Annotated in this window: 86 protein-coding genes (1 of these 86 running past the window's edge); 57 read left to right on the forward strand and 29 right to left on the reverse strand. The window is 65.8% G+C overall.

What is annotated here, in order from left to right; translation table 11 throughout:
• Both EAH73_RS07930 and EAH73_RS07935 read left to right on the forward strand, forming a co-directional pair.
• Positions 1-287: transposase (locus EAH73_RS07930; RefSeq protein WP_140465967.1), on the forward strand; the 287-nt coding region annotated here is incomplete at its 5' end.
• A gap of 27 nt (positions 288-314) precedes the next feature.
• Entirely contained in the window at positions 315-662 is a 348-nt protein-coding gene (locus EAH73_RS07935; RefSeq protein WP_140465968.1) for an NAD-dependent epimerase/dehydratase family protein, read from the forward strand.
• A gap of 25 nt (positions 663-687) precedes the next feature.
• Here the strand turns inward: EAH73_RS07935 and EAH73_RS07940 are convergent, their stop codons facing one another.
• A complete protein-coding gene (locus tag EAH73_RS07940; protein WP_140465969.1) occupies positions 688-2,232 on the reverse strand; it encodes a carboxylesterase/lipase family protein in 1,545 nt (514 codons plus the stop codon).
• A gap of 572 nt (positions 2,233-2,804) precedes the next feature.
• Between EAH73_RS07940 and EAH73_RS07945 the strand changes: the two genes are divergently transcribed.
• From EAH73_RS07945 to EAH73_RS07960, 4 genes are all read left to right on the forward strand, one after another.
• Positions 2,805-3,302, forward strand: a complete 498-nt coding sequence (locus EAH73_RS07945; protein WP_161599476.1) for a hypothetical protein — start codon at positions 2,805-2,807, stop codon at positions 3,300-3,302.
• Between the two features lie 413 nt (positions 3,303-3,715).
• Positions 3,716-4,006, forward strand: coding sequence for an inositol-3-phosphate synthase (locus EAH73_RS07950; RefSeq protein ID WP_140465971.1), 291 nt, complete (start codon positions 3,716-3,718; stop codon positions 4,004-4,006).
• Between the two features lie 234 nt (positions 4,007-4,240).
• The gene (locus EAH73_RS07955; protein WP_140465972.1) at positions 4,241-5,110 is read left to right on the forward strand and encodes a manganese catalase family protein; all 870 of its coding nucleotides are present in this window, start codon (positions 4,241-4,243) and stop codon (positions 5,108-5,110) included.
• Positions 5,111-5,209: 99 nt separating this feature from the next.
• Positions 5,210-7,885, forward strand: coding sequence for an MGH1-like glycoside hydrolase domain-containing protein (locus EAH73_RS07960; RefSeq protein WP_140465973.1), 2,676 nt, complete (start codon positions 5,210-5,212; stop codon positions 7,883-7,885).
• A 47-nt stretch (positions 7,886-7,932) separates the two neighbouring features.
• On the opposite strand, the gene EAH73_RS07965 is transcribed toward EAH73_RS07960, so the two are convergent.
• Positions 7,933-9,549 carry a PQQ-dependent sugar dehydrogenase gene (locus EAH73_RS07965; RefSeq protein WP_140465974.1) on the reverse strand — a complete coding sequence of 539 codons (1,617 nt, stop codon included), beginning with the start codon at positions 9,547-9,549 and terminating at the stop codon, positions 7,933-7,935.
• A 381-nt stretch (positions 9,550-9,930) separates the two neighbouring features.
• Here EAH73_RS07965 and EAH73_RS07970 point away from each other — a divergent pair, with 381 nt between their 5' ends.
• Positions 9,931-11,085 (forward strand): SDR family oxidoreductase, encoded by a 1,155-nt coding sequence (locus tag EAH73_RS07970; RefSeq protein WP_140465975.1) that lies wholly within the window; start codon positions 9,931-9,933, stop codon positions 11,083-11,085.
• Positions 11,086-11,218: 133 nt separating this feature from the next.
• Here the strand turns inward: EAH73_RS07970 and EAH73_RS07975 are convergent, their stop codons facing one another.
• Positions 11,219-11,917: a YetF domain-containing protein gene (locus EAH73_RS07975; RefSeq protein WP_140465976.1), complete on the reverse strand. Its 699-nt coding sequence runs from the start codon at positions 11,915-11,917 to the stop codon at positions 11,219-11,221.
• A gap of 10 nt (positions 11,918-11,927) precedes the next feature.
• Positions 11,928-12,623 (reverse strand): DUF421 domain-containing protein, encoded by a 696-nt coding sequence (locus tag EAH73_RS07980; RefSeq protein ID WP_140465977.1) that lies wholly within the window; start codon positions 12,621-12,623, stop codon positions 11,928-11,930.
• A 374-nt stretch (positions 12,624-12,997) separates the two neighbouring features.
• Between EAH73_RS07980 and EAH73_RS07985 the strand changes: the two genes are divergently transcribed.
• From EAH73_RS07985 to EAH73_RS08005, 5 genes are all read left to right on the forward strand, one after another.
• Positions 12,998-13,417: a hypothetical protein gene (locus EAH73_RS07985; protein WP_140465978.1), complete on the forward strand. Its 420-nt coding sequence runs from the start codon at positions 12,998-13,000 to the stop codon at positions 13,415-13,417.
• Positions 13,414-14,328, forward strand: coding sequence for an isoaspartyl peptidase/L-asparaginase family protein (locus tag EAH73_RS07990; protein WP_240047183.1), 915 nt, complete (start codon positions 13,414-13,416; stop codon positions 14,326-14,328). Before EAH73_RS07985 ends, EAH73_RS07990 begins: the two co-directional genes overlap by 4 nt.
• A 7-nt stretch (positions 14,329-14,335) precedes the next feature.
• The gene (locus tag EAH73_RS07995) at positions 14,336-15,175 is read left to right on the forward strand and encodes a cyanophycinase (protein ID WP_140465979.1); all 840 of its coding nucleotides are present in this window, start codon (positions 14,336-14,338) and stop codon (positions 15,173-15,175) included.
• A gap of 13 nt (positions 15,176-15,188) precedes the next feature.
• Positions 15,189-17,405, forward strand: a complete 2,217-nt coding sequence (locus EAH73_RS08000) for a bifunctional alpha,alpha-trehalose-phosphate synthase (UDP-forming)/trehalose-phosphatase (protein ID WP_140465980.1) — start codon at positions 15,189-15,191, stop codon at positions 17,403-17,405.
• Positions 17,406-17,530: 125 nt separating this feature from the next.
• Positions 17,531-18,022 carry a hypothetical protein gene (locus EAH73_RS08005; protein ID WP_193560195.1) on the forward strand — a complete coding sequence of 164 codons (492 nt, stop codon included), beginning with the start codon at positions 17,531-17,533 and terminating at the stop codon, positions 18,020-18,022.
• 12 nt (positions 18,023-18,034) lie between these two features.
• Here EAH73_RS08005 and EAH73_RS08010 read toward each other — a convergent pair whose 3' ends face one another.
• From EAH73_RS08010 to EAH73_RS08020, 3 genes are all read right to left on the reverse strand, one after another.
• Positions 18,035-18,292 (reverse strand): hypothetical protein, encoded by a 258-nt coding sequence (locus EAH73_RS08010; protein ID WP_140465981.1) that lies wholly within the window; start codon positions 18,290-18,292, stop codon positions 18,035-18,037.
• 159 nt (positions 18,293-18,451) lie between these two features.
• Positions 18,452-19,363, reverse strand: coding sequence for an LEA type 2 family protein (locus EAH73_RS08015; protein WP_140465982.1), 912 nt, complete (start codon positions 19,361-19,363; stop codon positions 18,452-18,454).
• A 96-nt stretch (positions 19,364-19,459) separates the two neighbouring features.
• Positions 19,460-20,557, reverse strand: coding sequence for a glycosyltransferase (locus EAH73_RS08020; protein ID WP_140465983.1), 1,098 nt, complete (start codon positions 20,555-20,557; stop codon positions 19,460-19,462).
• Positions 20,558-21,494: 937 nt separating this feature from the next.
• Between EAH73_RS08020 and EAH73_RS08025 the strand changes: the two genes are divergently transcribed.
• The 7 genes from EAH73_RS08025 (at position 21,495) to EAH73_RS08055 (ending at position 29,170) form a co-directional block, all read left to right on the forward strand.
• Positions 21,495-21,860 (forward strand): STAS domain-containing protein, encoded by a 366-nt coding sequence (locus EAH73_RS08025; protein ID WP_161599477.1) that lies wholly within the window; start codon positions 21,495-21,497, stop codon positions 21,858-21,860.
• A 16-nt stretch (positions 21,861-21,876) separates the two neighbouring features.
• Positions 21,877-22,104, forward strand: coding sequence for a hypothetical protein (locus EAH73_RS08030; RefSeq protein WP_140465985.1), 228 nt, complete (start codon positions 21,877-21,879; stop codon positions 22,102-22,104).
• Positions 22,105-23,049: 945 nt separating this feature from the next.
• Positions 23,050-23,640, forward strand: a complete 591-nt coding sequence (locus EAH73_RS24015) for a (2Fe-2S)-binding protein (RefSeq protein WP_140466406.1) — start codon at positions 23,050-23,052, stop codon at positions 23,638-23,640.
• A 19-nt stretch (positions 23,641-23,659) separates the two neighbouring features.
• Entirely contained in the window at positions 23,660-24,712 is a 1,053-nt protein-coding gene (locus tag EAH73_RS08040; RefSeq protein WP_140465986.1) for an FAD binding domain-containing protein, read from the forward strand.
• Positions 24,713-24,727: 15 nt separating this feature from the next.
• Positions 24,728-26,992 carry a xanthine dehydrogenase family protein molybdopterin-binding subunit gene (locus tag EAH73_RS08045; RefSeq protein WP_140465987.1) on the forward strand — a complete coding sequence of 755 codons (2,265 nt, stop codon included), beginning with the start codon at positions 24,728-24,730 and terminating at the stop codon, positions 26,990-26,992.
• 567 nt (positions 26,993-27,559) lie between these two features.
• Positions 27,560-27,916 (forward strand): hypothetical protein, encoded by a 357-nt coding sequence (locus tag EAH73_RS08050; RefSeq protein WP_140465988.1) that lies wholly within the window; start codon positions 27,560-27,562, stop codon positions 27,914-27,916.
• 507 nt (positions 27,917-28,423) lie between these two features.
• A complete protein-coding gene (locus EAH73_RS08055; protein ID WP_161599478.1) occupies positions 28,424-29,170 on the forward strand; it encodes a porin family protein in 747 nt (248 codons plus the stop codon).
• Positions 29,171-29,350: 180 nt separating this feature from the next.
• On the opposite strand, the gene EAH73_RS08060 is transcribed toward EAH73_RS08055, so the two are convergent.
• Positions 29,351-31,738 (reverse strand): GH92 family glycosyl hydrolase, encoded by a 2,388-nt coding sequence (locus EAH73_RS08060; protein WP_140465990.1) that lies wholly within the window; start codon positions 31,736-31,738, stop codon positions 29,351-29,353.
• Between the two features lie 81 nt (positions 31,739-31,819).
• Positions 31,820-32,668 carry an N-acetylglucosamine kinase gene (locus EAH73_RS08065; protein ID WP_140465991.1) on the reverse strand — a complete coding sequence of 283 codons (849 nt, stop codon included), beginning with the start codon at positions 32,666-32,668 and terminating at the stop codon, positions 31,820-31,822.
• Between the two features lie 224 nt (positions 32,669-32,892).
• Between EAH73_RS08065 and EAH73_RS08070 the strand changes: the two genes are divergently transcribed.
• The 12 genes from EAH73_RS08070 (at position 32,893) to EAH73_RS08125 (ending at position 53,382) form a co-directional block, all read left to right on the forward strand.
• On the forward strand, positions 32,893-34,668 hold the full coding sequence (locus tag EAH73_RS08070; RefSeq protein WP_140465992.1) for a class I mannose-6-phosphate isomerase: 1,776 nt from the start codon (positions 32,893-32,895) through the stop codon (positions 34,666-34,668).
• 41 nt (positions 34,669-34,709) lie between these two features.
• A complete protein-coding gene (locus EAH73_RS08075) occupies positions 34,710-35,510 on the forward strand; it encodes a DeoR/GlpR family DNA-binding transcription regulator (protein WP_140465993.1) in 801 nt (266 codons plus the stop codon).
• A 209-nt stretch (positions 35,511-35,719) separates the two neighbouring features.
• Complete coding sequence (locus EAH73_RS08080) at positions 35,720-37,117, forward strand: sugar porter family MFS transporter (protein WP_140465994.1); 1,398 nt, start codon at positions 35,720-35,722, stop codon at positions 37,115-37,117.
• A gap of 135 nt (positions 37,118-37,252) precedes the next feature.
• On the forward strand, positions 37,253-37,843 hold the full coding sequence (locus EAH73_RS08085) for an RNA polymerase sigma factor (protein WP_140465995.1): 591 nt from the start codon (positions 37,253-37,255) through the stop codon (positions 37,841-37,843).
• Between the two features lie 120 nt (positions 37,844-37,963).
• A complete protein-coding gene (locus EAH73_RS08090; RefSeq protein WP_140465996.1) occupies positions 37,964-39,019 on the forward strand; it encodes a FecR family protein in 1,056 nt (351 codons plus the stop codon).
• Positions 39,020-39,085: 66 nt separating this feature from the next.
• On the forward strand, positions 39,086-42,598 hold the full coding sequence (locus EAH73_RS08095; RefSeq protein ID WP_140465997.1) for a SusC/RagA family TonB-linked outer membrane protein: 3,513 nt from the start codon (positions 39,086-39,088) through the stop codon (positions 42,596-42,598).
• A gap of 17 nt (positions 42,599-42,615) precedes the next feature.
• Positions 42,616-44,226: a RagB/SusD family nutrient uptake outer membrane protein gene (locus EAH73_RS08100; RefSeq protein WP_140465998.1), complete on the forward strand. Its 1,611-nt coding sequence runs from the start codon at positions 42,616-42,618 to the stop codon at positions 44,224-44,226.
• A 39-nt stretch (positions 44,227-44,265) separates the two neighbouring features.
• Positions 44,266-45,405: a SusE domain-containing protein gene (locus EAH73_RS08105; RefSeq protein WP_140465999.1), complete on the forward strand. Its 1,140-nt coding sequence runs from the start codon at positions 44,266-44,268 to the stop codon at positions 45,403-45,405.
• 17 nt (positions 45,406-45,422) lie between these two features.
• On the forward strand, positions 45,423-46,601 hold the full coding sequence (locus EAH73_RS08110) for a glycoside hydrolase family 76 protein (protein WP_205012978.1): 1,179 nt from the start codon (positions 45,423-45,425) through the stop codon (positions 46,599-46,601).
• Positions 46,602-46,698: 97 nt separating this feature from the next.
• Positions 46,699-48,903, forward strand: a complete 2,205-nt coding sequence (locus EAH73_RS08115) for a GH92 family glycosyl hydrolase (RefSeq protein WP_140466000.1) — start codon at positions 46,699-46,701, stop codon at positions 48,901-48,903.
• Between the two features lie 211 nt (positions 48,904-49,114).
• The gene (locus tag EAH73_RS08120) at positions 49,115-51,589 is read left to right on the forward strand and encodes a glutaminase family protein (RefSeq protein WP_140466001.1); all 2,475 of its coding nucleotides are present in this window, start codon (positions 49,115-49,117) and stop codon (positions 51,587-51,589) included.
• Between the two features lie 278 nt (positions 51,590-51,867).
• On the forward strand, positions 51,868-53,382 hold the full coding sequence (locus tag EAH73_RS08125; RefSeq protein ID WP_140466002.1) for a DUF4394 domain-containing protein: 1,515 nt from the start codon (positions 51,868-51,870) through the stop codon (positions 53,380-53,382).
• A gap of 234 nt (positions 53,383-53,616) precedes the next feature.
• On the opposite strand, the gene EAH73_RS08130 is transcribed toward EAH73_RS08125, so the two are convergent.
• From EAH73_RS08130 to EAH73_RS08145, 4 genes are all read right to left on the reverse strand, one after another.
• Positions 53,617-55,287 carry an alkaline phosphatase family protein gene (locus tag EAH73_RS08130; protein WP_140466003.1) on the reverse strand — a complete coding sequence of 557 codons (1,671 nt, stop codon included), beginning with the start codon at positions 55,285-55,287 and terminating at the stop codon, positions 53,617-53,619.
• A gap of 152 nt (positions 55,288-55,439) precedes the next feature.
• Positions 55,440-56,531 carry a phosphatidylinositol-specific phospholipase C1-like protein gene (locus EAH73_RS08135; protein WP_140466004.1) on the reverse strand — a complete coding sequence of 364 codons (1,092 nt, stop codon included), beginning with the start codon at positions 56,529-56,531 and terminating at the stop codon, positions 55,440-55,442.
• A 9-nt stretch (positions 56,532-56,540) separates the two neighbouring features.
• Positions 56,541-58,148 carry a RagB/SusD family nutrient uptake outer membrane protein gene (locus EAH73_RS08140; protein ID WP_205012979.1) on the reverse strand — a complete coding sequence of 536 codons (1,608 nt, stop codon included), beginning with the start codon at positions 58,146-58,148 and terminating at the stop codon, positions 56,541-56,543.
• 23 nt (positions 58,149-58,171) lie between these two features.
• Positions 58,172-61,123 (reverse strand): SusC/RagA family TonB-linked outer membrane protein, encoded by a 2,952-nt coding sequence (locus EAH73_RS08145; protein WP_205012980.1) that lies wholly within the window; start codon positions 61,121-61,123, stop codon positions 58,172-58,174.
• A gap of 585 nt (positions 61,124-61,708) precedes the next feature.
• Between EAH73_RS08145 and EAH73_RS08150 the strand changes: the two genes are divergently transcribed.
• From EAH73_RS08150 to EAH73_RS08160, 3 genes are all read left to right on the forward strand, one after another.
• Positions 61,709-65,074: a TonB-dependent receptor gene (locus EAH73_RS08150; RefSeq protein WP_140466006.1), complete on the forward strand. Its 3,366-nt coding sequence runs from the start codon at positions 61,709-61,711 to the stop codon at positions 65,072-65,074.
• A 189-nt stretch (positions 65,075-65,263) separates the two neighbouring features.
• Positions 65,264-66,046: a S1/P1 nuclease gene (locus EAH73_RS08155; RefSeq protein WP_140466007.1), complete on the forward strand. Its 783-nt coding sequence runs from the start codon at positions 65,264-65,266 to the stop codon at positions 66,044-66,046.
• 227 nt (positions 66,047-66,273) lie between these two features.
• Positions 66,274-66,771: a hypothetical protein gene (locus tag EAH73_RS08160; protein WP_140466008.1), complete on the forward strand. Its 498-nt coding sequence runs from the start codon at positions 66,274-66,276 to the stop codon at positions 66,769-66,771.
• 99 nt (positions 66,772-66,870) lie between these two features.
• On the opposite strand, the gene EAH73_RS08165 is transcribed toward EAH73_RS08160, so the two are convergent.
• Both EAH73_RS08165 and EAH73_RS08170 read right to left on the reverse strand, forming a co-directional pair.
• Positions 66,871-67,404 carry an RNA polymerase sigma factor gene (locus EAH73_RS08165; protein ID WP_140466009.1) on the reverse strand — a complete coding sequence of 178 codons (534 nt, stop codon included), beginning with the start codon at positions 67,402-67,404 and terminating at the stop codon, positions 66,871-66,873.
• Between the two features lie 217 nt (positions 67,405-67,621).
• Positions 67,622-67,870, reverse strand: coding sequence for a hypothetical protein (locus EAH73_RS08170; protein WP_140466010.1), 249 nt, complete (start codon positions 67,868-67,870; stop codon positions 67,622-67,624).
• A 184-nt stretch (positions 67,871-68,054) separates the two neighbouring features.
• On the opposite strand from EAH73_RS08170, the gene EAH73_RS08175 reads away from it, so the two are divergent.
• From EAH73_RS08175 to EAH73_RS08230, 12 genes are all read left to right on the forward strand, one after another.
• Entirely contained in the window at positions 68,055-68,333 is a 279-nt protein-coding gene (locus tag EAH73_RS08175; protein ID WP_140466011.1) for a hypothetical protein, read from the forward strand.
• Positions 68,334-68,585: 252 nt separating this feature from the next.
• Positions 68,586-69,914: a tetratricopeptide repeat protein gene (locus EAH73_RS08180; RefSeq protein ID WP_140466012.1), complete on the forward strand. Its 1,329-nt coding sequence runs from the start codon at positions 68,586-68,588 to the stop codon at positions 69,912-69,914.
• A gap of 11 nt (positions 69,915-69,925) precedes the next feature.
• The gene (locus EAH73_RS08185) at positions 69,926-70,603 is read left to right on the forward strand and encodes a HupE/UreJ family protein (RefSeq protein WP_140466013.1); all 678 of its coding nucleotides are present in this window, start codon (positions 69,926-69,928) and stop codon (positions 70,601-70,603) included.
• 181 nt (positions 70,604-70,784) lie between these two features.
• Complete coding sequence (locus EAH73_RS08190; protein WP_140466014.1) at positions 70,785-71,177, forward strand: hypothetical protein; 393 nt, start codon at positions 70,785-70,787, stop codon at positions 71,175-71,177.
• Between the two features lie 141 nt (positions 71,178-71,318).
• A complete protein-coding gene (locus EAH73_RS08195; RefSeq protein WP_161599479.1) occupies positions 71,319-73,655 on the forward strand; it encodes a TonB-dependent receptor in 2,337 nt (778 codons plus the stop codon).
• A gap of 539 nt (positions 73,656-74,194) precedes the next feature.
• Positions 74,195-75,991: a DUF4331 domain-containing protein gene (locus EAH73_RS08200; RefSeq protein WP_240047184.1), complete on the forward strand. Its 1,797-nt coding sequence runs from the start codon at positions 74,195-74,197 to the stop codon at positions 75,989-75,991.
• A 33-nt stretch (positions 75,992-76,024) separates the two neighbouring features.
• Complete coding sequence (locus tag EAH73_RS08205) at positions 76,025-79,804, forward strand: DUF4331 family protein (protein ID WP_140466016.1); 3,780 nt, start codon at positions 76,025-76,027, stop codon at positions 79,802-79,804.
• 101 nt (positions 79,805-79,905) lie between these two features.
• The gene (locus EAH73_RS08210) at positions 79,906-80,118 is read left to right on the forward strand and encodes a PID-CTERM protein-sorting domain-containing protein (protein ID WP_240047185.1); all 213 of its coding nucleotides are present in this window, start codon (positions 79,906-79,908) and stop codon (positions 80,116-80,118) included.
• 211 nt (positions 80,119-80,329) lie between these two features.
• Positions 80,330-80,875, forward strand: a complete 546-nt coding sequence (gene xrtX / locus EAH73_RS08215; RefSeq protein WP_140466017.1) for an exosortase X — start codon at positions 80,330-80,332, stop codon at positions 80,873-80,875.
• Positions 80,859-81,350 (forward strand): XrtX-associated membrane protein, encoded by a 492-nt coding sequence (locus EAH73_RS08220; protein ID WP_240047186.1) that lies wholly within the window; start codon positions 80,859-80,861, stop codon positions 81,348-81,350. Before xrtX ends, EAH73_RS08220 begins: the two co-directional genes overlap by 17 nt.
• A gap of 168 nt (positions 81,351-81,518) precedes the next feature.
• Entirely contained in the window at positions 81,519-82,448 is a 930-nt protein-coding gene (locus EAH73_RS08225; RefSeq protein ID WP_140466018.1) for a helix-turn-helix domain-containing protein, read from the forward strand.
• Between the two features lie 110 nt (positions 82,449-82,558).
• Complete coding sequence (locus EAH73_RS08230; RefSeq protein ID WP_140466019.1) at positions 82,559-83,437, forward strand: SDR family oxidoreductase; 879 nt, start codon at positions 82,559-82,561, stop codon at positions 83,435-83,437.
• A gap of 132 nt (positions 83,438-83,569) precedes the next feature.
• On the opposite strand, the gene EAH73_RS08235 is transcribed toward EAH73_RS08230, so the two are convergent.
• From EAH73_RS08235 to EAH73_RS08245, 3 genes are all read right to left on the reverse strand, one after another.
• A complete protein-coding gene (locus EAH73_RS08235; RefSeq protein ID WP_140466020.1) occupies positions 83,570-85,720 on the reverse strand; it encodes a glycoside hydrolase family 97 protein in 2,151 nt (716 codons plus the stop codon).
• Positions 85,721-85,794: 74 nt separating this feature from the next.
• Positions 85,795-86,241 carry a hypothetical protein gene (locus tag EAH73_RS08240; protein ID WP_140466021.1) on the reverse strand — a complete coding sequence of 149 codons (447 nt, stop codon included), beginning with the start codon at positions 86,239-86,241 and terminating at the stop codon, positions 85,795-85,797.
• Positions 86,242-86,449: 208 nt separating this feature from the next.
• The gene (locus EAH73_RS08245) at positions 86,450-86,929 is read right to left on the reverse strand and encodes a BLUF domain-containing protein (RefSeq protein WP_140466022.1); all 480 of its coding nucleotides are present in this window, start codon (positions 86,927-86,929) and stop codon (positions 86,450-86,452) included.
• 266 nt (positions 86,930-87,195) lie between these two features.
• Between EAH73_RS08245 and EAH73_RS08250 the strand changes: the two genes are divergently transcribed.
• Positions 87,196-88,476 carry a PQQ-dependent sugar dehydrogenase gene (locus tag EAH73_RS08250; RefSeq protein WP_140466023.1) on the forward strand — a complete coding sequence of 427 codons (1,281 nt, stop codon included), beginning with the start codon at positions 87,196-87,198 and terminating at the stop codon, positions 88,474-88,476.
• Between the two features lies 1 nt (position 88,477).
• Positions 88,478-88,942: a c-type cytochrome gene (locus tag EAH73_RS08255; RefSeq protein ID WP_140466024.1), complete on the forward strand. Its 465-nt coding sequence runs from the start codon at positions 88,478-88,480 to the stop codon at positions 88,940-88,942.
• 106 nt (positions 88,943-89,048) lie between these two features.
• On the opposite strand, the gene EAH73_RS08260 is transcribed toward EAH73_RS08255, so the two are convergent.
• Both EAH73_RS08260 and EAH73_RS08265 read right to left on the reverse strand, forming a co-directional pair.
• Positions 89,049-90,311 (reverse strand): sensor histidine kinase, encoded by a 1,263-nt coding sequence (locus tag EAH73_RS08260; RefSeq protein ID WP_140466025.1) that lies wholly within the window; start codon positions 90,309-90,311, stop codon positions 89,049-89,051.
• A gap of 312 nt (positions 90,312-90,623) precedes the next feature.
• The gene (locus EAH73_RS08265; RefSeq protein WP_140466026.1) at positions 90,624-91,301 is read right to left on the reverse strand and encodes a response regulator transcription factor; all 678 of its coding nucleotides are present in this window, start codon (positions 91,299-91,301) and stop codon (positions 90,624-90,626) included.
• 223 nt (positions 91,302-91,524) lie between these two features.
• Here EAH73_RS08265 and EAH73_RS08270 point away from each other — a divergent pair, with 223 nt between their 5' ends.
• The 4 genes from EAH73_RS08270 (at position 91,525) to EAH73_RS08285 (ending at position 98,027) form a co-directional block, all read left to right on the forward strand.
• Positions 91,525-92,865, forward strand: coding sequence for a TolC family protein (locus tag EAH73_RS08270; protein WP_140466027.1), 1,341 nt, complete (start codon positions 91,525-91,527; stop codon positions 92,863-92,865).
• A gap of 232 nt (positions 92,866-93,097) precedes the next feature.
• The gene (locus EAH73_RS08275; protein ID WP_161599480.1) at positions 93,098-94,051 is read left to right on the forward strand and encodes an efflux RND transporter periplasmic adaptor subunit; all 954 of its coding nucleotides are present in this window, start codon (positions 93,098-93,100) and stop codon (positions 94,049-94,051) included.
• A 126-nt stretch (positions 94,052-94,177) separates the two neighbouring features.
• Positions 94,178-94,612 (forward strand): putative immunity protein, encoded by a 435-nt coding sequence (locus tag EAH73_RS08280; RefSeq protein WP_205012981.1) that lies wholly within the window; start codon positions 94,178-94,180, stop codon positions 94,610-94,612.
• Positions 94,613-94,871: 259 nt separating this feature from the next.
• Entirely contained in the window at positions 94,872-98,027 is a 3,156-nt protein-coding gene (locus tag EAH73_RS08285; protein WP_140466029.1) for an efflux RND transporter permease subunit, read from the forward strand.
• A 92-nt stretch (positions 98,028-98,119) separates the two neighbouring features.
• On the opposite strand, the gene EAH73_RS08290 is transcribed toward EAH73_RS08285, so the two are convergent.
• The 5 genes from EAH73_RS08290 to fbaA form a co-directional block, all read right to left on the reverse strand.
• A complete protein-coding gene (locus tag EAH73_RS08290) occupies positions 98,120-99,136 on the reverse strand; it encodes a PQQ-binding-like beta-propeller repeat protein (RefSeq protein WP_140466030.1) in 1,017 nt (338 codons plus the stop codon).
• Positions 99,137-99,221: 85 nt separating this feature from the next.
• On the reverse strand, positions 99,222-100,073 hold the full coding sequence (locus EAH73_RS08295; protein ID WP_140466031.1) for a phosphatase PAP2 family protein: 852 nt from the start codon (positions 100,071-100,073) through the stop codon (positions 99,222-99,224).
• A gap of 353 nt (positions 100,074-100,426) precedes the next feature.
• The gene (locus EAH73_RS08300) at positions 100,427-101,725 is read right to left on the reverse strand and encodes a metal-dependent hydrolase family protein (RefSeq protein WP_140466032.1); all 1,299 of its coding nucleotides are present in this window, start codon (positions 101,723-101,725) and stop codon (positions 100,427-100,429) included.
• Between the two features lie 83 nt (positions 101,726-101,808).
• Positions 101,809-104,034 (reverse strand): penicillin acylase family protein, encoded by a 2,226-nt coding sequence (locus tag EAH73_RS08305; RefSeq protein ID WP_140466033.1) that lies wholly within the window; start codon positions 104,032-104,034, stop codon positions 101,809-101,811.
• Positions 104,035-104,194: 160 nt separating this feature from the next.
• On the reverse strand, positions 104,195-105,280 hold the full coding sequence (fbaA, locus tag EAH73_RS08310; protein ID WP_140466034.1) for a class II fructose-bisphosphate aldolase: 1,086 nt from the start codon (positions 105,278-105,280) through the stop codon (positions 104,195-104,197).
• Positions 105,281-105,591: 311 nt separating this feature from the next.
• On the opposite strand from fbaA, the gene nagA reads away from it, so the two are divergent.
• The 3 genes from nagA (at position 105,592) to EAH73_RS08325 (ending at position 107,821) form a co-directional block, all read left to right on the forward strand.
• The gene (nagA, locus tag EAH73_RS08315; protein ID WP_140466035.1) at positions 105,592-106,713 is read left to right on the forward strand and encodes an N-acetylglucosamine-6-phosphate deacetylase; all 1,122 of its coding nucleotides are present in this window, start codon (positions 105,592-105,594) and stop codon (positions 106,711-106,713) included.
• Positions 106,714-106,767: 54 nt separating this feature from the next.
• On the forward strand, positions 106,768-107,364 hold the full coding sequence (locus tag EAH73_RS08320) for a Crp/Fnr family transcriptional regulator (protein WP_140466036.1): 597 nt from the start codon (positions 106,768-106,770) through the stop codon (positions 107,362-107,364).
• A 79-nt stretch (positions 107,365-107,443) separates the two neighbouring features.
• A complete protein-coding gene (locus tag EAH73_RS08325) occupies positions 107,444-107,821 on the forward strand; it encodes a DUF4260 domain-containing protein (protein WP_140466037.1) in 378 nt (125 codons plus the stop codon).
• A gap of 5 nt (positions 107,822-107,826) precedes the next feature.
• On the opposite strand, the gene EAH73_RS08330 is transcribed toward EAH73_RS08325, so the two are convergent.
• From EAH73_RS08330 to EAH73_RS08340, 3 genes are all read right to left on the reverse strand, one after another.
• Positions 107,827-109,416 (reverse strand): S41 family peptidase, encoded by a 1,590-nt coding sequence (locus EAH73_RS08330; RefSeq protein WP_140466038.1) that lies wholly within the window; start codon positions 109,414-109,416, stop codon positions 107,827-107,829.
• A gap of 165 nt (positions 109,417-109,581) precedes the next feature.
• On the reverse strand, positions 109,582-110,736 hold the full coding sequence (locus EAH73_RS08335; protein WP_140466039.1) for a cytochrome-c peroxidase: 1,155 nt from the start codon (positions 110,734-110,736) through the stop codon (positions 109,582-109,584).
• A gap of 15 nt (positions 110,737-110,751) precedes the next feature.
• Positions 110,752-111,528 (reverse strand): MbnP family protein, encoded by a 777-nt coding sequence (locus EAH73_RS08340; RefSeq protein WP_140466040.1) that lies wholly within the window; start codon positions 111,526-111,528, stop codon positions 110,752-110,754.
• Between the two features lie 273 nt (positions 111,529-111,801).
• On the opposite strand from EAH73_RS08340, the gene EAH73_RS08345 reads away from it, so the two are divergent.
• Both EAH73_RS08345 and EAH73_RS08350 read left to right on the forward strand, forming a co-directional pair.
• Entirely contained in the window at positions 111,802-112,170 is a 369-nt protein-coding gene (locus EAH73_RS08345) for a DoxX family protein (protein ID WP_140466041.1), read from the forward strand.
• An 80-nt stretch (positions 112,171-112,250) separates the two neighbouring features.
• Positions 112,251-114,032: an ABC transporter ATP-binding protein gene (locus EAH73_RS08350; protein WP_140466042.1), complete on the forward strand. Its 1,782-nt coding sequence runs from the start codon at positions 112,251-112,253 to the stop codon at positions 114,030-114,032.
• Positions 114,033-114,197: 165 nt separating this feature from the next.
• Here EAH73_RS08350 and EAH73_RS08355 read toward each other — a convergent pair whose 3' ends face one another.
• Positions 114,198-115,343, reverse strand: partial view of a glycoside hydrolase family 3 N-terminal domain-containing protein gene (locus EAH73_RS08355; RefSeq protein WP_140466043.1) — the 3' end only. Its footprint extends 1,440 nt past the window's final position; 1,146 of the gene's 2,586 nt are visible here — the last part of the coding sequence; its start codon lies beyond the right edge, outside the window; the stop codon is at positions 114,198-114,200.

The following is a 115,343-nucleotide window of genomic DNA, read 5'->3' on the forward strand; positions in this document are numbered from 1 at the left end:
AGGGCTTGGCCCCGGCGTACCTCATCGCCGACCGGGGTTACGATTCCGACCCGCTCGTGGCCGCACTGGCCGCCCGTGGCACCTGTGCCGTGATTCCGCCCCGGCGCAAGCGCCTCTTCCCGCGGGCCTACGATGCGGTCCGCTACGCCCAGCGCCACCCCATCGAGCGGCTTTTCAGCCGTTTAAAGCAGTTTCGGCGCGTGGCCACGCGCTACGACAAGCTCGACGCGCACTTTTTGGCCTTCATTCACTTGGCGGCGACCGTACTCCGGTTGCGCGACTGTTAACACTTCCTAGCTACGCCGACGCAGCCGGTGAGCAAAAAAGGCCGGATTCTGGTCGAAATTGAACGCCTGCTGCTGGCCGAGCGCCGCAGCGGCGGGCTGCCGGCCACCATTGCCAAAGCCTCCGATTTTTACGGGCCGGGCGTGGTCGAGAAAAGCTGGGCCAGCGCGCTGGTGTTCAGCCGCCTGAAAAACAAGCAAACCCCGCAGTGGCTCGTGAATGCCCGCGTGCCGCGCTCCTACACCTACACGCCCGACATCGGCCAGGCGCTGTACCTGTTGGCGCAACACCCCGAGGCCTTTGGTCAAACCTGGCTCGGGAAGCCCACGGCTGAGCAAGTGCCGAAGCCCCTGGCACCCCAGAGTAAGCGGCGGTAAATGCCCGGCAGCTCCTGCCTGAATCTCAGTGGTTCGGCAGCGAGCGCAGCAAATTCAGCGCGGGCTGGTCGGGCAGGGAGCGGGCACTGGGGGACAGGTCGAGCAGCATGACCTGCGGTCGGGCGCTTTGGTAAGCCGGCCAAGGGGGGAGGCCCGGCCCATTGGGGTTTCCGGTTCGCACGAAGTTGACCCAGTACGCCATCATGGTGTGCGCCAGGTCGTAGTCGCCCGGCTGCCAGGGGCGGTTAACTGCGCTAAGCGTGCCAAACACGTACGGCACCTCACCGGTATGAAACGCTCCGTAGTGCACGTACTCGCCCGTGGCTGGCACCTTGCGGGCGAACCGGTACACGTAGACGGGCTGGTGTAGCCATTGGCTCTGGGCTGTGGCCCAGGTATAGGCGGGCAAGCCAAACGAGAGGTCGCGCGCCAACCGGTACTGCGAGCTGGCGGCCTCGGCCTCTGTGCTGGCCGGGTAAAACTGCAGCAAGGGGCCGGCCTGCTGCCCGTAGCGCTGCTGCAACTGCGACTGAAAATCAGCGGCCGGCTGCAATGGTCCGCGCAACAGGCCTTCTTGCTCATTCCAGCCCACCAGCAGCTTCACGGGCGTGGTCTGGCCGTTGGCCAGGGCTTCCGTGGGGGGCGTCGGCAGCACGTACCCGTCCAACACGGGGCCGCGCTGGCCCGGCTGCTGCAGCAGCGCCGCGGCTGGCAGCTGGCGCAGGGCGGCGAGCGAAGTGGCCCCGAGGGCCTGGCTGTAGCGCACGCCCTCTTGCTCGGCTTGTGGCAAGGTGGGGAGCGGGCGCCCAAACCCGGCGCCGCTCTCGGCAATGGCCTGCCCAAACAAGCCCTTGGCCAGCGGCGACGCCACCAGGTAGCTGACGCTGACGCCTCCGGCCGACTGCCCTGCGATGGTGACGCGCTGCGGGTCGCCCCCGAAGGCGGCAATGTTTTGCTGCACCCAGCGCAGGGCCGCTACCTGGTCGAGCAGCCCGTAGTTGCCCGAAGCCCGGTGGCCCGATTCCTGGGTGAGCGCGGGGTGGGCTAGGAAGCCAAACGGCCCCACCCGGTAGTTGAAGCTCACCACTACGAGTCCTTTTTGCGCGAGTGCCTCGCCGTCGTAAATGGGCACGGCGCTGCCGCCGCTGTTGAAGCCGCCCCCGTAAATCCACACCAGCACGGGCTGGCGAGCGCTGGCCGACCGGGCGCTCGTCCACACGTTTAAGTATAGGCAGTCTTCGCTGATGGGAGCCGTTGGAATGAGAAACTCCTGGGTCCACATGCTAAACGGGGCGGGCGCGGGCTGTATGGGGCTCGGGCCATGGGCCTGGCAACGCCGCACGGCCGGCCAGGGCGCGACCGGCTGCGGCGCCTGCCAGCGCAGCGCGCCTACGGGCGGCGCGGCGAACGGGATGCCCTTGTAGTAGGCCACGGTGCCCGCCCGGTTGGTGCCACCGGCTACCCGGCCGCTCTGGGTCGCTACCACGCCCAACAGAGTCGGTTTGGGTGTAGGAGCAGCGCGGAACGTGAGGCTCAGGAGCAGGTTGCAAAGCAGAAGGATGCTACACATAGGTTAGGTACTGAAAAGCAGGCCGCTGGCTGGAGCGCCGGCGACTGTGGTGGCATTATTGCCCAGAAAGTACGCTGCTTTCCACCGCCCCGTCCTGCCGGCTGCCCAAAAAATGCTGTGGTTTGATGCCGGCTCTGGGTTGCCCGGTAAGGGGCGTTTGTCACCGAAAAAGGGGGATTGGTCATTTGAAGACCAGCGCAGGAAAGACAATACATTGCCGCTGAGCAACCTACATTAATAAGAAGTAGCTAAGACCAACAAGGTCGGTGTAACGCTGCGACTTATTTAGCGCTATCTAGCTGGATTTCCGACTTCGTGCTGTCGAAGCAAGGTGTGCGCCTCTGCGCCTCGTTGAAGCTGTTAGGCTCCGGTTTACGCGGGCCTTTTAGCAAGAGAAGATGACAAGAGCTTCGCACCCATTACTTTATATAAGGCGCTAAATATAAGGCACTAAGCGTTGCGCTCTTGCGTCGAGAATGAACCCATTACCATCCTGACTGCTGTCCCAGCACCGGTAGCTGGGGACATCAATAGTCCTTTTTGGTCTTTGCTTGTTATAGTAACTGTAAATTATGCAAGAAGTAATGGAACAAGCTATAGAGCGTGAACTAACCGAATTTGCGGCCCTGGTGCAGCAGCAGGGCGTGCACGCTGCCCTCGCGTATCTGAACCACCGTACTCCTCACCGGTATACCGGCTTGTTCCGCTTTGAGGGCGAGGTGTTGCGTAGCGAGGTGTTGGTAGATGGCAATCAGCCGCTAGTGCGTCGAGGCGAGGACGTGCCGATGGCAGCAACATTCTGCTCGCTGGTCGGCCGCCAGCAAGCTCCGCTTGAAATCATTGACGTGGCCACCGACCCGCAGTATAGCGGCCTGGTGGACACGCCCGTAATGTCCTATTGCGGCGTGCTCATTCGCGATGCGCAAGGCCAACCTTATGGCACATTATGCCACTACGATCTACAACGCTGTCAGGAGCGCACGACGGACCAGCCGCTCTTGGAAGCGGCCGCCGCCCTGCTCTATCAGCAACTCCACGGGAGCAATGCTTCCCAACCTGCTACCGCCTGACTGGTCAGCTTAGGAGGTCATTTACTACCTCGACACCTCCTTCAACCGCTGTTGACAGCACACCACGCTAGGCTATCGCTCACTGTCTCAATCATTATCAGTGGTCATGGGTAGCGTTACGATTTGCTTATAGCTACTTATTTAGCCCCTAACCGCTAGGGTTCACTAGGCAACGCTGCAGCAGGGTCTGCTACTTCGAACCTCACTGAAGCTGTCAGGCTTCAGCGTAGCTAAGAGTTTGGTATAGATGCTACAAAGAGTAGCTACACCAATACTATGGGCAGTATTTCTAGTCCAACCAAAGCTTAGTGAAGGACTAGCGTGGAGCTAAGAATCAGGCACGCTGGCGCTTACAGTATGGCTCCAAGGAGAGCTGGGACAACATCGATATCTTCGGCTGGCTGGGTTACGCCATGCAGATCAAGGTAAATTTCCTGTGCCGCGACTCCATTTTGGCCGCGCCGCTCGTGCTCGACCTGGCTTTGTTCGGCGACTTAGCCAAGCGCGCCGGAATGAGCGGCGTGCAGGAGTGGCTCTCGTTCCACTTCAAGTCGCCGCAGACCGGGCCCGACGTGCGCCCCGAGCACGATATTTTTAAGCAGTTCATCCGCCTGCACAACCAGCTGCGCCAGCTCATGGGCGAGGACCTGCTCTCGCAGTTGGGCCTGGACAATGTCGATGAAAATAAGCTGGAGGTGCTTTAAGGCAAGGCTGTTTTTCTCAAGGGAATACGGCACCAGGAAGGCATTTTCCGGCCTTGCAGAAAAGCACTTTTTCTAGGTAGCCGCTACGTGTAAGTACTTAGCAAAGCAACTTATACGCACTAAATATTACGTATTAATTAGGGCAAAATCGTGACGACCCGGCCGGCTGGCTGGCGTATAGCCAGTAAGGCAGCTGCTACCGAGTGGTAGTGCTCATCACCCTAATCTTTCTTTATGTTTTATCACGATAAGCGGACGCAGTACAAGGTGCGCGTCGAGAAGCCAAACCCCGCGTTTGCCCGGATGTTGCAGCAAGCCATTGGTGGCATTGAGGGCGAAATGCGCGTGTGTTTACAGTACCTGTTCCAGGCCTGGAATTCGCGCGGCCCGGCCAAGTACCGCGACATGCTGCTCGACACGGGCACCGAGGAAATATCGCACATCGAAATGCTGGCCACGGCCGTGGCCCTCAACCTGGAAGGCGCGCCGCTGAGCGTGGCCGAGGACGCTATTAAGCAGGACGGCATCGTGGGCGCCGTGCTGGGCGGCATGAACCCGCGCGCGTTCTTGTCGGCCGGCCTGGGGGCCCTGGCGGTCGATGCCGAGGGGGTACCTTTCAGCGGGGCCTACGTGGTGGGCAGCGGCAATATCCTGGCCGATATGTACACCAACGTAGCCGCCGAAAGCACCGGCCGCGCCCTGGCCACGCGCCTGTGGGAACTCACCGATGACCCGGGCATGAAGGACATGCTCGGCTTCATGATTGCCCGCGACACCATGCACCAGCAGCAGTGGCTGGCCGTGATTGAGGAACTGGGCGGCACCAGCGCCTTGCCCATTCCCAATTCCTTTCCCCAGAGCCAGGAAAACCAGAAGTTCAGCTACGCCTTTATCAGCCCCAACATCGACGGCACCGGTACGCCCGCGGGCCGCTGGACGCACGGCGCGAGCCTCGACGGCAAGGGCGAGTTCCACGTGCTGAAGGCCGAACCCTACGGCGACGAGCCCAAGCTGGGGCCCCCCGTGCCTAAGGGCCACGCCCAGAAAGAGCAGATGACCATCACCGATACCATCATCGGCAACATCAAAGACACGCTGAGCTAACCTAACCGGTATTTGTACCCAGAAAAGCCCTGCTGCATAAGTGGGGCTTTTTTGATAAGCCTAGCCCCAGTGGCTACGAGTTACCCGCCCACACTTGCTATGACCCCAGAAGAAGTACGCCTAGCCGAATCGGATGCCCAAACCACTGCCTGGAAAAAGTGGGGCCCCTACCTCACCGAGCGCCAATGGGGCACCGTGCGCGAGGACTACTCGGCCGACGGCAACGCCTGGAACTACATTACCCACGACATGGCCCGCAGCTACGCCTACCGCTGGGGCGAGGAAGGCATCGGCGGCATCAGCAATGCGCGGCAGCGGCTGTGCTTTGCGGTGGCGCTGTGGAATGGCCAGGACAACCAGCTGAAAGAGCGACTTTTTGGCCTCACCAATGGCGAGGGCAACCACGGCGAAGACGTGAAGGAGCAGTACTACTACCTCGACAGCACGCCCACGCACTCCTACATGAAGCTGCTGTATAAGTACCCGCAGGCGGCTTTCCCCTACGAGCAGCTGCGCCAGGAAAACGCCCGCCGCACCCGCCTGGAGCCCGAATACGAGCTGCTGGACACGGGCATTTTTGAGGACAATCGCTACTTCGACGTGTTCATCGAATACGCCAAAGCCGACCCCGACGACCTGCTGATTCAGGTAACCGTGCACAACCGGGGGCCGGCCGCGGCCACGGTGCACGTGCTGCCGCAGCTCTGGTTTCGCAACACCTGGGCCTGGGGCTACGCCGACCACCGGCCCACCCTGCGCACGCCCCGCCCCGGCGTGGTGCAGGCGAGCCAGCACGAAATCGGCGACTACCAGCTCTACTGCGACCAGGAGCCGGCGCTGCTGTTCTGCGACAACGACACCAACGGCGTCCGCCTCTACGACCTGCCGGCCGAGGGTCGCTACTTCAAAGACGGCATCAACGACTGCGTGGTGGAGGGCCGGGCCGACGCCGTGAACCCCGCGCAGCACGGCACCAAGGTGGCGGCGCACTACCGCCTCATCATCGCGGGCGGCGCGGCGCAAACCGTGCGCGTGCGCCTAAGCAAGGTCGTGGTGGCGTTGCCGTTTGCTGATTTTGACCAGCTAATAGCCCAGCGCCGGCAGGAGGCCGATGCCTTCTACGACTGCCTGCAAGCGAAACTGGCCAGCCCCGACGCCCGCAACGTGCAGCGGCAGGCCTTTGCGGGCCTGCTCTGGAGCAAGCAGTATTACTACTACGACATGGCGCAGTGGCTCGACGGCGACCCCAACTTTGTGGCCCCGCCCAGCGAGCGGCGCAAGGGCCGCAACAGCGAGTGGCGCCACCTCTACAACGCCGACATCATCTCGATGCCCGACAAGTGGGAATACCCCTGGTACGCGGCCTGGGACCTGGCTTTTCACTGCCTGCAGCTGGCCATGGTAGACTCTGAATTTGCCAAAAGCCAGCTGCGCCTGCTTACCCGCGACTGGTACATGCACCCCAATGGCCAGCTGCCCGCCTACGAGTGGAACCTGAGCGACGTGAACCCGCCCGTGCACGCCTGGGCCACCTGGCGCGTGTACCAGATGGACAAAAAGCGCCGCGCCGGCCAGGGCGACCTGGGCTTTCTGGAAGCCATGTTTCACAAGCTCAACCTCAATTTTGCGTGGTGGGTCAATCGTAAGGACCGCCACGGCTGCAACATCTTCGAAGGCGGCTTTTTGGGCCTCGATAATATTGGGGTGTTCGACCGCTCGTCGCCGCTGCCCACGGGCGGCTTCATCGAGCAGAGCGACGGCACCAGCTGGATGGCCATGTACGCGCTCAACCTCATGCGCATGGCCCTGGAGCTGGCGCGCACCAACCCCGTGTACCAGGAAATTGCCAGTAAGTTCTTCGAGCATTTCCTCTATATCGTGGAGGCCATGAGCAAGGACGGCGACGGCTCGCTCAATCTCTGGGACGAGGAAGACGAGTTCTATTACGACGTGCTGCATACCCCCGACGGACGCCGCACCAAGCTCAAGGTGCGCTCCATCGTGGGGCTGATTCCGCTGTTTGCGGTGGAAGTACTGGAAGAGGAATTGCTCGACGCGCTGCCCGAGTTTGCCCAGCGCCTGCGCTGGCTGCTCGAGCATCGCCCGCACTTGGCCGAGCTGGTCTCGCGCTGGCAAGAGCCAGGCAAGGGCGAGCGCCACCGGCTGTCGCTGCTGCGCCGCCACCGCCTCAAGTGCGTGCTCACGCGCCTGCTCGACGAAAGCGAGTTTCTCTCCGAGTACGGCATTCGGGCGCTCTCGCGCTACCACCACGCGCACCCCTACCAGTTTCCCACGGCCGAGGCCAACTTCACCGTGGCCTACCTGCCCGGCGAGTCCGACTCGTCCATGTTCGGCGGCAATTCCAATTGGCGGGGCCCCATCTGGTTCCCCATCAACTACATGATAATTGAATCGTTGCAACGCTTCTACACGTATTACGATGATTCTTTTCGGGTAGAATACCCCACGGGCTCCGGCCAGCTGTGCTCGTTGCAGGAAATCGCCGACGGGCTTGCCGCCCGCCTCAGCAAGCTCTTTTTGCGCAACGCCGACGGCCAGCGCCCCGCCCACGGCCCGGCCGCGCAGGTGCAGCACGACCCGCACTTTCGCGACTACCTCCAGTTCTACGAGTACTTCCACGGCGACGATGGCCGGGGCCTCGGCGCCAGCCACCAAACCGGCTGGACCGGCCTGCTGGTGCGCCTGCTGCCGCAGGCGGCACCCAGGCCCCAAACCCAATCAACTGAAGCCGCCGACCAAGAAGTAGAGGTGTGATGTTCGCTCATGCAGCGCGCGGCGAAGCATGAGCGAACATCACACCTCTACTTCTTACCCTTAGCGCGGTTAGCCGGAGCAGTTGCTTTCGGTTGGCGTGCCTCGGCCGGAACGGGTGCGCCAGCCGGCGTAGGCGCGGGCTGGCCACCGCGTTGATAGGTAAACTCGATAATACAGCCTTTGCAGCTCATGCCCTTTGGGTCTTCCTTCGACGGCCCCGAGCTAACGGAGGCGCTGTCGGTGGCCAGGTAGATGCGCCGGCCATCGGGCGAGAGGGCCAGGTCGCGGTAGCGCACCGGCCCTTTAAAATAAGTCATGGTGTCGCCCGCTACGCGGGTGCCGCTGGCCGCCAGTTGCAGGCGAATGAGCTTACCGTGTTTGAGCGTGGGCAACAGCAGCGAGTTTTGCCAGCCGGGAATGGCTGCTGCCGTGTACACGGCCAAGCTGCTGGGCGCTTCTGAGGCCCATTCGGGGCCGTTGTCCTGCGTGCTGGAGGTGGCGAATAAGTCCTTCAAAAACGCATTCGAGTTGGGATACAGCGTCTTGATGGGGTCGCGGTACGTGGCCGTGCCGATGGCCGCCGCGTTGGCATTTTCACTCCCGATGAGCGGATAAGTGGTGTGCCAGGGGCCGGGCAGCGTGGCGCGGTTCGACACGCCAGCGGCTAACCCATTGTAGTTATTGTCGTTGTAGCCGATGATGAGCGGGTGCCCGTAGTTTTTGCCCGGCTCCAGCACATTGATTTCATCGTCGGAGAAAGGCCCGTGCTCGCTTTCGTAGAGGCGGCCAGTACCGGCCACCACGGCGTAGGCCAGGCCCTGCGGGTTGCGGTTGCCGTAGGTCCACACGGCGCTTTGGCGGGCGGCCGTGGCAAAGGGATTGTCGTTGGGCAGCCACTGGTCGCCGGGGTTCGCGTCGGCGTCGGGCGTCAGGTTGAAGCGCAGGGTTTTGCCTTCGTAGTGGCTGGGCTGCTGGGCGTGGTTGGGCCGGCCGCCGTTGTCAAATTGCCCGGCCCCCAGGTCGCCGATGCTGTAAAAGAGGTAGTCCTTGCCCCCAACCGGCGCGATGAGCAGCCGGCCCCCATTGTGGTCGCTGCTACCCGGAATGGTGTCGCAAAGCACTACGGGGTTGGTAAGCGTTTGGGCCTGCGCCTGGTACTCGTAGCGCACCAAGCGCGTCGTAAAAAAGTAGCCGCCGTAGTTGGGCGCGCCGCCTTTGCCCGGCTGGCTGGCCCCGGCAAAGCGGTAGAGATAAGCCAGGTACACGTAGGGCTGGCCCTGCAAGAGCTGCGGGTGCAGCGCCATTCCCATCAGCCCGCCTTGCGGCCAGGGTTTGCCGCCATCTACCCGGTCGGGCACCTTGTCATAGCGCGGAAATTGCCGCTCGCGGCTGAGGTCGAGCAGCACAGTTTTAACCCCGGTGGCGGGGTTGAGGCGGCTGACGCGGTAGCCCTTGGCCTCGGTAAGCCAGAGGTAGCCATCGGGGCCGTAGGCCACTTCCCAGGGGTCGCTGAGCTGGCGCGCCACAATGCGCCGGGCGAAGACTTCGCCACGGGGCCCAGTTACAGTTTGGCCGGATGCAGTTTGGGCGGTAGCGGGGTGGCAGAGCCGGAGAAACGCCCCGGCGATAAGGAGTAGTTGGCAGTAGTGGCGAATACGTAGCATGGGCGGTTAGCAAGCTGGTCGGAAGGGCGAGCTCAGCCTGGGTTGTACCCCACCTGGAACCGGGATGTTGCTACGCTTCTGCTTGCAGCTTCTGCCCAGCGAGCAGGTGAAGAGCGCCGGCAACAGCTCGTTAAAGCATCAGGTTGAGCCCCCATAAACATTCGAGCGGTTGAGTTGAATGACCTAGCCGAAAACAAGTAAAATGCTCCGTCGCGCTCACCCTAGCAACTAGCGCAAGTTGCGGTAGCAGCCTGAGGCAAGCACGATTAACCGTAGCGGTAGCTGGTTTTTACGTACTTAAAACGCCTCAAACCCGTATTTCGCTCGGCTCGGCGCTTCGTAAAGAAGGGAGGTTTTTAGTCCACTTCTTTTCTACTTTTTATGAAGCTATCCCTCAAGCCGCTTGACCAGCAAATCATGGTCGTGACCGGCGCCTCCAGCGGCATCGGGCTCGTGACGGCCCGTATGGCCGCCCAGCGCGGGGCCAAACTCGTGCTGGCCGCCCGCAACGCCGAGGCCATCCAGCAGCTGGCCGACGAAATTTGCAGCCAGGGCGGCCAAGCCATTGCCGTGCCCACCGATGTGAGCAAAGAGGCCGACATGACGCACCTAGCCGAAGCCGCCATTGCCGCGTTTGGCACCTTCGATACGTGGGTGAACAACGCCGGCGTGTCCATTTTCGGCAGCACCGAAGAGGTGTCGATTCCGGACATGCGGCACATGTTCGACACCGTATTTTGGGGCCAGGTGTACGGCTCGCGGCTGGCCGCCGGGCACTTCAAAGAACGCGGCCAGGCCGGGGCCCTCGTCAACGTCGGCAGCCTGTTTGGCGACTGGCCCACCCCCGTGCAATCGACCTACGCCTCGGCCAAGCACGCGCTGCACGGCTGGACCAGCGCCCTGCGCATGGAGCTGGAAAAGGAAAAAGCCCCGGTGTCGGTGACGCTGGTGCACCCCGGCCGCATCGACACGCCCTACAACGAGCACGCCCGCAGCTACCTGGATAAGCAGCCCTCGCACCGCGGCATGGTCTACCCGCCCGAGGCCGTGGCCGAGGCCATCTTGTTTGCGGCCGCGCACCCCAAGCGCGATATGTACGTGGGCTTCCAGGCCAAGATTTTTGCGCTGCTCGCCCCCATCATCCCGAGCATTACCGATAAAGTGCTGGAGCTGTGGATGTACCCCTCGCAGCACGACGACCGCCCCTCGCGCAGCCGCGAAGACAACGCCCTCTACCGCCCCGGCTACGGCCTGCACGAGCGCGGCACGCACCACGGCTGGTTCCGCTCGGGCAGCATTTATGTGAAGGCCCAGGAGCACCCGTTGGTGGCCCTGGCCGCCGTGGCCGGGCTAGGACTGGCCACTACCCTGCTGCTCAAGTCGCGGAAGCGCACCAAGGCTACCAGCCCCTACAAAGCGCCCGCAGCTGACTCAGCGGCAGGTGATGCGTTGGCACCGATGCCGGATGAGAGGTACTCCCCCGCTAGCGAGGAAGAAATCGAAACCCTGGTGGTAACGGAGCTGGTGAGCTATTAGCTAACCTAGGGCCCCACTCGGCGGCGCAACTCGCTACTGCTGTAAAAAGAGGACGTCCTGCCTGAGCATATCAGGCAGGACGTCCTCTTTTTTATTAGCTATGAACTTCTTAACCAGCGAATTTAACTTACTGCTACTGCACTACGGCGGGCTGCCACTCGCGGGCCTGGCAGCGGGGGCAGTTGGCGGCGGGCGCCTGCTGGGCGGGCTGCACGTGCCCGCAGCTGGCGCAGGCAAACTGACCGGGCGCTTTCGCTTGCTCGTCGCGGAAGGCCGTGTCGATGGTGGGCAGGATGGACAGGCCCGGTCGAGGCGTTTCATCCTCGAAGGTGATGAGGGAGAAGTTGCCATTGGCTTCCTGGTAAGCGCGGCGCACCTGGCCTAGGTTGGCAATGCCCTGCTTGCGCAGCTTGGCCAGCAACTGGGTGCGGCACAGCACGCCTTCTTCCAGCTTGTCGAGCTGCAGGCGGCCGTCTTCCACCAGCACGCTCAGGTCGTCGAGCACCAGGCTTTCGAAGCGCTTGTTGCGGAAGGCATACCACGCAAATAGCTGCTGGTAGCCCACAATAATGGCCGCCACCACCACCACGGGCAGCAGGCCGCGGTCGGGCGCCATGAGGGCCACGCCGTTGGCGGCCGCCAGCGACACCATCGCCACCATCTCGTTGCGGGTGAGCGTCTTGCCCATGCGGTTGCCCATCAGCCGCATCGAGAGCAGCAGCAGCAGGTAGATGAATACCACGCGGATAACCACTTCGAGGTAAAAGCTGGCGGGTACCTCGCCCACCAACATGCGCCCCCAGTCGCTGAGGTGAATGTCTTCCGGTTTCATAGCAATAAAATCAGAGTTTGTTGACGGCGGGCGTCCACTGGCGGTGGCCGCAGCGGGGGCAGGGGTGGGCGGGGTCAGCGCCGGCGGACTCGGTGTGGCCGCAGCGCTGGCACGCCCGCTGGCCGGGGTCGGCCGGCTCGGCGTTATGAATGGCGGCATCCTTGTCGGGCAAGATGGACAGGCCGGGCCGGGGCGGGTCTTGCGGATAAAGGCTGAACTCGCCGTTGCTTTCCATATACACGCGCTTGAGTTGGCCGAGGTGCTGCATGTTGGCGGCCCGCAGATTCGCAAACAGCTGCTCGCGCGAGAGCTTGGTATCGGCCATGGCCGATAGGTCCAGCACGCCATCGGTCACCACGATGCGCAGGTCGCCGCGGGTGAGGTGCTCCACCCGCCGGTATTTGAAGGCCAGCCAGTTGACGAAGCGAAACAGGCCCAGGAGGCAGGCCAGCACCAGCGCGCCCTGCAAGATGCCGCGGTCGGGCGTTTGCATGGGCACCGACACAATGCCGCCCAGCATAATCATCACCGACAGCTCGGCCACCGAGAGCTGGCCGTTCATGCGCTTGCCCAGCAGCCGCATGGTGGCGAGCAGCACCAGGTAAATAACCAGCGTGCGCAGCGCGGCTTCCAGCAAAAATTCGAGCGGCGCATTGCCCAGCAAAATCCGCTGCCAGTCGCCCAGGTGGATTTCTTCTTTCTTCATAAGTGGTGGTTTTAGTAGGGGCCCCCGGCGCTCCTCCGCAGGGCCCGCCGGTGCAGCGGGCGCCCCCTACCCCACCGGGCCCCCGGCCCCGCCGGCTACCAGGGCATAGCTGCTGTACTGCCTCCCCAAAGCCTGGGTTATCGCCGAGGCTACCGGCTGGCCAGACGCAAAACTTTTGATGCTGGCGGGTGAACTACTGCATGTTATTATTAAGCTAACAACCAGTGTTCTATACTGTAACCCGACCAGCTACTACGCAGAAATACGGATAATACGGAGGGGTATTTACGCGGTAAAATCCGTGTTTTTGGCTTCGCTTTGGGCAGCGAGCTAGCCGTTCAATTCCCTAGGTTCCCACTCTCTATCTCTACCCCATGAGCCTTGTTCTTGCTGCGGCGAGGGCCAGCCTATCGCCCGCCCATCCCGAGCCCTCCTTCCAAGTGAGTCGTTCGCAAATCACTTCTGCTTTCCACCAACTATCGCTCGAAGATGCCTGGGGCTGCCTGGCCCACTGGGTGGTGCCGCTGCCCCTTAAGCACCTGGCCAAACGCCCCATGCTGCTGTGGCGGCTGCCCACCGCCGGCCCGGCCAGCGCGCTTACCTGCCTCGATACCGGCCCTTGCCGGCTAGTCCCGGCCCACCCCGACACGCGCGCCGACCTGCGCGCTGACCTCGACGAGGGCTTGCTGCGGCTCAATTTCAGCGGCCAGCTGCTGCGTGGCTATTTCCGCTTGCAGTGCCTGCCCGAAGGCGGCGGGCAGCTGTGGCAGCTTACCCCCATTGGCTACGTATGACCTTGTACGCCATAGCTATCCACGGCGGGGCCCTGACGATGAAACCCGGCGAGCTGAGCGAGGAAGAAGCCGCTTTTCAGCGCGTGGGCCTGGGCAAAGCCCTGCACGCCGGCTGGCTCATTCTCAACCGGGGCGGCACCGCCCTCGACGCGGTGGAGGCCGCCGTGCGCAGCCTCGAAGACAACCCCCACTTCAACGCCGGGCGCGGCAGCAGCCTCACTCGCCAGGGCGAAGCCGAAATGGACGCCGCCATCATGGATGGCCGCACGCTGCAAGCCGGCGCCGTAACGGGCGTGCGCTACGTGCAGCACCCCATCGGCCTGGCCCGCGCCGTGCTGGAGCGCAGCCCGCACGCCTTTTTGGCAGGCGACGGGGCCCTGGAGTTTGCCCTCGCATGCGGCCTGCCGCTGGCCGCGCCCAGCTATTTCCAAACCGATAAAACCCGCCAGCAGTGGCTGGCGCTAGCCCAGCAGGAATCGAACCAGCTGGCCGGGCACGATACGGTGGGCGCGGTGGCCCTCGACCAGGCCGGCAACCTGGCCGTGGCCACCAGCACCGGCGGCATCGAGGGCCAGGCCAAAGGCCGCGTGGGCGACAGCCCCGTGCTGGGCGGCGGCACCTACGCCAGCAACGATAGTTGCGCCGTGTCGTGCACCGGCGATGGCGAGGTAATCCTGCGCGGCGCGCTGGCCCACGAGGTGTGCGCGCTGGTCAAATACCAGGGCCTGCCCCTCGCCGAAGCCTGCCAGGCCGCCCTGCGTCTGCACGACGATAAGCTGAAGGGCGACAAGGGCTTCATCGCCCTCGACCCGCAGGGGCGCGTGGCTATCGAGTTTAATACCAACGTAATGCGCCGGGCCTACCGCGTGGGCGAGGCCGCGCCTTACATCGCCATTTACCAAGACGAATAAGCCCAAAATGCCTTCCCATCCTTCTCCTCCCAAAGGCCGCCTGCTCCTTATTGGCGGCCACGAACAGCGCGAGGCGGCGGGCCAGCCCGGCGCCGGCCCCGACATGTCGGCCGATTTTATTCTCCAGCGCTTCGTCGATGAGTTGCCCGCCAACGGCACCATCCTCGTCATCCCCACCGCCTCGGAAGAGCCCGCCGAAGCCGCCAAGGACTACGTGGACCTGTTTAACACCCTGGGTGTGGCGCACGTGGAGGTGCTCCACCTCCAGAGCCGCGAACAAGCCAACGGCCCCGAGGCGCTCGACCTCTTCAACCGGGCTGATGGGGTACTCTTCACGGGCGGCGACCAGCTGCGGCTCACGGCCCTGCTCGGTGGCACCGCCGCGCTGGCCCGCCTCGGCCAGCGCTACCTGCACGAGCCCATCATCATCGCGGGTACCAGTGCCGGGGCGGCCGCCATGAGCACGCCCATGATATACCAGGGGCGCAACGACGCGGGCTTTCTCAAGGATGAAATCCACGTCACGACGGGCTTGCAGCTGCTGCGCGACGTGGCCGTCGACACGCACTTTATCAAGCGCGGACGCATCGTGCGCATGGCCCAGATTATTGCCACCAACCCCGGCTGCATCGGCCTGGGGCTGGAGGAAGACACCGCCGTGCTCGTCACCAAAGGCCGCGAGCTGGAGGTGCTCGGCAACGGCATCGTGGTATTGCTCGACGGCCACGACTACACCGAAAACACCATTTATGACATTGAGCCCGGCGAGGTCTTTTCCATCCGCGACCTGCGGCTGCACCTGCTCGCCAAGGGCCAGCGCTTTACCCTGCCGGGGTGGGGCTTTTAGGGGGCAAGCCAGTATGTCCAGAACCATTATTATTTCCAACCGCCTGCCCACTAAGGTGCAACGCGCCGCCGACGGCCTGCACTTCCAGCCCAGCGAGGGCGGGCTGGCCACCGGCCTGGGCTCCATCTACCGGGCCGATGGCAACGTGTGGGTCGGCTGGCCGGGCCTGTTCGTCGAAGACCCCGCCGAGCAGGCGCAAGTGACCGCGCGGCTGGCCGACGACAGCATGGCGCCCGTGTTCCTGACCGAAGCCGAAATCCGCGACTACTACGAGGGATTCAGCAACGGCACCTTGTGGCCTACCTTCCACTACTTCAGCGAGTTTGCCACCTACGTGCCGGCGCACTGGGAAGCTTACCGGGCCGTGAACGAGAAGTTTTGCCAGGCCGTGCTGGCCCTGGCCGGGCCGGAGGACACCATTTGGGTGCACGACTACCAGCTGCTGCTGCTGCCCGAGCTGCTGCGCCGCGCGCGGCCCAACGCCACCATCGGCTTCTTCCTGCACATCCCGTTTCCGAGCTACGAATTGGTGCGGGTGCTGCCCTGGGGCCCCGAGCTGCTGCGCGGCATGCTGGGCGCCGACCTCATTGGTTTTCACACCTTTGGCTACATGCACCACTTTCTGAGCGCGGTGGCGCACCTGCTGGGCCTACCCACCCAGAATGGGCAGGTCGAAACGCCCGAGCGCACCATCCTGGTTGATGCCTTTCCGATGGGCATCGACTACGAGCGCTACGCCCAGGCCGCGGTGAGCGAGGCCGCGCAGGGCTACGAGCGCACCTACCGCGAGGTACTGGGCGAGGCGCGAGTAATTCTCTCCATCGACCGGCTCGATTACACCAAAGGCATCGCCCAGCGCTTGCACGCGTTGGAGGGCTTGCTGGTGGCGCACCCCGAGTGGGTGGGCCAGGTCAGCCTGCTGATGGTCGTGGTGCCCTCGCGCGACCAGGTGGCCCAATACGCGGCCCTCAAGGAGGAAATCGACGAGCTGGTGGGGCGCATCAATGCCCAGTACCGCACCATCACCTGGAACCCGATTAACTACTTCTATCGCTCGTTTCCTTTCGAGGAGCTGGTGGCCTTCTACCACCTGGCCGACGTGGCGCTGGTGACGCCCGTGCGCGACGGCATGAACCTGGTAGCCAAGGAGTTTATCGCCAGCAAAGGGGACCGGCCGGGCGTGCTCATCCTCAGCGACCGGGCCGGCGCGGCGCAGGAGCTGTCCGATGCCCTCCTCATCAACCCCACCCACACCGACCAGCTGGTGGGGGCCCTGCACCAGGCCCTGACCATGCCTGCAGACGAGCAGTGCCAACGCCTGCGCCACCTGCAAGAGCTGGTGCGCCAATATGATGTCTTTGCCTGGACCAAGCTATTCATGGACCGCTTGGCGTACAGCAAGATAAAGCAGCAAACCCTGGCCACCGATGCCCTCGATGCCGAAGCCACCAGCCAGCTGCTAGCCGCCTACCAGGCCGCCGGGCGCCGGCTGCTGCTCTTCGACTACGACGGCACGCTGGTGCGCTTCCACCCCAACCCCCAGCGCGCCCAGCCCGACGCCGAGCTGCTGGACTTGCTGCGCGCCCTCACCGCTGACCCGCGCAACCGCGTGGTGGTCATCAGCGGGCGCGACCGGGCCTCGCTGGAGCAGTGGCTGGGGGCCCTACCCCTCGATTTTATTGCCGAGCACGGCGTATGGCTGCGCCGCCACGGCGAAGAATGGCACCTCTTTCAGGAGGAGCTGCCCGCCACCTGGAAACGCGAGTTTCGGCCCCTGCTCGAGCAGTACGTGCGGCGCACGGCGGGCTCGCTCATTGAGGAAAAGGACTACTCGCTGGTCTGGCACTACCGCCGCGCCGATGCCGGCCTGGCCGCCCTGCGCGCCCGCGAGCTGCTGAGCCACCTCACCTTCATGACCAGCAACACCGGCCTGCAATTACTGGAAGGCAAAAAAGTACTGGAAATCAAGCCCGCCGGCCTGCACAAAGGCGCGGCCGCGGCCCGCTGGCTGGCCACCGAGCACCCCGATTTTATCCTGGCCCTGGGCGACGACCGCACCGACGAGGACTTGTTTGAAGTGCTGCCGCCCGCGGCGTACACTGTCAAAGTGGGGAGCGCCCCGCGCTCGTTGGCCCGCTACTTTACCTCCGGCCCGGCCGAGGTGCGGCAGCTGCTACAAAGGCTGCATCAGGCCGACGTAGCCGCGCCGCTGGTGCCGGTCAACGCTTGATTTCCTTCGACTACTTGTGGAGGCGCATTCTTGCGTCTCTACTTGTTACCGGCTATCCTCCAGACCACTACGCATCCCCAAGCCGCTTAGCCCTTCTTCTACCTCCCCAAACAAACCACTTCCCTATGACAGGCAAAACCCTACTGTATGGGCTGGCCGCCGGCGCGGCCGGCGTAGCTGCCATGACCCTGGCCGAGAAGCTGGAGCAGCTATTCACCAAGCGCCCCAACTCCTCCGTGCCCGCCCACACGCTGGCTAAGCTGCTAAAGCTACCCCCCAAACCAGACAGCGAGCGCCTGGGTCTGAACTGGACCATGCACTGGGGCCAGGGCATCGTGCTGGGTGCCGCCCGCGCCTTGCTGGCCGAGCGCGGGGTGCGCGGCCCTATCGGCTCCTTCCTGTTTCTGAACCTGCGCCTGCTCAACGACCAAGTGCTGGAAAATGCCACCGGGGCTGGGGCGCTGCCCTGGACCTGGCCCCGCGACGAACAAGCCATCGACTTGATTCACAAAGGCATTTATGCCTTCACGGCGGGCGCGCTGCTCGACCGCCTCATCCCCAACCCAGACCCAGCGCCCGTGCCCCGCAAAGGCTGGACAGTGGGCAAAAAGGCGTAGCCAATCTCCCCGTCAGACCCTGATTTTACCCTGGTTGTCCCAGTGACTGGATTTCACCTCTAGGCTGCCGGGCTGCCGCTTGATGGTGCGCGTGTAGCGCTCGCCCGCAATGAGGCCGTCGGGCCGGCGCTTGCCGAAAAACAGCAGCACCGGCTCGCCATGCTCATTGGTGGTGAACGTGATGTCGTAGCCCTTAAACACGTCGTCGATGGTGGTTTTGGGCTCATAGATTTTGTTGAGCTTCTTGTCTAATTCGGGATGCAGCGGCATGGGTTGGAAAGGAATTGGTTGAGTTACAAAATAGCTTGGACGTTGTCATGCTGAGCGGAGCGCAGCATCTCTACCGCTTCGTTGTTAGCTTCAGGAGTTAGTATTGAGGTAGAGATGCTTCGACTGCGCTCCGCTCAGTATGACGAGAGGTAGTTATACTTACTCCTCCTTAGCGCCCTTGGCCAGTTTTTTGAGCTCCTTCACCGTGCCGCTGTTGTTGAACTGCATGGTAGCATCGCGGGCATTGGCGGGGCCGGCGGTCACGGTAGCTGAGCCGGTGAGTTTGTAGTCGGTTTTCTTGGGCTTAAAAATCGTCTTAAACAGCACTTTGGGCATGGACTTGGGCTGAAACTTTACGTGGATTGGCATCAGCTCGGCGCCCTTCTTTTTAAAGGTTACGTCCTTGGTTTCCTGGCCTTTCACATCGAGGTCGTCTTCTACCTGGAAGCGATAATTTACCTGCTTCACGGTGAAAGGGATGGCCTCGTAGTTCGTGACGCGCAGCGTGACCACGGCCTCCCCTTTTTTGAGGCCCAGCTTGGTGATGTCCACATCGGCGACCTCGATTTTGGGCAGTTTTGGGATGTAGACGCGCTTGCGCACCTCCACCGGAATTTGCTGGGGCCCCACGCCGGGCAGGTCGGCGTAGAGCATGGTACGCAGCTGCACCGTCACGCAGTCGCGCTGCGCAGTTTTGGCCGTTTGCTTAAGCTGCGGCAGGTTCAGCTCCAGCGGCAGCTCCAGGCTACCCAGGGCATTGCCTTTCACCACCAGTGGGCGGGCCTTTTGGCCCTGCGCCAGCTGCTTGCCGTCGACGCGGGCCGTGTAGCTGAGGCTGTCGATGTGGAGGTCGATGGGCGCGTGGTTGCGCAGCTTCACCAAGAATTGCCCCTTGATTTGCTCGCGGGTGATGTGGCTGATGTTGAGCGTGGGCTGCTCCAAGGTCGGCAGCAGGGCCCTGCCGCGGTCGGTGGCAAAGTAGGCAATGCCGCCGCCCACCAGCAGCAGGCCCACCAAGACGAGCAGCGTCGTCACTACCGGGTGTCGCCCGGCCGAAGAAGTAGCAGCCATGGGAAGAAGTTTGTAGTGAATGATTTTGACTACTAGTTGCCAAGGAGACCAATGCGCGATTATTCATTGGGCCCCTTGGCCATTGCTTGTCCCTTCTCAGCCTTCGGCCCAGTGGTAGCGGCGCTCCTTCCACTGAATGGTGCCGGGCCACGCCGTATAAGTGAGCACTGCCAGCGACATGGCCAGCAGGTAGCCCTCGTAGAGCAGCAGCACGCCTAGGTGCTCGCGGTGCCCGGCCTGCCGCAGCGTAAGTCCCAAAAACAGGCTTTGGCAGAGCATTTTGGCCCCCAGCAATGCCCCGATGGTACCCAGGGGCAGCAGCCCCGGCCAGCCCACCACCGTGTAGAAAACGCCATAGGAGCTGAACAGCGCTCCCAGTTGCCAGGGCAGGCGGCCGGCCCCGCGCATCCAGCGCTTGCGCTGGTGCAGCAGGTGGCGCACGGTGGGCTGCGGCACCGACACGCCCAGCACCCGCGGCTCGATGAGGTTGCGGCAGTGCCAGCCCCGGGCCACGATTTGGGCAAAAAGCTGCAAGTCTTCGCTGATGCTAAAGGCTAGCGCCTCATAGCCCCCGATGGATTCGTAGGCCGCTCGCGTCACGAGCATGTTGTTGCCCACGGCCGTAATGGGCAGGCCGCAGTCGGTGAGCACCCGGACGAGGTTGAGGCCAAACAGCCAGTCGAGCCCCTGCAGGCGGCCAAACAGCCCGCCGCCCGCCGTGGTAATGCCCGTGACCACGCCTACCCCCGGCTGGGCAGCGGTCAGCATGGCGGCTACCCAGCCGGGGTGCAGGGCCATGCCGGCATCGGTGAGCAGGAAGTAGTGGGTGGTAGCAGCGCGGCAGAGGTGGGCCAGCACATTGCTTTTGCCGCGGGCCGTGCCCAGCCGGTGCTGGATGGGCAGCAGCCGAAACTGCGGCTTGTCGGCAATGAAGCTCCGCACCACGGCCGCCGTGTCGTCGGTTGAAGCGTCGTCACCGATGAGGATTTCGAGTTGCTCGGCCGGGTAGTCGAGGGCGGCCAGCGCCTGCAGGCACCGCTCGATGGTGGCCTCTTCGTTGCGCGCCGCTACTAGAATGCTCACCCGCGGGTAGTGCGCCAGCGGCGGCAGCGCGGGCCGGGGCCACGCCGCCCGCAGCAGCACCAAGCCGTAGAGGCCGAAGAATATTCCAAAGACAATCGCAGGAAAAACCATAGGCAAGGAGCCGGCCCGGCGGGCCGGGCAGCTAGCTTCTTACGGCGGACTAAACGCTTATCGTTTCAACACAAAATACTGATTTCTTGTTTATTACACCAGCAAATACGCACTACAAGGGTACGTATTTGCTGGTGTAACGCAGGCGTTTAGTTAGTGAGACAAACCAATAGGCTGACTCTTAAACTGAAAGTCCACGCTACCGTCCAGCGCCTCGACCCGCGCTAGTTGGCAGCCTCGCCGCCTGGCACATCACCGGCAGATGCCGCCCCCCTTGGCCTGGGTCACTACTGGTACGGCCAGGCAGGGGTTGGTGGCACCGGCGTCCACCTACCGGGCAGCGCCGCCGCCGCGGGCTGGATGACAGGCAGCACCTGCGCGAGTAGCAGCTGGCCATCCAGCAGCATAAGGGGTGAACAGGCACCTTCCAGCGGGCAGAAATACTACTGCCAGTGCGTGACCCCGCCGGGCACGGGGCAGGCCGGGTGAACCGTCTGGAGCGCCGGGATCGTGGGCAACAATGGGCATGTGGTAGCGGCTAGCAGGCACCAAGGCCAGCAAAACGGGCCACTTAATAGCCCCCAAGACACACTGCTCTAGCCACTCTAACGGGCCGCTCCGTACCTCTGCCGGAATTTTGCGGGTATTTCCACGCCGGGCGGTGGGCCTACGTAGTGCCCGCGCAGGCGAAGCGCGACCAGCTTGAGCAAATGGCTATGCAGTGGTGCCTCAAGCGATGGGATGCAAATGCCTCGGTCCTACGTAGGGGTTTGCCCGGATAAGATTTTTCGGTGTTTTAACAGGCCGTAATCAGTAGTTCCTGGCTGGCGCCGTGTGCGCTTAAGTCCGAATTTTGTTTGAGTGGCCGCGCCGCTGTCTAGCAAGGCAGCGGCGCGGGCCCTTCTTAATTGGCGCGGGCCCCTAGTTCTGGTTAGCTATGCTTATTGTGTATCACGAAATAATGCCCGATAGCTACGTGCTCGTGCTGGCTCCTGATTCGGCCACGGCTTCCGAATTCGAGCTGGCGCACCACCTAAGCTGCGCGGCCCGCAGCGGCAAGCCTGCTGTGTGGGTCGATTGCCGGCTGGTCAATACCATGTCGCCGACGGCGGCACGCCTGCTGTGGGCCTGCCACCACCGCCTGCAAAAGCGCGGGGCCCAGTTGGTGCTCTGCGGGGTGTCGGCCGCGCTGGCACAGGTACTACACCAGCTTTGCACAGGCCCGAAGCCTGACTTATGCCTGGTAGATAGCCTCGATGAAGCCGACGCCCGGCTTCGTGCACAGCCATCCCAGCGCAGCTAGCCCCACCCTTGTTTTCATGGATATCCCGTCCTCCTTTCACCCGCTGCCCGAGGGGCTTACGCTAAGCCAGCAGCAAGAGTGGTACCAGCGCTGCCAGACGGCTCGCCGCATACTTGCTCAGCAAGTGGCGACTACCGGTGGCCCCGACGTTGAAATTCTCGCCTATTTGCAGCCCTACGTACACGGCGAGATTACCCTGGGCCAGGCCATCGGCCGCCTGCTCAACCATCAGGCTTGCCGCTAGCCAAAGCAGCCGTTGCGTGAGGGGAGACAGCACCTGGGTAGCTACCTTAAATCTCTAACGCAAGTCGCTGGCTATGTCCCACTAAAGGGCCGTATTTTGGATGGCTACCGACCCCACGCAAATGGCCCCAAAACGCAGGTTTTCCGGGCCGTTTTTCTACACCGTTTACTGGAGGCTACTTTGCTCCGGATAGTCGTGGCTAGAACTGGGGCAGTTTCTAGGTTAGCGCACTAGGTTTTATCGTTGCGCGCCAACGATGCTAGCGGAAGCACGTATTTGGATAGTAGCTGTGCGGGTGCCAGGCACTGGTTGCCGGTTGTTCGCATCTGGCCCAACCCGTGGCCGACGCCCCACAACGAGCGGATGACCACCGGTTTGCTTTTGAAAGGCTGCTGGAAAGCGAGCAATCAGAAACTTGACGGCCAGGTTTTTGGTTTTGCTCCGCACGGCATCCTGATCCGAAAACTGCGGCAATCCCCGCGCACGGCCATCCCCATGACCCCACAACCAGTACCCGCGCTGCAAACCGGCGACGTGGCCCCGAACGGCGCGCTACCCGATGGCACTCCCCTGCTGGCGTTGCGCGGCCGGCCCGTCATCCTGGCGTTTGCGCCCAGCACGTGGAACCCGGCCCAGGCCTACCAAAGCGAGATTTTTGCACGCTTACTGCGGGAATTTGGCGACGACGCCCTTACCAACGCGGCGCCCGAATTTTGGCATGCGCTCGACTGCCGCGGCGAGTTGGCGGCGCAGTTGGGCGCGGCGGGGCAACGGGCGCTGCTACTGCTCGATGAAGAGGGTATACTGCGCTGGAAAACGATAGTCGAGCCTGGCCAGGAGCTGCGAGCCGGTCAGGTGCTAGCGGCGCTTGAAGCCCTGCGCCCCGCACCAACGACGCCCCCCAATACAACGGCAGCCGTTGATACTGAAGCGGCAACTGGCGGCATGTCGCGCCGCACTTTCGTGCTGGCCACGCTGGCGGCGGCGGCGCTGCTGGCGTTGCCCAGCGTAGTAACCGCCGCGCCGGCGGATATTTCCGCTAGACCCATTCCCACCGAAAATCGCGCTGCCATGTTACCCATCGAATTGAACATCAATGGTGAAAAACACCGCCTAGAGCTCGATCCACGCACGGCGCTGCTCGATGCGCTGCGCGGAAACCTGCACCTCACCGGCACCAAAAAGGGCTGCGACCACGGCCAGTGCGGCGCCTGCACGGTGCACCTCGATGGCCACAGCGCGCTCTCGTGCCTCACGCTGGCCGTGATGGCACAGGGCAAGGCCATCACCACCATCGAGGGCTTGGCCAAGGGCGATACGCTGCACCCGATGCAAGCCGCGTTCATCAAGCACGATGCTTTTCAGTGCGGCTACTGCACGCCCGGCCAGATTATGTCGGCCACTGCGCTGCTCGCCGACCCGCACACACGCCACGGTTCGGCCGTTGAAATTCGCGAAGCCATGAGCGGCAACCTCTGCCGCTGCGCCGCTTACCCCAACATCATCGCCGCCATCGAGGAGGCCCAACGCGCCTAGTCGCCCCTAGCCCCTACCTATGCACCCGTTCCAATACCAGCGCGCCGAGAACAACGGCCAGGCCGTGGCGGCCGTAGCCAAAAATCCCGAAGCAGCCTTCATCGCCGGCGGCACGTCGCAGGTCGATTTGCTGAAAGAAGGCGTGCACAAGCCCAACCTGCTGGTGGACGTAGCGGGCCTGCCGCTGCGCCAAATAACAGACTTTGAAGGCGGCGTGCGCATCGGGGCCAATGCGACTAACACCGAGGCGGCTTACTTCCCCGCCATTCAGGCGCGCTACCCGGCCGTGAGCGAGGCGCTGCTGGCGGGCGCTTCGGTGCAGATTCGCAACATGGCCACCATGGCCGGCAACCCCTTGCAGCGCACCCGCTGCCCTTACTTCCGCGACCCGGACCAGCCCTGCAATAAGCGCACGCCGGGCAGCGGCTGCGCGGCCATCGGCGGCTACAACCACGTGCACGCGCTGTTCGGGGCCTCAGAGGCCTGCGTGGCCACCCACCCCAGCGACCTAGCGGTGGCCCTCGCCGCCCTCGATGCCCGCGTGCAAACCACCGGCCCGCAGGGTAGCCGCACCATCGCCTTCACCGACCTGCACCGCCTGCCCGGCACCACCCCGCACCTCGACACGACGCTGGCGCACGGCGAACTGATTACCAGCATTGACCTGCCCGCATTTGCGGGCCGCTCGCACTATCTCAAGGTGCGCGAGCGCGCCTCCTACGCCTACGCCCTCGCCTCGTGCGCCGTAGCCCTGGAAATGGACGGCCCCAAAATCAAGCGTGCCCGTATTGCGCTGGGCGGGGTGGCTCACAAGCCCTGGCGCACCCCGGCGGCTGAGGCGCTGCTCGCGGGCCAGCGGCCCACCGAAAAGCTGTTTCAAGCCACCGCCGCCGCTGCCTTTGCCGATGCCAAGCCGCTGGAACACAACGCCTACAAAATACCCATGGGCCGCAACCTACTGGTGCGCGCTCTGCTCGAAACCAGCGGTTTGCAGCCCCTAGCCGGCCCGGCCGGCACCGCCTTTGCGGCCAGCGTGGGCGGCATGGCTGGCCAGGTAGCTACTCCCAATTAACTAGCAAATAGTCTTATGCTAACCGAAGCTACTGGGCAACCGCTCGACCGCGTAGATGGCCGCCTCAAGGTGATGGGTGGCGCGCGCTACACCGCTGAGTGGGACCTGCCGGGCCTCGCCTACGGCGCGCTCGCCACGAGTGCTATTGCCCGCGGCAAGGTGCGCGCTATTGACGTCAAAGCCGCGCAGCAGGCCCCCGGCGTGCTGGCGGTGCTCACCTACCTCAACGCCCCGCGCCTCCAACCCATGCCCGACAAGGTGGGCGGCTCGCTGTTTCGCGGCGAGGGCGGCATCACCGAAACGCTGCAACCACTGCAAGACGCCGCCATCGCGTACGCGGGCCAGCCGCTGGCCGTGGTGGTGGCCGACACCCACGAGCACGCCCGCTACGCCGCCACGCTGGTGCGCATCACCTACGACGAAGCCAAGCCCGAGCTGGACCGCGCCACCGCCAGCCGCCAAACCCTGCCCGAGGCCTTCACGGGCAGCAAGGAGGAGCCGCTGCAAGTGACCGTGGGCGACCCGAAGGCCGCGCTGGCCGCCGCCCCGGTGAAGCTGGAGCGGGTGTACGAGTCGGCCATCACGCACCACAACCCCATTGAGCAGCTCGCCACCATCGCGCGCTGGGAGAAGCGCAACGGGGCGGACTACCTGACGGTGTACGACACCACCCGCGGCGTCGATACGCTGCAAGAAGTTTTCGCCGCGTCGCTGAATTTGCCCAAGGAGAACGTGCACATCATCTGCCCGTTTATTGGTGGGGCATTTGGGTCGAAAGGCTGGCTCTACGCCCCGGCGCTATTGACCGCGATGGCGGCCCGCGTGGTGGGCCGGCCGGTCAAGATCGAGCTGCGGCGGCAGGACATGTTCAGCACGGCGGGCCAGCGCGGCGCCACCCGCCAAACCCTGTCCCTAGGTGCCACGCGCGACGGCAAGCTCACCGCTTTGCAGCATGATACGCAGGCCCAAAGCTCGATGGTGAGCGGCTACACCGAGCCCTGTGCCCGGGTATCGCGCATGATGTACGCCGTGCCCAACCTCGGCTTTGCGCACCACCTCTCGCACCTCAACCTGCCCTCGCCCTGCCCCATGCGCGGCCCCGGCGAAACCGTAGGTGGTTGGGCCCTGGAGTGCGCCATCGACGAACTGGCCACCGAGCTCAACCTCGACCCCGTGGAGCTGCGCCTGCGCAACTACGCCGACAAAAACCCCGAAACCGGCAAGCCTTTCAGCAGCAAGCACCTGCGCGAGTGCTACGCTCGCGGCCAGGAGCTCATCGGCTGGAAGGCCCGCAACCCCAAGCCCCGCTCAATGCGCGAGGGCAACAGCCTCATCGGCTACGGCATGGCTACCACCATGTACCCCGCCGCCCGCCGCGAAGCTTCGGCCCGCACCACCCTCTTCGCCGATGGCCGCGCTCTGGTGCAAAGCGCCACCCACGAACTGGGCAACGGCGCCTACACCATCTTCCGCCAAATCAGCGCCGACGCGCTGGCCCTGCCCGTTGAAAATGTGCGGTTTGAGCTCGGCGATTCGGCGTTGCCGAAGGCGCCCACCACGGGCGGCTCGGCCACCACCGCCACCATCGGCCCCGCGGCCACGGCGGCGTGCCAGGAGGCCCTGAGCGCTCTTAAACAAATAGCTATTCGCGATGCGAAATCGCCGCTCTTTGGCGCTACTGAAGACGCTATCGAAGCCCGCGACGGCCGCCTAGTGCGCAAGGCCAACGCCGCCCAGGGCGAAACCTACGCCGCCATTTTGCAGCGCGCCAAGCTGCCCTCCATCAGCGCCGAGGGCACGGCCAAGCCGGGCGACGAGCGTGAGCAGTTCTCGTTCTACTCGTTCGGGGCGGTGTTTGCCAAGGTGCGCGTGGACGAGGCCAGCGGCTCGGTGCGGGTGGCGCAGTTGTGCGCCGTGTACGACGTGGGTAAGCTAATGAATCCTCAAACGGCGCACTCGCAATTCATCGGCGGCATGGCTATGGGCCTGGGCGCCGCCCTCATGGAAGCCACTCACTACGACGCCCGCAACGGCCGCGCCGTGGTGCGCAACCTAGCCGATTACCACGTGCCCAGCATGGCCGACACGCCCGACATCATCGCAGAGGCGCTCAACATCCCCGATCCGCACATCAGCGCGCTGGGGGCCCGCGGCATCGGCGAGATTGGCTGCGTCGGTACGCCCGCGGCCATCACCAACGCCGTGTTCCACGCCACGGGACAGCGGCTACGCTCGTTGCCCCTCACCCCCGACAAGCTGCTTAAGGCCCTGGCCAGCTAGCGGCGCGTTACATGGCCCCAAGACGCGGGGCGGCACCAAGCGGGGGAAGAAAAATAAGGCTTTTGCTTACGGGAAGCGGTGCAATCCTGGGCCTCCCTCGCGGCGCTACCTTGCGCCCCCTCCCGCTTGTTACGCTTTAGTCCATTCTGCCCATACTTGCCGCGCCCCGCTTCTGGCCGTTGTTAAACGCCAGCGCTTTGCGGTTGCCCCTTCCCCTGCAGGGGACCGCGCAACCGCAGCCCGCGCTTACCCCCAACTCGGGGTTTCCCTGGGCACCTACGGCGCGGCGTTTGACACGCTGACGGTTGGCTGCTTGTTCGCGGAACTGTGCTACGACGCGCTGGCCCAGGCGCTGGTGCGGCTACGCAGCTTCAGCAGCGCAGCACCGCTGGAAGACTACGCTGCGTATAGGCGGTTGCTAACGGACGCGTGACTGGCTTGGCCGTGCACAGGCCCGACGGGGTTGAAAAATTAGTGTTTTCCCGCTGTGCGGATGGACTACTTACACTGACTACTTACCGTATACTCAGGTAGCAATTGTGCTCCTACCCTTTCCTTTTCATTTCCATGCGGCCTTCTCATTTCTTTTTACCCCTAGCGGCTTTGCTGCTGGGTGGCCTATCCCTTAGCAGTTGCGGTGGCAGCGAAAACAGCACGAGTACCCCGACCAGTACGCTGGGCGTTGAATCGAATGCGGGCAAAGTAGGTGGCCTGGCCGACTCGACCGCGGGCGGTGCGATGGGCGTGCCCACCGGCGGCACGGGAAATGCCAGCATGGACGGCACGGACACCGGCAATAGCATGAACGGCGGTGGCACCGGCAGCAGCGGCACCTCCAACACCGGTGCTACGATGGGCAACAGCCCCGCGGGTACCTCCACCACAGGCAGCACCGGGGCGAGTAAGAGTACTGGCGCGAACTAAGCCGCGCCACGCCGACCACCTCACATACTACGACCACCCCGGTCTCAGAAAAGGCGTGGCTCACCGAAGCTGAGCTGCTGGCGCTGACCACCGCCCCACTCCCGCCCCAGCAGCACCTGGCCCGCACCACTTAATTCATTTGGTACTACCTCCACGGCTCGCACATCGGCGTGGTGCTGCGGCTCAAGTGGTGCCAGCGCACCCACAGTAAAACCCGGGTACAACCCTAGTAAAACATCGTCGTGCCACCAACGCCCCATCGGCGGCCGGTGCATCGACGAAGCTCACGCCACGCATCAGACGGTGGGTTCTGGCAGGACCGATTGAATCACGCCCTCCCTTACGGACTAATAAAAAGGCCCTCGCATTACTGCAAGGGCCTTTTTTATTTCCATGGCTAGCTTTCATGCGGCCAGGCGCCGTCCTTCGCCCCCGCACTGGCAGCTACACAAGCCGCGGCGGCAGCACTGCGGCGGGCCGGGGCCCCAGCTTACATTTCCCCTCCCTATGAAACAAATTTTTATCTCGTTGCTAGCCGCCAGCGGCCTGGCTTTAGCTACCTCCCAAGCCCAGGCGCAAACCACCTTCGGCATCGGCCCAAAAATAGGCTACACCCTCTCGTCGGCCAGCTTCACCGTTGCCGATTATCCAGATTACTTTTCCACCCCTAGCACGTACGGAAGCGGCTTCGAAGCCGGCGTGGTAGCGCAGGTGGGCTTCGGCAACCATTTTGCGTTGCAGCCAGCGGTGCTCTACACCCGCAAGGCCCCGGGCTACGGCACCTCCTCCTACTACCAGCCCAACAATTACAGCTACAAGCAGGAATACGCCCTGAAGCTCAACTACATTACGGTGCCCGTGAACCTGCTCTACAGCCAGCGCCCGAACGGGCGCGGCGGGCAGGTATTTGTGGGGCCCTACGTGGGCTGGCTGTTGGGCGGCACGTACACCAGTAGCACGGGCTCAGGCCGGGGCACATCGGTTTCGGGCGGTGCCACCTCCTCGGGCGACGTGAAACCTGGCGATACTTACTCAAAAAACAGCACCTATTACATCCGGCAGCTCGACGCCGGCGCGCAAATAGGCGTGGGCTACGGCTTCGCCGCGCTCCAGGTGCAAGCCAGCTTTAGCCTAGGCCTGCACAACATCGGCGCGGCCTACGCCCCTAACGCCGGCAACCCCTACGAGGCACCCGTCATCCGCAACCGGGGCTTCCAAGTATCGGCCGCCTACTTATTCGGCCCCAGGAACTGAGCCGGCGGCCCCAGCAGCAGCCAAGCCGCACGGCAACCGGGGCCGTTGCCTTCCCCGCTGCTTCGCCTGGGGCCCCCAGCTGCCCCGGTGTGGCCCCCCCGGCGAGGCACACAAACCGGGCGGGGAGCACTTTGGAACAGGCCGAAGCCCAGCGGCCGCGGCCAGGGGCCCCTACTCCCATTACTGGGCCGAGGGCGGCGGGGTGCGCGCGCCCCAGGCTTTGTTGGGCTGGGGGCCCATGGTGAACACCAGCCGGCCGCCCCGCATCAGCTCGTCGCGGTAGAGCCAGCAGTTGGCCAGTGGCCGGCCGTTGAACGTGGCGGCCTGCACGTACACGTTGGCCTTGGCGGTGTTTTTGGCCTCGATGACCAGGTTTTTTTGGGCCCCCAGCCGGATGGTGGCCTTGCTGAAAATGGGGCTGCCAAGCTCCACAATGGGCCGCGCATCGGTGAAGCCCTTCACGTCGAACAGGCCCAGGGCGGCCATCACGTACCACGAGCCGAGCTGGCCCTGGTCCTCGTCCTGCCCGTAGCCGTAGCCATGGATGGGCTCGGTGCCGTAGAACTCGTCGCAAATCGCGCGCGTCCACTTCTGGGTGAGCCAGGGCTGGCCGGCGAAGTTGAAGAGCCAGCTGATGTGCAGGTTGGGCTGGTTGCCGTGGTTGTAAATGGCCTTGATGCCCGCAAAGGCGTCAATCTCCTTGCCCCCGCCGAAGCTGTTTTTCGCCGAAGCGGTGAAAATGCTGTCGAGCCGGCTGGTGAACTGGCGCGGGCCGATGGCGGCGATGAGGGCGGCCGGGTTTTGGGGCACAAAGAAGGTGTACTGCACGGCGTTGCCCTCCTGGAAGCCCCGCCACGGCTCGTAGGGGTCGAAATGGTCAACGAAGGTACCGTCGGCCTTTTTGGGCTGCATGAGCTTGTTTTGGGGGTTGAACAGCGCCCGCCAGCCGTTGCTGAGCTTCAGCAGGGCCTTATAATCGGCCGGCTTGCCCAGCGACTTGGCCATTTGGGCGGCGGCAAAGGCGCTGAAGCTGTACTCCAGCGTGTGCGACGCCGCGAAGTAGGACCCCGTGGAGTCGGTTTTGTAGTACACCCCGTTCTGCACCTTGTACTCGTCCTTGAAGGGCACGTAGCCCAGCTGCGCAAAGGCCTTCACGTCCATCTTGCCCGAGCCGAAGGCCCGGTGCTGCCAGTTCAGCTCGTTGGCTTTCACCGCCCGGTAGGCCAGGCCCACGTCGTAGTTGCGGATGCCGGCCTGGTAGGCCCCGGCCACGGCCAGCCCCACAAAGTTGGTACCCACCCCCGACACGTACTCACTGTTGGCCAGGCCGTCGCCGAACCAGCCTTTGTCTTGGTAAACTTGTAGTTGCGTGTTCACAAAGTTGCCGTACCACTCGGGGTAGGCCAGGGCCCAGAGCTGCGTCAGGTTCCAGTAGCCGCCCCAGATGGCGTCGGTGTTCAGGAACTCGGGCCGGGCCTTACCGGGGCCCGCGGCCGGCAGCTGCCCGGCCTGGCCGCCGTGCTTGGGGTAGGCCCCGCTCACGTCGCTGGCAATGCCGCGGCCCAGCAGGGCATGAAACAGGCCGGTGTAGAACTTGACCTTGCTGGCCTCGTCGGGGCCCTCCACGGCCAGCTTGCCCAGCTCGCGCTGCCAGGTGGCCTGCGCCTGGGCCTTGGCCTGGTCAAAGGTCAGCTGGCGCGCCTCGGCCAGCAAGTTGGCTTTCGCGTTGGCCGTGGAGGTGTAGGAAAGGCCAACCTTGATTTCTACCCGGTCCTTGTCCGTGGTGCGGTACGTGAGGAACAGCCCGGCCCCGGGGCCCTTGGCGGCGGTGGTATTTTCCTGCACGCCGCCGGCCCCAAACGCGCCGACGCTGGCCGGTTTTTTACTCAGCTCCCCGTAGAAGTACATGGCCACCCGCCCGCCGGGGTCGTAGGTCTGCACGTATTTGGGCGAAGTGGTGACGAAGCCCGCAAAGTGCGTGGCGTCCAGCATCTGCACGCTGGCGTCGGTTACCTCGCTGCTTTCGCCCTGCTTGTTGCCGATGTCGAGCAGGATGCGCGCTTGGTCGCTTTTTGGGAACGTGTAGCGGTGGAAGCCCACCCGCTTGGTGGCCGTCAGCTCGGCCGTGATGCGGTACTTATCAAGCAATACCTTGTAATAGCCGGGCTCGGCCACCTGGTTTTTGCGGTCGAAGGGCGAGCGGTAGCCGGTGTCCGGGCCGTCCAGTTCGCCGGGCGTCACGCGCAGGGCCCCGGTGGTGGGCATGAAGCTCACGCCGCCCACCTGCCACTCGTGGAAGTGCACGAAGCCCTCGATGGAGTTCTGCCGGGTGTCGTAGCCCACGGCCTCCCAGCCCGAGGCGTTGCCGTAGTGCCCGTTGGTGGAGGGGGCCAGCTTGGCCATGCCGTAGGGCACGGCGGCGGGGGTGTAAAAAAACCAGCGGCTGTGCGCCGTGCCCACGTTGGGCTGCGCGTACCGCAGCACGCCGGGCCCGGTTTGGGCCCCCGCGCCGGGCGCGGCGAGCAGGGCCACCAGCGGCACCAGGCCCCATTTAAACGCTTGCTTCATGTAAATCTGGAAAGAATTAGGAATCAGTGCAGTTGGCAGGCAGGGCCCCCAGGCGGCGCTGAGGGGCCCGTTCTAAACCACTCACCCGGCGTTTTCCAAATGGTAGGCCACCAGGCCCTCAATGGGCGAGCGGATGATGGTGCCCACGGCCATGCCGTGCGCCGCCGCCACCTCGGCCAGGGCTTCGCGGAAGTGGTAGCCCACCGAGCCCACGCAGTTGAAAGTCTGGCTTTGGTAGCCCGGGTACTTGGCGATAATGTGCTGAAAAAACGCCTCGAACGAGTCCTTCACCAGGGCCTGGCAATAGCTCGTGCTGCTGTGGTCGGAGGCAAACTTGGCGAAGCTGGCCACGAAGCGGTTCGGGAAAGGCTGGTTATAGAGCCGGTCGAGAATCTCGTCCCGGTCCAGGCTGTAGGCAGCGCGGAAGGCCGCCTGCAAATCCGCCGGGAGCAGGCCGCGCAGGTAGTCGCGCAGCAGCCGCTTGCCGATGAACGCGCCGCTGCCCTCGTCGCCCAGAAAATAGCCCAGCGAATCCACGTTGTGCGTGATGCGCTGGCCGTCGTAGAGGCACGAGTTAGTGCCTGTGCCCAAGATGGCGGCGAAGCCGGGGCCCCGGCCCAGCAGCGCCCGGGCCGCGGCCAGCAGGTCGTGGCCCACGTGCACGCGGGCCTGCCCAAACACGGCCTGCATGCCATCGGCCACGGTGGCCACCTGGCCCGCCGACACCACGCTGGCCCCGTAGTAGTGCACCTGCGCCACGGCGGGCAGGGCCAGCGCGGCCGGCAGGCTGCGGCGCAGCGAGGCAACGATGCCGGCCGTGCCGATGAACTCGGGGTTGTAGCCCTCGGTGTCGAAAAACGAGCGCGTGCCCTGGGCGTCGACCAGGCACCAGGTGGTTTTGGTCGAGCCGCCGTCTGCAATCAGCATCATATAGAACAAGGGAAATAGGGCCCCGGCCAGCAAAGCCGAGGCCAGCCCGCCCGCACGGGCAATGGTAACCTACTGGCAAAGTAAAGCACACTTTTATATAAAATAAACAACTATTTTGCTCGTTTTATGCCAAAGCAAACATTTAAACTCCAATATTTGCAGTCCCGAGCCCGCTCCGAAGCGGCCACCGCGCCTTTCTGCCACCGCCTTTTTTCCGCCGCCGCATGCGTCCCTCCAGCTACGACCGATTCCCGTTTGTGCCCGTGGCGGCACCGGCCGATGCCTGCCAGGTGGGCTGGCCGGCCATTGCCGGGGCCCTGCGGGCGGCCCTGGCGAGGGCCCCCGCCCCCCCCGGCCAGCCGCAGGTGCTGGCCGTGGAGTGCTACCCCGGCACCGACCTGGCCCTGCTCCGGCGCGAGCTGGTGGGGGCCCTGCCCGCCGCGCAGTGCGTGGTGGCCGACGAGCTGTACCGCTCGCCCGCCGAGGTAGACGCCCTGGTGGCGGGCCCGCTGACCGACGACCCGGTGTTTGGCCGGTTCAACGGCCTGACGGTGGCCGATTTCTTTGACCCGGAGCGGCTGCGCGCTGCGCAGCAGGAGCTGGCCCGGGCCACCGGGCTGGTGGTGGTGCTGGGCACCGGGGCCACGCTGGTCTGCCCCGCCCCCGCCGTGCTGGTGTACGCCGACCTGGCGCGCTGGGAAATTCAGCAGCGCCAGCGCCGGGGCGAAGTGGCCAACCTGGGCAGCGACAACTTCGCCGAAAAAGCCAGCCTGAAGTACAAGCGCGCCTACTTTGTGGACTGGCGGGCCGCCGACCGCCTGAAGAAGCAGGCCCTGCCCCGCGCCGACTTTCTGCTCGACGCCCACGATCCGGCCGCTCCCAAGCTCATCACCGGGGCCGACCTGCGGGCCGGGCTGGCGGCGGCGGCGCGGCGCCCGTTCCGGGTGGTACCGTTTTTCGACCCGGGGCCCTGGGGTGGGCAACTCCTGCGGGAGGTGTGCGGCCTGCCCGACGGCCCGGCCAACTACGCCTGGGGCTTCGACTGCGTGCCCGAGGAGAACTCGCTGCTGCTGGGCTTCGGCGACGTGCGGGTCGAAATCCCGAGCCTCGACCTCGTTTTTGCGCACCCGCGCGAGCTGCTGGGCGAGGCGGTGCACGGCCGCTTCGGCACCGAGTTTCCCATCCGCTTCGACTTCCTCGACACCGTGGGGGGCGGCAACCTGTCGCTGCAAGTGCACCCGCTCACCGAATACGCGCAGGACCAGTTCGGCCTGGCCTACACCCAGGACGAAAGCTACTACCTGCTGGCCGCCGAGCCGGGGGCCACGGTGCACCTGGGCCTGAAGGAAGGCGTTGACTACCAGGCCATGCTGGGCGATTTGGCACGGGCCCAGGATGACCCGGCGGCACCGTTTCCGGCGGCCGCGTACATCAACGAGTTTCCGGCGCGACAGCACGACCATTTTCTGATTCCGGCCGGCACCGTGCACTGCGCGGGGGCGGGCAGCCTGGTGCTGGAGATTTCGGCCACGCCCTACATTTTCACCTTCAAGCTCTGGGACTGGGCCCGCCTGGGCCTCGACGGCCGGCCCCGCCCCATCCACCTGGCCCACGGCGCCGCCAATATCCAGCCCGACCGGACCACGGCCTGGGTGGCGGCCCACCTCGTCAACCGCTTCGAGCCCCTGGCCAGCGGCGCGGACTGGCGCGAGGAGCGCACCGGCCTGCACGAGCGCGAATTCATCGAGACGCGCCGCCACTGGTTCCGGGGCCCCGTACCGCACGACACCCGCGGCGGCGTGAACGTGCTCAACCTGGTGCAGGGCGCCGAGGCCGTAGTGGAAAGCCCCACCGGGGCCTTCGCGCCGTTCGTGGTGCACTACGCCGAAACGTTCATCGTGCCGGCGGCCGTGGGGCCCTACACCATCCGGCCCCACGGCCCGGCCGCTGGCACCGAGTGCGCCACCATGAAGGCCTTTGTGCGCACATTCAGCTCGTAGCCCGCCGAGGGTTTTGCCCTAGCTTCTAATTAATTACGCCTATGTCCGACCTAATAGCTTCTGAAAACGCCGCCGCAGTGCGCGCCCAAACCATCGTCGAAAAGCTGCTGCACACCGGCACCGTGGCCGTGGATGAGCTGGCCGCGCAGTTCGGCGTGTCGGTGGCCACGGTGCGGCGCGACCTGGTGGAGCTGGAGCACCGGGGCCGGTTGCGGCGCACCCACGGCGGGGCCGTGCCCATCGAGCCGCTGCTCTACGAGCCGTTTCGCTACAACTCCAGCTTCCACGAGCAAATTGACCGCAACCTGGCCGAGAAGCGCCGCATCGGGCTGGCGGCGGCGGCCCTCATCGAGCCGGGCGAAACCATTTCGCTCACGGCCGGCACCACCACTACGCAGGTCACGCGCAGCCTGCGGCCGGGGGCTAACGTCACGGTGGTCACCAACACCGTGAACGTGGCCATGGAGCTGAGCCAGCGCGCCGACGTGCGGGTGTTCGTGACGGGGGGCTTCCTCACCGGCGGCTGGTTTTCGCTGGTGGGGCCCGCCACGGCGCAGGCCCTGGGCCAATTCTTTGTAGATAAGGTTTTTATCGGTGTCAACGGCATCGATGCGCAGCGGGGCCTCACCTCGTTGCATCCAGAGGAAGCCGCCGTTATTCAGGCCATGCTGCGCCAGGCCAAGCGCCGCATCGTGGTGGCCGACCACAGCAAGCTCGGCGTAGTGGCCACCTCACTCATCTGCCCCACGGCGGAAATCCACCAGCTCATCACCGACGCCGGCGCCACCGAGGCGCAAGTAGCGCCCTTTCGCCAGCTCGGCATCGAGGTGCTATTAGTGTGAGGCAAAATACTGATTATCAAACCAATATTTTCGGTAGTAGTCTAAAACAGAGTGGTCCGGCGACTTTTTCAGTCGTCGGACCACTCTGACTAAAAAACAGGGGCCCCGGGGCATCGCAAGAGTGGCCCGACGACTGAAAAAGCCGCCGGACTACCCCGTTCCAGACCGCCGCTATCCTTTCCGTTCAGCCTACCCCATTCCCACTCGCCATGCGCTCTCCCAACGCTCCCGGTTCTGCACTCCGCGACTCCGCTACGGGGCCCCCGGCCCCCGTGGCCGGTCCGGCCCACGGCGCGGGCTACGTGTACCTGGTGGGGGCCGTGGCGGCGCTGGGCGGGCTGCTCTTCGGCTTCGATACGGCCATCATCAACGGGGCCCTGGTGTTTTTGAAGAAGGACTTTGGCCTGAGCGACGCGCAGACCGAGCTGGCGGCCAGCAGCATCCTGTTCGGGGCGGTGGTTGGGGCGGCGCTGGCCGGCTGGCTCACCGACCGCTACGGGCGGCGGCGGCTGTTGTTTGGGGCGGCGGCGCTGTTCACCGCGTCGGCGCTGGCGGCGGCGGTGCCGCGCACGCTGGCCGAGTTTGTGGCGGCGCGGCTGGCGGGCGGGCTGGCCATCGGGGTGGCCTCGCTGCTGGTGCCGCTGTACCTGGCCGAAATTGCCCCGGCCCGCATCCGCGGGCGGCTCGTCACGCTCAATCAGCTGGCCATCGTGTCGGGCATTTTGCTGGCCTACCTCACCAGCTACTACCTGGCCGGCGGGGGCCCCGGGGCCTGGCGCTGGATGTTTGCGGCCGCCGCCGTGCCGTCGCTGCTGTTTCTGCTGGCGCTGGTGCTGGTGCCCGAAAGCCCGCGCTGGCTGCTGGGCCGGGGCCGGGCCCCCGAGGCCCTGCGCACCCTCACCCGCCTCAACGGGCCGGCGGCGGCGGCCACCGAAGCCGCCGAGATTCAGGAGGCGCTGGCCGCCGAGCAGGGCCAGGAGGCGCGCCTGAGCCAGCCGCGCCTGCGCCGGCCGCTGGGCATTGCGGTGGCGCTGGCCGTACTCCAGCAAATCACGGGCATCAACACCATTCTCTACTACGGCTCCATCATCTTCACCGAGCACAGCGGGCAGAGCGCGGCGTCCGCCATCGGGGCCAACGCCCTGATTGGGGGCATCAACTTCGCCGGCACCGTGGTGGCGCTGCTCATCATCGACAAAGTGGGGCGCAAGCCGCTGCTGCTCTTCGCCTCGGGCGGCATGGCGCTGGCGCTGGGGGCCCTGGTGGTGGCCCTGCACCAGCACGCCCCGGGGCCCTGGCTGTTGGGCCTCATCATGGGGTACGTGGCGTGCTTCGCGGTGGGGCTGGGGCCAGGCGTGTGGGTGGTCATCACCGAGATTTTCCCGAACGCCGTGCGCGGCCGGGCGGCCTCGCTGGCCACGGTGGCCCTGTGGGTGGCGTGCACCCTTATCTCGTTCACGTTCTTGTCGTTGGTGAGGGCGGCGGGGCTGGCCGGAGCGTTTGGTTTGTACGCGGTGCTCTCGGCGCTCACCTTCGGGTTTGTGTGGTGGGCGGTGCCCGAAACCAAGGGGCGCACGCTGGAAGAAATTGAGCGCGCGTGGCGCTAGGGCCCCGGCAGCGGGGCGAATTGGGGCGGCTTAACAACGCGGTTTCGCCCACCAAATTGGTTGCCGCTGGCTCCGCCTGGGGCCCCAGGCATTTAATTAGCGGCCCCTAATAAAATCTACTCCGTAATCGGCACCATGCCCTCGCCCGACGCTTCGCTCTGGACTGATTTCTTGGCGGGCGACGAGCGGGCGTACGAACGCCTTTTCCTGACGTTCTACGACGAACTGTACGGCTACGGCATGCGGCTCTCCAACGACGGCGAACTGGTCAAAGACAGCATCCAAAACCTGTTTCAGCGGCTCTGGCAGCGCCGCACCGAGCTGCGCGCCGTGGAGGCCGTGCGGCCATACCTGTTCAAGTCGCTGCGCCACGAGGTGGCCAAGGCCATCAAGGCCCAGCAGCGCCGCAGCTGGCTCCAAAGCAGCTACTCCGAGGAGTTCAAGGTGCAGTACTCGCCCGAAGATTTCATCATCGCCCAGCAGCTCACCGCCGAGCAGCACGCGCGGCTGCTGGGGGCCCTGGGCCAGCTCAGCAACCGCCAGCGCGAGGCCATCTACCTCAAGTTTTTCGACGGCTTTTCGTACGAGCGCATCGCCGAAATAATGGCCCTCAACCAGCAATCCATCCGCAACCTCATCTACCAAGGCACCCAATCGCTGCGGCGCAGCCTCACGCCCGTGCTGCTGCTGGTGCTGCTGCACGGGGGCGAGCGGGTGTGCCAATGAAAAATAAACGACTGAAAAATAGATTGTTGCAATAAACATGCAAAATTTATCACTTTCAGGCGAGTACAAAACCACGCCGCGGAGATGGTAAGGTCATAAACCCGCCTCTCCTGCCCCTGAATGGATTTTACGCACTACTCGGTCGATGATTTTGTGCTCGACGAATCGTTCCAGGCCTTCGTGGCCGGGACCGATGCGGCCGCGGTGCGCTTCTGGCAGGCGTGGCTGGCCGAGCACGCCGGCAAGCAGGCCGAGGCCGACCAAGCGCAGGACTTGGTGCAGGGCCTGCGCTCGGCGCGCCCCTACCCCGTACCCGCCGGCCTGAAGCGGCAGGAGCTGCTGCGCCTGCGGCAGGCGCGGCGCCCCCTGCTGGCCCAGTTCCAGCTGCGCCGCCAGCGGCGGGTGCGGTTCGCGGCCGTCGCCCTGGCAGTGGCCTTGCTGACGGGCGGCTGGTGGCAGTGGGGCCGGCCCGCCGCCGGCGCGGGCCCGATGACGCAGCTCGCCACCGGCCCGGGCCAGCACCGCACCCTGGCCCTGCCCGACGGCTCGGTGGTGGTGCTCAACGGCAATTCAACCTTGATCACCGCGGCCCGCTGGACCGCCGAAACCCCGCGCGAAGTGTGGCTGACGGGCGAAGGCTACTTCCGGGTGGCGCACCTGGCCCCCCGGGGCCGGACGGACATTGCCGGGGCCCCGGCCAACGTCAAGTTTGTGGTGCACGCCGGCGGGCTCACCGTCTCGGTGCTGGGCACCCAGTTTGACGTGAACAGCCGGCCGGCTGGCACCAAAGTGGTGCTCAGCGAAGGCCGCGTGGCCGTGGACCGCCCCGCCTGGCTCACCCGCGAAAACCTGCTGATGCAGCCCGGCGACCTCGTGGAAACGTCGGCCGCCCAGCCGGGCCTGGCCCGGCGGCACGTGCAACCCGCCCTGTACTCGGCCTGGACCGAGGGGCAACTGAAATTTCGGCAAACGCCCGTGCAGGAAATCGTGCAGCTGCTGCGCGACGCCTACAACCTGCGGGTAGAAGTGGCCGACCCGGCCATTCTGCACCAGAAAATTACCGGCGACGTAGCCGCCAGCAACCTCGATTTGCTACTGCCCGCCTTGGCCAAATCCTTGGACATCCAGGTAACGCGCACCGGCGACGTGGTGCGCTTCCAGTCCGAGGCCCGGTAGACCCTCCCTTTTTGTACTTCCAACCCTTCCACACTTCCAACCCTTCCACTTTTCCCAGCCCTTCCCATGGCAAAATTTACTCGACACATGCCCCTGGCGTTGTTATTGAGTGGCTTACCCGGCGGGGCCAGCTTGGCCCAGGGGGCTCTGGCCCTGGCCAATGCGGAGGCCTCGTCCCCGGCCGCCAGCCGGCACCGCGCTACCCGCGGTGCCGTGCAGGCGCCGGCGGGCCAGGTGCCGTTAGAAGACTTCATTCAGGAACTGAAGGTCACGTACAAGGTGACGTTCTTCTACCGCAGCCAGCTTACGGCGGGCAAGTACCTGGCCAAGGCCAGCCCGGCGTTCAAGTCACTGGCCGAAGCCCTGCGCTACGCCACCCTGCACAGCGGGCTCAAGTTTGAGCAGCTGAAGGGGAACATGTACATCATCTCGCCCCAGACCCCGGTGGGCCAGGTGCCGGCCCCGCCCGACACCCTTTCGCTGCTCGCCGCGCAATCGATTCCAACTGCCCCCTCGGCTTTGGAAGCAAACGTCGGCGGCAAAATAATGGCGGCCGATGTGCCCGTGGCCGGCCGCGTGGTGCAAGCCGACGGCGAAGGCTTGCCCGGCGTGACGGTACTGGTGAAAGGCACCCAGCAAGGCCAGACTACCAACGTCAACGGCGAGTTTTCCATCAACGTGCCGGTGGGCAGCACCTTGGTATTCAGCTCGGTGGGCATGGTGAGCCGCGAAGTGGCGGTGACCGCTGCCAACCCGGCCCTGGTGGTGCGGCTCGAAACCGATACCAAGGCCCTGAGCGAAGTGGTGGTGGTGGGCTACGGCACCCAGCAGCGGGCCAGCGTCACGGGGGCCATCAACACCATTGCGGCCCCGGTGCTGGAAAACCGGCCGGTGACCAACGTGGCGCAGGCCCTACAAGGGGCCTCCCCCAACCTCACCATTCAGCAGAACAGCGCCGAGCCGGGCGCCAACCTCAACATCAACATCCGCGGGGTGGGCACGCTCGGCAACGCCTCGCCCCTGGTGATTGTGGACGGCATCGCCGGCTCGCTCAACTCGCTCAACCCCAACGATATTGAGAGCGTGACGGTGCTGAAAGATGCGGCGTCGGCCTCCATCTACGGCTCGCGCGGGGCCAACGGCGTGCTGCTGGTAACGACCAAGAAGGGCAGCCTGAACCAGCGGCCCACGCTGGCCTACAACACGCTGGTGGGGTGGCAGTCGCCCAGCTTTTTGCGCAAGCCGGTGACGGGCCTGGAGTTCATGCAGCTCAAGAACGAGGCCCTGGTGAACTCGGGGCAGAGCCCGCAATTCTCGCCCCAGCAGATGCGCGACTTCGCCACCCAGGGCGACTACCAGTGGTACCTGGACGCGGTGCTGAAAAAGCAGGCCCTGCAGCAAAACCACAACCTGAGCCTGAGCGGCAGCGCCGGCAAAACACGCTACCTGGTGTCGCTGGGCTACGTAGACCAGAACAGCCTGTTCGTGGGCGACAACTACGGCTACAAGCGGCTCAACGCGCGCCTAAACCTCAACACCCAGGTCACGGAGAAGCTGTCGGTGGGGGCCATTTTTTCCTACGCCCACGTCGGCACCCGCGAACACGCCTTTGCCTCGGAGTGGATCATCAGCGACGCCGTGCGCATCCCGGTCATCTACCCGCTGCAAGACGCCAACGGCAACTACGTGACCCCGGCCACCTCGAGCGACAACCCGGTGAACCGCTTGCTGAACGGCGGCTTGCGCACCAACTCCAACGACAACGGCTACGCTAACATCAACGCGGAGTACGAAATCATCAAGGGCCTGAAGCTTAGGGGCCTGGTGGGCGGCGACTTGTGGAGCTACCGTAACAACGAGTTTACGCGCAGCTTGCAGTACGTGACGCCCGACGGCTCGCCCACCTCGGGCGGCGACGGCAACAACTCGGTGCAGGACCGCACCCAGCGCACGGTGCTCACCAACTACCAGGCCACCCTGAACTACGAGCGCACCCTGGCCACCAAGCACGAAGTGAAGGGCCTGCTGGGCTACTCCACCGAGCACTTCGTGGACGACCGGGCCGGCATTCACCTCATCAACGTGCCGGGCAACAACTTCGGCGTCGTCAGCAACGGCACCACCTACAGCGGCATCACCGACCCCAGCGGCGGCTTCCACGCCAACGGCACCTACGGCAACCAGGAGCAGTGGGCCCTGAACTCGGTGTTCGGGCGCCTGAATTACGCCTTCGCCGGCAAGTACTTGCTCGAGGGCAGCTTCCGCTACGACGGCTCGTCGCGCTTCGCGTCCGACAAGCGCTGGGGCTTCTTTCCGTCGGTGTCGGCTGGCTGGCGGCCCCTGGAGGAAAGCTTCACGGGCTTTTTGCAGCCCATTTTTAGCGACCTGAAAGTGCGGGGCTCCCTGGGGCAGCTCGGCAACCAGAACATCGGCCTCTACCGCTACCTGAGCACGATCACCGTGTCGCCGGGGGCCTACACCTTCGGCGAGCAGCCGGTGCCGGGGGCCTACTTTAACACTGCCAACCGCGACATCACCTGGGAAACCTCGACCATGGGCGACGTGGGCGTGGACGCGGCATTCTTTAAGAATGCGCTGTCCGTCAGCTTCGACTACTTCGACAAGCGCACCCACAACATCCTCATCGACCTGCCCGTGGCCGGGGCCTTCGGCGCCGGGGCCCCCACCCAAAACGCGGCCAGCGTCCGCAACCTGGGCTGGGAGCTTTCGGCCACCTACCGGCTGCGCACCGCCCGCGGCTTCAACCAGAGCCTGAGCCTGAACGTGGCCGACACCCGCAACGTGGTGACCGACACCAAGGGCGTGGAGAGCATCCGGGGCGGCGACGCGGCCAACATCATCCGCGAGGGCTTTCCCATCAACTCGTACTACGGCTACCGCACGGCGGGCTTCTTCCAAACGGTGGAGGAAGTGAACGCGGGCCCCACGCCCGCCTTCGTAACGCCCGGCACGGTGCGCCCCGGCGACATCCGCTACGTGGACCGCAACGGCGACGGCATCATCAACCAGGACGACCGCTTCATCCTCGGCAACCCGTTTCCGCGCTACACCTTCGGGGCCACGTATACGGCTGATTACAAAGGCTTCGACCTGGTGGTGTTCGTGCAGGGCGTGGGCAAGCGCAACCTCTACATCCGGGGCGAGGGCGTGGAAGCTTTCCACAACAACTGGGAGAACGTGTACGCCCAGCACCTCGACCGCTGGACGCCCACCAACCCCGACGCGGAGTACCCGCGCCTGACCATCGGCACGGCCTCGACCAACAACAACCAGGGCTCGGACTACTGGCTGCGCGACGGGGCCTACGCCCGCCTCAAAAACGTGCAGCTGGGCTACACCCTGCCCGCCGACTTCAGCAAGAAGATCCGTTTGCAGCAGTTACGGGTGTTCGTGTCGGGACAGGACCTGTTCACCATCAGCCACTTGAAAAAGATTGGGTTTGACCCCGAAATCTCGGAGTTCAGCGAGAGCGTGGGGCTGGGCGGCGGCGGCGGCAGCAGCGGCCGCGTGTACCCGAGCGTGCGCCTGGTCACCCTCGGCCTCAACGTCTCCTTCTAACCCTCCCCCGCACCGCCATGAACCGCACCATCCGCTACACCATCCTGCTCGGGGCCGGGCTCGGCCTGAGCCTGGGGGCCTGCCAAAAGCTGGACCTGCCGCCCACCGACCGGCCCACCGACGCCACCTTCTGGAGCCAGCCCGCCGACGCGGCCAACGTGCTGAGCACCTGCTACGCCGGCCTCTACCCCAGCGAGTACTTCTTTTTCAACGAAACGCTGTCGGACAACGCCTACAACAAGAGCGAAGTCGACGGCTCCAATTCGCGCAACATTGCCGAGGGGGCCTACGGCACCAACCAGCAGCGCATCACCAACGAGTGGGGCTTCCACTACGGCGGCATCCGCAGCTGCAACCAGGTGCTGGCCCACATCGACCAAATTGCCACCCTCGACGCCACCCTCAAGGCACGCTACATCGGCGAGGCGCGGGCCATCCGGGCCTACCACTACTTCCAGCTGATGACCTGGTACGGCGACGTGCCCCTAGTGACCACCGAAATCACCACCGCCGAGGCCCAAGGCCTGACCCGGACGCCCCGGGCCGAGGTGCTGGCCTTCGTGCTGGCCGAGCTCGACGCCGCGGCCGCCGCCCTGCCCCTGAACACGGCCTACGGCGCCGCCGACAAGGGCCGCTTCACCAAGGGCGCGGCCCTGGCCCTGAAGGCCCGGGCCCTGCTCTACGAAGGCCGCTGGGCCGACGTGGTGGCCGTCACCAGCCAGTTGGTGGGCGGCCAGGTGGGCAGCTACAGCTTGTTTCCGAGCTACGCGGGCGTGTTTTCGCCGGCTAATGAGAACAACAGCGAAGTGGTGCTCGACTTGCAGTACGCCTTTCCCTCGCGCACCTACGCCCAGCAGCGCGCCTTCATTCCGCGCACTGAGGGCAAGCTGGTCTCGTCCATCGCCCCTTCGCAGGAGTTGGTAAATGACTACCTCACCGCCAACGGCAAAGCCATCACCGAGGCGGGCTCGGGCTACGACGAGGCCACGCCCTACGCCGGCCGCGACCCCCGCCTGACGGCCACGCTCGTGTACGACGGCTACGCCTGGAAGCGCCCCGACGGCTCCACTTTCGTGATCCGCACCGTGCCCGGCACCGGCGACAACTCCATCGACCGCGCCGACGCCAGCCCCACCGGCTACTACGTGGCCAAGTACTTCGACCCCACCGCCGACGCCAACCTCAACTCGGGCCTGAACCTGATTTTGATCCGCTACGCCGACGTGCTGCTGATGCAGGCCGAGGCCAAGAACGAGCTGGGCCAGCTGGCGGCCACCGACTGGGACGCCACCGTGGGGGCCCTGCGCCGGCGCGCGGGCTTCACCGACGCGGGGGCCCTGGCCTTCCCGAGCGGTGGCCAAACCGCCCTGCGCCAGGCCATCCGCCGCGAGCGCCGCACCGAGCTGGCCATGGAAGGCCTGCGCGTGTTCGACCTGCGCCGCTGGCGCACGGCCGAAACGGCCCTCAACGGCTTCCTCCACGGCATCAAGGCCGGCGACCCGGGCGTGGACAACGGCTACCTGCGCGTGGACCAGCGGGCCTTCGACCCCGCCAAGCACTACCTCTGGCCCGTGCCGCAGCGCGAGCGCGACATCAACCCCGCCCTCACCCAAAACCCGGGCTGGTAAGCCCCTTCCTTCCTCCACTGCCTCCTCCTCCCTATCCACATGAAAAAGCTTTCCTGGCCCCTGCTGCTGCTGTTGTTCACCGTTGGCCTGCTTTCCGGCTGCCGGAAAGACGACGGCGGGCTCAACGAAACCATTACCCCGGTGACGAACCTGCTCGCACCGGCCACGAACATTTACGTGCGCCTCGACCCGCCCTCGAACGCGGCCGTCACGTTTGAGTGGGGCCAGGCGCGCGCCGTCGATGGCACGCTGGTGCTCTACGAAGTGGTGTTTGACAAAGAAGACGGCGACTTTTCGAAGCCGCTCTACAGCACCACTTCGGGCAGCAACGGCCTCGACACCAAGCTGGTGCTCACCCACAGCGACCTCAACCGCATTGCCAACATTGCCGGCATCAAGTCGTCGGCAACGGGCAAGCTGAAGTGGACGGTGAACGCCTCCAAGGGTGTGAACGTGGTGACCAGTGCCGAATCGCACATGATGACGCTGGAGCGCCCCGCCGGCTTTGCCACGCCGCCCCCGGTTCTGTACCTCACCGGCTCGGGCACCGAAGCCGGCACCAACCTGGCCCAGGCCCTCAAGTTCAAGAGCTTGTCGGCGGGTGTGTTTGAGCTGTATACCAAGTTGGGCCCCGGCGACGTGAAGCTAGTGGACGCCACTACCGGCACGCCCACCAACTATTACATCGACGGCAACAAGCTGATGGAGGGCACCCAAAGCCCCAGCCCCGCCGCTACGCCCAAGGTGTACCGCGTGCGCCTGGACTTCAACAACGCCGCGGCCACCCTCACCGAGATTGAGTCCATCGGCCTGTGGTTTGCGCCCGAAAACAAAGTATTGGTGACGCTGCCCTACGTGGGCAAGGGGGTGTGGAAAGTAGAGAACACGCCCCTGGAATTCCACCAGGAAAGCTGGGGCCGCGACGAGCGCTACAAGTTCCTGTTCATGGAGAAAAACGCGGCGGGCGCCAGCAGCAAGCAGTACTACGGCAGCACCAACTCCGACAACCAGCCCCCCACGGCCAGCACGGCGGCCGCCTACTACGCGCTGGTGCCCGTGAGCGACGCGCAGTACGACTACTCCTACAAATTCCCGAAGGAGGCCGACAAGAAGAACATTGACGTGACCGTGCGCCTGCAAGCCGACGGCCCCTACACCCACCAGGTGGTGGTGCGCTAAGCTAATTTCCTACCCTTATGCTCCCCTTCCCTATGTTCCGGTTTCCTGCGCTTTCCCGGGCCTGTTGCGGCCTGCTGCTGGGCGGGCTGCTGCCGGCCTGCCACGAGCCCGTGGACGACTACATTGCGCCGCCGCGCCCGCCGGTGGCCGTGGTGGTCACCAACTGGGCGGCCCGCGCCGACTCGGCCCAGGCGGCCCTCACCCAAGGCTTTTGGGCCCCCACCGGCCGCTTCTACCAGAAGAACAACGCCGGCGACCAGGCCTTTAATTACTGGTGGCAGGCCCACGGCCTCGACGTGCTCAGCGACGGCTACCAGCGTACCCAGGTGGCCGATTACCTCACCCAGATGCGGGCGCTGGAGCAGGGCATCAAGGCCAAGAACAACAACACGTACCTCAACGACTACTACGACGACATGGAGTGGCTGGCGCTGGCCTCGCTGCGCGCCTACGACCTCACCCGGGAAGCGGAGTACAAGGCCACCGCGGCCCTGCTGTGGGCCGACATCAAGCTGGGCTGGAACGAGCAGCAGGGCGGCGGCATCGCGTGGCGCAAAAACCAGCGCGACTACAAAAACACGCCCGCCAACGCCCCCGCCGCCATCCTGGCCGCCCGCCTCTACGCCCTCGACCGCAACCCCGACGACCTGGCTTGGGCCCAGAAGATTTACGCCTGGGAAAAGAAAACTCTGGTGGACCCCGCCACCGGCGCCGTGTGGGACGGCGTGAACCGCCAGGGCGACGGCCAAATTGACAAGGACTGGCGCTTCAGCTACAACCAAGGCGTGTTCCTCGGGGCCGGGCTGGCCCTGTACCGCGCCACCCAGCAAACCAGCTACTTAGAAGACGCCACCCGCACGGCTGCCTACGTGCTCAACGACGGCCAGCTCTCGCCCGGCGGCGTGCTCAAGGACGAGGGCACCGGCGACGGCGGCCTGTTCAAGGGCATTTTGGTGCGCTACCTGGCCCAGCTGGCCACCGAGCCGGCCGTGAGCGCCACCAACCGGGCCAACTACGTGGCGTTTCTCAAGTTCAACGGCCAGAGCCTCTACCAGCGCGCCACCCGCCGTCCGCAGTTCCTGTTCAATACCAACTGGACCGCCGCGCCCAGCGGCACCGTGGACGCCTCCACGCAAATGAGCGGCGTGATGATGTTCGAAATACTGGCCGACTTGCAAGCGCGCAAGCTCCTGTAACGCCAAAAGGTGGGGGCCCCGGAACATTTCTGGGGCCCCCACCTTTTTTTTGAGCCCTGAGGCTACCTGCGGGGCCCTAAACTCCTTACCCGTTCCTATGAAGTTCGCCAACCTGCGCCTAAGCCACCTACTCACGCTCGCCGCTTTGGGCGCTTTTTCCTGCACCAAGGTGGCCCCGTCCGGGGGCCCCGGCGGGGCCGGCCGCTCGGCCGACGGCCCCGGCCGTTTCGTCAACCCGCTCATCGGCACGGCGGCCTTTACCGACCCCAAGCTGGTGGGCTACGTGGCGCCGCCCGACTGGCACGGCGTGTGGGCCGGGCTGGTGTTTCCGGGCAGTGCCCTGCCCAACGCCATGGTGCAGCTGAGCCCCATTACGCAGTTCAACACCGGCTCGGGCTACCAGTACGAAGACTCGGTAATTCAGGCCTTTGCCCACACCAACAAGGGCCACTGGAACCTGTGCCACTTGCCGGTGCTGCCCGTGGCGGGCCCGGCCGGGGCCGCGGGGCCCTACGCCTCCCGCTTTTCGCACGCCACCGAACAGGCCGCGCCCGGCTACTACGGCGTGACACTCAAGGACTACAACGTGCAAGTGCGGCTGACGTCCACGCTGCGCTGCGGCCTGCACCAGTACACCTACGCCCAGGCCCAGGACCGGCGCGTGGTATTCAAGCTGGGCCGCTCGAACGAGAACGTGAACGACTGGTCCCTCGAAAAGGTGGGCCCTTCGGCCGTGCAGGGCTTCCAGAAAACCGGCGACCAAACCGTGTACTTCTACGGCCAGCTCAGCGCCGGCATCCAAGACGTGGCCGTGCAGGGCAAGGGCACCAAGGAGGGCGTGGCCGTGCTGCGCCTGGCCGACGGGGGCCCCAAAACCGTGGAGCTGCGCGTCGGCATCTCGTTCGTGAGCATCGAAAACGCCCAGCAAAACCTGGCCCAGGAGCTGGGCACTCGCTCCTTTGAGGAGGTGCGGCGCGCCGCCGCCGCCACCTGGGACCAGCTGCTGACCAAGGTGGCCGTGACGGGCGGGACGGCCCAGCAACGGGGCATGTTTTACACCTGCCTGTACCGCTCGTTTCTGTGGCCCGCCCTGCGCAGCGACGCCAACGGCGAGTACCGCGACGTGAAAGGCGCGGTGCAAAAGGCCGACTTCCAGTATTATACGCTGCCCTCGCTCTGGGACACGTACCGCAACAAGGACGTGCTGATGAGCATGCTCGCGCCGGGCGTCACGGCCGACATCATCAAGTCGATGCAGGACATCGGGCACAAAACCGGCTTCATTCCCACCTTCTTCCACGGCGACCACGCCGCCTCCTTCGTGGCCGGCGCCTACCAGCGCGGCGTTACCAACTTCGACGTGCCGGACGTGTACCGCCTGCTGCTGCACAACGCCAACGTGGCGGGCGGCACGCGGCCCCACCTCCCGGAGTACCTCGAAAAAGGCTACATCGCCACCACCGAAGTGCCCGCGCCGAACGTGGAAACCCCGGGCAGCGCTGGCGTGTCGAAAACGCTCGAGTACGCCTACGACGACTACGCCGTGGCCCAACTGGCCAAGGCGCTGCACGACACGGCCCAGTATAGGGCCCTGATGGCGCGCTCGAAAAACTACCGCAACGTGTTCGACCCCGGCACCAAGTTCATGCGCGGGCGCCTGGCCAACGGCCAGTGGGTGAAGAACTTCAACCCCCAGTACCCCTACTACGAGTATATGTACCGCGAAGCCAACGCCTGGCAAGTGTCCTTCTTCGCCCCGCACGACATGCCGGGCCTGGTGGCGCTCTACGGGGGCCCCCGGCCCTTCGAGGCGAAGCTGGATTCGTTGTTCACCGTGCCCTGGAACCCTACCTATATTGCCCGCAACGTGTCGGGCTTCATCGGCCAGTACTGCCACGGCAACCAGCCCGACCACGAAACGCCGTTCGCGTACTACTACGTGGGCAAGCCCGAAAAATCGCAGCAGCGGCTCGACGAAATCATGGCCAAGTTTTACAACACCGGCGAAAAAGGCCTGGCCTTTTCGGGCATGGACGACGCGGGCGAGATGTCGGCGTGGTACGTGTTCAGCGCCACCGGCCTCTACCCGCTCTCGGCGGCCGATGCGCAGTACATCGTCACGCTGCCCGTGTTCGACGAAGTGCGCTGGACCATGCCTAACGGCAAGGTGCTGACGGTGAAGAAGTCCGGCGCCAGCCGCAACCTGAGCGCCATCCGGGTGAACGGGGCCCCCAGCGCGGGCTACTTCGTACCCCACCAGCTGTTCCAAACGGGCGGCCAGGTGGAGGCCGTGGCCCGATAAGCCCGGCCTGGGGCCCCGGCGGCTGGGCCCTGGTTGTTGCTTCCCGCACGCAACCCCAGGCCCTCAGCAACTGCCTTTGCGCCAGCAACTCCGCGGTAGTACCGCGGGGCCGTTGGCGCAAATTCCTTAAGTTTCCGGCCCATTCCTTTCCGCGGGAGCTGCGCGGGTGCACCCCGCGCGGCCCCCGTTTCCACCCCTTACCCCCGTTGCCATGCTATTGAACCGAGTTTTGTGTCCCCTGCTCCTGGTGGGGCTTGGTGCCGGCAGTGCCGCTGCCCAGGCGCTGCGCCCCCCCGCCTACCCGCTCATCACCCACACCCCGTACTTCAGCGTGTGGGCGTTTCAGGACGAGCTGGCCGGGGGCCCCACGCGGCACTGGACCAGCGAGCCGCAGGCGCTCGAAGGCGTGGTGCGGGTGGATGGGCAGGCCTACCAGTTCCTGGGGCAGGGCACGCCCGCGCTCCGCGCCCTGGTGCCCACCGCGCAGGAGGGCCCCTACTCGGCCCGCTACACCTTCGCCAAGCCAACAGCCGGCTGGGAGAAAACCGCCTTCGCCGGGGCCCAAAGCTGGAAAACCGGTCCCGCTCCTTTTACCGACGACGCGGCTAAGCCCGGCACATCTTGGAAGAGCCGCGACGTGTGGGTGCGCCGCGCCGTGGCCTTCGCCGGGCCCCTGCCCACGGGCCCGCTTGTGGTGCGCGTGTGGCACGACGACGACGCGGAGGTGTACCTCAACGGCACTTTGCTGGCCCAGCGCCCGGGCGCCAACGGCCGCTACGAAGACGTGCCCGTGCCCGACGCGGCCCGCAAAACGCTGCACGCGGGCGCCAACGTACTGGCCATGCACTGCGTAAACCCGCAGGGCGGCGCCCACCTCGACGCCGGCCTCTACGAGCAATTGCCGCAGCCGCGCGTGCAGCTGGCCCGCCAGACGGCGGTGGCCGTCACCGCCACCCAAACGACTTACACCTTCGCCGCTGGCCCGGTGCAGCTCACAGTCAACTTCCTCTCGCCGCTGCTGCTCGATGAGCTGGAGACCGTGGCCCGGCCCGTGAGCTACGTCACCTTCGCGGCCACCGCCACCGACGGCAAAACCCACCCCACCCAGGTGCTGCTGACCGAGGCCGGCACGCTGGCCAGCAACACGCCCTACCAGGCCGTGGCCACCCGCCCCGGGGCCGCCGGGGCCCTAAAATGGCAGGCCGTGGGCACCACCGCGCAACCCGTGCTAGCCACCACCGGCGACGACGTGCGCATCGACTGGGGCTACGCCTACCTGGCCGCGCCGGGCGCCGCCACCCTCGGCGCCGGCGACCCGCAGGCCCTAAAAACTACCTTCGCCAAAACCGGGACTTTGCTCGCCGGGGCCCCCGCCAAAGGCCCCGCCCAGCGCGTGGCCCAAGCCGCCGCCCTCGACATGGGGGCCGTGGCCGCCGCACCCGCCGAGCGGCACCTGCTGCTGGGCTACGACGAGCAGCAGGCCGTGCAGTACTTCGGCCAGAACCTGCGCCCCTGGTGGCGCCGCGACCCGGCCATGACCATGGACAAGGCCCTGGCCGCCGCCGAGGCCGACTACCCGCGCCTGCGCCAGAAAGCCACCGCCTTCGACCAGAAACTATACGCCGACGCCCAGGCCGCCGGTGGCAAAGAATACGCCGACCTCTGCCAACTGGCGTACCGCCAGTCCATTGCCGCGCACAGCATCGTGGCCGGGCCCAAGGGCGAGCTGCTCTTCTTCTCCAAGGAAAACTTCTCGGGTGGCTTCATCGGCACCGTGGACGTGACCTACCCCTCGGAGCCGCTGTTTTTGCTCTACAACAACGAGCTGGCCAAGGGCATGCTGCGCTTCATCTTCGAGTATTCGGAGTCGGGGCGCTGGAAGAAGGACTTCCCGGCCCACGACTTGGGCACCTACCCCCAGGCCAACGGCCAAAAGTACGGCGAAGACATGCCGGTGGAAGAAGCCGGCAACATGCTGATTCTGACCGCCGCCGCGGTGAAGGTGGACGGCAAGCCCGACTTCGCCCGCGAGCACTGGCCCACGCTCACTAAGTGGGTGGGCTTTTTGAAGCGCGACGGCTTCGACCCGGCCAACCAGCTCAGCACCGACGACTTTGCCGGCCACCTGGCCCGCAACACCAACCTATCAGTAAAGGCCATCATGGGCATTGCCTGCTACGGGCAAATGGCCCGGCAGCTCGGCGACACCAAGACGGCCGACGAGTACACCGCCCTGGCCCGCGACCTGGCCCAGAAGTGGGTGCAGATGGCTAAGGACGGCGACCACTACGCCCTGACCTTCGACAAGCCCGCCGGCTCGTGGAGCCAGAAGTACAACCTGGTGTGGGACAAGGTGCTCGGCCTGAATATCTTCCCGCCCGACGTAGCGCCGCAGGAGCTGGCCTTCTACCTCAAGCACCAGCAGAAGTACGGCCTGCCCCTCGACAGCCGCAAGACCTACACCAAGTCGGACTGGATTATGTGGACGGCCACGCTGGCCGCCAACCCCGCCGATTTTAGGGCCCTGGTGGGCCCCGTGTGGCAGTTTGCCAACGACACGCCCAGCCGCGTGCCCCTCAACGACTGGCACGAAACCACCAACGCCAAGCAGCAGGGCTTCCAGGCCCGCTCGGTGGTGGGCGGCTACTTCATGAAGCTGCTGGCCAACAAGCTGGAAGCCAAGTAGGCGCCGGCCGGCGCACTTTCCAGCCCGAGCAGGCCGGGGCCCCGTGGGGGCCCCGGCCTGCTTTTTTTATGAGCAGCGCCGGGCCAGCCGGCCGGCTAAATCCTTGGTTGGGGGCCCCGGCGGCAGTGGGGCGGCTGGAAACGCAGGAGCTATAAGACGGTCTTTAATGTCATTTTAATGCCTATAAATCAGTGATTTAATAGCATTTTTTGAATTATCCAATCTGAACCTTAATGGGCTCCGTAAGGCAAGGCATATTCACCAAAACTTCATCTCGCATGAGATATTCTTTGCTTAAGAGCGTTGGCTCGCTTTCCCTGCTGATGGGCATGACCGGCTTCTTTACCGCCTGCCAGGACGATTCGGACACGGTTACGGTCAACAAAATTGACTTGCCTTTCCAGGCCCTCACCGACAATAACCAGCTGCTGGCCTTCAACGCCAACAACGTAGCCACGGCCCCAGCGGCCGTCACGATTACCGGGCTGCAAAGCAACGAGCGCATCCTGAGCGTGGATTACCGCCCCGCCACCGGCCAGCTCTACGGCCTGGGCAGCACCAGCCGGCTGTACGTCATCAACCCTACCACCGGCGTGGCCCGGGCGGTGGGCGCCGGGGCCTTCTCGCCGGCCATTAACGGCACCACGGCCACCATCGACTTCAACCCCACCGTGGACCGCCTGCGCCTGGTGAGCAGCACGGGCCAGAACCTGCGCCTGAACCCCGAAACCGGGGCCGTGGCCGCCACCGACGGCAGCATCAACGGCGTGACGGGGGCCACTGTTTCGGCCGTGGCCTACACCAACTCGGTGTCGGGCGCGTCGGCCACGGTGCTCTACGACATCGACCCCGCCACCGATAAGCTCTACCGCCAGGACCCGCCCAACGACGGCACGCTGGTGGCCATCGGCGACCTGGGCGTGAACGCCACGGGCCTGGCCGGCTTCGATATTTCGGCCGTGGACAACAACGCATTTGCCGCCCTGGTGGTGGACAACCGCTCGGGGCTCTACAAGATTGACCTGGCCACGGGGCGCGCCGCGCGCTACGACAACTTCCCGGCCAGCACCAACGTCATCGGGGTGGCCATCCCGACGCAGGCGGTGGCCTACGGCGTCGATGCCGACAACAACTTCGTGGCCTTCAACCCCAGCGCCCCCCAAACGCAGGTGGCCAAGCCCCTGACGGGCCTGCAAACCGGGGAGCGCCTGGTGGGCCTCGACATGCGGCCCGCCAACGGCCAGCTCTACGGCCTGGGCAGCACCAACCGCCTCTACACCATTAACATGGCCAGCGGGGCCGCCGCCGTGGTGGGCACGGTCACCCTGCCGCTGACGGGCACTAACTTCGGCTTCGACTTCAATCCCACCGTGGACCGCATCCGCATCGTGAGCGACGCCGGCGTGAACCTGCGCGTGAACCCCGCTGACGGCGTGGCCATCGTGGACGGCACCCTGAACCCGGGCACGCCCAGCGTAACGGCCGCGGCCTACACCAACAACTTCGCGGGCGCCACCACCACCGTGCTCTTCGCCATCGACTCCAATACGGACCAGCTCTACCGGCAGGACCCGCCGAACGCGGGCACCCTCGTCGCCCTGGGGGCCCTGGGGGTGAACACCACCGGCGTGAACGGCTTTGACATTGGCGGCACCAGCGGCACCGGCTTCGCCGTGCTCACCGTGGGCACCACCGCCAGCGTGTACACCATCAACCTGGCCACCGGCGCCGCCACCAAGGGCACCGACCTGCCCCGGCCCTTGCAGGCCATGGCCGTGGGCCTGGGCTTCTAGCCCCACTGGGGCCCCAGCGCCCCGCGCTTAACCACAAAAAAAGCTCCTCAAATCGAGGAGCTTTTTTTGTGGTTAAGCGCGGGGCCTATGCCCGGGATTTACGCAGGCAGCCCTTTTTTCGCCCCGGCGGCGCAGCTCATTAACGCCGGACGCGCGCTCGTGCGCTAGCACCCGGGAGCCGGACGGCCGCGAGCCGACACGGGGCCGGGGGCCCTGGTGGGCCCCCGCCCCGCGCTACTTGCGGCGGCCGCTGGGGGCCCCGGCGGGGCTGAGCACCTCCACGATGGGCTGGCCGGTGCAGGCGCTGGGCAGCTTGCTGTTCAAAATCATAGCGGCCGTGGGGGCTATGTCGGTGATGGTGTGCGGGGCGAAGCTGACGCCCGGCGCGATGCCCGCCCCGAACCAGAGCAGCGGCACGTGGCTGTCGTAGGCGTAGCCGGTGCCGTGGCTGGCGCCGGGGCCGATGTCGCCGGTCCAGCCGGGCAGCAGCTCGAAGCGCACGTCGCCGAAGCGGGGGTAGTAGAAGCCGGCTTGCAGCTTGGCCTCAAGGTAGGTGGTGTAGCTGGCGTTGAGCAGCTGGGTGGTGGTGTTTACCTGGGCCACGCCGGGCAGGTCGCGCACGAAATCGGCCACGAGCTGCTGGGCACGGGCCAGCTCCACCTTGCGGCGGGCCAGCAGCGGGCGGTTGAGGTAGAGCATGTTGCCGCGCAGGGTTTCGAGCCACTGGTCGGGCCCCAGCTGCTCGTTGAGGTAGGCGGCGGCGCCTTTGGCCAGCGCCTCGGTGGAGAACGCGCCGGTGGGCGCGTGGCGGTCGGCGAGGTAGCTGGTTACTTCGCTCGCGCCGTGATCGGCGGTGAGGAACACGGTGTAGTTGCCCTTGCCCACGGTCTTGTCCAGGGCTTGCAGCAGGCGGGCTATTTCAAGGTCGAGGCGCAGGTACAGGTCGTTCTCTTCCTTCGACTGGGGCCCGAAGGCGTGGCCCACCGCGTCGGGGCTGGAGTAGCTGAGGGCCAGCAGGTCGGGCACGTCGTCGCGGCCCAGGTCAGTGCCTTGCAGGGCAGCCAAGGCGAAGTCCGTCAGCAGGTTGTCGCCGTAGGTGGAGGCGTATACGGTTTCGTAACCAGGCCCGCTGAGGGGGGCCAGCTTGGCCAAATCGTAGGGGAACGTGGCCGCCGCCTTGCCCTTAAAGGGGCGCTCGTAGCGGTTCGAGTCGGGCAGGCTGTTGCGGTAGGCCTCGGGGCCGCGCAGGGGGCCCCAGGTTTGCTGGCGGTAGTAGTCGGCGCGCTTCTGGGCGTTGAAGGCCTGCACCCAGGCGGGCAACGCGGGCACGTAGTAGGTGCTCGAAATGAAGTTGCCGCTGGCTACGTCCAGCCAATACGCGCCGTCGGCCATGTGGCCGGCGGGCAGCGCCGAGGCGCGGTCTTTCAAGGACAAGGCCAGCACCCGGGCGCGGCCACCGGTCACCATCTTCAGCTCGTCGCCGAGGGTGGTGCTCAGCTGGTTGCGGGCCGATACGCCCATGCCCTTGCCCTGGCCGCCCACGAGCTGCACGGTGCTGTCGTCGGTGCAATACACGTCGCGGCGCAGGCGGCGGTCGTACCACGAGTTGCCCACGATGCCGTGGTAGCGCGGCGTGGTGCCCGTGTACACGGAGGAGTGGCCGGGCCCCGTCACGGTCGGGATGTAGTTGTACTGCGTGTTGCGGCACTCGAAGCCCTCGCGTAGCAGCCGGTTGAAGCCGTCGGGCCCGAACTGGTCGCGGAAGCGGGTGAGGTAGTCGGGCCGCATCTGGTCGACCATGATGCCCACCAGCAGCTTGGGCACGGGCGGTTGGGCGGGGCGCGGGGCAGGCAAAGCCGGCGCGCTCAGGAGCAGGCCAGCGGCCAGCAAAAGGTATCGAGTCATAAGCAAAGAAGGGGCCCCAGCCCGCAAAGGTCCCGCTTGGGGCCCGGCGAATTGTTACTCCAATAATATTTTATTGCCCAAAAGCCGGCCGCTGGGGCCCCCGGGCAACCCGGCTGGGGCCCCAGCGGCTGGTTCCTGCGCCCGGCACGCCGCTATTTAGCCGCAGCGGCGGGGCGGCCGGTGCTGACGGGGTTGGGCCGGAAGTAGGTGCCGCCCGCAAAGCTGATGGCGTAGGGCGACGTGAAGTGCGTGCTCGGCGCGTAGTAGTCGGTGCTGATGATTTGGGCCCCCGACGCCTCGGCAGCTTCGAAGCTGGTTTTGTCGTTGCGGCGCGCCTCCTGGGTGTCGCTGTCGGCGCGCGAGCGGATGATATAGCCCTTCTCCACCAAGGCTTTGATGGCGGCCTGGTCCTTTTTCGCGTTGTTCAGGATGTGGATGGCGGCCTCGGGCGTGCCGGGCTCGGCATCGGCAAACAGCACCCGGCCCTTCAGCGACGGGTGGCCCTGGATGTAGGTAGCGCGCTTCTCGCCCAGCTCGTCGAGCACGAACACGAACTTGCCCTGGGCGGCGCGTAGCGTGGGCCAGTGGCGGTGCAGCACGGCGGCCTCCAGGGTGGGGTATTGGCCGCGCACCTGGTCGGGCGTGATGAGGTTATCGGCCCCCAGGTTGTCGAGAATCTCCTTGTCCAACGCGTCGAACACGGCCGCCGTGAAGGGCTCGGGCACCGTGAGGCCGGGCTGCTTCAGGGCCTCGGTCTTGGCGTTCATGGTGATGAACACGGGGTGGTGCGCGGGGTGCGCCGCCGACCACTTCTTCAGCTCCAGCAGGGCCAGCTTGAAGGTGGGCGCGTTGCTGCGGTAGTCAAGGTCCTGGATGTGGAACACCTTGAAGCCGGGCTGCTGCATCAGGCCCGCCGCGTCGTAGGGCGGCTGGCCGGGGGCCAGGTCCAGGCCCTTGGGGTGGGCGTACTTGCCGCCCTTGGTGTCGGCGTACACGTCGATTTCCAGCGCCAGCAGGCCCTTGTTGAGCTGCTCGGTCAGGCTCAGGTGCTCGTAGTCGATTTTGCTCATGCTGGCCGAATCGGACTTTTGGAGCACCCGGAACAGCTTGGGGTCGATGGCTTGCTTGTAGCTGTTGTGCGAGCCGATGACCTGGATTTGGTTCAGCAGCGGCTCGGGGGCCCGCCGGGGGGCGGCGCCGAGGGCCCCGGCGGCCAGGGCCCCCAGGAGAAAAATAGGTTTCATAAAATAAAGCTAGTAGCCAGGGTTCTGCTGCAAGTTGGTGTTCAGCCGCAGCTCGATGGTGGGCACGGGGTAGAGGCGGCGGAATGTGCTTTTATCCATCTTCAGCGCGTCGTTGGGCAGCGGGTACTCGGTTTCGAACTGGCCGAAGCGGATGAGGTCGTTGCGGCGCCAGCCTTCCCAGCTCAGCTCGCGGGCGCGCTCGTCGAGCAGGCCGCCCAGGGCGATGCTGGCGGCGGCGGGGGCCCCAGCGCGGGCGCGCACCTTGTTCACGAGCACCAGCGGCGTCTGCATTTCGCCGTTGCTGGCGGTGGCCGGGGCCCCGCGCAGGATGGCTTCGGCCTTCATCAGCAGCACGTCGGCCAGGCGCAGCACGGGCACGTCGTTGCCATTCAGGCGGGTGGCCTGGATGATGGCCGGGTCGGGGTAGAACTTGATGGAGCGCACGCCCTCCGACTGGGTGGCCAGGGTGTTGCCCAGGTCCATGGGCTTGGGCGGCACCAGCGTCAGCACCGGGTTGATGACGATTTGGTCGGTGGTGTTGGGGTAGTACACCGGCGTGGTGGTGAAGCCGCCGTTGCCGTCGGGCACGAACTGGGGCCCCGACAGCCAGGTTTTGGTGCGGGCGTCGCCGGGCAGGTTGAAGCGGGCGTAGAACTCGGGCGTGGTGCTCATGGCAATGCTCAGGCCCACGTTGAAGCCGTAGGCCTGCGTGAGGTAATAGAAGAAGCCAAAGCGCGTGAACTGGTTGCCCGGAATCTGCTGGTCGTAGGGCACGGCAAACACGGTTTCCCGGATCTGGGGCCCGTTGTTGGGCAGAAAGATGTCGCGGTAGCGCGCGTCGAGGGCGTAGTTGGTGTTGGCCTGCACGCTGTCGGCCATGCGCACCACGTCGGGGTAGCGGGCGGGGGCCCCGTACACCTCGGCGTTGAGGTAGAGCTTGGCCAGCAGCGCGTACACCATGCCCTTGGTGGGGCGGCCGTACTGCTGGGTGTTGGTGGCGCTGGTGCCCGACTTGGCCGGCAGCTTCGGCGTGAGGGCCTTCAGCTCGCTCTCGATGAACTCGTACACCTTGGCGCGGGGCTGCGTGGCGGGCAGCGGGGCCGTGGGGTAGTCCGTCACGATGGGCACGTTGCCGTACAAATCCAGCAAGAAGAAGTAGTACAGCGCCCGCATGGCCCGGATTTCGGCCAGGCGCGCTTCCTTCTCGGCCGCCGTGAAGTTGAACGTGTTCGTGACGTTGAGCAGGCGGTTGCAGGTGGTGATGCCGCCGTAGGCCCACTGCCAGATGGTGAGCACGTTGGGGTGGTCGGGCGTCCAGGTGTGGTAGTGCAGCTGCCGGTACTGGCCGCCGTCGTCGAAGTTGCCGTCGCGGGCCGGCAAAATGGCCTCGTCGGTGGCCAGCGTTTGCATGCGCCAGTAGGGCACGGCGTAGTTCGACGAGAGGTTGGCGTAGATGGCGCCCACTGAGGCGTTGTAGTCGCTGAGGGTGGTGGGGAAGTTGGCGGCCACGAACTGCGACTCCACGGGCACGTCCAGCACGTTTTTGCAGCCGAACAGGGCCCCGGCCAGCCCGCCGGCCAGCAGCAGGGCGCGGCTTGTTGCGTAAATCTTTTGCACGATCGTATAAAGGGGAAGCGCGATTAGAAGGAAGCCGATAGGCCTAGGGTAAACGTCCGGGTCTTGGGGTAAAAATTCTGGTTGTCGATGCCCGGCGTGAGGCCCCCGATGTTGATTTCGGGGTCGATGCCCCGGTACTTGGTGACGATGAATAGGTTGTTGCTGCTCACGTAGAAGCGCAGCGCCTGCACGTATTGCGTGTGCGGCCGCAGGGTGTAGCCCAGGGTGGCGTTGTCGAGGCGCAGGTACGAGCCGCTCTCCAGGAAGCGGTCGGAAATGAGGTAGCCGTTGATGTCGTTGAACGACTCGCCCAGCGTGAAGCGCGGGATGTTTTGCAGGCGCGCGTCGGCGGGGTTGTTGAGGCCAGCCAGGGTGGCGTTCAGGATTTTGTTGCCATACACGCCGCGCACCAAGAAGTTCAGGTCGAAGGCCTTGTAGGTAAAGGTGTTGGCCCAGCCGTAAATCAGCTTGGGCTGGGCGCTGCCCACTTCCTGCATGTCGGTGGTGAGGGGCTGGGTGGCCGTCACGCTGCCGTCGGCCTTCTGGTAGGTGCTCACGCCCTGCTCGTTTTTGCCCAGGTAGTGCCACAGCTTGAAGGTGCCGAGCGGCGAGCCGGGCTGCACAATCTGGCTGTAGTTGCCGCTCTGGCCCTTGCCGCCGAGCTGCGCCGTCTGGATGTAGGGAATCGTGAAGCGGTCGGTGCTCAGGTTGTCGATGCGGTTGGTGTTGTGCGAAAAATTCAGCGACGAGCGCCAGGTGAAGGCCCCCGTTTGCACCGGCACCACGCTCAGGGCCACCTCGATGCCGCGGTTGGTCATGCTGCCCACGTTGGCGGTGTAGGTGGTGTACTGAAACTCGGTGCTTGACACGGGCAGCACGTCGTCAATCAAGTCGCTGGTTTTCTTGATGTAGTAGTCCACCGAGCCCGTGATGCGGTTCTTGAACAGGCCGAAGTCCAGGCCGATGTTGGCGGTGGCGGTGCTCTCCCACTTCAGGTCGGGGTTTTCGTTGCGCACGGCGTTCACCACGTTCGAAATGGCGCCGTTGTTCAGGTACTTGCTGCTGCCGGGCGGCGTGCCGTAGATGAGGATGGCCGAGAAGGCGTCGAAGCCCTGGCTGTTGCCCGACACGCCGTAGCCGGCCCGCAGCTTCAGGTCCGAAAACAGGTCGCGGCCCCGCATGAACTCCTCGTTGATGATGCGCCAGCCCACGGCCGCCGTGGGGAAGTAGCCGTAGCGGTTGTTCACGCCGAACACCGACGAGCCGTCGCGCCGCAGCGACACCTGCGCCAGGTAGCGGTCGCCGTACTGGTACTGGGCGCGGGCGTACTGCGAGAGGAGCCGCAGGGTGGAAATGGGGTTGTTGTCGAATGCAATTTGCGCCAGCGACGACGGGTTGGACAAGTACAGATTATTGAACCCCAGCGCGTTGTTGGCAAAATTCTGGGTCGTGATGCCGAAGCCGTCGTTGGTGCGGTCCTGCTGGTACGAGTAGCCGGCCAGCAGCTGCACGCTGTGCAGGCCCAAGGTGCGGTCGTAGTTGGCGTAGGCCTCCAGCACGTCGTTGGTGTTCACGTACTCGGCGCGGCGGGCCACCCCGCCCAGGTTCACTGCCAGGCCCGACTGGCTGTTGAGGTAGCTGCTGTAGTTGGTTTGGGCGCGCTGGGTCGAGCCGCTCAGCGTGAATTTCAGGCCCGTGAGCACGTCCACCTGCACCAGGCCGTTGACCAGCGTTTTGCTGTCCTTGGTCACGTAGGTGTTGTTGTTGGCCAGCGAGAGCGGGTTGAGCGTGCCCTGGCCCGTGCGGGTGTAGTTTTCCTTGTAGCTGCCGTCGGCGTTGTAGGGGCTCACCGTGGGCAGGTAAAACAGCATGCCCGGCAGCACCTGGGCCTGCGGAATGTCGTTTTGGGTGGTGCTGCTATTGATGATGTTCACGCCCAGCTTGAGGCGGTTGTTGAAAAAGCGCTGGTTGATGAACCCGCGGTAGATGAGGCGCTCCAGCGACGTATTAATTAGGGCCCCGTTGTTTTTCAGGTAGTTCACGCTGGCGCCGTAGTCCGTGGCGTTGGCCGAGCCCGCGAACGAGAGGTTGTGGTTGGTGGCGTAGCTGGTGCGCTCGATCAGGTCCTGCCAGTTGGTGTTCGAGCCGTCGTCGTCGGTGGGCGTGGTCAGGGGCCGGGTTTTGTTGTCGGCCAGGTACTGGCGCAGCTCGTCGCCGCTGAGCACGTCAATCTTTTTCGACACCTTGGCCAGGGCCCCGTAGGCGCTGTAGGTGAGGCGCGACTGGCCCGGCTTGGCCCGCTTAGTGGTGATGATGATGACCCCGTTGGCCGCCCGCGTGCCGTAGATGGCGGTCGAGGAGGCGTCCTTCAGCACGTCAATCGTGGCGATGTCGTCGGGCGCCAGCAGGTCGATGCTCGCGCCCGGCACGCCGTCGATGACGTAGAACGGCTCGGTCACCCCCCCGTTCACGGTGCGGATGGTGGAGGGCCCCCGCAGCACCACCGACGGCCGCTGGTTGGGGTCGCCGCTCTTGGTGATGTTCAGGCCGGCCACCTTGCCTTGCAGCAGCTCGGCGGGCGTGGTGAGCACGCCCTGGTTGAATTCCTCGCTCTTAATGGACGTGACGGCCCCCGTGATGTCGGCGCGGCTGGCCGTGCCATAGCCAATCACCACTACGTCGTTCAGCTGCTGCGCGTCGGGCAGCAGCGTCACGTTGAGGCTCGTTTGGGCCCCGGCGATAATCTCCTTGCTCACCGTGCCCACGAACGAGAACACCAGGATGTCGGCCGGGCCGGTGGTTTTGATGCTGTAGGTGCCGTCGGTAGTGGTGGCCACCGCCGCGGTGCCATCCTTGAGGCGCACCGTGACGCCGGGCAGCGCCGCATTCTTCTCGTCGGTCACGGTGCCCTTCACGGTCTGCTGGGCCAGCGCCGCCGCCGGGGCCCCCAGGGCCAAGGCCAGCGGTAAAAGCACGCAACGGACGTTTTGGGCAACAGGTTTTGAAAAGTACTGATTGGTCATATAATCCCCGTTTTGGTGGGTTCGTGGAATGGCCAGCAAAACACGGACGGGGCCATTATTTTAAAATGACGCGCAGATTACCGTTGTATTTGACGCAGAAATTACAGCACTTAACCGCTGCACTACCGGGATCCCTACCCCACCGCTGGCGGGCCGAAACGGGCCTTAGGCAGCCTTAAAGCTCACCTAACATTCACATAACATTGCCGCAATACGCCCGCCCTAGTTTTGCACCCCTCTAAAGCGAATTATAACATGCGAAATAATTAATACTCGCCTTAGTATTTAATTATTCGCTGGTTTTTTTGATTCTAGTAATTAATTATTTTCCCGCCATTCAATCCCGGCAATTAATTATTACCACCACTTATAGCGCCGTCCGCACCGTGCCAAACCGTTGCGTTGATGCCAACGACACAATGAAACTGCAGGCGCCAATTAATTACCAAACGGCCTGCCGTTCCCGGGTTTAATTCTGCGCGCTGGGCCCCTCGCTACTCCTACTGTCTTTCCATCTTTCTACCCATCCCTTTTTCAATGAAACAACTGTTATTTATTATCCTGGCCGTGCTGCTGACCACGCTGGGCGTGCGCGCCCAGGTAACGACCAGCAGCCTGACCGGCCTAATCAAGGACGCCAAGGGCGAGCCGTCCATCGGGGCCACGGTGCGGGCCGTGCACACGCCCAGTGGCACCACCTACGGCGTGGCCACCAACGCCGAGGGCCGGTTCACCATCCAGAACATGCGCATCGGGGGACCCTACACCGTGGAAATCAGCTACGTGGGGGCCCGCACCGCCACCCGCACCGACGTGGTGCTCCAGCTCGACCAGCCCTACGTGCTGAACGTGACGCTGGGCGCGGCCGACACCCAGCTGCAGGAAGTGACGGTGACGGCCAGCAACCCGCGCTCCATCCTGAACTCGGACCGCACCGGCTCGGTGACCACCATCGACCGCCGCGCCCTGCAGCGGCTGCCCTCCATCAGCCGCAGCCTCAACGACTTCACGCGCCTCACGCCCCAGGCCAACGGCAGCGCCATCGGCGGGGGCAGCACCCGCTCGAACTACTTCAGCGTGGACGGTTCGGACTTTAACAACAACTTCGGCATCGGGGGCAACCTGCCGGCGGGCGGCTCGCCCATTTCGCTCGACGCCATCGAGGAGATTTCGGTGAACGTAACGCCCTACGACGTGCGCCAGTCGGGCTTCACCGGCGCGGCCATCAACGCCGTGACGCGCGCTGGCACCAACGACTTCGCGGGCTCGGCCTACGGCTACTTCAACAACCAGAAGTTCCGGGGCGACCGGGTGGGCGACCAGCGCGTGATCCTGCAAGACCAGCGCTTTTACCAGTACGGCGCCCGCCTCGGGGGCCCCATCATCAAGAACAAGCTGTTCTTCTTCGGCAACTTCGAAACCGAGGAAAACCGCACTCCCGGCCAGCAGCGCACCGCCGCCACGGCCGCCGCGCCCTTCGGCAGCGGCACCAACGTGGCGCGCCCCACGGCCACCGAGCTCGACACGTACGCAGCGTTTCTGCGCGAGAAATACGGCTACGACCCCGGCGCCTACCAGGGCTACAGCCTGCTGGCCCCGCGCACCAAAATCCTGGGCCGCATCGACTGGAACATCGCCCAGAACCACCACTTCAACGTGCGCTACAGCCAGGTGGAGGGCAAAGGCGTGAACTTTCCCAGCACGTCGCGCAGCCCCTTCGGCGGCTACCGCTACCCCAACCCCAACGGCAACGGCACCTTCCTCGACGGCAGCGGCAACCGCCAGCAGAACTCGGCCCTGTTCTACCAGAACGCCAACTACTTCCAGGAAGCCAACTTCTACTCGCTGGCGGCCGAGCTGAACTCGACCTTCGGCAAGAACGGCAGCACTACCAACACCCTGCGCGGCACCTACACCCGCCAGAACGACCCGCGCAGCTCGCCCAGCAGCACGCTGTTTCCGTTTGTTGACATCCTCAAGGACGGCACGCCGTTTACCTCGTTCGGCACCGAGCCCTTCACCTACGGCAACCTGCGCGACGTAAAAATCTACTCCATTAAGGACGACTTTACCTGGGTGCTGGGCCGCCACAACTTCACGGCCGGCTACCAGGGCGACTTCAGCGAAACCAAGAACGGCTTCCAGCGCTTCGGCACGGGCTACTACACATTTGCATCGTGGGACGACTTCGCCACCGGCAAAAACCCGGTCGACTTTGGCATCACGTACTCGCTGACGCCCGGCTACGAGCAGGCCTTCCCGAGCTTCAAGTACCAGCAGCACGCGCTCTACTTGCAGGATGAGGTGGCCGTGTCGGACCGCCTGCGCATCACCGGCGGCCTGCGCGTCGACCTCACGCACTACGCCAACACCCTGCGCTCGTTCCAAAAAGTGGCCGACCTGAATTTTGCTGGCGGCGAGAAAATTGACGTGGCGGCCCTGCCCGGCAACCAGGTGCTGTACTCGCCGCGCGTAGGCTTCAACCTCGACGTGCTCGGCAACCGCAGCTTGCAGCTGCGCGGCGGCTCGGGCATCTTCACGGGCCGCGTGCCCTACGTGTGGATCGTGAGCCAGGCCGGCGACGCGGGCACGCTGCAAATCACGCAGACCTACGGGGCCTCGCAGGGCAGCGGCAACCCCACAGTGCCGGGCCCCTTCAACCCCGACCCCACCGCCTACCGGCCGACCACGACGCCGGCCCCCGGCACCGTGGTCCCGAGCACCACGTCGTCGCTGGCCCAAAACTTCCGCTTCCCGCAAACCTGGAAGAGCAGCCTGGCCCTCGACGCCAAACTGCCCGGGGGCATCGTGGGTACGGTGGAGGCCATCGTGAACCGCGACATCAACGCGGCGGTGTACCGCAACGCCAACCTAGTGAACCCGCAGGCCCTTGGTGGGGGCCCCGACAACCGCTTGGTGTACCCCAACGCCACCAACGCCAAGTTCGTCAACCCCCTCAACGCGGCGGGCCAGCCGGTGGCCACCGGGGCCGCCGCGGGCACTGGGGCGTACAACGCCATCGTGCTCGGCAACGCCTCGCAGGGCTACTACCTCTCGGTGACGGGCAAGCTCGACAAACAGTTCAGCAACAACCTCTTCGGCTCGGTGGCCTACACCTACACCGATTCGAAGAACCTGTTTGACGGCGGCGGCGACCAGCCCCTGTCGGCCTGGCAGGGCACGCCCACCGTCAACGGTTCCAACAATCTGGCCCTGAGCTACAACGGCAACACCTTGCCCCACCGCGTCATCGGCTCGCTCTCCTACCGCGCTGAGTACCTGGGCCACCTGGGCACCACCATTTCGATGTACTACGAAGGCGCCACCCAGGGCCGCTACTCCTATACCTACTCGACCGACTTCAACCGCGACGGCGCCAACGCCGACTTGATTTACATTCCCAAGGATGCCTCGGAAATCACCTTCGTGCCCGTGACGGTGGGCACCGGGGCCGCGGCCGTGACGTACTCGGCCCAGCAGCAGAGCGATGCCTTCTTCAAGTTTGTGGACCAGGACAAGTACCTGAGCCAGCGCAAGGGCCAGTACGCCGAGCGCAACGGGGCCCAGCTGCCCTGGCGCAGCGAGGTGGACGTGAAGATTCTGCAGGACCTGTTCACCAACGTGGGCGGCAAGCGCAACTCGCTGCAGCTCAGCCTCGACATCTTCAACCTGGGCAACCTGCTGAACAACAACTGGGGCCGCCAGCAGCAGCTCACCTACAACACCTTCCTGGAGCCGCAAAACGTGGCCGCCCTCACCACGGCCGCCACCAGCCCCAAGCCGACCTTCCGCCTGGGCCGCGACAACGTAACCAACCAGCTCATCAGCAACACGTTCCGTGACGCCGTGAACACAGGCTCGACTTACTACATGCAGGTGGGCCTGCGCTACATCTTCAATTAATAGCGCAGGCGAGAATTTATCATTGCTAATTAATTCTGGCTATTTAATTAATTGCGCAGTGAGAAATCTAATAATTAACTCATTTCTTTTTACGGTTTAACTCCTTTACAAAAGCCCGTTGTTCACGCCGAGCAACGGGCTTTTATTTGCCACTTACTGGCTGTTTTCTACTCCTTCAAAAACTGCTTTATGTTCCGCAAGTACCTGGCCGTGGCCTGTTTGAGTTTGTTACCCTTCAGCCTGCGGGCTTGGGGCGTGGTGGGGCACCGCGCCATCGGCCGCATCGCCGAAAACCACCTCACCGACAAAGCCAAGCGCGAAGTGGTCGCCCTGTTGGGCCCCGAAACGCTGCCGCTGGTGAGCACCTACCCCGACGAAATTCGCTCCGACCCAGCCTATAAGTACACGGCCCCCTGGCACTATCTCGACACCACCCACAACCTGCCCTACGCGCAGTACGTGGCCACCATCGACACCATCAAGGAGCCCAACGCCTACCTGGCCTTGCAGCAGATGATTGCCCAGCTCAAGGACCCCAGCAAGTCGAAGGCCGACCGGGTGTTTGCCCTCAAGTTCATCGTGCACCTGGTGGGCGACGTGCACCAGCCCATGCACGCGGGCCACAGCGAAGACCAAGGCGGCAACAAGGTGGCCGTCAAGTTCCTGGGCCGCGACCAAAACCTACACAGCCTCTGGGACAGCGGCCTGATTGATTACGAGGGCCTCTCGTACCCCGAGCTGGCCCAGGCGCACGACCACGCCAGCAAGGCCCAGATCCAGCAGTGGCAGCGCGACCCGATGGCCACCTGGCTCTTCGAGTCGTACCAGCTCAGCGAGCCGCTCTACGCCGAAGCCGCCCAAAACTCCACGTTCGACTACCGCTACTTTCCCGTCCACGCCGTGCAGCTGGACCAGCGCCTGCTGCAAGCCGGCATCCGCCTGGCGGGCGTGCTGAACCAGATTTTTGGGTAGCCACGGCGCCGGCCGGGGCCCCAGCGCGGCCCGCCGGCCGCACAAACCCAACGTGCTCAAGCCCCGGGCACGGCCCAAGAGTGGAGCTTGTCCTCGTTAAAAAAGCAATATTGCATCAGTACTGGGCGGGGCAAACGCTGCCGTTTGCGGCCCGTCCGTTTGCCCTGTTCCCTTCCCCGCCGGTGGCGGAGCAGTTTCCCCGCCGGCCCCACCCACCTTTCTACCTTATGAACAATTCCAAACAAGTGCTCGTGGACCAACTGGCCGGAGCCGTGGCCCCACACCTGAGCGCCGACGCAACCGCCGACCAACCCAAAGCCGTGCAAAAAGCCGTGCGGAAGCTGGCCAAGCAGCTGCTCAAAACCCAGACCAAAGCCCAAGCCAAGGCCCAGGGCAAAGCAAAGGGCGCTACCGGGGCCCCGGCAGACGCTACCGCCGCACCCACGCCCAAGGCCCAGCGCCAAACCCTGGCCGGCGAACTCACCACCCTGACGCAGGCCTACTTGGGCGCGGGCGACAACGCGGCCCTCGCCCCGCCCAAAGCCGTGGCCAAGATGGTGAAGCGCCTGGCGGGCAAGCTCGTGAAGCAGCGCCGCAAGCTGGCCAAGCACGCCGCCAAAGCCGTCCGCAAAGCCGCCAAGGCACCCGCAGCTACCGCCCCAGCGCGCCGCCCGGCGGCCACCAAGCGCCCCGCCGCCAAAGCCCCGCGCACCGTAGCCGCCTAGCGCGCCACTTACCACCCATTTCCAAACGCCAACGGCCCGTTGTACGGGCCGTTGGCGTTTGCTATTTATAATAAGCCCGTTATAATAAGCGCGGGGCCCCTACAGCCAGCGGGCTAGGCGGCGCTTGGCAGTGCTGGCCCAGGTTTTCACGGTGCTCAGGGGCACGGCCAGTTCCTCGGCGGCCTCGGGGTAGGTGTAGCCGCCGAAGTAGAGCAGCTCCAGCGTGCGGCGGTGCTCGGGCCGCAAGCGGCTCAGCAGCTCGGCCAGGCCGATGTGCTCGGGCCAGAACACCGCTGGGGCGGCGGGCTCGGCCCCAAGCAGCGCCAGCTGGGCGATGGGCGTGGTGCGCCGGCCTTGGCGCACGGCGCGGCTCCGCAGGTGGTCCACGGCGGTGTTGACGCAGATGCGCGCCGCCCAGGTGTAAAGGCGGCCGCGGGTGGGGTCGTAAGTGGCCACGGCCAGCCACACCTTCAACAGGCCCTCTTGCAGCACGTCTTCCGCGCTCTGGGGGTCGCGCACCAGCTGGCGCACCTGCGCCAGCAGGGCCCCGCGGTAGCGCTCGTAGAAGCGGGCCATCGCGGCCCCATCGCCGGCGCGGAGTTGTTGCACAAGCTCATCTTCGTCCTCAGGCATCAATGGGGCGCTGGGCGCCGGTGGTGAAGCCAGACCTACGACGTTGGCCCCCACCCCGGATTGCCCGGCGCAAGGCCGCAGGCAGACCCACTTTTTGAGGCCCCGATCGCGGCGCGGGCGGGCGGCTAGCGCGCAGCAGGGCAGCGCGTTGCCCAGCCCGGGGCCCTCACTGCCCGGTCTGGGCGGGGCCAAGCTATGCGGGACCGGGCGGGCGGGCTCAGTGGGCGGCCAGCAGGCGCCAGCAGGCGGGCGTCTGGCGGCGGCGGCAGCGCCCCTCGATGGCGTAGCGCAGCTCCAGCAGGCTCAGGGCCCCGGCGGCGTAGGCCTCGTACAAATCGCCGGACAGGGGCCGCTGGGGTGCGCCCCAGGCCTGCACGTGGGCGCGCGCATCGGCCAGCGACTGCCGCCGCTGGGCTTCGTGCGCGGGGTTGGTAGCGACAATCCAGGACGGGGCGAGCAGGTTCACGGTACGATTAATATATTTTTTGTAAATATATATCGCCGCCGCACGCTTGTGCAAGTGGCCAAATCGTTTTTGCAACGCCCAGCGCCGCGGGGGCCCCGGGCAGTGCGCAGGGGCCCCACGGCGGGCACAACCCTGCGGCCGCGTTGTGGGTAAAAGGGCTACGCATCATCTCAACGGCTTTTTTATGAAAACCTTCCTCTCATTAGTAGCTGCCAGCTTGTGCAGCATCGGGGTGGCCACCGCCCAAACCGCCCCCGCCCAAACCTTGCCCAGCACCGGCGCCGTGGCCCCCAACGCCGTGCCCAGCGGCACGGCCCCCGTGCCCAGCAACCCCGACGGCGCGGTATCGGCCGGCGAAGTATTCACCAAGGGTGCGCCCAGGGCCAATGACGCGCAGGCCAAGCGCGCCGCGCGGAAGCAGCAGAAGATGGCCGGCAAAGGCAAGATGAAAGACAAAATGTAGGCCCACTGCTGGCCCACTGCCCCGGCCCCGCTCCAGGGGCCCTGCTGCACTTGCGGCGGGGCCCCGGGACGGGGCTTTTTGGCGCACAAAAAAATACTATTAAAACCCAAAGCCAATCAGGGAGTTGCCCCGTACATTGCTGGCCTTCCGGCGCCCGCGGGCGCTGGCCCGGGGCCCCAGGGACCCTACCTGCGCCCCGCCGCCGGGGGCCCAACCGCCGCCTGCCCTCTCACCCTTCCTCCCACTTGTGCTTTGAGAAAATACCTCTACCCCGTATTACTGCTGGTGTTTGGCGCGCTCGTGGCGGCCATTTACGTATTTAAGAAGCCCGACCTGCACGCCCCCGAGCTGCGCGAGCGCCACGGCCGCCTGGCGCTGGGCGGCGAGTGGGTGAACACGAAAAACGCCATCCAGGGCCTGCTGGCCAAGCTGCGCCAAGACCCCACCGACCAGAAAAGCCGCCTGCTGCTGGCCCAGGCCTACATGCAGGAAGGCCGCGTGACCGGCGACCACCCGTACTACGACGCCGCCGCCGTACAGCTGCTCGACGACGTGCTGGCCGCCGAGCCCGACAACTTTGAGGCCCTGGCCTGCAAGGCGTCCATCAGCCTCACGCAGCACCACTTTTCGCAGGGCCTGGCGCTGGCCCAGCAGGCGCAGGAAATCAACCCCAACAGCGGCTTCGTGTACGGCCTGCTCACCGACGCCAACGTGGAACTGGGCCACTACGACGACGCCATTAAAACCGCCGACCGCATGAACCAGGTGCGCCCCGACCTGGGGGCCTACGCCCGGGTGAGCTACCTGCGCGAGATTCGGGGCGACGTGCCCGGGGCCATTCAGGCAATGGACATGGCCGCCAAGGCGGGCCTCGACGGCCTGGAGCAAACCGAGTGGACCCGCGTGGCGCTGGGCCACTTATACGAGGTGAGCGGCGACTTGCCCCGTGCCGCCGCCTGCTACCAGCAGGCCCTGGCAAACCGCCCCGGCTACGCCTACGCCCTGGCCGGCCTGGGCCGGGTGGCGGCCGCCCGCCATGACTACCCGGCCGCCATCCAGCAGTTTCGCCAGGCCCGGGCCGAAGTGAAGGACTACGCCTTCACCGACGAGCTGGTGGACTTGTACCGCCAGAACCACCAACCGGCGGAGGCTAATAAAATGGCCAAGGAATCCATCGACATGCTGGCCAGCGCCGCCCAGCAGGCCAACGACGACGAGGCCCTGGGCCACTACGCCGACCGCGAGCTGGCCTACGCCTACCTCAAAACCAACGAGCTGGACAAGGCCTTGGAGCACGCCCAGATTGAGTACAAGCGTCGGCCCGACAACATTGACGTAAACGAGACCCTGGCCTGGGTGTACTACAAGCGCGGGGCCTACGCCGAGGCCGCCAAGTACATGCAAGTAGCCCGTCGCACCGGCTCCCAGAACCCCGTGCTGCTGGCCCGCGCCGGCCTCATTCTGCTGAAAACCGGCAAGGCCGCTGAGGGCCAGCAGTTGCTCGAAAAATCTCTCAAAACGGCCCCCTACCTCAACCCCGAGGTGAGCGCCGAGGGCGAGAAACTGCTGGCCCAGCGCTAGGGCCCCGCACCATGCGCCGCCCGCCCGCCGCCCGCCTGCTGCTCGTTGCCGCCGTGCCGCTGCTGGTGCTGGGGGCCCTGCCGGCCGCGGCCCACGTCATCGACGCCGACTTGAGCAAGCTCTCGCGCACAGAGGTGTTCTGGACGTATTTGCAGCTCGGCTACACCCACATTTTGCCGCTCGGGCTCGACCATATCTTGTTCGTGCTCAGCCTCTACATCTTGGAGCCGCGACTGCGGCCGGTACTCTGGCAGGCCACGGCCTTTACGGTGGCGCACTCCATCACGCTGGGGTTGGCCATGTACGGCTTCGTGCGGCCGCCGTCGAGCATCGTGGAGCCCGTCATTGCGCTGTCCATCCTGTTCGTGGCGATTGAGAACATCGTCAGCCGCAAGCTCAACCCGTGGCGGCTGGCGGTGGTGTTCGGGTTTGGGCTGGTGCACGGGTTGGGCTTTGCCAGCGCCCTCACCGGGCTGGGGCTGCCGCGCAATGCCTACTTTGGCTCGCTCATTTCCTTCAACGTGGGCGTGGAGCTGGGCCAGGTAACGGTCATTTTGCTGGCCTGGGCCCTCATCGGGCGCTGGGCCGCCGGCAAGCCCTGGTACCACGCCCGGGTGGTGGTACCGGTGTCAGCAGCCATCGGTTTGGTAGCCGCATTTTGGACGGTACAGCGTGTGTTTTTTACCTGAACATACCTTTTTTATACTTTGAGTCACCGTGCTTCGCGTAATAAAGCTCCTCTTTTCGCCTCACTCAAGTAATCGAAGCAATAGAGCGGTAGCGCATTCTGCGGCGTTCTGCCTGATGCTCCTGTCAGCATAACTATCTGGCGGCAAGCTACTCATTACCGCCAATTATCCCAAGTCCTTCATGCGCCGTTCCCTCCTCGCCTTTTTGCTCTTGGCCAACTACCTGCTGGTGGTGGGTGCGGGACTGGTGGCGAGCCGGCCAGAGGTGCCGCGCTTTTCGGCGGCCCACCCCTACGTGCACAGCAAGGCCTGCCAGCAGGGAAACTATTTGCGTCTCGATTGCTTCGAGCACTGTAACGGGGCCCAGGCCGCCCAGGCCCAGCCGCCCACCGGCACGGGCCTGCACTTTCTGGCCCAGCTCAAGGGGCTGGATGTGCACTGCACTACCGCGGTGGCGCAGGTGCCGGGGCCCCAGCGGCCCCCGTTGCCCGCCGGGGCCCCGGCGGTGGGCGGCCCCATGGCCGAAGAAACCGGGTTTGCGGGGCCGCCCACGCCGCCGCCCTGTTGGGGATAAAACTGGAAACGTGCGCCCGGTTGCGGGCGCGCTTGGAGAAGCCGCGGCCGGTACGCCGGGGCCCCAATTTCTCGTTTTTTCTCTACCTGACGCGGCGGTATGGGCATTTTGCACCCGGGCCGGCGTCGCTTTTGGCGCATTATGCTTGCTTCACTTTTACTGAAATTACACCTGGCCGGCCGGCCGGCGGTGGCGCCGTACGCCGTGCTAGGAGCCCTATTGCTAACGGCGCCGGCGGCCCGTGCGCAGGCCCCGGCCGCCCTGCGCGGCACCGTGTCCGACTCGCTTTCGGGCCAGCCGCTGGCGGGCGTGGGCGTGGGCCTGGTGGGCCAGCCCGGCGGCACCGCCACCGATGCCCTCGGGCAGTTTCGCCTCACCGGCCTGCCCGCCGGCACCTACCAGTTGCGGCTGGGGGCCCTGGGCTACCGCCTGAAAACCACCCCGGTAACCCTGCTGGCCGGCGAAACCCGGGGCGTCACCGTGAGCCTGGCCACCACGGCCCTGAACCTGGCCGAAGTGACGGTGCGCCAGCCGCGCGACCCCAACCAAACGCTGGCCGCCATCTCGCACATCGACCAAACGCTGCGGCCCGTGAACTCGGCCCAGGACCTGCTGCGGCTCGTGCCGGGCCTGTTCATTGCCCAGCACGCGGGCGGCGGCAAGGCCGAGCAGATTTTCGTGCGCGGCTTCGACGCCGACCACGGCACCGACTTCGCCGTGAGCATCGACGGGCTGCCGGTGAACATGGTGAGCCACGCCCACGGCCAGGGCTACGCCGATTTCCACTTCGTGATTCCCGAAACGGTGGAGCAGCTCAAGGTGTACAAGGGGCCCTACACGGCGCGGTTCGGCGATTTTGCCACGGCCGGGGCGGGCGAGTTCAGCACCAAAACCAGCCTCGACCGCAGCCAGGTGAAGCTGGAAGTGGGCCAGTACGACACCCGCCGGGCCCTGGTGATGCTCGACTTGCTGGGCACCCACCACCTGCTCAGCCGCAAGCCGGAGAGTGCCTACATCGCCACCGAATACAACTTCACCAACGCCTACTTCGACAACCCCCAGCACTTCAAGCGCTTCAACGGCCTGGCCAAGTACACGGGCCAGCTCTCCGACAAAACGTCGCTGACGCTCTTCGGCTCCTACTTCACCTCGAACTGGGACGCCAGCGGCCAGGTGCCCGACCGCGCCGTGGAACAGGGCCTCATCTCCCGCTTCGGCAGTCTCGACCCCAGCGAGGGCGGCAACACCAACCGCACCAATGCCTACGCGGTGCTCACCACCGCCCTGCCGCACGGCGCCGTGCTGCGCCAGCAGGCGTACTACACGCGCTACAACTTCACGCTGTTCTCGAACTTCACGTTCTTCAAAAACGACCCGGTGAACGGCGACGAAATCAAGCAGACCGATACCGGCCGCAACCTCTACGGCTACACCGGCACCTACGACCGCGACGACCGCCTCGGCGCCCGGGCCCTGCACTCGACCCTGGGCCTGGGCACCCGCCTCGACGACTCGGAGCTGGGCCTGCGCCACGCCGTGCAGCGCCGCGTGCTCGACACGCTGAGCCTGGGCCGGTTGCACGAGCAGAACGTGAATGCCTACCTGGACGAAACCCTGGAGCTGACCGACCGCCTGACGGTGAACGCGGCCCTGCGCGCCGACTGGTTCGTGTTCGATTTCCGGGGGCAGCGGGCCGATTCGACGGGTGCGCAGGGGCCCCTGGCGGGCCGCGTGGGGCGGGGCCGGGTCTCGCCCAAGCTTAACTTTTACTACCAGCTCTCGCCGGCCGTGCAGCTGTTTGCGCGCTCGGGCCTGGGCTTCCACTCCAACGACGCCCGGGGCGTGGTGCAGGGCAGCGGCAGCTTCAACGCGCTGCCCCGCGCCACCGGGGCCGAGGTGGGCAGCACCTTCAAGCCCGTGCCGGCGCTGGTGGTGAACGCCGCTCTGTGGTCGCTGCGCCTGCAAGACGAGCTGGTGTACTCCGGCGACGAGGGCACCACCGAGAGCGTGGGCCCCACCCAGCGCTACGGCCTCGACGTATCGGCCCGCTACCAGCTCTCGGCCCGGTTTTTCCTCGACGGTGACTTCAACTACAGCCACGGCCGCATCCTCGACGCCGCCGAGGGCAATAACCGCATTCCGCTGGCTCCCACCTTCACCAGCATTGGGGGCCTCACCATGCGCCAGCCCAACGGCTTGAGCGCCAGCCTCCGCTACCGCCACATCGACAGCCGCGCGGCCATCGAGGACAACAGCATCCGGGCCCGGGGCTACTTCCTGCTCGATGCCGTGGCCGCCTACACCCGCCCCCGCTACCAGGTGGGCGTGCAAGTGCAAAACCTGCTGAACGTGCAGTGGAACGAGGCCCAGTTTGCCACCGACAGCCAACTGCGCGGCGAAACTGCATCGGTGAACGAGCTAAACTTCACCCCCGGCACGCCCTTCTACCTCAAGGCCAACGCCAGCGTGTTCTTCTAGAAACCCAGGAGGTTCAGGCGTTTGATAATCAAAAAAGCCGGCTCTCTTGGGCCGGCTTTTTTGCGTCCGGCCACCACTTGGGGCCCCGGCGCGCGGGCGCACCACAGAAATAAAGTGCCCGTACGATGCCAGCAATAACTTTTCAAGAAAAAGTTCAATCTCCGAAGTCCAATCGGAACTTAGCATCGTAGGTAACGCCGCAAGGATATAATTTATTGCATGCTATTGGTTTCGCAGCGTTTATAAAATCTTAGGGTTGAGCTACGGCAATCGCCGTTTCTACTAGTTTTTCGTTGCCCCACGCAGGGGCCCCAGCGTCGTTTTTTTAGCCGCGCCCCTGCTACGTCCCGCTGCAATCCACCCCGTTGCCGGCCTCCACCCGGCAATCCCTTCTACCCAAACCACGTCACGCTTTCCCCACTGGCAAAAACCAGTGCCGGTTCAGCCATGCCTATACTTATCGTTAACTAGTTGTTAAACAATCGGTTAATTTTTTGTTGCTTGCTGGTTTCTCACTTTTTCTCACCCATCGTTTCCCTATGAAAAGTTTTACTAAACCTCTCCAGTGGATGGTGGGGGTCGGGGCCGTGACGGCGCTCTCCGTGTGGAGCACCGTGCGGCACACGCCCCTCGAAGCCAGCAGCCACCGCGAAGCCCCGCTCATTGCCGACGACCCACTCGCCGACAACACCGACGTGTACGCCTTCGTGGACCCCAACGACAAGGACCGGGTGGTGCTCATCGCCGACTACATCCCGTTCCAGCTGCCGCAGGGGGGCCCCAACTATTCCACCTTCGGCGAGAACGTGCGCTACGAGGTGCACGTGAAAAACAACGGCGCCACCGCCGGCGATAACATCACCTACCGCTTCACGTTCACGCGCATGAACGAGGACCCCAGCACGTTTTTTAACGTGCGCCTGGGCAAGCAAAACCTGAAGACCACCTACACCTGCGAGAAAAGCGTGAACGGCGGGGCCTTTACCGCAATCGTTACCAACGGCGTAGTACCAGCTTATAACATCGGGCCGCGCTCCATCGGCACCGCGGTGGGCCTCAACCAACCCTCTTACACCGACCTGCGCCAGCGCGCCGTGGCTACGGCCACCGGCGGCGGCGGCGAGCAGGTGTTCTGCGGCGCTTCTGACGATCCGTTTTTCGTGGACCTCGGGGCCGTATTTGACTTGGCCGGCCTGCGCATCAACCAGGGGGCCCGCGACGGCCTGGCGCAGTACAACGTGCACTCCATCGCGCTGAGCATCCCGATTGCCACGCTGCAAAAGGACAAAAAGCCGGTTTCGGCCGCCGCCAACATCCTCGACGGCGACTACGTAATTGGGGTGTGGGCCTCGGCCAGCCGCCCCTCCATGCGCACGCTGAGCGCCGTGGGGGGCCCCACCGCCACCGCCGGCGACTACGTGCAGGTGTCGCGCCTGGGCATGCCGCTCACCAACGAGGCCATCAACCCCATCGGCGACAAGGACGCCTGGAACCGCACCACGCCCTACGCCGAGGCCGCGATTACCGACGACTACCTTTCGAACCCCGAGCTGGGCCTGTACATGGACGACCGGCAGTTTGGCGGCGCCGTGCCGGCCCTGGCCGCGTTGCGCATCCAAACCAAGTCGCTGGCGGGCACGCCCGGCCTGCCGGCCAACGGCTTCGACTTTGGCAACACGAAATCGGGCCTGTACCCGCTGAAGGGCAACCCGGCCCTGAACGGCACGGCCCTGGCCGACGCCGCCTTCGGCAACTACCTGCTCGTGGCCGGCAAGCCGCGCTCGGTGGACATCAAGCCGATTTTCCACACCGGCGTGCCCAACCTGCCCCCCTACCAGCTGGCTACCGGCAAAGGCGGCAACCCGCTGGCCCCCGGCAAGCCGTTTGTGAACAACTTCATGCCCCTGACGGCCAACGCGAATGGCAACGTCGGCGGCGACATGCTGCGCCTGAACATGGCCGTGCCCGCCACCCCCCGCAACTCGCCCGATTTCAGCAACCAGGGCCTGCTGGCCGCCGCTGTGCTCGGCCTGACGGATGCGCGCTACAACGGCAGCACCACCATCCAAGCCATCCCCAACATGGACGGCTTCCCCAACGGCCGCCGCCTGGAAGATGAAGTGGTGAAGATCGAGTTGCAAGCCGTCAGCGGCGCGGCCCTGGCCGCCATTGGCCTGTGGTACGACGACTACACGCCCACCAGCGCCTCGCCCGTGACGGCCCAGCTGAAGGGGGTATTGAATTTCGCCACGGGCGTGGAGAAGAACGACACCACGTTCCGCGCGGCCTTCCCCTACGTGCAGACGCCGTGGCAGGGCTACCGCATCCGCCGCTAACGCATTTCCTCCAACCAGATCCGTCCGAATCGCATGAATCCTAAATTTATACCCAAGTTCCTGCTGCTGCCCACCGTGGCGGCGGCGGCGGCCGTGGGGCTCTCCGTCTGGAGCACGGCCCGCACCCCGCTCGAAGCCAGTAGCCACCGCGAAGCGCCCCTGATTGCCGACGACCCGGTGGCCGACAACACCGACCTCTACGCCTTCAAAGACCCCAACGACGCGAGCAAAGTCGTCATCATCGCCAACTACATCCCCTTCGAGCTGCCCCACGGGGGCCCCAACTACTCGACGTTTGGTGAGAACGTGCGCTACGAAGTGCACGTGAAAAACAACGGCGCCACCGCCGGCGACGACATTACCTACCGCTTCACCTTCAAGCGGATGAACGAGGACCCCAGCACGTTTTTCAACATCCGCTTGGGCAAGCAAAACCTCAAAACCACCTACACCTGCGAGAAAAGCGTGAACGGGGGCCCCTTCTCGGCCATCGTGACCGAGGGCGTAGTGGCCCCCAACAACATCGGGCCCCGCTCCATCAACTCGGCCGTGGGCCTGAACAAACCTTCCTACACCGACCTGCGCCAGAGCACGGTGACGCCCGCCACCGGCGGCGGCAACGAACAAGTGTTCTGCGGCCCGGCCGACGACCCGTTCTTCGCCGACCTGGGGGCCATTTTTGACCTGGCCAACCTGCGCCCCGCCGGGGCCACCGACGGCCTGGCCCGCAAAAACTGCCACTCCATTGCGCTGAGCATTCCGATTGCCACCCTGCAAAAGGACGGCAAAGCCGTGACGGCCGCTAGCAACATCCTCGACGCCAACTACGTGATTGGCGTGTGGGCCTCGGCCAGCCGCCCGGCCATGCAAACGCTGAGCGCCAGCGCCGCCAACGGCGCCAGCGGCGACTACGTGCAGGTGTCGCGCCTGGGCATGCCGCTCACCAACGAGGTCATCAACCCCATCGGCGGCAAAGACCGCTGGAATGCGCTGACGCCCTACAACGAGGACGCCGCCACCGACGCCTACCTCTCCAACCCCGAGCTGGGCCTGTACGTGGACCAGCGCCTGTTTGGCAGCGCCGTGCCCCAGCTGACGGCTTTGAGCGTGCAAACCAAGTCGCTGGCGGGCTTCCCCGGCCTGCCGGCCAACGGCTTCGACTTCGGCAACACCCAAGGGGGCCTGTACCCGCTGAAGGGCAACGCCGCCCTCGACGGCACGGCCCTGGCCGACGCCGCCTTCGGCAACTACCTGCTCGTGGACAAGAGCCCCCGCTCGGTGGACATCAAGCCCATCTTCCACACCGGCGTGCCCAACCTGCCGCCCTACCAGCTGGCCACCGGCAAGCCCAAGGGCAACCCGCTGGCGGCCGGCAAGCCGTTCATCAACAACTTTCTGCCCCTCACGGCCTCGGGCCGCACCAACCCCGGCGGCGACATGCTGCGCTTGAACATGGCCGTGCCCGCCACCCCGCGCACCTCGGCCGACTTCAGCAACCAGGGCCTGCTGGCCGCCGCCGTGCTCGGCCTGACAGACGGGCGCTTTAACAAGACCACTGACATCCAGAGCATTCCGAACATGGACGGCTTCCCCAACGGGCGCCGCCTGGAGGACGCCGTGGACCAGATTGAGTTGAAGGCCGTGGGCGGCGTGGTACTGGCCGCCATCGGCCTGTGGTACGACGACTACACGCCCGCCAGTGCCTCGCCGGTAACCGCCCAGCTGGGTGGCGTGCTGGCCTTCACCACGGGGGTGGAGAAGAACGACACCACGTTCCGGGCTTCGTTCCCCTACGTGCAGACGCCGTGGATCGGCACGGGTTCGGCCAGCGGCCCGACCAACACCGTTATCGTGCAGAACCTGACCGTGAGCACGGCCATGCCGGTGGAAGCCGGCACCTATAACAACATCACCATCACCGGCACGGGCGCGGCTTCGTTCAACGGCCCCATCGTGGTGAACGGCACCCTGACCGTGCAAGCGGGCGGCGTGCTGAACACCCGCGGCGTGTTGGCCACCAACTGCATCGCCGTGACGGGCCCCGGCAGCTTCGTGCTGATGCCCGGCGCCACGCTGCGCACCTGCAACCCCGACGGCATTGCCACCACCGGCACCACCGGGGCCATCCAAGTGGCCGGTACGCGGACGTACTCCAACGACGCCACCTACGAGTACAACGGCGGCGAAGCCCAGCTTAGCGGCACGGGCCTGCCCAGCCAGGTACGCAGCCTGACCGTGAACAACGCCTCCGGCCTGACCCTGAACAACGGCGGCGTGCGCATCGCCCAAGTGCTGGCCCTCACCAGTGGCAACCTGACCACCAGCGCCAGCCAGCCGCTGACGCTGCTCTCGACGCCCACCGCCGGCACCGCCCTGGTGGTGAACACCAGCGGCGCCGTAGTAGGGCCCGCCACCATGCAGCGCGCCATCGACCCGGCCTTCAACGCCGGCCCGGGCTACCGCCACTATAGCTCGCCGGTGGCCAGCACCACCCTCGACGACCTGGGCACCAACACGCCCAGCTTCAGCCCCATCTTCAACCAGGCCTACAACTCGGCCGGGGCTAATGCTGGCGCGGTGACGCCTTACCCCAACGTGTTCGGCTACGACCAGGCCCGCGTGACCAGCGGTGCCAACGCCACGAGCGCCTTCGACATGGGCTTTGTGGTGCCGATGGGCAGCGACCCGATGGGCATCATGAGCGGCTACGCGGTGAACATCCCGGCCACGGCCGTGGTGGACCTCACCGGCACGCTGAACAACGGGCCCCAGAGCCGCACGAACCTGATGCGCGGCACCCTGCCCCAGAGCGGCTGGCAGCTGCTGGGCAACCCCTACCCCTCGCCCCTGGACTTTAGCCTGGCGGGCGGCGTGACGCGCACCAACCTCGACGACGCCGTGTACGTGTACCAGAGCACTGGCCAGTACGTGGGCCAGTACCGCAGCTACGTGAACGGCGTGGGCAACCCGCAGATTTCGGCCATGCAAGGCTTCTTCGCCCGCGTCAGCGCCGGGCAGACGACGGGCAGCCTCGCCCTGAACAACGCCGCCCGCGTCACCACGTTTGCCACTACCCCCAGCTTCAACCGCGGGGGTGCCGAAACCCGGCCCCTGGTGAACCTGAAGCTGCAAGGCGCCGCCCTGCTGCTGGCCGATGAGGCCAACGTGTACTTCGAGCAAGGCGCCACGGCCGGCTACGATGCCAAGTTCGACGCCTACAAGCTCCCCAGCTCGTCGGGCCTGAGCATCAGCAGCTTCGCCGCCGCCGATGCGCTGTCCATCAACGGCTTGCCGCCGCTGGTGGCCACGGTGGCCACCACCGTACCGCTCGATGTACAGGTGCCCAACACGGGCGTGTTCACCCTGAACGCGGCCAGCGTCATCAACTTCGCCGCCACCACGCAGGTGTTGCTGCTGGACTCGCAGACCGGGGCCCGCATCGACCTCAAGCAGCAGCCCCAGTACACCTTCACGGCGGCCACCACGGCCATGCCGGGCCGCTTCAGCCTGTACTTCGGCCCCTCGGCCGTGCTGGCCACCGCCCCCGCCGCGCTGGCGCAGCAGGTGCAGCTGTACCCCAACCCGGCCCGCGGCAGCTTCACGCTGCTGCTCCCCGCCGAGCTGGGCCGCGCCCCCATCACGGCCACGCTCTACAACCAGCTGGGCCAGGTGGTGTCGCAGCGCACGCTGCCGATGACGGCCGCCGGCGCCACGGCGCAGTTCGACGTGTCGCACCTCGCTTTTGGGATTTACACCCTGCAAATGACCGGCGGCAGCACCAAAGTGGTGAAGCGCTTGACCATTATCCAATAGCCTGACCGCAGCGCCGGGCCGGGGCCCTAAGCCCCGCCCGGCGCTGCCCTGGGCCCGCCCTTTTCGGTTCATCCCATACTTCCTCTTACATCCCTTTTGCCATGAAAAAGAATACCCTGTTCGTCGCCTTGTTCGGCACCGTTGCCTGCTTCCTGCTCGCCGTTGCCCCCGCCCTGGCCCAAGCCCCCGGCTCGGGGGGCCCCACGCCCAACGCCCCCACCGCCGTGCCCATCGACGGCGGCGCGTCCATCCTGCTGGCCAGCGGCGTAGCCCTCGGCCTGAAAAAGCTCCGCGAGCGCCGCCGCGCCCGCTAGCCTTCCCGGGGCCCCATTTGCTTTAGTTGCTAGTTGTCAGTTGCTGGTTGCCAGGCCCAATACACCTGTTGGGCTGACAACCAGCAACTGACAACTGGTATAGGGCAACCTAGAACCTAGCTTGAATCCTATATTCATTCAAGCGCAACAAGTTAATCATCAACGAAAAAGCTAATAGCTACCCGCTAGAAGCTAATGGCTCAACCCTCAAATGGCTGTTATTTTCAGTAAAACCGTCCGGCCGCAGGTGCGCTTTCTGGCCGTGGCCACCGGGCTGTACCTGCTCTGGTGGCTGGGCTACGAGCACGGCCTGGGCCCCGACGGCCGCCTCGACCACGCCCTCTCGGTGCAGGTGGCGCGGGCGGCGGCGTGGGGCCTGCAAGCCTTCGGGTTTGCGGCCAGCACCCTGCCCACCTCCCCCACCCTGCTGCGGATGGCGGGCCAGCCGGCCGTGCTCGTGGGCGACCCCTGCAACGGCCTGGTGCTGTACGCGCTGTTTGCCGGCTTCGTGCTGGCCTACCCCGACACCGGCCGGCGCCGCGGCTGGTTCATCATCGCGGGCACCATCGCGCTGTACTTCGTGAACGTGGCGCGGGTGGCGGTGCTGGCCCTCAACCACACCTACTGGTACCACACCGTCGATTTTAACCACCACTACACCTTCACCTTCGTGGCCTACGCGGCCATCCTGGGCCTGTGGGCGTGGTGGACGGGCAGCCGACCATCTGGCCGCTCGGGCTATGCTTCCGCCGCGTAAGTTCCGCCCCCCGGCGCGCACCTGGGCCCACTGGTTGGCGCTGGCCTTATTTGTGGTGGTGCTGGTGGTGCTGGGCCAGTTTCAGGAGGAAGTATTTGCGGTGCTGACGCGCCTGTGGCGGGCCCCCGGGGCCCTCCTGGTGGGCGGGCCCGGGGCCCCTACCGCCGGGGCCGCCGGGCTGAGCCAGCACAGCCTACCGGCCTCGGTTACGTACCACTTGCTGTACGCCGGGGCCAGCGCCGGGGCCCTGCACGTGCTGCTGCGCGGGCGCGGCACCCGCTGGGTGGTAGCAGGCTTCGGGGTGGCGCTGGTGCTGGGCGTGGGGCTGCTGGCTGCCGGCCGCGCCGGCCACTGGCCCGGGGCCACCGAGCAGGGCCACCGGCTCCTGGGCCTGGCCTCGTCGCCACTGGCGCTGCTGGCCGGCTACGCGCTGGCCCTGCTGGGCCAGCCGGGGGCCCCACCTTCGGAGGCGTAGCGGCATTATGCTTTGATACATGCTTAGGCCGCTGGGTTTTGCCCGGCGGCCTAACTGCGTTTTTAGGGCCCCAGGCAGGGGCGCATCGCTAAGTATACTAACCGGGCAACCGCTGTATGGGCAGGAACAAAGCGCTTGGGCTACCTTTGATTTCTACAACCAAGCGCCATGAAGCCTCACCCCCTCGAAGAGTTGTACAGCAAGTTTGCGCCTGAAGCCGGCGCCGCGGCCGGTGCTTTGCTGCCGGTGGACCGGCAGCGGGAAATCGGGCATTTCAACGTCTTCAACGTGGCGGACCTAATGCTCGATTACCGCAACCGGCCGCCGATGACGTTCGACCGGCGCTCCTTCTACAAAATCAGTTTAATTCGGGGACGCAGCCGGATCGAGTACGCCGACCAGGGGCTTGACGTGGACCGCAACAACCTGTGGTTTGCCTCGCACCGCGTGCCCTACCGCTGGCTGCCGCACGACCAAGCGCAGGTGGGGTACTTCTGCGTTTTTACCGAAGAGTTTTTGCGGCCCGCCAACGGGGGCCTGGTGCTGCACGAGTTGCCGGTTTTTCAGCCCGGCGGCTGCCCGGTGGTGTCGCTCACGGATGAAGAATACGTGGCCATCGAGGTCATTTTCAAAAAAATGACCCTGGAAATTGCTTCTAGCTACGCCTACCGGTACGACCTGCTGCGCGCCTACTTGCTGGAGCTCATTCACCTGGGGCAGAAGCTCCAACCCGCCCCGGTGCTGGCGCCGGCGCACTCGGCCGGGGCCCGGCTGGCGGCCCTGTTTGCCGACCTGCTGGAACGGCAGTTTCCCCTGGAAACCCCGCAGCAGCAGCTGGGCCTGCGCACGGCCACCGACTACGCCGGCCACTTGGCCGTGCACGTGAACCACCTAAACCGGGTGCTGAAGGAAACGACCGGCCACACCACCACCGCCCTCATTAGCGGCCGGGTGGCGCAGGAAGCCAAGATGCTGCTGAAGCAAACGAACTGGACCGCCTCGGAAATTGCCAGCAGCCTGGGCTTTGCCGACGTGGCCCATTTCTGCAACTTCTTCAAGCGCCAAACGGGCCTGGTGCCGGGGGCCTTCCGGGAATAGCGCGATTGTTTGAATTGTTCAGTAGACGGTTTGACCCGCGCAACACCGCCGCCCCCCGCCCGCCGGACCTTTGTGGGGTACTTACTGATCACCCTCAAACAGAACACCACATGCGCGTTTTCGTAACCGGCGCTTCGGGCTTCATCGGCTCGGCCATCGTTCAAGAGTTGCTCGGCGCGGGCCACCAAGTGCTCGGCCTCACCCGCTCGGAAGCGGCCGCCCAGGCCCTCACCGCCGCGGGCGCCGCGGCCCACCCCGGGGCCCTCGACGACCTCGACAGCCTGCGGCGCGGCGCGGCCGCGGCCGATGGCGTCATCCACGCCGCCTACGTTCACAACTTTGCGGCCTATGAGGCCGCGGGCCAAACGGATAAGCTGGCCATCGAAACACTCGGCGAAGCGCTGGCCGGTTCGGGCCGGCCCCTGGTCGTCACCTCCGGGCTGGCGGGCTTCGCCCTGGGCCGCCCCGCCACGGAAAACGACGTGCCCGCGTCCTCGTTCCGGCTGTCGGAACCAACGGCGCTGGCGCTGGCCGCGCAGGGCATGCGGGCGTCGGTGGTGCGCCTGGCGGCCTCGGTGCACGACGACGGCGACTACGGGTTCGTGCCCACCCTCATCGGCATTGCCCGCCAAACGGGCGTGGCGGCCTACGTGGGCGACGGCCTCAACCGCTGGCCCGCCGTGCACCGCCTCGACGCGGCCCGCCTGTTCCGGCTGGCGCTGGAGCACGGCGCGGCCGGGGCCTGCTACCACGGCGTGGCCGACGAAGGCCTACCGCTGCGCGACATCGCGGCCATCATCGGCCGCCACCTGGGCGTGCCGGTCGCCAGCAAATCGCCAGAAGAGGCCGCCGACCATTTCGGCTGGATGGCCCGCTTCGTTGGCCTTGATTTGTCGGCCTCCAGCGCCCTCACGCAGCAGCAGCTGGACTGGCACCCCCGCCACAAGGGCCTGCTGGCCGATTTAGAGGAAGGCGGCTACTTCAAGTAGCCGGGTCAGTAGCTTGGACTTTGTAGTCCGAGCGCGAGCGCAGCGAGCATCTGGCAACTGGAATCGTCCGGTTTTGCCTGCTCGCTGCGCTCACGCTCGGACTACAAAGTCCAAGCTACTTTTTTAGGGCCACTAGCGCTTTTCCGTTAGGCTGATGGCGTAGCCGCCGCCCGGCGCGCAGTACTGCGTGAGCTTGGTTTTGCTGGTGACGTTGACTTTGCGGATGGCGTAGGCCTGCGGATTTTTCTCGTAGTGCGCATTTTTGCCGTCGGCGTAAATTGTGGCCACGTAGGTTTTGCCGGGGTCCAGGAAGCTCAGGCTAATTTTGGAGGTGCGGCCCTGCTCGTCGCAGGTGCTGCCCACGAACCAACTGCTCTTGCCCTTGGCTTTGCGGGCGATGGTGATGTAATCGCCGGGCTCGGCTTCGAGCACCTTCGAGTCGTCCCAGTCCACGGCCACGTCCTCGATGAACTGGAAGGCGTCGAGGTGCTTGTTGTAGGTTTCGGGCAGGTCGGCGGCCATTTGCAGCGGCGAGTACATCGTCACGTACAGGGCCAGCTGGCGGGCCAGAGTGCTGTGCACAAACGACTTGTTGTCGGGGTTGTAGGCGCTGACCTTGGTTTGGAAAATGCCCGGCGTGTAATCCATGGGGCCCCCAATGAGGCGAGTGAAGGGCAGGATGGTGGTGTGGTCGGCATTATTGCCGCCGAAGGCCTCGTACTCGGTGCCGCGGGCGGCCTCGTTGCCAATCAGGTTGGGGTAGGTGCGGGCCAGGCCGGTGGGGCGCACGGCCTCGTGGGCGTTCACCATGATTTTGTGCTTGGCGGCCTCCGTGATGGCGTAGAGGTAGTGGTTGTTGAGCCACTGCCCGTAGTGGTGCTCGCCGCGGGGCAAGATGTTGCCCACGTAGCCGCTCTTCACGGCGTCGTAGCCGTTGTCGTTCATGAACTGGTACGCCCGCTCCAGGTGCCGCTCGTAGTTGCGCACCGAGCCGCTGGTTTCGTGGTGCATGATGATTTTGATGCCCTTGCCGGCCGCGTAGCGGTGCAGCTCCTGCACGTCGAAGTCGGGGTACGGCGTCACAAAGTCGAACACGTAGTCTTTGCCCTGGCCGAACCAGTCTTCCCAGCCGATGTTCCAGCCCTCCACCAGCACGGCGTCGAGGTGGTGCTGGGACGCAAAGTCGATGTACTCCTTCACATGGGCCGTGGTGGCGCCGTGCGTGCCGCTGGGCTTGAGGGTGGCGTAGTTGACGGAATCGAGCTTGAGGTTGCCGCCGTCGGTGTACGACCACGTGCTCTTGCCGGTAATCATTTCCCACCACACGCCCACGTACTTGGTGGGCTTAATCCAGCTGGTGTCCTTGTACTTGGTGGGCTCGTTGAGGTTGAGCACCAGCTTCGATTCCAGAATATCGCCGGCCCGGTCGCTCACAATCACGGTGCGCCAGGGCGACAGGCAGGGCGTCTGCAAGTGGCCTTTGTCGCCTTGGGCGTCGGGCGTGAGGTGCGATTCGAGCACCATGTTCTTGTCGTCCAGCTCCAGCGACATCGTGGAGTAATCAATCAGGGCCGCCTCGTGCAGGTTGATGTAGAGGCCATCGGCGCTCTTGAGCATGAGCGGCGTTTGCACGCCGGTGGGCGAAAACGTGGTTTGCGAGGAGTTCGGCGTCACGGCCGTTTTCATCAGCCCGCGCACCTCGGAGAGCTTCGAGGTGGTGGTGCTGTACTCCTGGGTATCGTAGTCGCCGGGCAGCCAGAAGGCCTTGTGGTCGCCGGCGAGGGCAAACTGCGTGCGCTCTTCCTTCACCACAAAATACGCCAGCGCGGGCTGCTTCGGAAACTCGTAGCGGAAGCCCAGCCCGTCGTCGAACACCCGGAAGTGCAGCACCATGGTGCGCTTGGTGGCGGCCTGCGTGAGCGTGACGGTCAGCTCGTTGTAATGGTTGCGGATGGTTTTGGTTTCGCCCCACACCGGCGTCCAGGTTTGGTCGAAGGCCGTGGTGGCGCTGCTCGCCACGGCAAAGCCGCTCGCGAGCCCGGGGCCCTCTTTCAGCTCCAGGCCCAGGTGGCTGGGCTTGATGACCGGGCGGCCCTTATAAGTGAGGCTGTAGGTGGGCACGCCGCCGGCTTCGAGCGAAAACGCCAGCACCAGGTTGGCGTTGGGCGACTTGATTGCTTCGGCGTGCGCGAAATTCCAGCAGCAAACGAGGCTCAGCAAAAGCAGTGACTGGCGGAGGCGGCGCGGGGCGGCCGGCCGGCCGGCGGGGGCAAGGTGGGGCATGGGGCGGGAAAAGGCGGCGGCCTGCGGAAGTGCGCAGGGGCCCCAAAGTTAGCCCGCTCCCGCCCGGGCCTCCGCTACGGCACCGCCGGCACGGCGGGGGCCCCGGGCGCGCCGTCGCCACCGGCCGCCACCAGCCAGGCGTAGGCCGCGGGCACGTCGTGGAAGGCCATAACCGTGGGTTGGGCCGCGGCCAGGGCCAGCGTCATCTCGGTCGAGCGCCAGCTGTCCGACGCGGCCGCGTACACCCAGGCCATGTACCGCAGCCCGGCCGCGTGCAAGCCCGGCAGCAGCTCGCCGATAACCCAGCTGGTGTTTTCCAGGGACCAGGTGCCCTCCACGTTGGTGTTGTCGTTCAGCAGCTTGCAGCAGCCCGTGGCGCGAAGGAAGTACTGCACCTGGGCCGTGCCGCGGGCCACGGTGTCGCGGGTTTGGGGCCCCTGCCAGTCCACGTAGAGCCACCCCCGGGGCACGTCGTGCGCAATGGTGACGAAGGGCCAGGACAACAGCAGCGAGTAGGGCATGGGGCGGGATGGAAGGTTTTCAGCCGGGGCCCTTGGCAGAAATCGGGCCATACCCGCGGGGCGGCCAACCCACCCAAAGCAGCCCGGAACCGCCTGGGCTGCCCCGCTGGGCCAGGCCGCGCCCGGGGGCCCCAGCAGCACGGCAAGGCCCAGCCCAGCAGGGCAGCCCAGGCGGTTCCGAATTAAAAGCTCGTTAAGTACCCGCGGCTCAGCCGAGGGCGTGGGGCCACACGGGGTACTCGGCCAGCACTTGGTCGAGGAGCTGGCGCAGCTCGGGGCTCATGGCGTGGGCGCGGGGCAGCAGGAAGCGGGGCTTGGTGGGGTCCACGTAGCCGGTGAGGGCTTCCATATCGGGCGGCACGAGGGCGCTGAAGCCCATGGCCCAGTCCGGGAACATGCGCTGCGCGGCGGGGCCGTCCACCAGCACGTGCAGGTCGGTGTTGCGCTCGTCGAGGCGGATGCCCGACACCAGGCTGCGGATGACGTCTTCGGGGCCCTCCAAAATTTGAAAGAACACGCCGGGTGTGTTATCGGGGCCGTCGCTGTAGAGCAACAGGCCCGTCACGCGGTGGGCGTGGTTGAACGTGCGGGCTTTTTGCAGCAGCTGCTGCAGGGCCTCGACGCCCAGCGGAGCCGTGGCGCGGCTCAGGTACACGAGGTGGTGCAGGGCGGAGGGACGGGTGGGCATAACGGTGCGCAAAGAAACGAAAACGGGGCTTCCCAGGTTTGCCCAAAATCGCCTGTAAACAGGCAAAAACACCTTTTTTTACAGATATTCAATAAATTACGCCTGGCAAGGACGACCTTTTATGGCCAGTTTTTTACCGGGCCCGGGCGTATTTCCCGGGGTTGCGAACCTTGGGGGCCGCCCGGGGCTTGTAGGCGCACCGCGGGCCGCTGTTTGGCGTATAAGGCCCGTAATCCGGTTTCGTTATTCTTTTTCTTTCTTTGCTTATGAGAACTTCTGCCCTACGCTACGCCTTGCTGCCCGCCGTGCTGGCCGGTGGCGCGGCCCTATTTGCCCTCGCGCCGGCCGCGCCCCGCGTGGCCCCCGACCCCGGCAACGCCGGCCTGAAGCTGCCCACCGGCTTTGGGGCCCTGGTGGTGGCCGAAACCGGCGGCAAGGCTCGCCACATCGCCGTCACGCCCGAAGGCACGGTGTACGTGAAGCTCAACAAGCCTAATGCCCAGGGCGGCATCTTGGTGCTCAAGCCCTCGGCCACCGGCAAGGCCACCGTGGCCAGCGGCTTCGGCAACTACGGCGGCACGGGCATGTACCTGAAAAACGGGTACTTGTACGCCTCGTCCGACAAGGACGTGTACCGCTACAAGCTCAACGCCAAGAACGAGGTCATCAGCCCCGCCCAGCCCGAGCTGGTGGTGGCCGGCCTCAAGCTGGGCCAGGAGCACGAGAGCAAGTCCATCGTGCTCGACAACGCCGGCAACCTGTACGTGAACGTGGGGGCCTACTCCAACTCGTGCCAGGTGAAGGACCGCGAGAAGGGCTCGATGGGCATCGCCAACTGCCCGGTGCTGGACTCGGCGGGCGGCATTTGGCAGTTCAAGGCCGACGGGCAGCGCCAGCGCCAGGCCCAAGGCACGCGCTACACCACCGGCCTGCGCAACGTGGTGGGCCTCGACTGGAACCCGCAGGACAACCAGCTCTTCGTGATGCAGCACGGCCGCGACCAGCTGCACGACATCTTCCCGGCCATGTACGACGAGAAAACGTCGGCCCAGCTACCGGCCGAGTGCATGTACGCCGTGAAGGGCGGCGACAACGCCGGCTGGCCCTACATCTACTACGACCCCGCCAAGCGCCAGAAAATGCTGGCCCCCGAGTACGGCGGCGACGGCAAAAAGGCCGTGACCGACAAGTACATAGACCCGGTGGCCGCCTACCCGGCCCACATGGCCCCCAACGCGCTGCTGTTCTACACGGGCACCATGTTTCCTGCCAAGTACCGCAACGGCGCCTTCATCGCCTTCCACGGCTCCTGGAACCGGGCCCCCGAGCCCCAGATGGGCTACTTCGTGGCCTTCCAGCCCTTTAAGGACGGCAAGCCCAGCGGCCCCTACGAGGTATTTGCCGACAACTTTGCCGGCACGGCCGCCAAAACCGCCTCGGGCCGCGCCGACCACCGCCCCTGCGGCCTGGCCCAGGGCCCCGACGGCTCGCTCTACGTGAGCGACGACTCGAAAGGCACCATTTTCCGCATCGTATACAACAAGTAGCATGACCCGTTCTTCGCTCCTCGGGGCTTCCCTCCTGCTGGCCGCGGCCCTGGCCCTGCCGGGCGCCGGGCCCGCGGGGGCCCAAACCAAACCCAAAGCCAAGCCCAAGACCGCCGCCGGGGCCCCCGCCCCGGCGCTGCTGGCCCAAGGCAAAGCCGTGTACACCCAGTACTGCCTCAGCTGCCACCAGGCCGATGGCGGCGGCGTGCCCAACATGAACCCGCCGCTCACCAAAACCGAGTATGTGCTCGGCGATAAGGCCCGGCTGACCAACATTTTGGTGCACGGCTTCGCCGAAAAAGTGGAAATCCAGGGCGAGACGTACCGCAACGTGATGCCGGCCCACGACTTCCTCACCGACGCCCAAATGGCCGCCGTGCTCACCTACGTTCGCAACTCGTTCGGCAACAAAGCCAGCGCCGTGAGCGTGGCCGAAGTGAAGGCCACCCGCGCCGCCAGCAAGTAGCTTTCTGCCTCCTGAAAAGGCCCGTTCGGGGCCCTCGCCGCTAGGGTGAGGGCCCCGAACGGGCCTTTTGCTTTATAAGCATTGCGCAGGGCGGCGCGCCCCGGAGCTACGGCGCAAATTGCACGCGCAGCACGTGGCGCCGGCCCGCGGGCTCAAAGGCGTAGCTCACCCGAAACCCGTAGTAGGCCCCAATTTGCTGCACGATGCTCAGGCCCAGGCCGGGCGAGTCGGCGGTGGCGCGGTGCTTGCGGAAACGCTCGAAAAAGCGGGCCGGGTCGCCGCCCGGGTCGGCCCCAGGATTGCTGATTTCTAGGTAATTGCTGGTGAGCACGGCCGTCACGTCGCCGCCGGGCTCGTTGTGCTTAATGGCGTTGTGCAGCAGGTTGTGCACCAGCGAATCGGCCAGGCCGGGGTGCATGTGCACCACGGGGCCGGCCGGCGCGCGCAGGTGCAGGGCCAGGCCGCGGGCGTCGAGCAGGGGCCCCAGCTGCTGGGCTTTTTCGGCCAGTAGCTCGTCGAGCCGCACCGGCGCGGCGGCGGCAAACTGGCGGTTTTCGATGCGGCTGAGTAGGCCCAGCGCCTGGTGCAGGCGCGAGAGGCGGCGCGTGGCCCCGTAGAGCTCGGCCAGCAGCGGGGCGGCGGCGGGGTCGCGCTCCAGGGCCGGCAGCTGGAGCAGCTGCTCGAGTTGGGCCTGCATGATGGCCAGCGGCGTTTGGGTTTCGTGGGCAGCGTTGGCCGTGAACTCGCGCAAGTTTTCGTAGTCGGCCACCAGGCGCTGGCTGAGGTGCGTGAGGGCCAGGTTCAACTCGGCAAACTCGGCGATGGCGGGCGTGGGCAGCGCCAGGGGCCGGTGCTGCTGCAGGTCGTAGCCGCGCAGGGCCCCCAGCGTGTGCCGGAACGGGGCCCACAGCCGCGCCGCCAGCCAGCGGTTGAGCAAGGCCGCGCCGCCCAGCAGCGCCGCCAACACCCCCAGCATGGTGGCCAGGATGACGCGCACCAAATCGTCGGTTTCGACCAGCGACTTGCGCACCGTTACCCACACCGGGGGCCCCGCGGCCGGCCGCACCGCAAACGTGAGCTGCCGGTGCGGCACCGACGTGTGCTCCAGCGTGTCGCGTAGCAGTGTGTCGCTGAAGCCCAGCGGCCGGGGCCCCGCGCTCACAGCCAGCGCCGACTCGAACGGGGGCCCCGGCAGTGGCCGGCCGGCGCGCACCTGCTGCTCAATTTCGTGGCGGCGGATGTCTAGCTGCTCGCCCACCTCGTGGCGCAGGGCGTGGTTCACGCCCACGTACAGGGCCCCGCTGCCCACCGCAAACAGCACCGCCGCCAGGGCCAGGTAGTAGCGGTTGGTGGCGGCAAGCAGCTTCATATTTTAAGGGAATCAACCAAGCAATGTGTTGTCATTCAACGTCCCATTGGTAATCCTGAGCACAATCTCTCGTCTGTCATCCTGAACGCAGTGAAGGACCTATTCACCGCTGCCCGGCGCGCAGTAAATAATTACTGCAAAAACGTTTGGCTGTCCTCAGATCCTTCACTTCGCTGCGCTGCGTTCAGGATGAAAGACGAGGGGGTTGATGACAAACGAGGGGTTGTGTTTAGGATGACAGACGGGATGTTAAACAACAGCCAGTCTTTGATGGCAAATGGCATTCAAAACAACAACACAACTGCGGCCGGCTCACTCGCTGCTCAGCTTGTAGCCCACGCCGTACATGGTGCGGATGTAGTTGTCGGCGCCTTTTTCCTGGAGCTTTTTGCGCAGGTTTTTGAAGTGGGTGTAGATGAAGTCGAACGAGTCGGCGGCGTCCACGGCGTCGCCGCAGAGGTGCTCGGCAATGGCTTCCTTGGTGAGCACGCGGTCGGGGTTGGCGAGCAGGTAGAGGAGCAGGTCGTACTCTTTGCGGGTGAGGGCGAGGGGCTCGCCGCGCACTAGCACTTCGGCCTGGTCGGGCCAGACAAGCAGGTCGCGAAACACGATGTGGTGCTGCCCCTGGAACTGCCGCCGCCGGATGATAGCCCGCAGCCGGGCGTTCAGCTCCGAGAGGTGGAAGGGCTTGACGAGGTAGTCGTCGGCCCCCAGGTCGAGGCCGGCGATGCGGTCCTCCAGGGTGTCGCGGGCGGTGAAGATGAGCACGCCGGCCGGCGAATTGTCGGCCTTCAGGGCCCGCACTAGGTCGAGGCCGTTGCCGTCGGGCAGCGTCAGGTCGAGCAGCACGCAGTCGTAGCGGTAGAGCTTGATTTTCTCGTAGGCCTGGGCAAAATCGGCCGCCACCTCCACCACGTAGCCGCCGGGGCGCAACGATTCGAGCAGCACGGCGCGCAGGGCGGGTTCGTCTTCGACGAGTAGAAGTTTCATACTAAATAGGTTGGGCCGCGGGCGGGAAGTTGCGGCAGCTGGGCGGCAAAAAAACGAAGCAAAACTGGGGAGAATCTGTGGGCCGACGCGGCGGCGGAGGCCCCGGGGCGGCGGCGGGGGCCCCGGGGCGGCGGGCGCCAACTTTGCTTCAGAATTGGCGGGGAGTTTTGCGGCATTCGGTGCTGGCTTCTCCCCCTTTTCTCGTTCGCTTTTCTCGTTCGCCGTGGTGCATTCCGTTTTTCGTCGTTGGCTGGCCGCGGGGGCCCTGGGGCTGGGCCTGGCGGCCGGGGCGGCCCGCGCCCAGGTGGCGCCGCCGCCCACCCTGGGGCCCCTGCCGGCCGCGGCGGCCGCCGAGCCGGGCAGTCCGCGCGCCCTGCCCGATTTCCTGGCCGTGGCCTACGCCCAAAGCCCATTGCTGGGCGACCTGCGCAACCAGGTGCTGCAAAACCGCCTCGACAGCCTCCGCCGCAAAGCGCAGAACGGCGTGCAGGTGGCCGGCATCGGGGCGGCGGTGGCATCGCCGGTCATCACCAACGGCAGCGGCGAGCAGGTGGTGGGCTACGACCAGGCGGTGAGCAACGGCGGCAACTACGCCACCCTGGCGCAGGCCACCAAGCCGGTGCTCAACCGCTTCCAGCTGCAAACCGACTACCGCATCCTCGGCAACCAGGGGCTGGTGCTGCGCAACACCGGCCGCCTCTCGGCCCTCGATTTGCGCCGCTCCGTGACCGACCAGTTCCTGACGGCCTACGCCGCCCAGCTGCAGTTCGACTTCAGCCGCGCCCTGCTCGGGCAGCTGCGCCAGCAAGACCAACAGCTGCGCCAGCTCGTGAACGCGGGCGTGTTCAAGCAGACGCAGTATTTGAGCTTTTACCTGTCGGTGCGCACCCAAGAGGTGGCCGTGGAGCAAAACCGCCTCGGCTACCGGCGCGAGCTGGGCACGCTGCGCTACCTGTGCGGCGTGGCCGACACGGCCCTGGTGGCGCTGGCCGTGCCGGGGGCCCCGGCGCGCCGGGCGCTGGCGGGCCTGGCCTCCATCACCCAGCGCCAGTACACGCTCGACAGCCTGCGCTACCAGCTCGACCGCCAAGCCGTGGACGCCGCCTACCGGCCCAAGCTGAGCGCGGTGCTCGACGCTGGCATCCAGTCGTCGCAGCCCGGGCTGCTGGCCCTGGGGCACAGCACGGGCCTGGGGGCCGGTTTTCTGCTGGCGCTGCCGATTTTCGACGGCCACCAGCGGCAGCTCCAGTACCAGCGCATCGACCTGGGCGAGCGGAGCCGGCGCGGCTACCGGCAGTTCCTGACGGTGCAGCGGCAGCAGCAGTACGACCAACTGGGGGCCCTCATCCGGGCGTCGGAGGCGCTGGCGGCGCGCATCCGCGAGCAGCTGCGGGTGGCCGAGGCCCTGGTGGGCGCCGCCCGCCAGCAGCTGGCCACCGGCGACGTGATGATCCTCGATTACCTCAACCTCGTGACCAGCTACCGCACCCTGCAATTCAGCCTCACCCAGGCCGAAACCGACCGCCTCCGCAGCCAATACGCCCTGGATTATTTGGCGGAATAGGGCCCTAGGGGGCCCTACCGCACATTATTTGCTCCACCCATTGAAAGGCCATTATGCTGTGCAAAAGGCCATTACACTGCTTAAAAGCACGGTCATGCAGAACGCAGCGAAGCATCTCTACTGCTGAACTAACCATGGTTTACTGCTGCGGGAGTGATGCTTCGCTGTGCTCTGCATGACCGTGCTTTTATTAATACAACGGTTTTTTATAAAGGCCAATACCCATTTCCCTATGCCCCGCTTCCTCCCTTTTGCCCTGCTGCTGGCCCTGGCCGCTTGCCACCCGGGGGCCCCTGAGGCCGATGCGGCCGAGGCGCCCGCCGACGGCGAGGAAGCCGCCGTGAAGCCCCGCGCCGTGGTGACGGTGGGCGCGGTGCAGCGCGACACCGTAGCCGACGTGCTGCGCCTGAGCGCCCTGTCGGCCTACCCGGCCAAAGACGTGCTGCGCGCCACCACCACCGGCTACCTGCTGGCCCCGGTGCCGGTGCCGGGCCAGCGCGTGGCCGCCGGCCAAACCGTGTTCACGCTCCAAACCAAGGAGAGCCGGGTGCTGCACCTGGATAAGCTCACCGGCGACCCGCGCCTGCGCTTCTCGGGCCTCATCCGCATCCGGGCCAGCCAGGTGGGCGTGCTCGCCACGGTGGACAAGCTGGCCGGCGACTACGTGCAGGACGGCGAGCAGCTGGCCCTGAGCTACGACCGCGCCCGCTTCGGCTTCGTGCTCGACGTGCCCGTGACGCAGCTGCGCTACGTGCGCATCGGCCAGCGCTGCCGCATCCAGCTGCCCGACGGCCGCACGCTGCCCGGCCGCGTGGCCGAGGTGCTGGCCACCGCCGACGCCGCCCTGCAAACCCAGCGCTACACCGTGCGCCCCACCGGCCCCGTGCCCGCGCTGCCCGAAAACCTGGCCGTCCAAATCGACCTCGACCGCACCGCCCCCCGCCTCTCCCCCACCCTGCCGCGCGCCGCCGTGCTCACCGACGAAACCCAAACCCAGTTCTGGGTGATGCGCCTGCTCAACGACTCAACCGCCGTGAAGGTGCCCGTGCAAGTGGGGGCCCAGCAGCAAGAACGAATCGAAATCAAGGCCCCCACCTTCGGCCCCCACGACCGCATCCTGCTCTCCGGCAACTACGGGCTTGATGATACGGCGGCAGTGAAAGTGGAGCGGCGGCAGACTCCGTAGCGCCGCGACACTTCGCACCGCAGTTGTGACGAGGACGACGGGGCACCACGTTGGTTCCCAGGCCCCCCGACCAACAACTAAAACGGCTAACCTACCGATTAGAAAGACTTCTTAAATGGCTTCGCAATGACCAATCCTGAACCGGTAATGCACCACGCCTTGGCTCTTTGGGCCGCGGCGTGTGCGGCACGCACGCTGCACTTGTTTGAAGAAGACCAACCCACTGACCACCGGCCCCAGCTTGCCCTGCAAGCCGTTCAGCAGTGGGTGCAAGGCGAACGCACGGTAACCGAGTGCCGGGCGGCGGCATTTGCCGCCCACGCAGCGGCGCGGGCAACTGGCAACCTCGCCGCCGTGGCCGCCGCCCGCGCCACAGGCCACGCCGCCGCCGTGGCCCACGTGCCCACCCATGCGCGGTATGCGGGGGAGTATGCTGCAAAAGCGGCTTCGCTGGCCGTGCCTTCCGCGGAAGCCGCCGCCGCCAAGGCAAGTGAAAGAGCCCGGCAGTGGGAGCAACTAAGAGCAGATCTAAGGGCAATCGGCTTTCCATCAGGCAAATAATGACACATAGTGCGTGTTTGCACAGGTAGTATTGCAAAGCAAACCAAGCAACCTACTCTGGAAAATCGTGTGAAAGGTGCCGTTGAATTAGTGAGAGCAGTTGCTTGACTGATTGATTCGCCTTCACCGCTGCAAAAGGCTCGCCTCGGCCGTGCAGATGCCAGCTGCGCAGGACGTTCTGAAGCGTTTGCGCGCCAGCCCAAAACCAATTCGTTGAGACGCGAAGTGTCGCGTCTCTAAATCCTGCCTCCCTTCTTCAATGCCGCGCCCATCCTTTTTCCAAGCCTACAAGGCCCCCATTGCGGTGGTGCTGGCGCTGGCCCTCGCGCTGGGCGGGCTGGCTTACCGGCGGCTGAACGTGGCCCTGTTTCCAGAGGTGACGTTTCCGAAGGTGAAGGTGATTGCCGACGTGGGCCTCGCCCCCACCGACCGCGTGCTGGTGACCGTGACCAAGCCCCTGGAGGACGCTATGAAGCAAGTGCCGGGCCTACGCCTGCTGCGCTCCACCACCAGCCGCGGCTCGTGCGAAATCTCGGCCTTCCTGAACTGGGGCGTGGACGTGGTGCAGGCCCAGCAGCTCATCGAAAGCCGCCTCAACCAGGCCCGCGGCAACCTCCCGGCCAACCTCAGCCTCAGCGTGGAGCGCATGAACCCAGCCATCCTGCCGGTGATGGGCTACACGCTGGAGGCCCCGGGCCGCTCGCCGCTGGAGCTGCGCCGGCTGGCGCTGTTCACCATCAAGCCGTTCCTCTCGCAGGTCGAGGGCGTGGCCGCGGTGCAGGTGCAGGGCGGGCGCACCAAGGAGTACCAGGTAGAGCTGATTCCCAACCAATTGGCCGCCCTCGGCCTGGGCCCCGACGACGTGCAGACGGCCCTGAACAACACCAACTTTGTGCTCAGCAACGGCTACCTGGCCGACTACCGCCGCCTCTACCTAACGGTGACGGACGCCACCATCCAGCAAAAAGAAGACCTGGAAAACGTGGTGCTGCGCAACGACAACCGCCGCGTGGTGCGCCTGGCCGACGTGGCTACGGTGCGCATCGGCGAGCAGCCCGAGTACACCCGCATCAACGCCAACGGCCACGACGCGGTGCTGATTTCGGTGCTGCGCCAGCCCGCGGCCAACGTGGTGGAAGTCAGCCGCGGCGTGGCGGCCAAGGTGGGGGCCCTGCGCGCGGGCCTGCCCAAGGGCGTCACCCTGGCGCCGTACTACGACCAAGCCGATTTCGTGTCGGAAGTAGTGCGCTCGGTGCAGGACTCGCTTTGGATTGGCTTGGCCCTGGCGCTGGTGGTCACGGCGCTGTTCCTGCGCTCGTGGCGGGCCTCGCTCACGCTGGTGCTCACGCTGCCCGTGGCGCTGGCCCTCACGCTGGCCGTGCTCTACTTCGGCCTCGGCTACTCGCTGAACATCATGACGCTGGGGGCCCTGGCCGCCGCCATCGGCCTGATGATCGACGACGCCGTGGTAATGGTGGAGCAGCTGCACCGCGTGGGCGAGGAGCAGCCCGGCCTGGCGCCCGGCGCCGTGGTGGCGCGCTCGGTGCGCCACCTGCTGCCCGCGCTAGTGGGCTCGTCGCTTAGCACGATTGTGATTTTCCTACCCTTCGCGCTGCTGGGCGGCGTGGCCGGGGCCTACTTCAAAGTGCTGGCCACCACGATGGTGGTGGCGCTGATTTGCTCGTTTTTCGTGGCCTGGCTGGGCCTGCCGGTGGTATACTTGCTGCTAAGCAAAACCCGCGCTGGGGGCTCCCAGCCGCGGGCGGCGGGCGCTGCGCTGGAGGCAAAAACTGACGTGCGCGACGACGTTACGGGCAGCGCCTCAGCTACCGCCAACCGCCGCCAGCCTGGGGCCCCGGGGGCCCCCGCCGCGGCGCACCACGACATTCCGTGGGTGCGCTCGGTCATCCGCCACCCCGCCTACAGCGTGGTGGGCATCCTGGCGCTCATCGGGCTGATGGCGTTCGTCGTCCCGCGGCTGGCCACCGGCTTTTTGCCCGACATGGACGAGGGCGCCATCGTGCTCGACTACAACTCGCCGGCCGGCACCAGCCTCGACGAAACCGACCGCATGCTGCGCCGCGCCGAAACCCTGATTATGCAGGTGCCGGAGGTGGCCAGCTACTCGCGCCGCACCGGCACCCAAATGGGCTTTTTCATCACCGAGCCCAACCGCGGCGACTACCTCATCCGCCTTAAAACCCGCCGCGACCGCAGCACCGAGGAAGTTATTGCCGACCTGCGCCAGCGCATCGAGGCCACCGAGCCGGCGCTGGTTATTGACTTCGGCCAGGTCATCGGCGACATGCTCGGCGACTTGATGAGTACCGTGCAGCCCATTGAAATCAAGGTGTTTGGCCCCGACGCCGACCGGCGCTACGCCCTGGCCGACCAGGTGGCCGCCGTGGTGACGGCCACGCCCGGCACGGCCGACGTCTTCAACGGCATTGTGCGCATGGGGCCCTCCGTGGACGTGCGCCCCGACCCGCGGCGTCTGGCGCAGTTCGGCCTCACGGCCACCGCGTTCCAAACCCAGCTCCAAACCCAGCTCGGGGGCACCGTGGCCGGCAACGTGCTCAGCGGCGAGCAGTTGCTCAACATCCGGCTGCGCTACCCGGGCGCCGCCCAGGCCACCTTGGCCCAAATGCGCGCCGAGCCCGTGTTCCTGCCCAACGGCCAGCGCCGCCGCCTCGACGAGCTGGCCACCGTGGCCGTAAGCACGAGCAGCGCCGAGCTGGAGCGCGAAAACCTGCAGGCTATGACCGCCATCACGGCCCGCCTCGACGGGCGCGACCTGGGCTCGGCCGTGCGCGAGATTCAGCAGAAAATTGCCCGGCAGGTGCCGCTGCCGCCCGGCTACTTCGTGCAGTACGGCGGCGCGTTTGCCGAGCAGCAGCAGTCGTTTCAGGAGCTGCTCACCATCCTGGGCACGGCCTGCCTGCTGGTGTTTGCCGTCGGCCTGTTCTTGTTCCGCGACCTGAAAGCGGCCGGCCTGATCCTGCTGGTGGCCGTGCTGGGGCCCGCCGGCGGCAGCCTGGCCCTGTACCTCACGGGCACGCCCCTGAACGTGGGCTCCTACACCGGCCTGATTATGGTGGTGGGCATCATCGGCGAAAACGCCATCTTCACTTTCCAGCAGTTCCGCGACTTCCGTGCCGAAGGGGGCCCCGTGGCGGCGGCCATCGGCTACGCCATCGCCGCCCGCCTGCGCCCCAAGCTGATGACCGCCCTGGCCGCCATCGCGGCGCTGCTGCCGCTGGCGCTGGGCATTGGGGCCGGGGCCCAGCTGCACCAGCCGCTGGCCATCGCCGTCATCGGGGGCTTGCTGCTGGCCCTGCCGTTGCTGCTGGTGGTGCTCCCCAGCCTGCTCCGCCTGGCGTATGGCGGCGGGGAGCAGGAAGTAGCTAAGGCATAAGGAAATAACGAGGACCCGGTGGGGTTTGCGCACGGAACAACTCCGTGTGCGAACCCCACCGGGCCCCCGCTTTAGCAAACACTTTGGGGCCCCTATTCCAGCACCAGCACGCGGAAGGTGTTGGGCACGGTGCTCAAGCGCGGGTGGGGCACGGCGGGCGTGGGGGCCGGGGCGGGGCCCAGGTCGGCGGTGGGCAGGTAGAGGCGGTGGGTGGCAGCGTCGAGGGCCAGGGTGCGGGCGCCGCGGGCGGTGGCCAGCGTTTGGGCCACCGTGAACTTCTCGGGGCCCTCTTCGTGCACCACCGTAACGGTGCCGCTGCCGTTGGAGCTGATGGCTACCTGCCGTGCGTCGTCGAACACCACGCCGTCCACGCCGCTGCCGATGGGCAGCACGGCCACGGGGCGGCCGGTGTCGGCGTCGAGCACCACCATTTTTTCGTTGCCGCACACGCTGAACAGTCGGCGGTGGGCGCGGTCGAGGGCCAGGCCGCTGGGCTCTTCGCCGGGGCCCACGGGCCAGCGGTGCCGCACGGCCAGGGTTTTGGCGTCGAAGGCCACGATTTCGTTTTTGTCTTCGAGGTTGACGAACACCGTGCCTTTGCCGTCGCTCACGCCCGCCTCGGGGGCCCCGCCCAGCTCGGCGGTACCCACGGGCTGGCCGGTGGCCGCGTCGAGCACGGTGGCCGTGGTGGCGCCGTTGTTGAAGACGAACACGCGCTTCGAAAACTCGTCGTAGCACAGCGCGTCGGGCTTGGCGCCGGCGGGCACGCTGGCCGTCACGCGCAGGGTTTGGGGGTCGAATTCCACCACCGAGTTGGTTTTGCCGCAGCTGATGTAGCCGCGCCCCTGCGCCACCACGATGCCGTGCACGCCCGCCGTGTTGGGAATGATGCCCACCGGGTGGCCGTTGGCCAGGTCCAGCACCTCTACCTGGGTGGCGTGCGAAGCATATACGCGTCCGCCGGCGTGGTCCACGGCGATGTAGTCCCAGCCGCCCTCGCCGCCCACCGGCCAGTTGGCGGCCACGCGGTAGGTGGGCTTGGGGCCGGGTTGCGTGGGGGCCCCGGCGAGGGCCCCCAACAGGGCAATGGAGAGCAGCGGCTGGGTCATGGGAGCAGGTGGTGAGGGGCAGCAAATAGTTTATAATGGGTTAGTTAAGCAAACCTACCCGCCCCGCGCCCGGCCCCGCCGCCCCCTACTTGGGCCGCCAGGTGAGGCACAGGCCGGGCGCGCCGCCGTAGTAGCTGGGCGCAATGCCCACGTCGCGGCCGATGCCCTTGCGGCCCCAGCGGTTGCGGTGGGTGAGGTAGGCCAGGTGGGCCGACATGATGCCGAAACCGGCGCCGGCAAACACGTCGCTCTGCCAGTGCTTTTCGTTGATCATGCGCAGGGCCCCCACGCCGGTGGCGATGGTGTAGGCCCCGATGCCGTACCACGGGCTCTTGTCGCGCAGCTCGGTGTGCACGATGCTGGCCGCCAGAAACGCCTGCGCCGTGTGGCCCGACGGAAAAGAGAGCCGGTCGGAGCCGTCGGGACGTTCCTCCTGGCTGAAGTGCTTCACGGCGAAGGTGCTGGCCAGCATGATGGCCTCGCTTTTGGCCAGGATCAACAGCAGGTTCACGCGGTCGTTGTGCGACTCGACGCCCGCCAGCACCACGGCGCCCAGCTCCACGTAGGGCGCAAAAATCAGGTAGTCGGCAATGCGGCTGTTGGATTTCGGGAAGACGCGGTGGATGTCGCGGTTGGCGTCCTCGTTGGTGTAGAAGCCGCCGCCGTTGAACGTGTAGGCTCCGTAGCCAATCAAAATGGCCGGCACAATACTGGCGCGCACCAGCTTGCGCTGGAAGAACGGCTTCCGCTCGGGCGAGGAAACGCCGGCGGGGTTTTCGTACTTGTGGGTGGTGTCGGCAGCCGCGGGTGGCGGCGCGGTGGGCAGCACCTGGGCCTGCGCCGCGGGGCCCGCCCCGGTTAACAGAGCCAATAAAACCAGCGCGGTGGCGCCTACGCGTTGCCCTTGGTTGCGAACGTTGATAAAAGAAAACTGCATCGGATAGCCTACTAATTAAAACAAATTTTGGTGTTGATTCTGTCGGAAACCTGTGGCGAGAATTAGGGCCCCGGAGGGCCTGATGCCCGCTCGAAAGCCCCCTACGGCGCCGCTGGGCACTTAGGTTACCAAATCGTTAAGCCAGCAGCCGGCAACCAGCGTCCAGCCGCAAGCCCAACGCCTGAGAATCAGCCCCGGGGCCCTAAATTATCGGCCGGGCACATGTGGCAAGTCCGCGCAGCCAAGGAGTTTTTTGAACGCATGAAAACAGGCCCGCTCATGGCGCATGTCTGCCACTGCGCTCCGGCCCAGCGGTTGTGCAATGCGCGGACCGGCAAAGGCCACGCGGCCCGTTACGGCTGCTGGTAGAGCACGCCGCCCTTCATCACGAGGCGCACTTGGCGCAGGGCTTCCACCTGCCGGGTAGGGTCGCCGGCCACAGCTACTAGGTCGGCGAGCAGGCCGGGGGCAATGCGGCCGCGGTCGGCGAGGTGGAAGATTTGGGCGTTGCCGGCGGTGGCGGCGCGCAGCACCTGCTGCGGCGCGAGGCCGTAGTCGTTCACCAGCAGCTCCAGCTCGCGGGCGTTGTCGCCGTGCGGAAACACGCCCACGTCGCCGCCGATGGCCAGCGCCACGCCGGCTTGCACGGCGGCGGCCACGGCGCGGTGCTTGGCCAGCACCCGCTCGGGCGCGGGGCCCTGGCCTCTCTTCCAGCCGCGGTACTGCGAAATGGCGTCGGTGGCGGCCACGGTGGGGCACAGGGCCACGCCGCGCTGCTTCATCAGGCGGAACACTTCGGGCGTGCCGGCGTCGCCGTGCTCGATGGTTTCGACGCCGGCCAGCACGGCGCGGCGCATGCCCTCGGCGGTACTGGCGTGGGCCACCACGCCGCGGCCCGTGGAGCGGGCGGTTTGCACAATCAGCGTCAGTTCTTCCTGCGAAAACGTGGGTGCGGCCGTGCCGCCGGGGCCCCAGCGGTAGTCGGCGTACACCTTCACCACGTCGGCCCCGCCGCCAATCTGCTCGCGCACGGCCTTGATGATGCCGTCCACGCCGTCGGCTTCCTGGGCCCCCTGGGGCAGGTCGTCCACGGCGGCCAGGCGGGGGCCGTAGCTGCCGGTGGCCACCAGGGCGCGCGTGGCCACCAGCAGCCGCGGCCCGGGAATGATGCCCTCGTCGATGGCCCGTTTCAGGCCCACGTCGGCGTAGCCAGCGCCCTCCGTGCCCAGGTCGCGGGCGGTGGTGAAGCCGGCCAGCAGTGTGCGCTGGGCGTGCACGGTGGCGCGGGCCACGCGCAGGGCCAGCGGCTCTTTTAGCACCTGGTCGTCCCAGGGCGTTTCGTTATAGGGGTGCAGCAGCAGGTGCGAATGCCCCTCGATGAGGCCGGGCAGCAGCGTGAGGCCAGGCAGCTCCAGCACCCGCGCCCTGGCCGGGGCCCCCAGCTGCGCGGCTGGCCCCGCGGCCACGATCTTGCCGTCCGCCACCAGCACGGCCCAGCCCGGGTGCAGGTCCTGGCCATCGAACACGGCCGCGGGCCGCAGCAGCGTGGCGGTGGGCGCGGGCGGCGCGGCGGGGGCAGCCACGGGGCTCTGGGCGCGGGCCGTTAGGGCCCCCAGGGCCAGGAGGCAGCCCAGTAGCTTAGCGAGCTTCATCGGTACATTTTTTAGATAGCTAAGCCGCCCGTCGTGCTTGCTTCGTCAGCAGGACGGGCGGCTTCAAAAAGTTGTTCCGGGGACTATTGCTCCCCCGGGTGGTACTGTCGCTCCACGTGCTTGGCCACGTCTTCGGGGTAAAACCACACGTCCTTAAACTTGCCCTGGGTGTAGAGCGGGGCCTGGTCGGTGAAGTGCGGGGCCCCGGGGCGGCTATCCTGGCCACCGGTTATCACCGAGCGGGCCACTACCCGGGGCCCAAATTCCACCACCGCCACGAAGCTGTTGCCCACGTAGCCGTAGCGCTTCTTGGTGTTCGGGGCCGGGCGGGCCCCGAACGCTGCGAGCGAGCCCCAGGCCGACGAGGTGAAGGCCACCGGCAGGCTTGGCTGGTTGTCGTCGTAGGTTTCGGCAATGCGGCCGGTCAGGCGCTGGTAGCGGTTTATTTCGCCCCAGGCCACGTCCCAGCGGCCAAAGTCGCGGGTCAGCTCGGCGATGGTTTCGCCCAGGGCGGCGGCTTTTTCCTCGGGCGTCACGTGGTCGATGACGAACTGCGTGAAGGCGATGTAATCGAGGGTTTGGCCGGCCGGCACGCGGGGGCGCGCCAGGCGCTGCATGCGCTCGGCCCAGTAAATGGCCAGCGTTTGGCCCACCGAGGCGGCGCCGTAGTTCATGTTCCAGGCGCGGAGCACGGGCAGGGCGGCGGCCACGCCGGCGGGCAGCGGCGAGTCGCTGGCCGCGTCGAGCAGCAGCTGGCAGTCGCGCAGGGCGGCGGGCAGCAGCTTTTCGAAGCCGGCCAGGTGCGGGTCGTTGGCGGCGGCGATGAGCGTGTCAAGCGTGAAAACCGGGCGCCGGCTCAGCACCCGCACCGCGTTGATTTCGCGGTAGTTGTCGGGCTCGGGCGCCATGTAGGCGGGGTACTTGGCGGGGTCGGGGCTGCTGCCGGGGCCCGCCACGGTGAAGGGCGTGCCGTTGCAATTCTGGATGAAGCCGCTGGCGGGGTTGCGCACCTGCACGATGTCTTCCACGGGGTGCAGGCCCTGCCACTCGGTGGCCTTGGTGGTGCCGTCCACGGGCTGGCTCCAGTCGGGGCCCGCGGGGCGGCGGGGCATGAAGTTGCCGTGCCAGTAGGCGATGGTGCCCTTGGCGTCGGCAAACACGGTGTTGTTGGAGGCGTTGCCGTTCAGCCGCATCACCTCCTTGAAGCTGGCGTAGTCGGTAGCCTTGGTGCGCAGGTACGACTGCTCCAGGGCCGCGAGCGGGTCGTCCATCATTTTCACCGTCAGCCACTTGCCATCGGCCTGCTGGCCCACCACGGGGCCGTGGGGCGTGTAATAGGTCGTGAACTTGCGGCGCAGCAGCTGCCCGTCTTTCACGTAGGCCAGCGCCACGGGGGCGGCGCGCACGGGCAGCGTTTGGCCGTCGTACTGGTAGTAGTACTTGCCGTCCTTTTCCGTCACCGTCTCCAGGTACTCGTCCATCGAGTCGGCGTAGCTGGAGGTGTGCATCCAGCCGCACTTGGCGTTAAAGCCCTGGTAGATAAAGAACTGGCCCCACGTCACGGCCCCGTAGGCGTTGAGGCCGGCGGCGCTCGTCATTTGCAGCTCGGAGCGGAAGTAAAATGAGGTGTGCGGGTTGATGAGCAGCAGGGCGTGGCCCGAGGCGCTCTTGGCCGGCGCAATGGCAAAGCCGTTCGAGCCCACCGAGCTGCGGTCGAACCCGTCGGCCTCGGCGCGCCCCGCCGGGGGCCCCTGCCACGAGGTAGGCTTCTGCTGGCTATAGAAGGCCTTGATGCGGTCGGCCGGCACCACGCTCACGTTGCCCCCGATGCTGCCCTCGCTGAAGAGCAGCGGCATCCAGGGCTGGAAGCGGCGGATGCGCCGCGGGTGCACGTCGGGGTGGGTGGACAGGTAGTAGTTGGTGCCGGCGGCGAAGGCGTTGAGCAGGCTTTTCATCCAGGCCGGGCTGCGGCCGTACACCGCCACGGCCCGCGTGCTGTCCATAAATAGCCGGGCCCGCAGGTCTTCGTAGAGCGCGGCCTCCCCGTCCACTTCGGCGCGGCGGCCCAGGGCGGTGAGGTAGTTGTCCTCCACTCGCGCAAAATCTTCTTCGCACTGCGTGTACAGGGCCCCAAACACAGCGTCGGCGTCGGTTTTGCCGTTGATGTGGGGCACGCCCCAGGTGTCGCGCGTCACGGTTACCTGCCGGGCTTGCTGCTTCCAGCGGGCCACCTCGGCGGGCGAAAAAGCCTGGGCCCGGGCCTGCGTTAGGGCCCCCAGCGCGAGCAAGGCAGTGAGGATTGGTCGCATAGGCTACGGGGTGTAGCGTGGACTCTGCGAGTCCGCGCTTGGTGCAAAAACAACGATTGACGTTCAACCGCGCGGACTCGCAGAGTCCACGCTACGGCACAAAGAAAGGCCGCCCGTGCAATACGGGCGGCCTTTCCAGGAAAACGTTGCTTCGGGGGCCCTAGCCGCGGCGGTTCACCGCGTTCAGGTCCTCAAAGGCCTGCTTGAGGCGCGCTACAAAGGTTTCTTCGCCTTTGCGCAGCCACACGCGGGGGTCGTAGTACTTCTTGTTGGGCGAGTCGGGGCCGTTGGGGTTGCCCATTTGGCCTTGCAGGTAGGCCTCGTTTTTCACGTAGTAATCCTTGATGCCTTCCCACAGCGCCCACTGCAAGTCGGTGTCAATATTCATCTTGATGGCGCCGTAGCTGATGGCCTCACGGATTTCCGCCTGGCTCGAACCCGAGCCGCCGTGGAATACGAAATCGATGGGCAGCGCCGCTTCGATCTTGTGCTTCTCACGCAAAAACTCCTGCGAGTTGTGCAGGATTTTCGGCTCCAGGCGCACGTTGCCGGGCTTGTACACGCCGTGCACGTTGCCAAACGCCGCGGCGATGGTGAAGCGCGGGCTGATTTTGCTCAGCTCCTCGTAGGCGTAGGCCACTTCCGAAGGCTGGGTGTAGAGCTTGCTGGAGTCCACGTCGGAGTTGTCCACGCCGTCTTCTTCGCCGCCGGTCACGCCCAGCTCAATCTCCAGCGTCATGCCCATTTTGGCCATGCGGGCCAGGTACTTGGCGCAGATTTCGATGTTCTCCTCGATCGGCTCTTCCGACAAGTCGAGCATGTGCGAGCTGTAGAGCGGCTGGCCGTGCTGGGCGAAGTGCTTCTCGCCGGCGTCGAGCAGGCCGTCGATCCAGGGCAACAGTTTCTTGGCGGCGTGGTCGGTGTGCAGCACCACCGGCACGTCGTAGAGGGCGGCCATGGCGTGCACGTGCTGGGCCCCCGAAATGCCGCCGGCGATGCTGGCCTGCTGCTTGTCGTTGGGCACCGATTTGCCAGCAAAGAACTGGGCGCCGCCGTTCGAGAACTGAATCATGACGGGCGAGTTCAGGTCGCGGGCCGCTTCCAGTACGCCGTTCACGGTGTCGGTGCCGGTCACGTTCACCGCGGGCAGGGCGTAGCCCTCGGCCTTGGCGCGTTGGAAAAGCTGTTGCACTTCGTCGCCGTGCAGCACGCCGGCGCGCAGGCGGCCAGAAGAAGGAGTTGACATGGGATGGTCTTGAACTGAATGAGGCGGCAATTTATGGGTTTCAGCGTTTTCGGGGCCCCGCCACGATTTTATTTTCTAACAAGCCGCTTGCCCAGGCCCCGCCGCCGCCGCCAGCCCGGACCGGCCCCGGGGCCCCATTGGGCCCGCCAGCCCCAGTAATTCCTCCAAAACACCGTCCTGCCTTATTGCTAGAAAATATTCGTCCAATACCCGCCGAGTTAGCTGGGGCCCCAAGGCCAAGTCCACCGGCGGCCGATTAGCTTCGCCCCTTCCCGCGCGGCGCTGCCGCGCCCACCCCCGCCCCTACCGCCATGCGCTACCTGCTCACCAATTGCACCGTGTACACTGGCCACGCCGTGCTGCCCGACCACGCCGTACTGATTGACAACGAAATAATTACCGACGTTTTGCCCGCGACCGAGGCGCCCGCCGACGTGCTGCGCCACGACTTGGGCGGCGCCAACCTCTGCCCGGGCTTCGTCGATTTGCAGCTGTATGGCGGGGGCAGCATCCTGTTTTCCGTCGAGCCCACCGCCGCGGCCCTGGCCGACCTGCGGGCCCACACGCTGCGCCACGGCACCACCAGCTTCCTGCCCACCATGCCCACCAACGCGCCCGAATTGATGCAGGCGGCCATCGCGGCGGTGCGCGCGGCGTTGCCCACCACACCCGGCCTGCTGGGCCTGCACCTGGAGGGCCCCTACCTCAACCCCGTCAAAAAAGGCGCGCACCGCGCCGAGTTCATCCAGAAACCGGAGCCGGGGCCCCTGGCCGCGCTGCTGGCCGCCAGCGCCGGCGTACTCCGCATCATGACGCTGGCCCCGGAAATGGCCCCGCCCGAAGCCGTGGCTCAGCTGCGGGCCGCCGGCGTGGTGTGCTCGGCGGGCCATTCCGACGCGACTTTTGCCCAGGGGCAGGCGGCGTTTCGCGGCGGGTTTGCGGCGGCCACGCACCTGTTCAACGCCATGTCGGGGCTGCTGCACCGGGCCCCGGGGTTGGTGGGCGCCATTTTGGACGACGAGGCGGTGGCCGCCAGCGTGGTGGCCGACGGCGTGCACGTGGACTACGCCGCCGTCCGCATTGCCCACAAAATCATGGGCGAGCGGCTGTTCCTCATCACCGACGCGGTGAACGAATCGACCCACGGGGCCTACCAGTTCCGCCGCCAGGGCGACCATTTTGTGGATGCCAACGGCACGCTCGCCGGCTCGGCCCTCACGCTGCTGTCGGCCGTGCGCAACTGCGTGCAGCACGTAGGCATCGCCCTGCCCGAGGCCCTGCGCATGGCCACCCTTTACCCCGCCCGCGTGTTGGGCCTGGCCGACCACCTGGGCCTAGTTGCGCCCGGCTACCGGGCCGATTTGTGCGCGTTTGACCACAACTATAACGCGCAAGCCACCGTGCTGCACGGTGCGCTGCACCGCTGGGCCTAGCCCCTCCCCTTTGGGGGCCGGGCCCCGGGCCGCCGGGGGCCCTACTTTTGGGGCATGCACCCCCTCCGCGCCTACATTCACCGCTTTGTGGCGCTGCCCGACGAAGCGTGGCGCGCCCTAGAAGCCGAGTTGCAGCCCCGCCAGCTGAAGCGGCACGAATACTTTGTGCAGCCCGGCGACACCCGGCACGAGGTAGCGCTGCTGCTGCGCGGTGCATGCCGGATGTTTTACCCGCGGGCCGACGGCGAGGAGGTGACGACGTACTTTTTCTTCGAAAACCACCTGCTGGCCTCCTACCCCGCCTGCCTGCGCAACGCGCCGAGCCCCCTGGCCATCCAGGCCCTGGAGCCGACGGAGCTGCTGGTGTTTCCCTACGCGGCCCTCACGCGGCTGTACGATGCCTGGCCCGTATTTGAGCGGTTTGGGCGGCTGCTGGCCGAGTACCACCTCATCGGCACCGAAGAGCGGCTGAGCGAGCAGCTGCTGTACTCGCCCGAGGCGCGGTACCGGGCCCTGCTCGCCAGCTCCAAAACCAAGATCATGGCGCGCATTCCGCAGCGGCTGGTGGCCGCCTACCTGGGCGTGACGCCGGTGAGCTTCAGCCGCATCCGGGCCCGGGTGGCGCGCAACCCGGGGCCCCCAGCGGGCTAATTTCTTAGCGTTTGTTAACGAAAGCGGGGCCCCGCGGGGCAGAATTTTGTGGCATCACTTCCCCAAAGTCTCCAGCCCGATGAAACGCTTGCTCCAACTCGAAGAACTGGCCGAACTAAGCTTCGCCGCCGTGGTATTTGCCCACCTGCCCTACGCCTGGTGGTGGCTGCCGGCCCTGTTCCTGGTCCCCGACCTGAGCATGCTGGGCTACCTGGCCGGGCCGCGCGCGGGGGCCCTCGCCTACAACCTGGCCCACCACAAAGCCGTGGCGCTGGCCGTGGGCCTGGCCGGCTACGGGCTGGGCAGCCCGCCCTTGCTGCTGGCCGGCACGGTGCTGCTGCTCCACAGTGCCTTCGACCGCCTGCTGGGCTACGGCCTCAAGTACGGCACCGGCTTCCGCCACACCCACCTCGGCAGCATGCCCGCTCCGCCCGCCGCGGCCGCCAGCATGGGGTAAGCGTCTTAGTGCTTCGGCGCGCCAATGCGGGGGCCCCGGGTGGGCGCAGCGCCGGCCGCCCGGGCGGCCATCAGCTTCAGCGCGAAGGCCAGCTGCGGGTCGCGGTTGGCCAGGAAATCGGCGCGGGATTGCGCCACCGGGTAATCGGGCAGGACGCCGCGGCCGAAGGGCTGGCCGGCCCTCGGCGGCACATCCTGCTGCAAATCAACCCAGTAGAAACTGGTTTGGATGCCGGTGTTGGGGAGGGTGTAGGCCAGCTCGCCGTGGCCGGTGTGGCCGTAGTAGCCGCCCATGGTTTCTTCGCCGATGACCGTGGCGGCGGTACGGCCGCGCACCATGGCCGCAAACATGGAGCCGGCCGAGGCCAGCCGCGGGCTGATGAGAAGGTACAGGCGGCCGCGAAACCGGTTCGGGCGGGGCTGGAAGACCGGGTTGCTGCGGGCCGTTTGGTGCAGCTGGCCGTTGGGGCCCCCGGCGAAATCGGTGCGCAGCAGCCCGGCGATTTCCCGCACGGCGGTGGCGCGCTCGGCGGTGTTTTTCTCGAAGCTGAGGTAGCGGCGGCAGGGCACTTGCCGGAAGCTAACGGTGGCGCCCTTGTTCTCCCGAAACGGCGCGTGCGCCAGGTAGGCAAAGGTGTGCATGTCGTTGTTGTCGTCGCCGCCGCCGTTGGCCCGCACGTCCACCAGCAGGTCGGTAATGGCCGGCGTTTGGCGGAGCAGCCCGAAGCACGAATCCAGGAACGCCGCGTACCGCCGGTGCCCCGCCGTGCCCGCTTCGCCAATGTCGAACGTGTTGACCGTCAGCACCGCCGCCGGCCGGTTGGGCAGCAGCCGGAACGTGTATTTCCGCGGGGCGTCGTTGAAAAACGCGTCGTCGAAGGGCTTGGAGTGGCGGGCGGCGAAGGCTTGCTCGTAGGCGCGGTACGGCACGGCGGGCATGGTTTGGGCCAGGGTACCGGGCCGGCCCGGCACGGTGTAGCGCACCACGAAGGCAGCCTGGGGGCCGTATTCGAGCCGGTAATATTCGGGGAAATCGGCCGCTAGGCCCACGGTTTTGCCGGTGGTATTCAGGCCGTCGGTGGTGTAGTAGCGGCCCAACTCGCGCACCAGCCGCCGGGCCGGAATACCGTTGATGCTGGCAATGAGGGCCCCCAGCGGCAGGGGGCCCCGGGCCGTATTCAGCAGCAGCTGGCCCGCCACCAGCTTCACCGGATACGGGAAAAACGCGGGGGCGGCGTGCATCTCGGCGCGCACGGCCGCGGGCAGCGCGGTGTCGTTGTGCAGGCTGCCTTCAAAATTGGTGATGCCCACCACCAGCCGGTACACGTCGATGACGGTCATGCCGTCCGTCGCCTGGGCGCGGGCGGCGGCAAAGGCGCTGTCCATCTGGGCTTTGCTGCGGTATTTATAGATGCCGGCGTGGGCCGCTTCCTTGATGCGCTGGAACAAAACCAGGTCTTCCAAAACCCGCGCTTTGGGCACCACGCGGGCCAGGGCCGGGGCCCCTTGCTGGGCCGCGGGCTGCGGCTGGCAGGCGGCCAGCCCAACCCAGCCAACCCCCGCGGCCCAGGGCCCCAATCGAAAACGTGCCGCCATGAATGGAATGCTAGTTGGGCGAAATTCCGGGGCCCTGCCGCGGATTGCAGCGCGGGCTTTGCAGTCCACGGCTCTGCATGGTCACTGCGCAATCGCCCAACGGCAACCGATAGGACGAAGCGAGAGCCGCGGACTACAAAGTCCGCGCTACAGATCGTGCTGCAATCAGTCGGTGGGCTGGCTGAAGCGAGGGTCCTGGATGAAGGTGGAGTCAGTCAACGTCTTCAAGAACAGCACGATCTGCTTCTTTTCGGTGTCCGTCAGGCCCAGGGGCTGGCCGATGCCGAGGGGGCTGTTGGTACCGTTGAGAATGTTGGCGTCGAGGTTGGGGCTGCCGTACTCGATGTGCTCGTTGTAGTGGGCCAGCACGTCCTCCAGGGTGGCGAAGCGGCCGTCGTGCATGTAGGGGCCCGTGAGGGCGATGTTGCGCAGCGAGGGGATGCGGAACTTGCCCTGGTCGGAGGGCAGGCCGGTGGGCACGGCGCGGCCCAGGTCGGTGAAGGTGCGGTCGAGGCCGTTGTTGACGAAGTCGTGGTTGGTTTGCAGGTCGCCGGCGTGGCAGTCGGCGCAGTTGCCGCCGCGGCCCAGGGCCGTGCCCGTGGGGTGGGTGATGAACAGCTGCAAGCCGCGCACCTCGTCGGCCGAGAGCACGCTGCGGTCGCCGCGGCGGTAGCGGTCGTAGCGCGAGTTGCCCGACACCAGCGTGCGCACGAACTGCGCCAGAGCCTTCAGCATGTTGTCTTCGGTGGGGGCCCCGGGCCCGAAGGCCTTGGCAAACCGCGCCACGTAGGCCGGCTGGGCTTGCAGCTTGGCCACGCTGGCGGCCAGCGTCTGGTGCATTTCCACGGCGTTGGTGAGCGGGGTGCGGGCCTGCGCCTCCAGGCCCTTGTCCGATCCGTCCCAGGTCAGCAGCGGGTCCCAAAGCAAGTTGCTGAGCGACATGGCGCTGCGCGGGTGTCGGGCCCCGTTCACGCCCACGGCGTGGGCCAGCCCATCGGTGAAGGCCAGGGCCTGGCGGTGGCACGAGGCGCAGGAAATGCTGTTGTCAACCGACAGCGTTTTCTCGTAGAACAGGTGCCGGCCCAGGTCCACGCCTTCCACCGTGAGGGGGTTGTCGGCGGGCAGCAGCGGGCCAGCGGGGAAGTTGCTGGGCAGCGCCAGGGCGTAGGGCGTGGGCGCGGCGGTTGGGGGCGTGGGGGTGGGCACGTCGCTCCCACCGCCGCCGTCGTGGCTGCACGCGGCCACGGCAATGACGCCCACCAGGCCAGCGGCCACCCAACCGCGCGTCCGGCGCAGCCACAGCGAAGAAAAGTGCGTCATAACGACGGGGTCAAATTAATTAGTGGCTACCCGCTCCAACGTGAACAGGCCAGCGGCGTAGTTATCGGCCAGGAGCGGGGCGCTGGCCCCGCCCATCACGTCGGATAGCTTGCTGAAATCGATGTTCTTGCTGGGGGCCCCAGCGTTGTCGAACAGGGCCAGCACATTCACCCGCAGGTGCAGGGTGGGCGCCTGGGTGGCCGTCACGGCCAGGGGGGCCCCGGCGAAGGAAATGGTGCGCTGGGTGCCGTTGTCGCCGACGTGGAAGCGCAGGCCGCCGGCGGCCGCGGCGGCGGCGTGGGGGGCCTGGGGCGAGGTGCCTTCCATCTTCAGAAATACGTAGCCCGTGGTCCAGTCCCAGTACAGGTCGTTGTTGGGGTCGAGGGCCCCGGTTTGGGCCCCGGCGGTGTTGCGGGCCGCGTCCACGCCCACCACGAAGCGCAGGCCGGTGTAGTTGGCCAGCGGCACGCCTGGCACCACCAAGTGCAGGGTGGCGGTTTTGGCGGCGTCCACGAGGTAGTAGCTCTCGGGCGCGGCGTAGGCGGTGCCATCGGCGCGCAGCAGCTCCACGTTCGAGAGCAGATACTTGAACTTAGTAACCTGGAAGGTCTGGCCGTCGGCCTTGGTGTAGCTGGTGCCGTCGAAGGCCAGCGGCGCAGTGCCCACCACGTGCGTGAGGTCCAGCGCCACGCTGCCGGTGGCGGCCGTAGCGGGGTCGGCGTCTTTCTTACAGCCAGCGGCCAGCGCCACCAGCGGCAACAACAGGGCCCAAGCCCGGACAGGTAACTTCATGGGTGCAAGCAAAAAAAGTAAACAGAACCGCGGCCTTCCGCCCTAACCGCCGCCGGGGCCCCAAAGTGCCCGGCCACTGGCAGCCAACGCCGGCGGGCCGCTTCCAAATATACGCCCCCCAAGAAAAGGCCCGAAAATGAGCCCCCCGTGACGCCGCGGCCCAAGGCGCTGCCGCCGGGCCCCGGGCAGGGCCAGCGCAAGCCCAAGCAAGCGGGAGCCAATCTTTTGCGGGCAAGTGCCTTAACTTGCCCGCCTCACCTAGCCCCCGTTCTCATGTCTGCTTCTACCCGCAACATCATCGCTTGGATTCTGCAAGTGCTGCTCGGCCTTGCCTTCATCGCCTCCGGCGTCAAGAAATTTATGGACCTGCCCGGCACAGTGGGCATGTTTGGCAGCCTGGGGCTGCCCGGGGCCCTGGCCTACGTGGTGGCCGGGGCCGAAGTGCTGGGCGGCATCGGCCTGCTCGTGCCGCGCTTCACGCGGCTGGCTGCGGCCGGGCTGGTCATTATCATGATTGGCGCGGTGATCATACACGCCACCAAGATTCCCGGCGGGCTGGCGGGCGGCGTGCCGGCCATTGTGCTGCTGGTGTTGCTGCTGCTGCTGATTGTGCTGCGCCGGCCCGCCCCGCTGGTGGCCTAAACCTCTGCCGTAAGGCGCCGGTTGTAGGGGCTTACGTTCGTTCTTTTTCGCCGGGCCCCGGGCCCGGCGCTTGCCTTTCTATGCAATTACTTTTTAGCTACCTGCGGCGCTACTGGGGCCTGCTGGCCCTGGCCTTGGTGCTGGCCACCGTCAACCAGGTTTTCTCGCTGCTCGACCCCTACATTTTCCGCAAGCTGGTGGACCAGTTTACGGTACGCTACCCCGACATGAACGGGATGCGCAACGTGCCGTTCGCGCCCTTTTTTCGGGAGGCCATCCCGCTGCTGGCCATGATGTTGGGCGTGGCCATGGTGTCGCGCATCGCCAAGAATTTCCAGGATTACTACGTCAACGTCATCACGCAGCGGCTGGGGGCCACCATGTATTCCGACGGCCTGCGGCATTCGCTCGACTTGCCCTACCAGGTGTTTGAGGACCAGCGCTCGGGCGAAACGCTGGGCAAGCTCCAGAAGGTGCGCATTGACGTGGAGAAGCTGATCCAAAGCTTTGTCAATGTGCTGTTTACCGCGCTCGTGGGCATTATTTTCGTGATGTGGTACGCCATCAGCGTGTACTGGCCCATTGCGCTGGGCTACTTCCTCACCATTCCGCTGCTGGGCATCCTGAGCTTTGCCTTGAGCAAGCGCATCAAGGTGATTCAGAAGACCATTGTAGCCGAAACCACGTCGCTGGCCGGCGCCACCACCGAGAGCCTGCGCAACATTGAGCTGATTAAGAGCCTCGGCCTGGCCCAGCAGGAAACCGACCGCCTGAACGGCATCACCGGCAAAATCCTGAAGCTGGAGCTGCGCAAAGTGCGCTTTTTGCGGTCGCTGAGCTTTGTGCAGGGCACGTTCGTGAATTTATTGCGCAACGTTATCATCCTGCTGCTGTTGTACTTGCGGGTGCAGAACCACATCAGCCTGGGCGAGTTTTTCTCGTTCTTCATCTACTCGTTCTCCATCTTCGGGCCGTTGCAGGAGTTTGGCACCATCATCGGCAACTACCGCGAGTCGGAAGCGTCGCTGGCTAATTTCCAGAAGATCCTCAACACCCCGCGCGACGTGCGGCCCGCGCACCCGGTGGAAATCGAAAAGATTGAAACGCTGGCTTTTGAGGATGTGCGCTTCAAGCACCTGAGCGCCGACGTGCCGGCCCTCGACGGCATTTCCTTCGGCGCGAAGCTGGGCGAAACCATTGCCTTCGTGGGGCCCTCGGGCTCGGGCAAAACCACCCTCGTGAAGCTGCTCGTGGGCCTGTACCCGCCGCTCGACGGCCGCATCCGCTACAACGGCGTATCGAGCGACGAGGTAGACCTCGACGCCCTGCGCGAGCAAATCGGTTTTGTGACGCAAGACACGCAGCTCTTCGCCGGCACCATCCGCGAAAACCTGCGCTTCGTGGCCCCGAACGCTACGGACGAAGAATGCCTGCGGGCCCTGCACGAAGCGGCCGCCGACACGCTGCTCGCCCGGGCCCCCCAGGGCCTCGACACGGTGCTTGGCGAGGGCGGCGTGAAGGTATCGGGCGGCGAAAAGCAGCGCCTCAGCATTGCCCGGGCCCTGCTGCGCCGCCCCACCCTGCTCGTGTTCGACGAGGCCACCTCGGCCCTCGACTCGCTCACGGAGGAGGAAATTGGGCGCACGGTGCGCGAGCTCTCGGGCTCGCGCCAGCACATCACCATCCTCATCGCCCACCGCCTCAGCACCATCCTCCACGCCGACCGCATCTTCGTGCTCGAGCGCGGCCACGTGGCCGAAGCCGGCCGCCACGCCGAGCTGCTGGCCAGCAAAGGCCTGTACTACGCCATGTGGCGCCAGCAAATAGGCGAGCGGGCCCCCACGGCACTGGCCAAGGCCTAACGCGGGCTTTGGCAGCTCGCCAAAAGAAAGCCGCCGCCGAGAACAACGGCGGCGGCTTCGAATAAAAGCGAATAGCTTCGGAATCAGTGCGTAGAAACCATCGCCGCCGAAACCCCATAGGTCCCCACAGGGCCCCCAGGCTGGTGAGTTGCCCTGGCCGCGGGGCTACTTCGCCGCCGGCGCCGCATACATGGCCAAGCTGCTGTTGTCCACGCCCGGCACTTTGGCCAAAGCCTTAACAGTGGCACCCTTAGGCAAGGTGAATGGCTGCTTATAGGCATTGGCGGCGGTGAATGCTGGGGTGGCGCCCGTGGTGGTGTAGTACAATTGCGCGCCGGGCGTGGGGCTGCTGAGGGTGACCCGGCCGGCCGCCACCTTAATGAGCGGCGGGGCCACGCGGTTAGCGTACCTGGCGGTGCGCGCGTCGCGAATGACGCCCTGCCAGTTCAGGCCGTAGCCGAAGTCGTAGCGGTGGCCGGCCGCGTCGGTGTAGCACACCATGTCGTGCGGAATGTCCTCGTTTTGCTCCTCCACGGTCTGCATGGTGGCGGGCAGCTGCACCGGCAGCAGGCCCCGGGGCTCGGCCTTGCCGGTCACAATGTCGAGCACCGCTTGGTGCGACACCCCGAAGCTAACCAGCAGCCCGCTCGCGTACTGCTCAAACTCGGCCGGCACCAGGGGCTTGGCGGCGTCGATGGCCACAATCACGGGCTTGCCCTTCATGGCCGCGTAGGTCTGCCGGATGATTTCGAGGTCCTTAGCGTTGCCCGTGGCCACGCTTTTGCCCCGGTACGTGCGGTCGGCAACGGTGGGCTCGGCGGGGTCGCCGGCGGCGAGGCTGTGGGCGCGGGCCTGGGTGGCGGTGTAGGGCCCGTACTGCAAGCTGATGGGCACGTAGCCGGTGCCGCCCTTTTGCACGTCGGCGGTGGCGTAGCCCGCCCCGCCGCTGGGGCTGCCGATGAACACCAGCGCGTAATCGGCCTTGGCAGGGTCGCTGGTCACGTTGAAGTAGCGCGCCAACACCGCGGCTGTGGCCACGTCTTCGTACCGCTCGGCCGAGGGTGGGCCGAAGAAGCCCTGCTGGGAAGGAATGAATTTTTGGGGCACGTACACCGTCTTTTTGGCCGGGATGGGCAGCGCCTGGCCCGCGTTTTTGAGCAGCACCACCGACTGCTGCTGCGCCGCGTAGCCGGCCCGCATAAACTCCGCGTTGCCCACCAGGGCTTGGGTTTTCTGGGCGTCGAGGTAGGGGTTTTCGAAAAGGCCGAGCCGGAAAATGTTGCGCAGCAGCCGCACCGCCGACTGTTCCAT

It is taken from the genome of Hymenobacter nivis (assembly GCF_006439025.1).
GTDB classification, from domain to species: Bacteria; Bacteroidota; Bacteroidia; order Cytophagales; family Hymenobacteraceae; genus Hymenobacter; species Hymenobacter nivis_A.

Bases quoted from the DNA above. Each gene is read 5' to 3' on its own strand.
- EAH73_RS08135 (WP_140466004.1), bottom strand. From the start codon at position 56,531: ATGAAACCTATTTTTCTCCTGGGGGCCCTGGCCGCCGGGGCCCTCGGC.
- EAH73_RS08255 (WP_140466024.1), top strand. From the start codon at position 88,478: ATGACCCGTTCTTCGCTCCTCGGGGCTTCCCTCCTGCTGGCCGCGGCC.
- EAH73_RS07945 (WP_161599476.1), top strand. From the start codon at position 2,805: ATGCAAGAAGTAATGGAACAAGCTATAGAGCGTGAACTAACCGAATTT.
- EAH73_RS08100 (WP_140465998.1), top strand. From the start codon at position 42,616: ATGAACCGCACCATCCGCTACACCATCCTGCTCGGGGCCGGGCTCGGC.
- EAH73_RS07960 (WP_140465973.1), top strand. From the start codon at position 5,210: ATGACCCCAGAAGAAGTACGCCTAGCCGAATCGGATGCCCAAACCACT.
- EAH73_RS08150 (WP_140466006.1), top strand. From the start codon at position 61,709: ATGAAACAACTGTTATTTATTATCCTGGCCGTGCTGCTGACCACGCTG.
- EAH73_RS08030 (WP_140465985.1), top strand. From the start codon at position 21,877: ATGGATATCCCGTCCTCCTTTCACCCGCTGCCCGAGGGGCTTACGCTA.
- EAH73_RS08020 (WP_140465983.1), bottom strand. From the start codon at position 20,557: ATGGTTTTTCCTGCGATTGTCTTTGGAATATTCTTCGGCCTCTACGGC.
- EAH73_RS08260 (WP_140466025.1), bottom strand. From the start codon at position 90,311: ATGAAGCTGCTTGCCGCCACCAACCGCTACTACCTGGCCCTGGCGGCG.
- EAH73_RS08070 (WP_140465992.1), top strand. From the start codon at position 32,893: ATGCGTCCCTCCAGCTACGACCGATTCCCGTTTGTGCCCGTGGCGGCA.
- EAH73_RS08005 (WP_193560195.1), top strand. From the start codon at position 17,531: ATGACAGGCAAAACCCTACTGTATGGGCTGGCCGCCGGCGCGGCCGGC.
- EAH73_RS08305 (WP_140466033.1), bottom strand. From the start codon at position 104,034: ATGCGACCAATCCTCACTGCCTTGCTCGCGCTGGGGGCCCTAACGCAG.
- EAH73_RS08160 (WP_140466008.1), top strand. From the start codon at position 66,274: ATGAACAATTCCAAACAAGTGCTCGTGGACCAACTGGCCGGAGCCGTG.
- EAH73_RS07985 (WP_140465978.1), top strand. From the start codon at position 12,998: ATGAGCCTTGTTCTTGCTGCGGCGAGGGCCAGCCTATCGCCCGCCCAT.
- EAH73_RS08155 (WP_140466007.1), top strand. From the start codon at position 65,264: ATGTTCCGCAAGTACCTGGCCGTGGCCTGTTTGAGTTTGTTACCCTTC.
- EAH73_RS08195 (WP_161599479.1), top strand. From the start codon at position 71,319: ATGCTTGCTTCACTTTTACTGAAATTACACCTGGCCGGCCGGCCGGCG.
- EAH73_RS08290 (WP_140466030.1), bottom strand. From the start codon at position 99,136: ATGACCCAGCCGCTGCTCTCCATTGCCCTGTTGGGGGCCCTCGCCGGG.
- EAH73_RS08250 (WP_140466023.1), top strand. From the start codon at position 87,196: ATGAGAACTTCTGCCCTACGCTACGCCTTGCTGCCCGCCGTGCTGGCC.
- EAH73_RS07970 (WP_140465975.1), top strand. From the start codon at position 9,931: ATGAAGCTATCCCTCAAGCCGCTTGACCAGCAAATCATGGTCGTGACC.
- EAH73_RS07950 (WP_140465971.1), top strand. From the start codon at position 3,716: ATGCAGATCAAGGTAAATTTCCTGTGCCGCGACTCCATTTTGGCCGCG.
- EAH73_RS08200 (WP_240047184.1), top strand. From the start codon at position 74,195: ATGAAAAGTTTTACTAAACCTCTCCAGTGGATGGTGGGGGTCGGGGCC.
- EAH73_RS07965 (WP_140465974.1), bottom strand. From the start codon at position 9,549: ATGCTACGTATTCGCCACTACTGCCAACTACTCCTTATCGCCGGGGCG.
- EAH73_RS08075 (WP_140465993.1), top strand. From the start codon at position 34,710: ATGTCCGACCTAATAGCTTCTGAAAACGCCGCCGCAGTGCGCGCCCAA.
- EAH73_RS08205 (WP_140466016.1), top strand. From the start codon at position 76,025: ATGAATCCTAAATTTATACCCAAGTTCCTGCTGCTGCCCACCGTGGCG.
- EAH73_RS08000 (WP_140465980.1), top strand. From the start codon at position 15,189: ATGTCCAGAACCATTATTATTTCCAACCGCCTGCCCACTAAGGTGCAA.
- EAH73_RS08295 (WP_140466031.1), bottom strand. From the start codon at position 100,073: ATGCAGTTTTCTTTTATCAACGTTCGCAACCAAGGGCAACGCGTAGGC.
- EAH73_RS08225 (WP_140466018.1), top strand. From the start codon at position 81,519: ATGAAGCCTCACCCCCTCGAAGAGTTGTACAGCAAGTTTGCGCCTGAA.
- EAH73_RS08085 (WP_140465995.1), top strand. From the start codon at position 37,253: ATGCCCTCGCCCGACGCTTCGCTCTGGACTGATTTCTTGGCGGGCGAC.
- EAH73_RS08220 (WP_240047186.1), top strand. From the start codon at position 80,859: ATGCTTCCGCCGCGTAAGTTCCGCCCCCCGGCGCGCACCTGGGCCCAC.
- EAH73_RS07995 (WP_140465979.1), top strand. From the start codon at position 14,336: ATGCCTTCCCATCCTTCTCCTCCCAAAGGCCGCCTGCTCCTTATTGGC.
- EAH73_RS08045 (WP_140465987.1), top strand. From the start codon at position 24,728: ATGCTAACCGAAGCTACTGGGCAACCGCTCGACCGCGTAGATGGCCGC.
- EAH73_RS08325 (WP_140466037.1), top strand. From the start codon at position 107,444: ATGAAACGCTTGCTCCAACTCGAAGAACTGGCCGAACTAAGCTTCGCC.
- EAH73_RS08130 (WP_140466003.1), bottom strand. From the start codon at position 55,287: ATGACTCGATACCTTTTGCTGGCCGCTGGCCTGCTCCTGAGCGCGCCG.
- EAH73_RS08050 (WP_140465988.1), top strand. From the start codon at position 27,560: ATGCGGCCTTCTCATTTCTTTTTACCCCTAGCGGCTTTGCTGCTGGGT.
- EAH73_RS08265 (WP_140466026.1), bottom strand. From the start codon at position 91,301: ATGAAACTTCTACTCGTCGAAGACGAACCCGCCCTGCGCGCCGTGCTG.
- xrtX (WP_140466017.1), top strand. From the start codon at position 80,330: ATGGCTGTTATTTTCAGTAAAACCGTCCGGCCGCAGGTGCGCTTTCTG.
- nagA (WP_140466035.1), top strand. From the start codon at position 105,592: ATGCGCTACCTGCTCACCAATTGCACCGTGTACACTGGCCACGCCGTG.
- EAH73_RS08120 (WP_140466001.1), top strand. From the start codon at position 49,115: ATGCTATTGAACCGAGTTTTGTGTCCCCTGCTCCTGGTGGGGCTTGGT.
- EAH73_RS08055 (WP_161599478.1), top strand. From the start codon at position 28,424: ATGAAACAAATTTTTATCTCGTTGCTAGCCGCCAGCGGCCTGGCTTTA.
- EAH73_RS08115 (WP_140466000.1), top strand. From the start codon at position 46,699: ATGAAGTTCGCCAACCTGCGCCTAAGCCACCTACTCACGCTCGCCGCT.
- EAH73_RS07940 (WP_140465969.1), bottom strand. From the start codon at position 2,232: ATGTGTAGCATCCTTCTGCTTTGCAACCTGCTCCTGAGCCTCACGTTC.
- EAH73_RS08335 (WP_140466039.1), bottom strand. From the start codon at position 110,736: ATGACGCACTTTTCTTCGCTGTGGCTGCGCCGGACGCGCGGTTGGGTG.
- EAH73_RS08300 (WP_140466032.1), bottom strand. From the start codon at position 101,725: ATGAAGCTCGCTAAGCTACTGGGCTGCCTCCTGGCCCTGGGGGCCCTA.
- EAH73_RS07955 (WP_140465972.1), top strand. From the start codon at position 4,241: ATGTTTTATCACGATAAGCGGACGCAGTACAAGGTGCGCGTCGAGAAG.
- EAH73_RS08240 (WP_140466021.1), bottom strand. From the start codon at position 86,241: ATGCCCTACTCGCTGCTGTTGTCCTGGCCCTTCGTCACCATTGCGCAC.
- EAH73_RS08235 (WP_140466020.1), bottom strand. From the start codon at position 85,720: ATGCCCCACCTTGCCCCCGCCGGCCGGCCGGCCGCCCCGCGCCGCCTC.
- EAH73_RS08185 (WP_140466013.1), top strand. From the start codon at position 69,926: ATGCGCCGCCCGCCCGCCGCCCGCCTGCTGCTCGTTGCCGCCGTGCCG.
- EAH73_RS24015 (WP_140466406.1), top strand. From the start codon at position 23,050: ATGTCGCGCCGCACTTTCGTGCTGGCCACGCTGGCGGCGGCGGCGCTG.
- EAH73_RS08080 (WP_140465994.1), top strand. From the start codon at position 35,720: ATGCGCTCTCCCAACGCTCCCGGTTCTGCACTCCGCGACTCCGCTACG.
- EAH73_RS08285 (WP_140466029.1), top strand. From the start codon at position 94,872: ATGCCGCGCCCATCCTTTTTCCAAGCCTACAAGGCCCCCATTGCGGTG.
- EAH73_RS08065 (WP_140465991.1), bottom strand. From the start codon at position 32,668: ATGATGCTGATTGCAGACGGCGGCTCGACCAAAACCACCTGGTGCCTG.
- EAH73_RS08330 (WP_140466038.1), bottom strand. From the start codon at position 109,416: ATGGCGGCACGTTTTCGATTGGGGCCCTGGGCCGCGGGGGTTGGCTGG.
- EAH73_RS08015 (WP_140465982.1), bottom strand. From the start codon at position 19,363: ATGGCTGCTACTTCTTCGGCCGGGCGACACCCGGTAGTGACGACGCTG.
- EAH73_RS08350 (WP_140466042.1), top strand. From the start codon at position 112,251: ATGCAATTACTTTTTAGCTACCTGCGGCGCTACTGGGGCCTGCTGGCC.
- EAH73_RS08320 (WP_140466036.1), top strand. From the start codon at position 106,768: ATGCACCCCCTCCGCGCCTACATTCACCGCTTTGTGGCGCTGCCCGAC.
- EAH73_RS08125 (WP_140466002.1), top strand. From the start codon at position 51,868: ATGAGATATTCTTTGCTTAAGAGCGTTGGCTCGCTTTCCCTGCTGATG.
- EAH73_RS08175 (WP_140466011.1), top strand. From the start codon at position 68,055: ATGAAAACCTTCCTCTCATTAGTAGCTGCCAGCTTGTGCAGCATCGGG.
- EAH73_RS08040 (WP_140465986.1), top strand. From the start codon at position 23,660: ATGCACCCGTTCCAATACCAGCGCGCCGAGAACAACGGCCAGGCCGTG.
- EAH73_RS08110 (WP_205012978.1), top strand. From the start codon at position 45,423: ATGCTCCCCTTCCCTATGTTCCGGTTTCCTGCGCTTTCCCGGGCCTGT.
- EAH73_RS08340 (WP_140466040.1), bottom strand. From the start codon at position 111,528: ATGAAGTTACCTGTCCGGGCTTGGGCCCTGTTGTTGCCGCTGGTGGCG.
- EAH73_RS07990 (WP_240047183.1), top strand. From the start codon at position 13,414: ATGACCTTGTACGCCATAGCTATCCACGGCGGGGCCCTGACGATGAAA.
- EAH73_RS08275 (WP_161599480.1), top strand. From the start codon at position 93,098: ATGCCCCGCTTCCTCCCTTTTGCCCTGCTGCTGGCCCTGGCCGCTTGC.
- EAH73_RS08245 (WP_140466022.1), bottom strand. From the start codon at position 86,929: ATGCCCACCCGTCCCTCCGCCCTGCACCACCTCGTGTACCTGAGCCGC.
- fbaA (WP_140466034.1), bottom strand. From the start codon at position 105,280: ATGTCAACTCCTTCTTCTGGCCGCCTGCGCGCCGGCGTGCTGCACGGC.
- EAH73_RS08090 (WP_140465996.1), top strand. From the start codon at position 37,964: ATGGATTTTACGCACTACTCGGTCGATGATTTTGTGCTCGACGAATCG.
- EAH73_RS08230 (WP_140466019.1), top strand. From the start codon at position 82,559: ATGCGCGTTTTCGTAACCGGCGCTTCGGGCTTCATCGGCTCGGCCATC.
- EAH73_RS08210 (WP_240047185.1), top strand. From the start codon at position 79,906: ATGAAAAAGAATACCCTGTTCGTCGCCTTGTTCGGCACCGTTGCCTGC.
- EAH73_RS08345 (WP_140466041.1), top strand. From the start codon at position 111,802: ATGTCTGCTTCTACCCGCAACATCATCGCTTGGATTCTGCAAGTGCTG.
- EAH73_RS08025 (WP_161599477.1), top strand. From the start codon at position 21,495: ATGCTTATTGTGTATCACGAAATAATGCCCGATAGCTACGTGCTCGTG.
- EAH73_RS08190 (WP_140466014.1), top strand. From the start codon at position 70,785: ATGCGCCGTTCCCTCCTCGCCTTTTTGCTCTTGGCCAACTACCTGCTG.
- EAH73_RS08095 (WP_140465997.1), top strand. From the start codon at position 39,086: ATGGCAAAATTTACTCGACACATGCCCCTGGCGTTGTTATTGAGTGGC.
- EAH73_RS07980 (WP_140465977.1), bottom strand. From the start codon at position 12,623: ATGAAGAAAGAAGAAATCCACCTGGGCGACTGGCAGCGGATTTTGCTG.
- EAH73_RS08060 (WP_140465990.1), bottom strand. From the start codon at position 31,738: ATGAAGCAAGCGTTTAAATGGGGCCTGGTGCCGCTGGTGGCCCTGCTC.
- EAH73_RS08280 (WP_205012981.1), top strand. From the start codon at position 94,178: ATGACCAATCCTGAACCGGTAATGCACCACGCCTTGGCTCTTTGGGCC.
- EAH73_RS08010 (WP_140465981.1), bottom strand. From the start codon at position 18,292: ATGCCGCTGCATCCCGAATTAGACAAGAAGCTCAACAAAATCTATGAG.
- EAH73_RS08105 (WP_140465999.1), top strand. From the start codon at position 44,266: ATGAAAAAGCTTTCCTGGCCCCTGCTGCTGCTGTTGTTCACCGTTGGC.
- EAH73_RS08165 (WP_140466009.1), bottom strand. From the start codon at position 67,404: ATGCCTGAGGACGAAGATGAGCTTGTGCAACAACTCCGCGCCGGCGAT.
- EAH73_RS07975 (WP_140465976.1), bottom strand. From the start codon at position 11,917: ATGAAACCGGAAGACATTCACCTCAGCGACTGGGGGCGCATGTTGGTG.